The 111435-nt window shown below is 67.4% G+C and carries 110 protein-coding genes (1 of these 110 only partly in view); 44 read left to right on the forward strand and 66 right to left on the reverse strand.

Features of this window, described 5'->3' with window-relative positions; genetic code table 11:
* From VHO04_RS04465 to VHO04_RS04480, 4 genes are all read right to left on the reverse strand, one after another.
* The coding region (locus VHO04_RS04465; protein ID WP_329627180.1) for a DHH family phosphoesterase at positions 1-786 on the reverse strand (786 nt) is incomplete at its 3' end.
* Positions 783-2291 (reverse strand): PH domain-containing protein, encoded by a 1509-nt coding sequence (locus VHO04_RS04470; RefSeq protein ID WP_329627181.1) that lies wholly within the window; start codon positions 2289-2291, stop codon positions 783-785. The genes VHO04_RS04465 and VHO04_RS04470, both read right to left, overlap by 4 nt.
* The gene (locus VHO04_RS04475) at positions 2288-2815 is read right to left on the reverse strand and encodes a PH domain-containing protein (RefSeq protein ID WP_329627182.1); all 528 of its coding nucleotides are present in this window, start codon (positions 2813-2815) and stop codon (positions 2288-2290) included. Before VHO04_RS04475 ends, VHO04_RS04470 begins: the two co-directional genes overlap by 4 nt.
* Before the next feature lie 154 nt (positions 2816-2969).
* Positions 2970-4931, reverse strand: coding sequence for an alkyl/aryl-sulfatase (locus VHO04_RS04480; protein WP_329627183.1), 1962 nt, complete (start codon positions 4929-4931; stop codon positions 2970-2972).
* Positions 4932-5029: 98 nt separating this feature from the next.
* Here VHO04_RS04480 and VHO04_RS04485 point away from each other — a divergent pair, with 98 nt between their 5' ends.
* Positions 5030-5512, forward strand: coding sequence for a flavodoxin family protein (locus VHO04_RS04485; protein ID WP_329627184.1), 483 nt, complete (start codon positions 5030-5032; stop codon positions 5510-5512).
* A gap of 120 nt (positions 5513-5632) precedes the next feature.
* Here the strand turns inward: VHO04_RS04485 and VHO04_RS04490 are convergent, their stop codons facing one another.
* Positions 5633-6295: a YggS family pyridoxal phosphate-dependent enzyme gene (locus VHO04_RS04490; protein ID WP_329627185.1), complete on the reverse strand. Its 663-nt coding sequence runs from the start codon at positions 6293-6295 to the stop codon at positions 5633-5635.
* Between the two features lie 59 nt (positions 6296-6354).
* Here VHO04_RS04490 and VHO04_RS04495 point away from each other — a divergent pair, with 59 nt between their 5' ends.
* Entirely contained in the window at positions 6355-6987 is a 633-nt protein-coding gene (locus tag VHO04_RS04495) for a thiamine phosphate synthase (RefSeq protein ID WP_329627186.1), read from the forward strand.
* Here VHO04_RS04495 and VHO04_RS04500 read toward each other — a convergent pair.
* Positions 6960-7682: a hypothetical protein gene (locus tag VHO04_RS04500; protein ID WP_329627187.1), complete on the reverse strand. Its 723-nt coding sequence runs from the start codon at positions 7680-7682 to the stop codon at positions 6960-6962. The genes VHO04_RS04495 and VHO04_RS04500 overlap by 28 nt on opposite strands.
* A 277-nt stretch (positions 7683-7959) precedes the next feature.
* Here VHO04_RS04500 and VHO04_RS04505 point away from each other — a divergent pair, with 277 nt between their 5' ends.
* The 4 genes from VHO04_RS04505 (at position 7960) to holA (ending at position 12767) form a co-directional block, all read left to right on the forward strand.
* Positions 7960-8412, forward strand: a complete 453-nt coding sequence (locus tag VHO04_RS04505) for a DUF3576 domain-containing protein (RefSeq protein ID WP_257545919.1) — start codon at positions 7960-7962, stop codon at positions 8410-8412.
* Between the two features lie 51 nt (positions 8413-8463).
* Positions 8464-11013 carry a leucine--tRNA ligase gene (gene leuS, locus VHO04_RS04510; RefSeq protein ID WP_329627188.1) on the forward strand — a complete coding sequence of 850 codons (2550 nt, stop codon included), beginning with the start codon at positions 8464-8466 and terminating at the stop codon, positions 11011-11013.
* 177 nt (positions 11014-11190) lie between these two features.
* A complete protein-coding gene (lptE, locus tag VHO04_RS04515; RefSeq protein ID WP_329627298.1) occupies positions 11191-11739 on the forward strand; it encodes an LPS assembly lipoprotein LptE in 549 nt (182 codons plus the stop codon).
* Positions 11736-12767, forward strand: a complete 1032-nt coding sequence (gene holA, locus VHO04_RS04520; protein WP_329627189.1) for a DNA polymerase III subunit delta — start codon at positions 11736-11738, stop codon at positions 12765-12767. The genes lptE and holA overlap by 4 nt, the downstream gene beginning before the upstream one ends.
* Here the strand turns inward: holA and VHO04_RS04525 are convergent, their stop codons facing one another.
* From VHO04_RS04525 to VHO04_RS04560, 8 genes are all read right to left on the reverse strand, one after another.
* A complete protein-coding gene (locus VHO04_RS04525) occupies positions 12768-14567 on the reverse strand; it encodes a sodium:proton antiporter (RefSeq protein ID WP_329627190.1) in 1800 nt (599 codons plus the stop codon). It lies immediately after the preceding gene.
* Between the two features lie 96 nt (positions 14568-14663).
* Entirely contained in the window at positions 14664-17498 is a 2835-nt protein-coding gene (locus tag VHO04_RS04530) for a TonB-dependent receptor (protein WP_329627191.1), read from the reverse strand.
* A 155-nt stretch (positions 17499-17653) separates the two neighbouring features.
* Positions 17654-18376 carry a ligase-associated DNA damage response endonuclease PdeM gene (pdeM, locus tag VHO04_RS04535; protein ID WP_329627192.1) on the reverse strand — a complete coding sequence of 241 codons (723 nt, stop codon included), beginning with the start codon at positions 18374-18376 and terminating at the stop codon, positions 17654-17656.
* A 36-nt stretch (positions 18377-18412) separates the two neighbouring features.
* Positions 18413-19468, reverse strand: a complete 1056-nt coding sequence (locus VHO04_RS04540; protein WP_329627193.1) for an aspartyl protease family protein — start codon at positions 19466-19468, stop codon at positions 18413-18415.
* Positions 19469-19733: 265 nt separating this feature from the next.
* Positions 19734-22142: a ligase-associated DNA damage response DEXH box helicase gene (locus VHO04_RS04545; RefSeq protein ID WP_329627194.1), complete on the reverse strand. Its 2409-nt coding sequence runs from the start codon at positions 22140-22142 to the stop codon at positions 19734-19736.
* A 207-nt stretch (positions 22143-22349) separates the two neighbouring features.
* Complete coding sequence (locus VHO04_RS04550; RefSeq protein WP_329627195.1) at positions 22350-22820, reverse strand: SRPBCC domain-containing protein; 471 nt, start codon at positions 22818-22820, stop codon at positions 22350-22352.
* A complete protein-coding gene (locus VHO04_RS04555; protein ID WP_329627196.1) occupies positions 22817-23146 on the reverse strand; it encodes a metalloregulator ArsR/SmtB family transcription factor in 330 nt (109 codons plus the stop codon). Before VHO04_RS04555 ends, VHO04_RS04550 begins: the two co-directional genes overlap by 4 nt.
* The gene (locus VHO04_RS04560; protein ID WP_329627197.1) at positions 23143-23616 is read right to left on the reverse strand and encodes a VOC family protein; all 474 of its coding nucleotides are present in this window, start codon (positions 23614-23616) and stop codon (positions 23143-23145) included. Before VHO04_RS04560 ends, VHO04_RS04555 begins: the two co-directional genes overlap by 4 nt.
* Before the next feature lie 96 nt (positions 23617-23712).
* Between VHO04_RS04560 and VHO04_RS04565 the strand changes: the two genes are divergently transcribed.
* A complete protein-coding gene (locus VHO04_RS04565; RefSeq protein WP_329627198.1) occupies positions 23713-24642 on the forward strand; it encodes a glutaminase in 930 nt (309 codons plus the stop codon).
* A 33-nt stretch (positions 24643-24675) separates the two neighbouring features.
* On the opposite strand, the gene VHO04_RS04570 is transcribed toward VHO04_RS04565, so the two are convergent.
* Both VHO04_RS04570 and gyrB read right to left on the reverse strand, forming a co-directional pair.
* The gene (locus VHO04_RS04570) at positions 24676-25062 is read right to left on the reverse strand and encodes a septal ring lytic transglycosylase RlpA family protein (RefSeq protein ID WP_329627199.1); all 387 of its coding nucleotides are present in this window, start codon (positions 25060-25062) and stop codon (positions 24676-24678) included.
* A gap of 116 nt (positions 25063-25178) precedes the next feature.
* On the reverse strand, positions 25179-27722 hold the full coding sequence (gyrB, locus tag VHO04_RS04575; RefSeq protein ID WP_329627200.1) for a DNA topoisomerase (ATP-hydrolyzing) subunit B: 2544 nt from the start codon (positions 27720-27722) through the stop codon (positions 25179-25181).
* 106 nt (positions 27723-27828) lie between these two features.
* Here gyrB and VHO04_RS04580 point away from each other — a divergent pair, with 106 nt between their 5' ends.
* Positions 27829-28263 (forward strand): hypothetical protein, encoded by a 435-nt coding sequence (locus tag VHO04_RS04580; RefSeq protein WP_329627201.1) that lies wholly within the window; start codon positions 27829-27831, stop codon positions 28261-28263.
* A gap of 37 nt (positions 28264-28300) precedes the next feature.
* Here VHO04_RS04580 and VHO04_RS04585 read toward each other — a convergent pair whose 3' ends face one another.
* The 8 genes from VHO04_RS04585 to VHO04_RS04620 all read right to left on the reverse strand — a co-directional run bounded on the left by VHO04_RS04585 (position 28301) and on the right by VHO04_RS04620 (position 35736).
* A complete protein-coding gene (locus VHO04_RS04585) occupies positions 28301-28795 on the reverse strand; it encodes a hypothetical protein (protein WP_329627202.1) in 495 nt (164 codons plus the stop codon).
* 17 nt (positions 28796-28812) lie between these two features.
* Positions 28813-29508, reverse strand: a complete 696-nt coding sequence (locus tag VHO04_RS04590) for a nitroreductase (protein ID WP_329627203.1) — start codon at positions 29506-29508, stop codon at positions 28813-28815.
* Positions 29495-30361 carry an RDD family protein gene (locus tag VHO04_RS04595; protein WP_329627204.1) on the reverse strand — a complete coding sequence of 289 codons (867 nt, stop codon included), beginning with the start codon at positions 30359-30361 and terminating at the stop codon, positions 29495-29497. Before VHO04_RS04595 ends, VHO04_RS04590 begins: the two co-directional genes overlap by 14 nt.
* Positions 30358-31386 carry a stage II sporulation protein M gene (locus VHO04_RS04600; protein WP_329627205.1) on the reverse strand — a complete coding sequence of 343 codons (1029 nt, stop codon included), beginning with the start codon at positions 31384-31386 and terminating at the stop codon, positions 30358-30360. Before VHO04_RS04600 ends, VHO04_RS04595 begins: the two co-directional genes overlap by 4 nt.
* Positions 31386-32705: a DUF58 domain-containing protein gene (locus VHO04_RS04605; protein ID WP_329627206.1), complete on the reverse strand. Its 1320-nt coding sequence runs from the start codon at positions 32703-32705 to the stop codon at positions 31386-31388. Before VHO04_RS04605 ends, VHO04_RS04600 begins: the two co-directional genes overlap by 1 nt.
* Positions 32706-32865: 160 nt before the next feature.
* Positions 32866-33828 (reverse strand): MoxR family ATPase, encoded by a 963-nt coding sequence (locus tag VHO04_RS04610; protein WP_329627207.1) that lies wholly within the window; start codon positions 33826-33828, stop codon positions 32866-32868.
* Positions 33818-35053 (reverse strand): DUF4350 domain-containing protein, encoded by a 1236-nt coding sequence (locus VHO04_RS04615; protein ID WP_329627208.1) that lies wholly within the window; start codon positions 35051-35053, stop codon positions 33818-33820. Before VHO04_RS04615 ends, VHO04_RS04610 begins: the two co-directional genes overlap by 11 nt.
* On the reverse strand, positions 35050-35736 hold the full coding sequence (locus tag VHO04_RS04620; RefSeq protein ID WP_329627209.1) for a DUF4129 domain-containing protein: 687 nt from the start codon (positions 35734-35736) through the stop codon (positions 35050-35052). The genes VHO04_RS04615 and VHO04_RS04620 overlap by 4 nt, the downstream gene beginning before the upstream one ends.
* A gap of 160 nt (positions 35737-35896) precedes the next feature.
* On the opposite strand from VHO04_RS04620, the gene VHO04_RS04625 reads away from it, so the two are divergent.
* Together VHO04_RS04625 and VHO04_RS04630 are read left to right on the forward strand one after the other, a co-directional pair.
* Positions 35897-38107, forward strand: coding sequence for a dehydrogenase E1 component subunit alpha/beta (locus tag VHO04_RS04625; protein ID WP_329627210.1), 2211 nt, complete (start codon positions 35897-35899; stop codon positions 38105-38107).
* Positions 38108-38249: 142 nt separating this feature from the next.
* The gene (locus tag VHO04_RS04630) at positions 38250-39296 is read left to right on the forward strand and encodes an ACP S-malonyltransferase (protein WP_329627211.1); all 1047 of its coding nucleotides are present in this window, start codon (positions 38250-38252) and stop codon (positions 39294-39296) included.
* A gap of 150 nt (positions 39297-39446) precedes the next feature.
* On the opposite strand, the gene VHO04_RS04635 is transcribed toward VHO04_RS04630, so the two are convergent.
* From VHO04_RS04635 to VHO04_RS04665, 7 genes are read right to left on the reverse strand one after another with little or no spacing between them, the layout of a single operon-like run.
* Positions 39447-40133, reverse strand: a complete 687-nt coding sequence (locus VHO04_RS04635) for a response regulator transcription factor (protein WP_329627212.1) — start codon at positions 40131-40133, stop codon at positions 39447-39449.
* A gap of 58 nt (positions 40134-40191) precedes the next feature.
* Entirely contained in the window at positions 40192-41565 is a 1374-nt protein-coding gene (locus tag VHO04_RS04640) for a sensor histidine kinase (RefSeq protein WP_329627213.1), read from the reverse strand.
* Positions 41566-41569: 4 nt separating this feature from the next.
* On the reverse strand, positions 41570-42256 hold the full coding sequence (locus tag VHO04_RS04645; RefSeq protein ID WP_329627214.1) for a response regulator transcription factor: 687 nt from the start codon (positions 42254-42256) through the stop codon (positions 41570-41572).
* On the reverse strand, positions 42225-42665 hold the full coding sequence (locus VHO04_RS04650) for a PDZ domain-containing protein (RefSeq protein WP_329627215.1): 441 nt from the start codon (positions 42663-42665) through the stop codon (positions 42225-42227). The genes VHO04_RS04645 and VHO04_RS04650 overlap by 32 nt, the downstream gene beginning before the upstream one ends.
* The gene (gene mprF / locus VHO04_RS04655; RefSeq protein ID WP_329627216.1) at positions 42665-45241 is read right to left on the reverse strand and encodes a bifunctional lysylphosphatidylglycerol flippase/synthetase MprF; all 2577 of its coding nucleotides are present in this window, start codon (positions 45239-45241) and stop codon (positions 42665-42667) included. The genes VHO04_RS04650 and mprF overlap by 1 nt, the downstream gene beginning before the upstream one ends.
* A 38-nt stretch (positions 45242-45279) precedes the next feature.
* Positions 45280-45678 carry a DUF2147 domain-containing protein gene (locus VHO04_RS04660; RefSeq protein ID WP_257545854.1) on the reverse strand — a complete coding sequence of 133 codons (399 nt, stop codon included), beginning with the start codon at positions 45676-45678 and terminating at the stop codon, positions 45280-45282.
* A 13-nt stretch (positions 45679-45691) separates the two neighbouring features.
* On the reverse strand, positions 45692-46432 hold the full coding sequence (locus tag VHO04_RS04665; protein ID WP_329627217.1) for an AcvB/VirJ family lysyl-phosphatidylglycerol hydrolase: 741 nt from the start codon (positions 46430-46432) through the stop codon (positions 45692-45694).
* 306 nt (positions 46433-46738) lie between these two features.
* Between VHO04_RS04665 and VHO04_RS04670 the strand changes: the two genes are divergently transcribed.
* Positions 46739-49018 (forward strand): FdhF/YdeP family oxidoreductase, encoded by a 2280-nt coding sequence (locus VHO04_RS04670; RefSeq protein ID WP_329627218.1) that lies wholly within the window; start codon positions 46739-46741, stop codon positions 49016-49018.
* 5 nt (positions 49019-49023) lie between these two features.
* Positions 49024-49671 (forward strand): DUF1345 domain-containing protein, encoded by a 648-nt coding sequence (locus tag VHO04_RS04675; RefSeq protein WP_414713080.1) that lies wholly within the window; start codon positions 49024-49026, stop codon positions 49669-49671.
* Here VHO04_RS04675 and fdhD read toward each other — a convergent pair.
* Positions 49668-50492: a formate dehydrogenase accessory sulfurtransferase FdhD gene (fdhD, locus tag VHO04_RS04680; RefSeq protein ID WP_329627220.1), complete on the reverse strand. Its 825-nt coding sequence runs from the start codon at positions 50490-50492 to the stop codon at positions 49668-49670. The two genes, VHO04_RS04675 and fdhD, sit on opposite strands and share 4 nt — an antisense overlap.
* 155 nt (positions 50493-50647) lie before the next feature.
* On the opposite strand from fdhD, the gene VHO04_RS04685 reads away from it, so the two are divergent.
* The 6 genes from VHO04_RS04685 to VHO04_RS04710 all read left to right on the forward strand — a co-directional run bounded on the left by VHO04_RS04685 (position 50648) and on the right by VHO04_RS04710 (position 54617).
* Positions 50648-51127: a helix-turn-helix transcriptional regulator gene (locus tag VHO04_RS04685; protein WP_329627221.1), complete on the forward strand. Its 480-nt coding sequence runs from the start codon at positions 50648-50650 to the stop codon at positions 51125-51127.
* 49 nt (positions 51128-51176) lie between these two features.
* Positions 51177-51545: a hypothetical protein gene (locus VHO04_RS04690; protein ID WP_329627222.1), complete on the forward strand. Its 369-nt coding sequence runs from the start codon at positions 51177-51179 to the stop codon at positions 51543-51545.
* Positions 51546-51567: 22 nt separating this feature from the next.
* Complete coding sequence (locus VHO04_RS04695; RefSeq protein ID WP_329627223.1) at positions 51568-51981, forward strand: hypothetical protein; 414 nt, start codon at positions 51568-51570, stop codon at positions 51979-51981.
* A 25-nt stretch (positions 51982-52006) separates the two neighbouring features.
* Positions 52007-52498 carry a MarR family winged helix-turn-helix transcriptional regulator gene (locus tag VHO04_RS04700; RefSeq protein ID WP_329627224.1) on the forward strand — a complete coding sequence of 164 codons (492 nt, stop codon included), beginning with the start codon at positions 52007-52009 and terminating at the stop codon, positions 52496-52498.
* A gap of 128 nt (positions 52499-52626) precedes the next feature.
* Positions 52627-53001: a glycine zipper 2TM domain-containing protein gene (locus VHO04_RS04705; protein ID WP_297664223.1), complete on the forward strand. Its 375-nt coding sequence runs from the start codon at positions 52627-52629 to the stop codon at positions 52999-53001.
* A gap of 122 nt (positions 53002-53123) precedes the next feature.
* Positions 53124-54617 carry a tetratricopeptide repeat protein gene (locus VHO04_RS04710; protein WP_329627225.1) on the forward strand — a complete coding sequence of 498 codons (1494 nt, stop codon included), beginning with the start codon at positions 53124-53126 and terminating at the stop codon, positions 54615-54617.
* Positions 54618-54658: 41 nt separating this feature from the next.
* Here the strand turns inward: VHO04_RS04710 and VHO04_RS04715 are convergent, their stop codons facing one another.
* From VHO04_RS04715 to VHO04_RS04745, 7 genes are all read right to left on the reverse strand, one after another.
* The gene (locus tag VHO04_RS04715; RefSeq protein ID WP_329627226.1) at positions 54659-55378 is read right to left on the reverse strand and encodes a cistern family PEP-CTERM protein; all 720 of its coding nucleotides are present in this window, start codon (positions 55376-55378) and stop codon (positions 54659-54661) included.
* Positions 55379-55489: 111 nt separating this feature from the next.
* Positions 55490-56236, reverse strand: a complete 747-nt coding sequence (locus tag VHO04_RS04720) for a FliA/WhiG family RNA polymerase sigma factor (RefSeq protein WP_329627227.1) — start codon at positions 56234-56236, stop codon at positions 55490-55492.
* Positions 56226-58346, reverse strand: coding sequence for a flagellar biosynthesis protein FlhA (flhA, locus tag VHO04_RS04725; RefSeq protein ID WP_329627228.1), 2121 nt, complete (start codon positions 58344-58346; stop codon positions 56226-56228). The genes VHO04_RS04720 and flhA overlap by 11 nt, the downstream gene beginning before the upstream one ends.
* Positions 58343-59158 carry a transglycosylase SLT domain-containing protein gene (locus tag VHO04_RS04730; RefSeq protein WP_329627229.1) on the reverse strand — a complete coding sequence of 272 codons (816 nt, stop codon included), beginning with the start codon at positions 59156-59158 and terminating at the stop codon, positions 58343-58345. The genes flhA and VHO04_RS04730 overlap by 4 nt, the downstream gene beginning before the upstream one ends.
* Positions 59159-59236: 78 nt before the next feature.
* The gene (locus VHO04_RS04735; protein WP_329627230.1) at positions 59237-59530 is read right to left on the reverse strand and encodes a hypothetical protein; all 294 of its coding nucleotides are present in this window, start codon (positions 59528-59530) and stop codon (positions 59237-59239) included.
* Between the two features lie 11 nt (positions 59531-59541).
* Positions 59542-59847, reverse strand: a complete 306-nt coding sequence (gene flgM, locus VHO04_RS04740; RefSeq protein ID WP_329627231.1) for a flagellar biosynthesis anti-sigma factor FlgM — start codon at positions 59845-59847, stop codon at positions 59542-59544.
* Positions 59848-60023: 176 nt separating this feature from the next.
* Complete coding sequence (locus tag VHO04_RS04745) at positions 60024-60527, reverse strand: flagella basal body P-ring formation protein FlgA (RefSeq protein ID WP_329627232.1); 504 nt, start codon at positions 60525-60527, stop codon at positions 60024-60026.
* A gap of 332 nt (positions 60528-60859) precedes the next feature.
* Between VHO04_RS04745 and flgB the strand changes: the two genes are divergently transcribed.
* From flgB to VHO04_RS04815, 14 genes are all read left to right on the forward strand, one after another.
* On the forward strand, positions 60860-61210 hold the full coding sequence (gene flgB / locus VHO04_RS04750; RefSeq protein ID WP_329627233.1) for a flagellar basal body rod protein FlgB: 351 nt from the start codon (positions 60860-60862) through the stop codon (positions 61208-61210).
* The gene (gene flgC, locus VHO04_RS04755) at positions 61207-61617 is read left to right on the forward strand and encodes a flagellar basal body rod protein FlgC (RefSeq protein WP_257545822.1); all 411 of its coding nucleotides are present in this window, start codon (positions 61207-61209) and stop codon (positions 61615-61617) included. The genes flgB and flgC overlap by 4 nt, the downstream gene beginning before the upstream one ends.
* A 2-nt stretch (positions 61618-61619) precedes the next feature.
* On the forward strand, positions 61620-61928 hold the full coding sequence (locus VHO04_RS04760; protein ID WP_257545819.1) for a flagellar hook assembly protein FlgD: 309 nt from the start codon (positions 61620-61622) through the stop codon (positions 61926-61928).
* A 4-nt stretch (positions 61929-61932) separates the two neighbouring features.
* A complete protein-coding gene (locus VHO04_RS04765; protein ID WP_297664243.1) occupies positions 61933-62763 on the forward strand; it encodes a flagellar hook-basal body complex protein in 831 nt (276 codons plus the stop codon).
* A 34-nt stretch (positions 62764-62797) separates the two neighbouring features.
* On the forward strand, positions 62798-63541 hold the full coding sequence (locus VHO04_RS04770; protein WP_329627234.1) for a flagellar basal body rod protein FlgF: 744 nt from the start codon (positions 62798-62800) through the stop codon (positions 63539-63541).
* A gap of 11 nt (positions 63542-63552) precedes the next feature.
* On the forward strand, positions 63553-64338 hold the full coding sequence (gene flgG / locus VHO04_RS04775) for a flagellar basal-body rod protein FlgG (protein ID WP_257545813.1): 786 nt from the start codon (positions 63553-63555) through the stop codon (positions 64336-64338).
* On the forward strand, positions 64319-64978 hold the full coding sequence (locus VHO04_RS04780) for a flagellar basal body L-ring protein FlgH (RefSeq protein WP_329627235.1): 660 nt from the start codon (positions 64319-64321) through the stop codon (positions 64976-64978). The genes flgG and VHO04_RS04780 overlap by 20 nt, the downstream gene beginning before the upstream one ends.
* A 13-nt stretch (positions 64979-64991) precedes the next feature.
* Positions 64992-66101, forward strand: coding sequence for a flagellar basal body P-ring protein FlgI (locus tag VHO04_RS04785; protein ID WP_374046501.1), 1110 nt, complete (start codon positions 64992-64994; stop codon positions 66099-66101).
* Positions 66098-66409, forward strand: coding sequence for a rod-binding protein (locus tag VHO04_RS04790; RefSeq protein WP_329627236.1), 312 nt, complete (start codon positions 66098-66100; stop codon positions 66407-66409). Before VHO04_RS04785 ends, VHO04_RS04790 begins: the two co-directional genes overlap by 4 nt.
* Entirely contained in the window at positions 66406-67731 is a 1326-nt protein-coding gene (flgK, locus tag VHO04_RS04795) for a flagellar hook-associated protein FlgK (RefSeq protein ID WP_329627237.1), read from the forward strand. Before VHO04_RS04790 ends, flgK begins: the two co-directional genes overlap by 4 nt.
* A gap of 13 nt (positions 67732-67744) precedes the next feature.
* Positions 67745-68575, forward strand: a complete 831-nt coding sequence (locus VHO04_RS04800) for a flagellin (protein ID WP_329627238.1) — start codon at positions 67745-67747, stop codon at positions 68573-68575.
* Between the two features lie 90 nt (positions 68576-68665).
* Positions 68666-69529, forward strand: a complete 864-nt coding sequence (gene motA / locus VHO04_RS04805) for a flagellar motor stator protein MotA (protein ID WP_257545802.1) — start codon at positions 68666-68668, stop codon at positions 69527-69529.
* On the forward strand, positions 69530-70387 hold the full coding sequence (locus VHO04_RS04810) for a flagellar motor protein MotB (RefSeq protein WP_329627239.1): 858 nt from the start codon (positions 69530-69532) through the stop codon (positions 70385-70387).
* A 179-nt stretch (positions 70388-70566) separates the two neighbouring features.
* Positions 70567-71631, forward strand: coding sequence for a sigma-54 dependent transcriptional regulator (locus VHO04_RS04815; RefSeq protein ID WP_329627240.1), 1065 nt, complete (start codon positions 70567-70569; stop codon positions 71629-71631).
* A gap of 262 nt (positions 71632-71893) precedes the next feature.
* On the opposite strand, the gene fliS is transcribed toward VHO04_RS04815, so the two are convergent.
* From fliS to fliE, 17 genes are read right to left on the reverse strand one after another with little or no spacing between them, the layout of a single operon-like run.
* Positions 71894-72292, reverse strand: coding sequence for a flagellar export chaperone FliS (fliS, locus tag VHO04_RS04820; RefSeq protein WP_257545796.1), 399 nt, complete (start codon positions 72290-72292; stop codon positions 71894-71896).
* A complete protein-coding gene (gene fliD, locus VHO04_RS04825) occupies positions 72292-73668 on the reverse strand; it encodes a flagellar filament capping protein FliD (protein ID WP_329627241.1) in 1377 nt (458 codons plus the stop codon). The genes fliS and fliD overlap by 1 nt, the downstream gene beginning before the upstream one ends.
* Positions 73669-73727: 59 nt before the next feature.
* A complete protein-coding gene (locus VHO04_RS04830) occupies positions 73728-74867 on the reverse strand; it encodes a flagellar type III secretion system protein FlhB (RefSeq protein WP_329627242.1) in 1140 nt (379 codons plus the stop codon).
* Between the two features lie 3 nt (positions 74868-74870).
* Positions 74871-75653: a flagellar biosynthetic protein FliR gene (gene fliR, locus VHO04_RS04835; RefSeq protein WP_329627243.1), complete on the reverse strand. Its 783-nt coding sequence runs from the start codon at positions 75651-75653 to the stop codon at positions 74871-74873.
* Positions 75654-75660: 7 nt separating this feature from the next.
* Positions 75661-75930 carry a flagellar biosynthetic protein FliQ gene (locus VHO04_RS04840; protein WP_257545787.1) on the reverse strand — a complete coding sequence of 90 codons (270 nt, stop codon included), beginning with the start codon at positions 75928-75930 and terminating at the stop codon, positions 75661-75663.
* A 4-nt stretch (positions 75931-75934) separates the two neighbouring features.
* Positions 75935-76669 carry a flagellar type III secretion system pore protein FliP gene (fliP, locus tag VHO04_RS04845; RefSeq protein WP_374046570.1) on the reverse strand — a complete coding sequence of 245 codons (735 nt, stop codon included), beginning with the start codon at positions 76667-76669 and terminating at the stop codon, positions 75935-75937.
* Between the two features lie 37 nt (positions 76670-76706).
* Complete coding sequence (locus VHO04_RS04850; protein WP_329627244.1) at positions 76707-76985, reverse strand: flagellar biosynthetic protein FliO; 279 nt, start codon at positions 76983-76985, stop codon at positions 76707-76709.
* A complete protein-coding gene (gene fliN, locus VHO04_RS04855) occupies positions 76985-77314 on the reverse strand; it encodes a flagellar motor switch protein FliN (protein WP_257545781.1) in 330 nt (109 codons plus the stop codon). The genes VHO04_RS04850 and fliN overlap by 1 nt, the downstream gene beginning before the upstream one ends.
* Positions 77307-78221, reverse strand: a complete 915-nt coding sequence (locus VHO04_RS04860; RefSeq protein WP_329627245.1) for a flagellar motor switch protein FliM — start codon at positions 78219-78221, stop codon at positions 77307-77309. The genes fliN and VHO04_RS04860 overlap by 8 nt, the downstream gene beginning before the upstream one ends.
* Complete coding sequence (locus VHO04_RS04865) at positions 78218-78838, reverse strand: flagellar basal body-associated FliL family protein (RefSeq protein ID WP_329627246.1); 621 nt, start codon at positions 78836-78838, stop codon at positions 78218-78220. Before VHO04_RS04865 ends, VHO04_RS04860 begins: the two co-directional genes overlap by 4 nt.
* Positions 78839-78855: 17 nt before the next feature.
* Complete coding sequence (locus tag VHO04_RS04870; protein WP_329627247.1) at positions 78856-80385, reverse strand: flagellar hook-length control protein FliK; 1530 nt, start codon at positions 80383-80385, stop codon at positions 78856-78858.
* Entirely contained in the window at positions 80382-80825 is a 444-nt protein-coding gene (locus tag VHO04_RS04875) for a hypothetical protein (protein ID WP_329627248.1), read from the reverse strand. Before VHO04_RS04875 ends, VHO04_RS04870 begins: the two co-directional genes overlap by 4 nt.
* The gene (locus VHO04_RS04880; RefSeq protein ID WP_329627249.1) at positions 80822-82153 is read right to left on the reverse strand and encodes a FliI/YscN family ATPase; all 1332 of its coding nucleotides are present in this window, start codon (positions 82151-82153) and stop codon (positions 80822-80824) included. The genes VHO04_RS04875 and VHO04_RS04880 overlap by 4 nt, the downstream gene beginning before the upstream one ends.
* Entirely contained in the window at positions 82150-82752 is a 603-nt protein-coding gene (locus VHO04_RS04885; protein ID WP_329627250.1) for a FliH/SctL family protein, read from the reverse strand. Before VHO04_RS04885 ends, VHO04_RS04880 begins: the two co-directional genes overlap by 4 nt.
* Positions 82745-83794 carry a flagellar motor switch protein FliG gene (gene fliG / locus VHO04_RS04890; protein ID WP_329627251.1) on the reverse strand — a complete coding sequence of 350 codons (1050 nt, stop codon included), beginning with the start codon at positions 83792-83794 and terminating at the stop codon, positions 82745-82747. The genes VHO04_RS04885 and fliG overlap by 8 nt, the downstream gene beginning before the upstream one ends.
* Positions 83787-85442, reverse strand: coding sequence for a flagellar basal-body MS-ring/collar protein FliF (fliF, locus tag VHO04_RS04895; RefSeq protein ID WP_329627252.1), 1656 nt, complete (start codon positions 85440-85442; stop codon positions 83787-83789). Before fliF ends, fliG begins: the two co-directional genes overlap by 8 nt.
* 3 nt (positions 85443-85445) lie before the next feature.
* Positions 85446-85808, reverse strand: coding sequence for a flagellar hook-basal body complex protein FliE (gene fliE, locus VHO04_RS04900; RefSeq protein ID WP_329627253.1), 363 nt, complete (start codon positions 85806-85808; stop codon positions 85446-85448).
* Between the two features lie 246 nt (positions 85809-86054).
* On the opposite strand from fliE, the gene VHO04_RS04905 reads away from it, so the two are divergent.
* Positions 86055-86921 carry a flagellin gene (locus tag VHO04_RS04905; protein WP_329627254.1) on the forward strand — a complete coding sequence of 289 codons (867 nt, stop codon included), beginning with the start codon at positions 86055-86057 and terminating at the stop codon, positions 86919-86921.
* Positions 86922-87330: 409 nt separating this feature from the next.
* Here VHO04_RS04905 and VHO04_RS04910 read toward each other — a convergent pair whose 3' ends face one another.
* From VHO04_RS04910 to VHO04_RS04950, 9 genes are all read right to left on the reverse strand, one after another.
* A complete protein-coding gene (locus tag VHO04_RS04910; RefSeq protein ID WP_329627255.1) occupies positions 87331-90564 on the reverse strand; it encodes an error-prone DNA polymerase in 3234 nt (1077 codons plus the stop codon).
* Positions 90561-92105: a DNA polymerase Y family protein gene (locus VHO04_RS04915; protein WP_329627256.1), complete on the reverse strand. Its 1545-nt coding sequence runs from the start codon at positions 92103-92105 to the stop codon at positions 90561-90563. The genes VHO04_RS04910 and VHO04_RS04915 overlap by 4 nt, the downstream gene beginning before the upstream one ends.
* Positions 92008-92796, reverse strand: coding sequence for a hypothetical protein (locus tag VHO04_RS04920; RefSeq protein WP_329627257.1), 789 nt, complete (start codon positions 92794-92796; stop codon positions 92008-92010). The genes VHO04_RS04915 and VHO04_RS04920 overlap by 98 nt, the downstream gene beginning before the upstream one ends.
* A gap of 335 nt (positions 92797-93131) precedes the next feature.
* A complete protein-coding gene (locus tag VHO04_RS04925; RefSeq protein WP_329627258.1) occupies positions 93132-94532 on the reverse strand; it encodes an efflux transporter outer membrane subunit in 1401 nt (466 codons plus the stop codon).
* Positions 94529-97726, reverse strand: coding sequence for an efflux RND transporter permease subunit (locus VHO04_RS04930; RefSeq protein ID WP_329627259.1), 3198 nt, complete (start codon positions 97724-97726; stop codon positions 94529-94531). The genes VHO04_RS04925 and VHO04_RS04930 overlap by 4 nt, the downstream gene beginning before the upstream one ends.
* Positions 97727-97732: 6 nt before the next feature.
* Positions 97733-98911 carry an efflux RND transporter periplasmic adaptor subunit gene (locus VHO04_RS04935; RefSeq protein ID WP_329627260.1) on the reverse strand — a complete coding sequence of 393 codons (1179 nt, stop codon included), beginning with the start codon at positions 98909-98911 and terminating at the stop codon, positions 97733-97735.
* A gap of 168 nt (positions 98912-99079) precedes the next feature.
* A complete protein-coding gene (locus tag VHO04_RS04940) occupies positions 99080-99748 on the reverse strand; it encodes a hypothetical protein (RefSeq protein WP_329627261.1) in 669 nt (222 codons plus the stop codon).
* Positions 99749-99773: 25 nt separating this feature from the next.
* A complete protein-coding gene (gene dxs / locus VHO04_RS04945; RefSeq protein WP_329627262.1) occupies positions 99774-101702 on the reverse strand; it encodes a 1-deoxy-D-xylulose-5-phosphate synthase in 1929 nt (642 codons plus the stop codon).
* Positions 101703-101767: 65 nt separating this feature from the next.
* Positions 101768-102022, reverse strand: a complete 255-nt coding sequence (locus tag VHO04_RS04950) for a hypothetical protein (RefSeq protein ID WP_329627263.1) — start codon at positions 102020-102022, stop codon at positions 101768-101770.
* Positions 102023-102184: 162 nt separating this feature from the next.
* Here VHO04_RS04950 and VHO04_RS04955 point away from each other — a divergent pair, with 162 nt between their 5' ends.
* A complete protein-coding gene (locus VHO04_RS04955) occupies positions 102185-103195 on the forward strand; it encodes a MipA/OmpV family protein (RefSeq protein WP_329627264.1) in 1011 nt (336 codons plus the stop codon).
* Positions 103196-103317: 122 nt separating this feature from the next.
* Here the strand turns inward: VHO04_RS04955 and VHO04_RS04960 are convergent, their stop codons facing one another.
* Positions 103318-104214 carry a LysR family transcriptional regulator gene (locus VHO04_RS04960; protein ID WP_329627265.1) on the reverse strand — a complete coding sequence of 299 codons (897 nt, stop codon included), beginning with the start codon at positions 104212-104214 and terminating at the stop codon, positions 103318-103320.
* A 101-nt stretch (positions 104215-104315) separates the two neighbouring features.
* Between VHO04_RS04960 and VHO04_RS04965 the strand changes: the two genes are divergently transcribed.
* From VHO04_RS04965 to mmsB, 10 genes are all read left to right on the forward strand, one after another.
* On the forward strand, positions 104316-105821 hold the full coding sequence (locus VHO04_RS04965) for a CoA-acylating methylmalonate-semialdehyde dehydrogenase (RefSeq protein ID WP_329627266.1): 1506 nt from the start codon (positions 104316-104318) through the stop codon (positions 105819-105821).
* Between the two features lie 49 nt (positions 105822-105870).
* On the forward strand, positions 105871-106407 hold the full coding sequence (locus VHO04_RS04970; protein WP_329627267.1) for a hypothetical protein: 537 nt from the start codon (positions 105871-105873) through the stop codon (positions 106405-106407).
* A 19-nt stretch (positions 106408-106426) separates the two neighbouring features.
* Complete coding sequence (locus VHO04_RS04975) at positions 106427-106735, forward strand: I78 family peptidase inhibitor (protein WP_329627268.1); 309 nt, start codon at positions 106427-106429, stop codon at positions 106733-106735.
* Positions 106728-107132: a RidA family protein gene (locus tag VHO04_RS04980; protein WP_329627269.1), complete on the forward strand. Its 405-nt coding sequence runs from the start codon at positions 106728-106730 to the stop codon at positions 107130-107132. The genes VHO04_RS04975 and VHO04_RS04980 overlap by 8 nt, the downstream gene beginning before the upstream one ends.
* 42 nt (positions 107133-107174) lie before the next feature.
* Positions 107175-107483 carry a GIY-YIG nuclease family protein gene (locus VHO04_RS04985; RefSeq protein ID WP_329627270.1) on the forward strand — a complete coding sequence of 103 codons (309 nt, stop codon included), beginning with the start codon at positions 107175-107177 and terminating at the stop codon, positions 107481-107483.
* 47 nt (positions 107484-107530) lie between these two features.
* Complete coding sequence (locus VHO04_RS04990) at positions 107531-108676, forward strand: acyl-CoA dehydrogenase family protein (RefSeq protein ID WP_329627271.1); 1146 nt, start codon at positions 107531-107533, stop codon at positions 108674-108676.
* Positions 108673-109731: an enoyl-CoA hydratase/isomerase family protein gene (locus VHO04_RS04995; RefSeq protein ID WP_329627272.1), complete on the forward strand. Its 1059-nt coding sequence runs from the start codon at positions 108673-108675 to the stop codon at positions 109729-109731. Before VHO04_RS04990 ends, VHO04_RS04995 begins: the two co-directional genes overlap by 4 nt.
* Positions 109732-109845: 114 nt before the next feature.
* Positions 109846-110628 (forward strand): enoyl-CoA hydratase-related protein, encoded by a 783-nt coding sequence (locus VHO04_RS05000; protein WP_329627273.1) that lies wholly within the window; start codon positions 109846-109848, stop codon positions 110626-110628.
* Positions 110625-110882, forward strand: a complete 258-nt coding sequence (locus VHO04_RS05005) for a hypothetical protein (protein ID WP_329627274.1) — start codon at positions 110625-110627, stop codon at positions 110880-110882. The genes VHO04_RS05000 and VHO04_RS05005 overlap by 4 nt, the downstream gene beginning before the upstream one ends.
* Positions 110879-111435 carry the 5' portion of a 3-hydroxyisobutyrate dehydrogenase gene (gene mmsB / locus VHO04_RS05010; protein WP_329627275.1) on the forward strand. It continues 319 nt past the right edge of the window, so the window shows 557 of its 876 coding nt (coding positions 1-557); the start codon lies at positions 110879-110881; its stop codon lies beyond the right edge, outside the window. Before VHO04_RS05005 ends, mmsB begins: the two co-directional genes overlap by 4 nt.

Below are 111435 nucleotides of genomic sequence, written 5' to 3' on the forward strand. Positions count from 1 at the left end.
CACCAGCGCGCGGTTGAAGCCGGTGAGCCGCGCGACATCGGCGACGGTGCCGAGCGCGACGAGGTCGAGCAGTTCGATCAGCGCGGGCTCGGCGCGGCTGCCGAAATGCCCGCGCGCGCGCAATGTGCGGAGCAGCGCGGCACCGAGCAGGAAGGCGACGCCGACGGCAGCGAGGTTGCCGTGGATTGCTGCGTCGGCTTCCTCGTCGAGTCGGTTCGGGTTCACCACCGCGAAGGCATCGGGAAGGATGGTCGCGCATTGATGGTGATCGACGACGATCACCTCGACCCCTGCCGCCTTCGCTTCGGCGATCGCGTCGAACGCCTGCGCGCCGCAATCGACCGTGACGACGAGCCGCGACCCGGCCTCGCCGATCTTCACCAGTGCGGCGCCCGACGGGCCATAGCCTTCCATCAATCGGTCGGGGATATAGGCGCCGACCGGCACGTCGAGAGCGCGGAGCAGGCGGACGAGCAGCGCCGCCGAGGTCGCGCCGTCGACGTCGTAATCGCCGAAGATCGTTACCGCCTCTTGGCGCTGGACCGCGTCGGCGAGCCGCGCGGCGGCGGCATCCATGTCTCGAAACAGCGACGGGTCGGGCATGAAGCCGCGCAGGGTCGGCGCGCGCTGGCGTTCCAGATCGTCGCGTTCGACCCCGCGCGCGAGCAGAAGCTGCGTGACGAGATCGTCGGGCGCGAGGCTTGTCCCGCCCATCTCTGCACTCGTCCGCCGCCAGTGCCACGGCTGGCCGAGAATCGAGCGCGTGATGCCGAGTGCGGCGGTCATGCGCGCGTTCCGGCGGCGAGAATGCGCGCGCGCAGGTCCTTCGCTGTGCCGAGCGGGATGGCCGGAATCTCATGCGCGCCAAGCGCGCTTCCGCCCGGCACGCCGAAAACGAGCGTCGCGAGGCCGAGCGGGCGAAGGATGAAGTCGGTCTTGAGGTCGACGCTCTGCACCGAGGCGTGCGGGAGCAACGTCGTCCGGGGCCTCCAGAAACCGCTGCGGATCGCGACCATGTCGCCGGTGTCGATCCATTGATGGAAGCGCGTGCCGATGAGCGCAAAGGCCGCGATCAGCACCGCCGCGACGACCGCGATCCAGCCGATCGGCTGCCCGAGAAAGACCGCCAGGCTGCCGCCGATCGCCGCGCAGGCGGCGCCGATCAGGCCGCCGAGCGCGATGATCCGGTGGCTGTGCGACCAGGGGCTGCCGGGGGCGGGGCGATCGATCGCGACTTCGCCCAGCACCGGATCGATCTCGGCGAGCCTGCCGAAGGGGATGATCTGATGGTCCTTCTCCTTCTCGCCGTCGCTCGCCAGGCTTTGCAGGCGCAGTTCGTGCCAGCCGAAGCGCTGCCGCAGCCAGCCGGTGACAAGGATCGCCGCCTGCACGCGCTTCACCGGCACCGCGACGTCTGTTCGCGTCGTCAGGCCGCGCGTGCGGCGTAGCGCGCGGGGCTCGCGCGTCAGGCGGAAATTCCAGTTGGCGAACGCCATCGTCGCGATGCCGCTCGCGAAACCGATGAAGAGGAGCGAGATGGCGGCGCCGAGACCGGCGACCCAGCGATGCGCGAGCAGCCAGCTGTCGAGGCCATAGCGTTCGGCAAGGTCGATCCAGTCGACGGGATTGAAGATGTTGAAGTCGAACGGCAGCAGCCCGTCGAAGAATTGCATCGCGGCGCCGACGATCGCGAGCGCGGCGAGCGAGAAATTGAACAGGCCGGCGATCAGCAACCGGCGTGGCCCCATCGCGAAGAGCAGCCGGTCTTCGTCGGGTGCGGATGCATCGGATGCCGCGACGGTGGCCGGCGCGCTCCGGTGCGCGCGGATCGTCGCGCGCAGCGCTTCGGCGGCGTCGAGGCCGATCGCGTCGAGCGTCGCGTCATTCTCCTTGCCGCCGCCCGCGCCGGTCTCCAGCCCCACCTTCGCGATGCCGAGCGCGCGCGCGATCAGCCCCTGCTCGATGCCGACGTCCTGAATGCGGTCGAAGGGGATAGTGCGGTGTTGGCGCGACAGCACGCCGCTTTCGATGATGATCTCGTCTGCACCGACCGCGAAGTGGAAGCGCAGCCAGTGGAGCCAGGCGAAGACGAGCGAGACGAGGAGGAAGAGGAGCAGCGCGGGGGCGACATAGGTCCATTTCCCCGCGATTCCGATCGCCGCGAGCGCGGGGATGAAATTGAGCGTACGCGGTCCGAGCTGAACGATCGACAGCGCCAGCGTCGCAGGATGAAGCCGCTGCCAGTGCGGCTCGGCGGTGTCGATTGCGGGAAGGGCGGCGGCATCGTTCATGCGAAATCGGTCTGGATATGGCGGCGGATCGTCTCGCGCATCGCCGCCGCGAGATCGGCGTGCAGCCCGGGCAGCGTCACCATGGAGTTGTGGGTGCCCGAGGTGTGGACGACGAGGTGCGATAGGCCGAACAGGCGCTCGACCGGCCCCTGCCCGACGTCGATATGCTGGACGCGCACGAAAGGGACGATGGTGTCGGTGCGAAACAGCCAGCCGCGCGCGACGCGAAGCTGCCCCTCGCCGATCTTGAAGCCCCAGCGCGTGACGCGCCGCGCCGGAAAGCTGACGATCATGACGATCGCGATCAGCCACGCCGCGACGCTGAGCAGCCCGAACGGCCCGCCGATCCGCGGCATCACCAGGATATCGACGAACGTCGCCGCGACCGCGAGCGGTAGCAGGGTGAGCGCGGTCGTCACGCGCAGCACATGGACGAAAGCCGGATCGACCGGATCGAGCCCCTCGCGCGCATTGAGCGCGTCGGGTGCGAAAGGGTCAGTGGGCGCTGCGGGGGTTTCGGTCATGTCCCTTCGTTAGAGCATGATGATCCGGAATAAAATCCCGTGTCCCCGCGGAGGCGGGGACCCATCACCGGCCGGCTCCAAATGGCACCGTTCGATGATGGCCCCCCGCCTTCGCGGGGGAACGGCCCCTATTCGGCGATGGCCTTTCTCGCCCTTACGGCTCCACGACATGAAAGCGCGGGTCGGCGGGCGGGTGGAGCGCGAACCACGACAGGAAGGCCATTTTGTCGCCGTCGATGCGGATCGCGCCCGACTGGAACAGCGCCGGGAACTGCGCCTGCCCCAGCATCACATCGTCGAGCGTCTTGCGGTCGATCGTGATCGTCGCGGTCGGCGCGGCGTCGGTCACGCCGTAGCGGGGAAATTCGACCCCGTCCTCGACCACCACCGCGACCGCTTCCTTGCTGTCGGGCAGCACGAACTGGAACGTCCCTTTCAGCGCCGATCCCTTCGCCGCGTCGAACCGCGTCGCAAGCGCATCGAAAAAGACGCCGGTCGGGATCGCGCTGACGAAGCTGCGGCTCTGCCCGTTGCTCGTCGACGCCGCGACCTCGGTACCGCGCAAAGTCGCGGCGGCGGCGAGATAATAGTTGCGCCACGCCCCGGATTCCGCCTGATAGCCCATCTGGTCATAGGCCGAGGCGAGTGCATCGCGCGCCGCCTTGTTGGCGGGCTCGGCAAAGACGAGCTTGTTCAAAAGCTCGGCCGCCCAGCGATAATCGCCCGCCGCGATCGCCGCCTGGCCCGCCGCGAGCAGCTTGTCGGCGCCGCCCGCGAGCGCGACATATTTGGGCGCCGACTGTTCGGGCGGCAGCGGGTTGAAATTGGCGGGATTGCCGTCCCACCAGCCGAAATAGCGCTGATAGGTCGCCTTCATGTCGTGATTGAGCGTGCCGTAATAACCGCGCGTCGAGAAATCGGTCGCCTGCACCGGCGCCTCGGGCGTCTGGTCGGCGAGTTCGTGCAGCGTCGCGCCGCGATTGGCGAGAAAGAGCGTGCGGTCGTGGACATAGCGATAGGCGTCGCGCTGATGGGTGAGCAATTCGCTCACTTCGCCCGTCCCCCAGGTCGGCCAATGATGCGATCCCATCGCGACCTCGGCGCTGCCGCCCCATTTGAGCAGCATCGCGTCGATCACCTTCGACCAGCGCAGCGCATCGCGCACCTGCGCCCCGCGCAGGGTCAGGATATTGTGGAGATTGTGCGTCACCACCTCGGTCGTGTGCAGCGCCTTGTAAGCGGGAATGTAGAAGACGAACTCGGCGGGCGCCTCGGTGCCGCCGGCGTCCATGAAATCGAACGCCAGCCCGTCGATGGTCAGCGTCCCGCCCTTGTCGCTCAGCGTCTCGGTCGGCTCCATATAGCCGATCGTTCCCGACGACAGCTTGGGGCCGAGCCCGGTGTCGACCTGTCCCGCCGGGCCGGGAGGCAGGATCGCACCGAACATATAGAGCGCGCGCCGCCCCATCGCCGCGCCGGCAAGGACATTCTCCGCCGTCGCTTCTTCCGAAAAGCCGTGCGGCGCGATGATGCGAACCTTTCCCGTCTTCACATCGGCCGCGTTGACGATCCCGCCGACGCCGCCGAAATGGTCGCTGTGACTGTGGCTGAAGATCACCGCCTTGATCGGCCGCCGGCCTTCCTTCGCCTCGACCGTGTCGGCGAACAATTTCCATCCCGCGGCGGCCGCCTCTTCGGAGAGCAGCGGGTCGACGACGATCCAGCCGCTCTTGCCGCGGATGATCGTCATCACCGAAATATCATAGCCGCGAAGCTGCCAGATCTTGCCCGGCACCACCTCGAACAGTCCGTGGACCGCATTAAGCCGCGCCTGCCGCCATAACGAAGGATTCACCGTGTCGGGCGCCTTGGTCTGGTTCAGGAAATCATAGGGACGGCGGTCCCACACCGTCTTGCCGTCCTTGCCCAGGATCACGCCGTCCGGAATCTCGGCGAGCTTGCCGCGCATGACATTGGCCTCGTCGCGCGGATCATCGAGCGGCAGGCGCTTCGCGAGTTCGGCCTGCGCGGTGCGGGTCGCTTCGCTCGCGGCGTCCTGCGCGAAAGCGGTGGCGGGCAGGGCGGCGGTCAGCAGCAATAGGATCAGTCGGCGCATGTCTCTCTCCCCCGATGTCGTCCTGCTTGCGCCGCGCGCCGCGGCTTGGCAAGCGAAGGCCCCGTGGCGCGGGCGAGCGCAGCATAGAGGATCGGCCGATGGAAGAATGCAAACTTCTTATCATTTGGCACAGCCGCACCGGCGGCAGTCGCGCGCTCGCCGAAGCCGCCGCTGCTGGGGCGGCGGGCGCTGATTGTCTCGCTGCGGACGATGTCACCCCCGACCGGCTTCTGGCCGCGGGCGGCTATCTCTTCGTCGGCCCCGAAAATCTCGCCGCTCTGTCGGGGGCGATGAAGGAGATGTTCGACCGCTGCTACTATCCCTGCCTCGGCCGGATCGAGGGGCGCCCCTATGCGACGATCATCTGCGCGGGCTCCGACGGCGAAAACGCCCAGCGCCAGCTCGACCGCATCGCGACCGGCTGGCGGCTACGGCGCGTCGCCGATCCGGTGATCGTGAACACGGCCGCGCAGACGCCCGAAGCGATTCTGGCGCCGAAGACGATCCCGGCTAACCGCCTCGCCGAAGCGCGCGACCTGGGCGCGGCGCTGGCCGAAGGGCTGGCGGCGGGGATTTTCTGAAGGAGGCGGGCCATTGCCGGGGCCGCTTTTTGGGGTGGGGAGCGGACGTAGCCGATCCTCCCCGTACCGGGGAGGATCTCAGGTCGGCTTCCGGTCGCCCCCCACCAAGCCTGCCAGCTCTTACCCGCGCGTCCCGAACAGCGCCGTCCCCACCCGCACATGCGTCGCGCCGAGCATCACCGCAGTCTCGTAATCGCTGCTCATCCCCATCGAGCGCAGCGGCAGGTCATGGCGCTCGGCCAGTTCGTCGAGCAGCGCAAAATAGGGTGCGGGTTCGACCTCGGCAGGCGGGATCGCCATCAGGCCTTCGATCTTGAGGCCCGCCTCGGCCGCTTCGGCGAGCAGCGCGGGGAGGTCGCACACCGCACAGCCGCCTTTCTGCTCCTCGTCGCCGATATTGACCTGCACGAAAAGCTGCGGCCGCCTGCCGGTCTTTTCGCAGGCTTTTGCAAGCGCCTGCACCAGCGACGAGCGGTCGACCGAATGGATCGCGTCGAACAGCATCACGGCTTCCTCGGCCTTGTTCGACTGGAGCTGGCCGATCAGGTGGAGTGTGATGTCCGCGGCTTCGGCCCGCAGCGCGGGCCATTTCGCCGCCGCCTCCTGCACGCGATTCTCGCCGAAATGGCGCTGGCCCGCCGCGATCAGCGGTCGGATCGCGTCGGCGCCGTGGGTCTTCGACACCGCGATCAGGCAGATATCCGCAGGCTTGCGCTGCGCGCGCTTCGCCGCGTCCGCGATTGCGGTCTTCACGTCGGCCAGCCGTTCCGCCGCGTCATCCATATGCTCGTCCTCGCAGGGGGCGCGTTGCGCGCGCTCGCCACGCGCCTATAGGAAGGGCGATGGTCCCGCGCCACCCTCTTGCCCGCAAACCTGCCCCCGGATTGCCCGATGTCTGGCTGTTCAGCGATGAGCGGACGGTCGCGGGCATCGCCGAACTCGCCGCGATCCTGCCCCCCGGCAGCGGCATCGTCTTTCGCCACGACCGGCTCGCACCCGGCGCGCGCTGGCGGATGTTCCGGCGGCTGGCGCGAATCGCGCGGTCGCGGAAGCTGCTGTTGCTGCTCGCCGGACCGCCCGCGCTTGCGAAGCGCTGGGGGGCCGATGGCGCCCATCTCCGCCAGCCGCTCGCGCGCCGCGCGGCGGCGGCGCATCGGCTCGGCCTGATCGTCGCCATGCCGGTGCACGACGGGCGCGAGGCGCGCGCCGCGCGCCGTGCGGGCGCCCACGCGGTCTTCGTCTCGCCGCTCTACCCGACGCGCTCGCATCCGGGCGCGCCGGTGCTGGGGCGCGCGGCATGGTTGCGGCTTGCGCGGCTGGCGGGCGCGCAGGCCATCGCGCTCGGCGGCCTGACCCCGGCGCGGGCGCGGGCACTGCGTCTTGCGGGCGGGCGCGATGCCGGCTGGGCAGCGATCGATAGCTGGGATGAAAAGGCCGCGCGGCGGCGTCAGAAGCGGAAGGCGGTTCCGACGTAGACGGCCTGGCTGTCGCGGCGCGAATCGGTGAGCGGCTGGACGCGTTCGTCGGTGCGATAGCGAACGCCCGCCGTGACATCGAGATTCCTGGTCAGGCGATAGCTGCTGACCACATCGACGTTCTGATCGTCGCCGGGCGCGGTGATGCGGTCGGTCGCGCCGGCCGGATCGCTCGCATGGCTGGTGACGCGCGTCGCGAAGCGCGACTTGCGCTCGGCCTGCTCGGGCGCCTTGGCGACCGGCAGATTGCGGAGGTCGACCCCGCGCGGCAGCGCCGGAGTGACAAATTTCTGGAAGCCGACCGATGCGCCGAGATTATAGGCGACCGGCGTGATCGCGATCGGCATGTTGGTGCGGCCCGTTGCTGCCAGCGCGGCGGTGCGCGCGGCGCTCGATGCGTCGTCGCGGGCGCGGATGACGACGGTGATGGCCCGGTTCTCGCGGGTCCGGTCGGTGATCGCGGGCGTGAAGCTGAAGCTCCGCCGCGCTTCTGCCGACATCTTGTTATAGCGCGCGATCAGGCGCTGATCACCCGAAGCGGGGGTGAACTGGCCGAGCAGGCTTTCGGACAAATGGGTGTCGCGGGCGCGGTCGGCGCGAGTCATCGCGGCGAGGGCAGGGGGCAGCGCGACCGAAATCGCCGCGGCGGCGAACAGCCCTGCTTTCCAGAAATGTCGCGGCTTGCGCGCCATCATTCTGCGACTCCATCCCCAATCGACTCGTCAGATAGGCTTCTGGTCCGGATAATTCCAGTGCTTAGCGACGAATCATCACACCGCTCGGGCTTTTCGCCGAAGTTGTTGCGCGAACACCACAGTGCGGCCCCAGGATGAGCGGCCAAGATGAGCGGGGGGTGAACGGCCGGAAAGACGCGATTGCCGCGCTTGCCGGACGGCGGCAAGGGCGATAGAGACGCCTCACGATTTTCAGCACGCGCCACCTTTGCGGCGCCCAAGGATAAGGTGTTCCGGCATGTCCAAGCTTTCCGCTCTTGCCTCGCGCTCGGCAGCGCTCGCTCTGCTCGGGGTCGCGGCGCTCGGACTTTCGGCTTGCGGCGGCAAGGAGCGGCCAAAGGCCGATCTCGCGGCGTCGCAGGTGACGACGATCGGGGTGAATAGCTATCTCTGGCGCGCTTCGCTCGACGCGCTGTCGTTCATGCCGCTGCTCCAGGCCGATAGCTCGGGCGGGGTGATCATCACCGACTGGTATGCGAATCCGGCGAATCCGGGCGAGCGGATGAAGGTCACCGTGTCGATTCTCGACCGCGACCTGCGCGCCGATGCGCTCCGCGTCGCCGCCTCGCGCCAGGTGTCGCAGGGCGGCGCCTGGGTCGATGCGCCGGTGCAGGCGGCGACGGTGCAGAAGCTCGAGGAAATCATCCTCACCCGCGCCCGCGACCTGCGCCGCGGCGCGATCGAAGGCTAATCCTCCGGCGCGGGGCCGCGCCGACAGACAGACAACGGGGTAACCGACTACATGACCCGCGAAACGCGCTTTGGCGCTTTGGCCGCCGATGCCCGCTGGCAGGCGGCCTGGGATGCCGCGAACAGCTTTGCGACCAATGAATCGGGCGAAAAGCCCAAGGCCTACATCCTCGAGATGTTCCCCTATCCGTCGGGGCGCATCCATATGGGGCATGTCCGCAACTATGCGATGGGCGATGTGCTGGCGCGCTTCAAGCGGATGACCGGGCACGATGTTCTCCATCCGATGGGCTGGGACGCGTTCGGAATGCCGGCGGAAAACGCCGCGATGGAAAAGGGCGTCCACCCCGGCGGCTGGACCCGCGACAATATCGCCGCGATGCGCGCGCAATTGAAGCGCCTCGGCCTCGCGATCGACTGGAGCCGCGAGCTCGCGACGTGCGAACCCGACTATTATGGGCAGGAACAGGCGCTGTTCCTCGACATGTTCGCCGCGGGGCTCGTCGCGCGCAAGGAAAGCTACGTCAACTGGGATCCGGTCGACATGACCGTGCTCGCCAACGAGCAGGTGATCGACGGTCGCGGCTGGCGGTCGGGCGCGCTGGTCGAGAAGAAAAAATTGTCGCAGTGGTTCCTCAAGATCACCGACTTCGCCGACGATCTGCTCGAAGGGCTCGGCAGCCTCGACCATTGGCCCGACAAGGTGCGACTGATGCAGGAAAACTGGATCGGCAAGTCGCAGGGGCTGGAGTTCTCGTTCCGGCTCGCGGGCGGCGCGCCGGGGTTCGACGTCTTCACGACGCGCCCCGACACCTTGTTCGGCGCCAGCTTCGCGGCGATCTCGCCCGACCATCCGCTGGCGGAGAGGCTGGCGAAGGATTCGCCCGAGCTGGCCGCCTTCATCGCCGAATGCCGCCGCCAGGGCACGTCCGCGGAGCAGCTTGAGACCGGCGAGAAGCTGGGCTTCGACACCGGCCTCGCGGTCGAGCATCCGCTCGATCCCGACTGGCATTTGCCGGTGTGGGTCGTGAACTATGTGCTGATGGATTATGGCACCGGCGCGATCTTCGGCTGTCCGGCGCACGACCAGCGCGACCTCGATTTCGCGCGCAAATATGAGCTGCCCGTCCACCGCGTCATCGCCGACGGCGACGAGATCGCGCAGGTTTTCCACGGCGACGAGGCCTATGTCGGCCCCGGCAAGCTGGTGAACAGTCACTTCCTCGACGGCATGACCATCGACGAAGCGAAGGCCGCGATCATCGCGCGCTCGGAACATGAGGGCTGGGGCAAGGGCACCACGGTATGGCGCCTGCGCGACTGGGGCGTCTCGCGCCAGCGCTATTGGGGCACCCCGATCCCCTTCATTCACTGCCCGGCGTGCGGCCTCGTGCCGGTGCCGAAGAGCCAGCTTCCGGTCGTGCTGCCCGAGGATGCCGATTTCTCGGTCCCCGGCAATCCGCTGGATCGCCATCCGACGTGGAAGCATGTCGCCTGCCCGTCGTGCGGCGGCGAGGCGGTGCGCGAGACCGACACACTCGACACCTTCGTCGATTCGTCGTGGTATTTCCTGCGTTTCGCCAGCGCGCCGAGCGACCGGCCGTTCGATCCCGAGGTGATCCGCCGGTGGCTGCCCGTCGATCAATATATCGGTGGCATCGAACATGCGATTCTCCACCTTCTCTACGCGCGCTTCTGGACGCGCGCGCTGAACAAGCTCGGCATGATCGACATCAAGGAGCCGTTCGCCAGCCTGTTCACGCAGGGGATGGTGACGCACGAAACCTACAGCCGGGCGCAGGGCGAAGGCCTGCCGCCGCTCTTTTTCACCCCCGACGAGATCAGCCGCTCGGCCGATGGCGCGACGCTCGACGCCGACGGCGCGCCGGTCACCGTCGGCCGCGTGATCAAGATGTCGAAGTCGAAGAAGAATGTCGTCGATCCCGACGCCATCCTCGACCAGTACGGTGCCGACGCGGTGCGCTGGTTCATGCTGTCCGACAGCCCGCCCGAACGCGACCTGCCGTGGAGCGAGGCGGGGATCGAGGGCGCGTGGCGCTTCGTCCAGCGCCTGTGGCGCCTGTTCGGCGACACCGAAAATGCCGGCGACGGCGGCGAGGACAAGGCGCTCGCGCGCAAGCTGCACCAGACGATCGCCGGGGTCGCGACCGATGTCGAGGCGCTGGGCTTCAACAAGGCGGTCGCCAAGATCCACGCGCTCGCGAACGAGATCGAGAAGGCGAAACCCTCGGCGACCCGCGCCGAGGCGTGCCGCACCTTGATCCTGCTCGTCGCGCCGATGATGCCGCACCTTGCCGAAGAGGCGTGGGCGGCGCTTCCCGAAGCGCAGCGCTCGACCGCGATGGTCGCCGATGCCGCATGGCCCGCCGCCGATCCGGCACTGCTCGTCGAAGATGAGGTGACGATCGCGATCCAGGTTGCTGGCAAGCTGCGCGATACGATGACGATGCCCAAGGGACTCGACAAGGGCGCGGCCGAGGCCGCGGCGCTCGCGCGCCCGCGCATCGCCGAGCTGCTCGGCGGCGCGGCGCCGAAGAAGGTGATTGTGGTCCCTGACCGTTTGGTGAATATCGTTCCCTGATGGCTCTGAATGGATATTCGGATCAGGTGGTTTTGAAAGGAAGCGTCATTGCGAGCGCAGCGAAGCAATCTCCAGCTATCGTCCTGAAGGATTGCACGCTGGAGATTGCTTCGCTGCGCTCGCAATGACAAAGTGGATCAATCCGAAGCTGTTTGCTCTAGGCCCTATGTTCATTTGATGCGCACTCTCCTGACCTCCTCGCTCGTCGCCGCCTCGCTGGTCCTTGGCGGCTGCGGCCTTCGGCCGCTCTATGCAAGCGGCAGCAAGGGAGCGGTGGCGCAGGTGCTCGCCGACGTCGATGTCGCGCCGATCGAGGGGCATTCGGGCTTCCTCGTTCGCAATGCGCTGCGCGACCGGCTGCAGGCGACGCAGGGCGGACATGGCGCGGGCAAAAGGCTGCGGCTCGACGTCCGGCTCGAGGATTCGATCACCGGCTTCGGCGTCCGCGCCGACGATGCGGTGACGCGCGAGCGGCGGACGTTGCGCGCGCGCTACCAGCTCGTCGATGCGGCGACGGGTGAGGTGCTGCTCGACGCGACCGCGGCGCAGGACGCCGGCATCGACGTCGTCGGCAGCGAATATGCGACGATTGCCGCCGAATCGACGTCGCTCGAACGCCTCGCCTCGGGGGTCGCCGACCAGATCGTCGCGCGCCTTGCGGTCTTCGCCGATCGCGGCGGCGGCCAGTCGGCGGATGCCCCTGCGCCGCCGCCCGCCGGGCAATGAAGAGCGTCAAGCCCGCCGAACTCGAACGCCAGACGCGCCTCGACCCCGCGGTTCGCCTCATCCTTCTGACCGGCCCCGACGAAGCGACGATGGCGGCGGTCGCGGGCCATCTGATCGGGCTCGCGGGCAAGGAGGCCGAACGCCTCGACCTGACCGGATCGCAATTGTCGCAGGACCCGTCGCTGCTCGCCGCCGAGGCGGCGTCGATGTCGCTCTTTTCGCCGAGCCGGATCATCCGCCTCGAAATTTCGGGGAGCGGCGACGACAGCCTCGCCGCAGTCGAGGCGCTGCTCGCCGCCGACACCGCGATCAACCCGGTGATCGCGACCGGCGCTTCGGTCACCGCCAAATCGAAGCTCGTCAAGCTGGTCGAAGGGTCGTCCTCCGCCGTCGCCGCGATCTGTTATCAGCCCGACCGGCGCGCGCTCGTCGGCATCGCGATGGCAGCGGCGCAGGAGGAGGGGCTTCGGCTCGCCAATGGCGAAGCGCAACTGCTCGTTGATCTCGTCTCGGGCGATCAGGCGCTGATGCGCCGCGAGATCGAGAAGATCGCGCTCTATCTCGACGCCGCGCCCGACCGCCAGCGGCAGGTGACCCCCGCCGACATCGCCGCGCTCGGCGCCGCGACGCACGAGGAGGATGTCAGCGAATGCATCAACGTCGCCCTCGGCGGCAAGGTGCGCGAGCTGCCCGACATGCTGAGCAAGGCGGCGGCGGTCGGGGTCGCCGAGATTCGTATCATCCGCGCGCTCGGCATTCGCGCGATGCAGCTCGCGCGGCTGCGCGACGAGGTCGACGCCGGCGCACACCCCGCGACGGTGGTCTCGGCGCGAAGCAGCGGCGTCTTCTGGAAGGAACAGAGCGCGGTGACCGCGCAGCTCCACATCTGGGATTCGCTGCGCATCGCGCGGCTGATGACGCGGCTGCTCGATTGCGAGCGGGCGCTCAAAACCTCGGGCACCGCGGGCGCGGTGCTGTTCCGCAAGCTGATGACCGACATCGCGCACCAGGCCGCGCGGGCGCGCTGATCAGGCGGCCGGCACCACCACCGGATCGGGCGGGACGAAGGTCCATAGCGTATCGCCGGGCTCGACCGGCGGGCGGTGCTGCATCGAAAAGACCGCGAGCTCGCCGCTCGCGCGCTGCACCGCCAGCGTGTCGCCCCCCGACGCCCGCATCCGCGCGACGAAATCGGCGTAGGAGAATTTCTCGGTGATCCGGGTGCGTCCGAAACTCCACCCTGCCTGCAGCCGGTCGAGCTGCTCCTCGATCGGGGTGCCGCCGAGCGTCAGCACGCGTCCGCGCCGTTTGGCGCCGGCCTGCGCGGTGACCGGCATCCGGCTCACCCGGTCGTGGCCGACCTCGGGCGCGAGTTCGCTGCACACCAGCGCGTTGTAGCTGTCGTTGTCGGTCGCCGCGATCAGTTGCTGATAGCGGCCCATCTCGAGCTCGTCGTCGTGCGCCGCGTCCAATATGTCGCCCTGATGGACGGGCAGGTCGGCGCGGCGCGCGCGGCGGAGCGCGAACTTGCTCTCGTCGGCGATCAGCACCTCGCTGCCCTGCGCCTTGATGAATTCGGCGAAGGCGATCGTCCAGCTGTTCGCGCCGACGAGCAGCACGCCATTGCCCTTGCCGCGGTCGAGCCCGAGCCAGCGGGCAAAGGGCTGGGCGGTGAAGCCGTGCGCGAAGATCGTCGCGATGACGACCGAAAAGGACAATGGCACCAGCGCCTCGGCCCCCGGCACGCCATAATCGGACAGGCGCAGCGCGAACAGGCCGGTCACCGCGGCGGCGACGATGCCGCGCGGTGCGATCCAGGCGACGAACAGCCGCTCCTTGAAGGGAATGCGGGTGAAGAGCAGCGCGATCATGATCGTCAGCGGCCGGACCGCGAACAGCAGCAGGATCAGGAACAGCACGAACCGCGCCTGGAAATTGGTCACCACCGTCCAGTCGAGCGTCGCCGACAGGATGATGAACACGCCCGAGACGAGGAGGACGGTCAGATCCTCCTTGAAGCGCATCAGCATATGGCTCGAATCGGTTTCGCGGTTCGCCATCACCACCCCCATCGCGGTGACGGTGATCAGCCCGGTTTCGTGCATCACCAGGTCGGACAAGACGAAGACCGCGATCACCGTCGTCAGCAGCACCGGCGCCTTCAGATATTCGGGCACCCAGCCGCGGACGAAGGCGGCGGTCAGCGCAAAGGCGGCGGCGGCTCCAATCAGCATTGCGAGGACGCTCGCCGCGACGACGTCGGTGATGATCGCGGTGCTGTTCGCCTCGGCGCCGCCGTGGGTGATATAGGCATAGATGCCGACCGCGAGCAGCGCGCCGATCGGATCGTTCACGATCGCTTCCCATTTCAGCATATGCTTGACGCGCGGCGTGATGTTCAGCGTGCGCAGCATCGGCACGATCACCGTCGGGCCGGTCACCACCATGATGCCGCCGAACAGCGCCGAAAGCTCCAGCGACAGCCCGGCGCCGTAATAAGCGGCGGCGGTGCCCAGCGCCCAGCCGACCGGAACGCCGATGAAGACGAGCATGAACACCGCCGCGCCGGCATGGCGGAGCTCGCGGAACTTCAGCGTCAGCCCGCCCTCGAACAGGATCACCGCGACCGCGAGCTTGATGATCGGTTCGCGCAGCGCGCCGAAATCGCGCTCGGGATCGATCAGGCCCAATATCGGCCCGGCGACGATCCCCGCGACCAGCATCAGCGCGATCGCGGGTCTGCCCGTGCGCCAGGCGATCCATTGGGCGCCGATGCCGATGACCCCGATCAGGGCGATTTTGACGAGCAGGGAGTCGATCGCAAACATGATGCAACTCTATGCGAAGACGGCGAAAAGCGTCCAGAAAAAGAAACCGCCCGCTCTCCGGAGGGAGCGGGCGGTTTTCACTGGCTGCTCAGGCGATCAGAATTTGCCGCGCAGCGTCACGCCATAGGTCCGAGGTTCCGCGAGGAACATCGAGAAGAGCTGGCGCCCGCCCGGATATTGCGGATCGGCAAAGGCGGTGCCGGTCGAGGTGCCGCCTTCCTGGAACGGCGAGTTGAATGCGACCTGGGCATATTGCTTGTTGAAGATATTCTGTGCCCAGAGCTCGATGCCCCATTTCTCGTCGGCGCCGCGGATGCCGACGCGGGCATTGAAGATCGCGTAACCGTCCTGCTCCTTCTGCGGGAAGAGGTCGGAGCCGGTGTTGTAATCGCTGGTCATGCGGCCGTCGAGATAGACGAGGCCGGTCAGGCCGCTGCTGCCGATTTCCGGCGTCCAGGTCACGCTGCCGGTCGCGACCAGTTCGGGCGCGTTCGACAGATTGTTGCCCGGCAGCAGGCGCAGCGCCTGATCGAGCGGGGACCCCGACGAATTGCCGACCAGATTGCTGCGATATTTGGTCTTCGCATAGGTCAGGCCCGCGCTCATGCGGAAATTATGCGCGGGAACGAGCGTGGCTTCGAGTTCGAAGCCCTCGGTCCGCACACCCCAGCTCACGTCGTCCGTCGGGCAGGCGCCGGTGGTGTTTGCAGGATTCGCATTGGCCGGCGTGGGTGGGATGTAATTTGGTGCGCCAGCGAATTTATTCTGATCGCGGTCGCCGCCCGACAGATCGCTCGTGCAGCCGTTGACGTTCTGGACCAGGAAAACCGTGCCGTTGAAGGTATTGAGCTGGAAGTTCTTGAAGTCCGAGCGGAAGAAGGTCAGCCCGGCGCTGAACGGACCCGTCGCATATTTGGCGCCCAGTTCGTAGCTGGTGACGAGTTCGGGGTCGAACTGGAGGTTGCTGACCAGCGCCTGCGCGCCCGCCTGACCGCCGAACGGCAGAATCGGGGATTTCAGCGCCGACCGGTCGAGGTTGAAGCCGCCCGCCTTGTATCCGCGGGCGTAGCTGGCATAGACCATCAGTTCGTCGATCGGCTTGTACGACAGGATCGCGGTGCCGGTGAACTTATGCTCCTTGCGCTGGTCGTTGATCGACACGCCGTTGAGCTCGGCGGTCGAATTGCCCTGACAGCCGAGGCCGATCAGCGCACCGGCCAGCGCCTTGGCGGTGGCGTTGCTCGCGGGGTTCACCAGATCGTCGAGTACCAGGCCCTGGATCTGGGTGCAGACGGTGTTGTCGTTGGTGAAATCGGCCGCGAACTTCTTCTTGTCGTGGGTGTAACGCAGGCCGAGCGTCAGATCGAGCTTGTCGGTGATATGGAAGATATTGTGCGTGAAGAGCGCCCAGTTCGTTCCATTCTGCCGATAGCTGTCGTTGATCGTGCCGAGGTCGTTGAGACCGTCGAGCGCGGTGAAGGCGCTGACGATATCCGGACCCGAGGCGCCCGAAGCGAGCAGAAGCGTGTTGCGGCCGACGCCCAGCGGATTGCCGATGCCCCCCGCAACGCAGCCTGCCTGGCCCGGCGCATAGAGGCCGGCGAGACCGCCGCCCGAAACGATACGGCAATTGGCGAAGCGGCCATAATCGTCGCCGAAGCGCAGATTGTCGCGCACCGTCAGTTTCTCGTTGGCGAAGAAGCCGCCGACCAGCCAGTCGAGCTTGCCGTCGAAGGCTTCGCCCTGCAGGCGCAGTTCCTGGGTGAAGGTGTGGAACTGGCGATAGGCATCCTTGTCGTCGGCGCGATAGAGGATATCGACCGCGCCATAGTCGAGGTCGCCCGCCTGACCCGAACGATATTCGCGATAGCCGGTGATCGAGGTCAGCTTCGCGCCGCCGAGATCATAGTCGATCTGGCCCGAAAAGCCGTAATCCTTGGTCTTGCCGGCATAGCTGCGGCCCGCGCTGACCGACAAATTGCGGTCATAGCCCTGGTTGAAGGCGGCGAGCGGCTGGCCGAGGTCGGCGAGCACCTGGACGATATTGTTCGTCGTCGCGGACGCCGGGATACCCGGATTGTTGAGATTGCCGATATAGGGATTGACGCTGTTGTCGACATAGATCGCGCCGCAGCATTTTTCGTTGCGATAGGTGTAATCGGCGATCAGCCGGATCGACAGCGCGTCGGTCGGCTCGAACAGCAACTGGCCGCGCAGGAAATAGCGGTCGCGGTCGTTGACGTCGGTGTTGTTCGTCGTGTCGCGCAGGAAACCGTCGCGCTTCACCCAGACGCCGTCGAGGCGCGCGGCGAGCGTGTCGGTGATCGGGCCAGTGACGCTGCCGGCAAGGCGCCAATAATCGTAATTGCCATAGGTGATCTCACCCGAACCGCCGAAGGTGAAGTCGGGCTTTTTCGAATAGATGCTGATCAGGCCCGCCGACGAGTTGCGGCCGCCGAGCGTGCCCTGCGGGCCGCGCTGCACCTCGACGCGGTCGATCTCGCCGAGTTCGTTGAGGCCGATGCCCGAACGCGAGCGATAGACGCCGTCGATGAACACCGGGACCGAGCTTTCGAGGCCGGGGTTGTCGCCGACGGTGCCGATGCCGCGGATGCGTGCCGAGCCGTTGGCTTCGGAGCCGGTCGACGAGACGAGCAGCGACGGTGCGACCTGGTTCAATTGGCGGATGTCATTGGCGCCGCTGTTCTGCAGCACCTCGGCGCTGACCGCCGAAATGGCGACCGGCACGTCGGCGAGCCGCTGCGCGCGGCCCTGCGCGGTGACGACGATCTCGCTGTTGGCGCCATCGTCGGCGGGCGCGGCGTCGGCCGCGTCCTGCGCGAAGGCCGGGGCCGATACCACGACGACGGCGAGCGAGACGCCGAGCGCGCTGCTGCGCAAAAGGCGGGCGACAGGAAGGGAAGATTTCATGGTGGGCACTCCTCTCAGTTTTTGATTTTTTCGTTGCCCCCCGAACATAACCAAAAAGCGCCTCGTGCTTCCAGCCAAGGCCCGGTTTCGGCGTCGTTTTCGATCGGGTGATGCTTTTAAGCCACAGGCCGGGCGACGACGTCCGCGGAGGCTGGTCAGCGCCGGTTCGCGGCGATCGGAGCGTCCGCCGTAGCGTCATTCTCCGCCGTTCGGCCGCAGGGCAGCGACAGAAGGCGGCCGCGCGCAACGAGCATGGCGCGATAGGGGCCCGAAAAATTCGCGGCGATTGCAGCATCTTCGACGTCGAGCCCGCCGGTGAAGCTGCCGAAGGCGGGCAGGATCAGCCGCGTCGCATCGCCCGCGAAACAGGGACGCGACACGCCGCGCCCGCGCAGGCTGAGGCGCAGCTTGGGGTGGAAATGCCCCGATATTTCGGGCCGTGTCTCGTCCGCCCGGCTCTGGTGGCGAAAGACGATGCCGTCCCGGGTCCATTCATCGGCGACCTCGCCGCCCCACGCGCCTGCGGTCAGTCCGTCGTGGTTGCCCGCGATCCAGACCAGCTTCGCCGCCGCCGCCTGCCGCCCCAGCCGGTCGGCGATCGCGGGGACGATGCGCGCGGCGGCGTCGCGGTCGTGGAAACTGTCCCCCAGACACCAGATCGCGCGGGCGCCGGTGTCGATGGCGAGACGCGCGAGCCGATCGAGCGTGTCGTGGCTGTCATAGGGCGGCAGTGGCTGGCCGTGCGCCGCATACCAGCTCCCCTTTTCGAGGTGGAGGTCGGCGACGATCAACGCGCCGCGTGCCGGCCAGAACAGCGCGCGGTCGGCGAGCATGACGAAGCGCTCGCCGGCAAAATCAAAGGTCGCCGCGCCGGACATGGCGTCGCTATGGCAACGCCGCCCGCGCATCGCAAGCTATCCGATGCGCGGCTCGCTGCTTGCGGCGAAGCGCTGCCTGGTATCGCGGCTCGCGCCGCTCGGCAGGTCGAAGACGACGCGGCGGTTCGGAAAATCGATCTCGACGCGGTCGAACAGCGCGAGGCCGTCCATGCCGAGCAGCAAGGCGGGCCGTTCCTGAAGCCCGAGCGCGCGGAACGCCTGACTGTCGGCAAAGCTGATCGGCAGATTGTTCACGTCGAGGCCGTTGAGCGTGATGCGCTTGATCGCGGTCCGCTGGGCCGAAACATCCTCGCCGGTGACCGCGCTCAGCGTCGCTGGCGTGAACGGGAGGAGATTGGCGCCGCGGCGGACGACCAGCCTTTGCAGGGCGAGATTGCCGACGCTGGTCTGGGCGCCGGTGTCGACGATGACGTCGATGCGCTTGCCGTCGATCCGCGCGTCGGACAGGATCAGCCGCCCCGCCGCATTGCGCGCGGTGACGACGATCGCGTCGTCGTCGTGGATGATCGGGCGCGCGCGCTTGCGGGTTTCGAGGATTTCCATGCTTTCCTTGCGGAAATCGATCAGCACGCGCCGTCCCTCGAGCATGTCGACCCCGATCAGCCCCGCCGCGCCGAGGTGGCGGCCGAGGAGCGCGGGCGCGTCGATCGCGGCGAGGCGCAGATTCGCCATCTCCACCGCGGCGACGCGATAGCTCGGCACCACCGCCGATCCGCCGATCGTCGCCATCCTGAGCTTTGCGCCTTCGGCTAGCCCCAGCCGCTCGGCGAGCTCGCGCGCGATGACGGTGCGTTCCGCGCCGGTATCGACCAGAAAGGAAAACGGCCCTTCGCCGCCGACCATGACTTTCACCGCCATGCGCCGCGTCGCGTCGAGGTCGAACGGCTGGATGAAGGGGGTGACAAGAACCGGCGGCGCTATCGTTTCGCCGGCGGCAGGGGGGACGGGTGTGGCTGGCATCGCGGGCGCCTGCGATGCGGCGGGCGGCGAACCGGCCGGCGGCTGCGCCGCGCCGATCAACAGGGGCGCGGCGAGCAGCAGCGCAGCGGACGGCTTGATGGCATCGATCATGGCCGGCATCCTCATTATATATTTCGCGTCAGTCTACGCCTGCTTCGATGCGCCAGCAAGCGAAACGCGGGCGCGGAAGATTGGCCCCGATCCTCCTTCTTTCGTCATTCCCGCGAAAGCGGGAATCCCGCTTTTTCCTTCTTCTTTCTTCTTCGCGCCTTCGCGTGAGGCATTTGAGATCTCACGCAAAGGCGCAAAGGCGCGAAGAATTGAAGGGGCAAGAAAGCTGGATTCCCGCCTTCGCGGGAATGACGGAGATACCGGCCTATTCAGCCCGCATCGCCTCTTCCGCCAGCGCGTCGGCAAGGTCGCCCAGCAAGGCATCGTCGAGGTCGGCCGCGGCGACATTCTCGCGCCCGATCAGGACGAGCACCGGAATCGCGAGCGGACTGATCCGGTCGAGTGTCCGGTGCACCATCGTTCCCGCCGCGCGGTCGAGCAGATCGCCTAAGCGTGCAACGTCGGTCAGCCGCTCGCGCGCATCGGCCCAGGCGGCTTCGAGCAGCAGATGGTCGGGCTCATATTTCCGGAGCACGTCGAAGATCAGGTCGGTCGAAAAGGTCACCTGCTTGCCGGTCTTGCGCTTGCCCGGATGCTGGCGCTCGATCAGCCCGCCGATCACCGCGACCTCGCGAAAGGCGCGCTTGAGCAGATGCGACTGTTCGACCCACTCGATGAACTCGTCGGACAGGATTTCGGCGTCGAACAGCGCCTCGGGATTCGTCACCGGACGCAGCGACCAGATGGCGATCGCATAATCGGACGCGACGAAGCCGAGCGGTTGCAGCCCGATGCGCTCCATCCTTTTGGTGATCAGCATCCCGAGCGACTGGTGCGCGTTCCACCCCTCGAAGGGGTAGCAGACCATATAATGATGCCCCTCGTGCGGAAAGGTCTCGACGAGCAGTTCGCCGGGGCGCGGCAGGACCGAGCGCAGCGCCTGCATCTCCAGCCAGAAACGGACATCCTCGGGAAAACGCTGCCAGCTTGCGGGATCGGCGAGAAATTGGCGCACCCGGTCGGCGAGCCGGGTCGAGATGGCGAGGCGCGCGCCCATATAGGACGGAATGCGCGCCGGGCGCGTCGTCGCGCGGACGATCAGGTCGGTGTCGCGGATCGATTCGACCTCCAGGCTGAGCCCCGCGAAGGCGAAGGTGTCGCCGGGGGTCAGCGTGCTCGCGAAATATTCCTCGACCTGGCCGAGGCGGCGGCCGTTCCGGAAGCGCACCGCGGCCATCGGCGCCTCGACGATGATCCCGGCGTTGAGCCGGTGTTGCGCCGCCAATCGCGGATGCGAAAGGCGCCAGCGGCCTTGCCCGTCGGGGGCGAGGCGGCGGAAGCGGTCATAGCTTTTGAGCGCATAGCCGCCGTCGCGCACGAAGCCGAGCAGCCGCGCGAAAATTTCGGCGTCGATCCAGCGATAGGGCGCCGCGGTGCGGATTTCGGCGAGCAGTTCGGCCTCGGCGAACGGCGCGGCGCAGGCAAGCGCCATCACATGCTGCGCGAGTACGTCGAGCGCACCGGGGCGGAAGCGGTCGGCGTCGCGCTCGCCAGCCTCGACCGCGTCCAGCGCCGCGCGCGCCTCCAGATATTCGAAGCGATTGCCCGGCACGATCAGCGCCCGGCTCGGCTCGTCGAGCCGGTGGTTGGCGCGGCCGATGCGCTGGAGCAGCCGCGACGAGCCCTTGGGCGCGCCCATCTGGATCACGCAGTCGACGTCGCCCCAGTCGAGCCCGAGGTCGAGGCTCGCGGTCGCGACGAGCGCGCGCAGCCGCCCCTCGGCCATCGCCGCTTCGGCGCGCTGGCGCGCCTCGCGGTCGAGGCTGCCGTGATGGATCGCGATCGGCAAGCCGAGGTCGTTGACCTTCCACAGCTCCTGAAAGATCAGTTCCGCCAGCCCGCGCGTGTTGCAGAAGATGATCGTGGTGCGGTTCTTCGCGATCTGTGCCATCACCTGATGCACCGCATAGCGCCCCGAATGCCCCGCCCACGGCACCGCGCTCTCGGGCAATAGGATGCGGATGTCGGGGTCGGCGCCGGGCTCGCCCTCGACCAAAGTCACAGCGCTCGCGTCGGCATCGGGCGCGAGCCAGCCGCGATAGGCGTGCGCGTCGGCGATCGTCGCCGACAGGCCGACGCGGCGCAGCCCGGGCGCGATCGCCTGAAGCCGCGCCATCGCCAGGCTCAGCAGGTCACCGCGCTTGCCCGGCGCGAAAGCGTGAATCTCGTCGATCACGATGGTCTGGAGGTCGGCGAACATCGCGAAGCTGTCGGGATAGGAGAGCAGCAGCGACAGCGATTCGGGGGTGGTCAGCAGGATGTTCGGCGGCCTGGCGCGCTGCCGCGCCTTCTTGTCGGAACTGGTATCGCCGCTGCGGCTCTCGACGCTGATATCGAGCCCCATCTCGGCGATCGGGCCGAGGAGGTTGCGCTCGACGTCGGCGGCGAGCGCCTTCAGTGGCGACACATAAAGCGTGTGCAGCCGGTCGGAGGGGTGCACGGCCAGATCGACGAGCGTCGGCAGGAACCCCGCCAGCGTCTTCCCCGCGCCCGTCGCGGCGACCAGCAGCGCATGCTCGCCGCGCTGCCCCGCTGCGAGCATGTCGGCCTGATGCCGCCGTAGCCGCCACCCACGCGCGGCGAACCAGTCGGCAAAGGGGGCGGGGAGGCGCATGGGGTTGATGTGGCGTAGCGGACAGCAGGGGGCAAGTATCCAAGCCGATGACGGCGCCGTGTTCGCTAGCGACCGGAAGCCGACCTACCGTACATCGTCATCCCGGACTTGATCCGGGATCCATTTATCCAGCGCTGAGAGAATGGATCCCGGATCAAGTCCGGGATGACGAAAGAAAAGAACGGCAACTCCCCACCCCAAAACCGACTAAAACTGCGCCGCCAACCCCTTCAGCAACCCCCGCCAATGTTCGCCCAGCCTTTGCTGGAACAGCATCAGCTCGAACCCATGCCGCGCGGCATGGCCTTGCGGGATCGCATCCCAGCCGCGATGCTCGACCGTCACGCGCGTTTCGGCGCCCACCGCCTCGAAGCGCACCTCGACCTCGGTCGCCGGATCGGACGCGAAGCTCGGCAGGCGCCAGCCGAAGGTCAGGCGCTCGCCGGGTTGCCAGCAATGCACTGCGCCGATGACCCATTCTTCACCGTCGGCGAAGCGCGTCACCAGCCGCCCGCCCGGCCCCGCGGGGTCGAAGCGCAGCGTGCCGTCGCCCTTGGGCGACAGCGGGAAAAGCGGATGACTTTGCCACCAGCGGCCGATGCCGTCGGTGAAGGCCGCGAAGGCCGCTTGCGGCGTCGCCGCGACGCGCAGCGCGACGATCACCGCCGCGCCGCTCATTCTTCGCCGCTTTCCACATGGCGTTTGAACGCGGCAAGCTGGTGCGTCCAGCGCGCCTCGGTCTCGGCGAGCCAGCGCTTCAGCTCGTCGGTCGCGCCCTGCTTGAGGCTGTAGATGCGCACGCGCGCGTCGAAGGCGGGGTGGCCGTCCTCGACCAGCCCGCCTTCCTTCAAGGCCCGCAGATGCCGGCTCATCGCGGGCGGCGCGAGGCCGAGCGCGTCCGCGAGTTCGCCGGCGCTGCGCGGCCTTTGCCCCAGCAGCTCGATCGCGCGCCGCCGCTTCGGATCGGCGAGCGCGCCCAGCATCCGGTCGAGCGCGGCGCTCAATCGTCGAGCCGCGTCTTGGTCGTGAAACCGCCCTCGGCATCCCATTCGTCGGACGTCTTTTCCGCGACGGTGACGCCGAAGGTCCAGATATGCCCTTCGGGATCCTTGGCGCGATAGGTGCGGTCGCCATAGAATTGCGTCTCGGGCTCGGCGATGATGTCGGCGCCCGCGGCGCGCGCCGTCGCGCAATGCGCGTCGATATTCTCGCCCCGACTGAGCTGGACATGCACCGTCTGCGTGTTCTTGCCGCCCAGATTTGCGGGGCTGCGGTGATCGTCCGACCATTCGTTGCCGATCATGATCGTCGAATTCCCATATTCCATCTCGCTATGCGCAAGATTGCCCTGCTCGTCGAGCAGGACGAAGACGGGCTCGAATCCGAACGCCTCCTCCAGCCAGCGGAACGCCGCCTTGCTGTCCTTGTAACAGACGGCGCTCGAAAGCCCCTTGGGGCGCGGATGCTCGGCCATGATATGTCTCCCGAATCAATCGATTTCATATTTATAGAATATTTTCACAAATAAGAAAATACATGCAATCGCGAGTGAAGTTGCTAGGAAAAGCGCATGACAGCCGACCTCGCCCGCTGCGTCGCCGAAGCCTATGCCGTCGCGCTGCCGCACCGCGGCAAGGGCAAGGTCGCTGACTATATCCCCGCGCTGGCGACGGTCGACCCGAACCGCTTCGGCTTCGCGCTCGCGCTTCCGGGCGGCACCGTCCACACCGCGGGCGACGTCGACATCCCCTTTTCGATCCAGTCGGTGTCGAAGGTCTTCACTCTCGCCCTTGCGCTCCGCCGCCTCGGCGGTTCGCTGTGGGAGAGCGTCGGGCGCGAGCCGTCGGGCAGCGCCTTCAACTCGATCGTCCAGCTCGAAAGCGAGAACGGCATTCCGCGCAATCCGCTGATCAACGCGGGCGCGATCGCGACCACCGACCGGTTGATCGACGGGCGCAGCGGCGATGCGACGGTGGCTGAGATCCTCGATTTCCTGCGCGCCCGCGCCGGCGATGCCGGGGTCGCGATCGACGCGGGGGTCGCGGCCTCCGAATCCGAAACCGGCGCGCGCAATCGCAGCCTCGGCTATTTCATGAAGGGTTTCGACAACCTGCGGCATCCGGTCGAGGAGGCGCTGGGCGTCTATTTTCGCCAGTGCGCGATCGCGATGAGCTGCCGCCAGCTCGCCCGCGCCGGGCTGTTTCTGGCGATGGACGGCCGCGATCCGCTGACCGGCGAGCAGGTCGTCAAGCCGCACCGCGCCCGCCGCATCAACGCGATCATGATGCTGTGCGGCCATTACGACGCCAGCGGCGAATTCGCCTTTCGCGTCGGCCTGCCGGGCAAGAGCGGGGTCGGCGGCGGCATCCTCTGCATCGCGCCGGGACAGGGATCGATCGCCGTCTGGTCGCCGGGGCTCACCGAGGCGGGAACGTCGCTCGTCGGTGCGATCGCGCTCGAACATTTCGCCTATGCGGCGGGGTGGTCGGTGTTCGATTAGCGTCCGGCGCAGGTCCGGGTGCCGGTTCCGCGATCAATCGTTGTTGAGGAGCGCCAGCTTCACCCGCGCGGTGCCGCTGCGGTGCATACCGATCTGGCGGGCGGCGGCGTGGCTGATGTCGATTACCCGGCCGCGCGAAAAGGGGCCGCGGTCGTTGATGCGGACGACGACGCTGTCGCCGTTCGAGACATTGGTGACGCGAACCATGCTGCCGAAGGGAAGCGAGCGATGGGCGCCGGTCAGTTGATCGGGGTCGAAGCGTTCGCCGCTCGCGGTGCGGTTGCCGGCGAGTTCGTCGCCGTAATAGCTCGCCATTCCGCCATCGATCTCGGTCGCCTGCTCGGCCTCGGCGACCGGCTCGTCGGTGATCTGAGCTTCCTGCGCCGCAGCCGAAACCGTCAGCAGAAGCGGTATCAGCATGACTGAAAAGGCCCGCATGACATCCTCCCCTTTTCGGTGGAGGGCCCAAAGCAGCGGCGGCCTGTCATGACAAGCCGCCGCGCGTTGGATCGAACCAAAATCAGGTCAGGATGCTATCAAACGTCCAGATTCGCCACCGACAGCGCGTTGGTCTGAATGAAGTCGCGGCGCGGCTCGACCTCGTCGCCCATCAGCTGCTCGAAGATCAGCTTGACGTCGTCGGCCTGCGCGCCGTCGACGCGCAGCAGCGAGCGGTTCGCGGGGTCGAGCGTGGTTTCCCAAAGCTGTTCGGCGTTCATTTCGCCCAGCCCCTTGTAGCGGCTGATCGACAGCCCCTTGCGGCTGTGCGCGAAGATCGCGTCGAGCAGTTCGGACGGGCGCGTGACCGGGTTCGCCTTGGCGTTCGACGCCGTGGAAACCTCTTCTTCCTCGCCTTCGGCGACGTCGGTCTCGACGGCGGCGGCGCCGGTGGCCTTCACCAGCCGGCCGGGCCGGGCATAGGTTTCGGCCTGCTCGCTCGCCAGCAGGTGGAGGCGGCGCGCTTCCTGGCTTGCGAGGAAAGCGGCGTCGACGACATGATGGTCGCTGACCCCGCGCCAGCGGCGTTCGAGCGTATAGCCGCCGCCCTCGACCGCCTGCACGGTCCAGACGGCTTCGCTGCCGCCGGTCAGCGCGCGCTCGGCGGCGCCGAGCCACGCGGCGGCGGTCTCGGCGGCGCTGTGGCGACCCGCGGTGTCGAGCGCCGGATCGAGCGCGCCGGTGAAGGCCAGCGCCTCGACCAACCCATGGTCGAGGCTGCGCGGCACATAGCGCATCAGCGCGCGCAGCCGCCGACCATGCTCGATCAGTTCGCGCAGGTCGTTGCCCGATCGCGCTCCGCCCGGCGTTTCGAGCAGCAGCGCGTCGATCCCGGCATCGACGAGATAATTTTCGAGCGCGCTATCGTCCTTGAGATAGACCTCGCTCCGCCCCTTCGCGACCTTGTAGAGCGGCGGCTGCGCGATGTAGAGGTGGCCGTTCTCGATGATCTCGGGCATCTGGCGATAGAAGAAGGTCAAAAGCAGCGTGCGGATATGCGCGCCGTCGACGTCGGCGTCGGTCATGATCACGATCTTGTGATAGCGCAATTTTTCGAGATTGAATTCGTCGCGGATACCGGTGCCGAGCGCCTGGATCAGCGTTCCCACTTCCTTCGACGAGATGATGCGGTCGAAGCGCGCGCGCTCGACGTTCAAGATCTTGCCCTTGAGCGGCAGGATCGCCTGCACGTGCCGGTCGCGGCCCTGCTTCGCCGAGCCGCCTGCCGAGTCACCCTCGACCAGGAACAGTTCGCACTTGCTGGGATCGCGCTCCTGGCAGTCGGCGAGCTTGCCGGGAAGCGAGGCGATGTCCATCGCGCCCTTGCGGCGGGTGAGTTCGCGCGCCTTCTTTGCCGCCTCGCGTGCGGCGGCGGCGTCGACGACCTTCTGGATCACCGCCCTGGCATGGGCGGGATTTTCCTCCAGCCATTGGGTCATCCGGTCGGCCATCAGGCTTTCGAGCGGCTGGCGGACCTCGGACGAAACGAGCTTGTCCTTGGTCTGCGACGAGAATTTGGGGTCGGGCAGCTTGACCGAGACAATCGCGGTCAGCCCCTCGCGCATATCCTCGCCGGTCAGCGAGACCTTTTCCTTTTTCAGCAGCCCCGACTTGTCGCCATAGCCGTTCAGGGTCCGCGTCAGCGCGGCGCGGAAGGCGGCGAGATGCGTGCCGCCGTCGCGCTGCGGGATGTTGTTGGTGAAGCAGAGGACATTTTCATAATAGCTGTCGTTCCACTCCAGCGCGACGTCGATGCCGATGCCGTCGCGCTCGGCGCTGATCGCGATCGGGTCGGGGAGCAGCGGATTCTTGCTGCGGTCGAGCCATTTGACGAAGGCCGCGATGCCGCCTTCGTAGAAGAGATCGTGGGTCGCATGTTCGGCATGGCGCGCATCGACCAGCTTGATGCGGACGCCCGAGTTCAGGAAGGCGAGCTCGCGGTAGCGGTGCTCGAGCTTCTCGAAATCGAACTCGGTGACGTTCTTGAACGTCTCGGTCGAGGCCTGGAAGGTCACGCGCGTGCCCTTCTTGCCTGCGGGGGCGGGGCCGCGGACGACGAGCGGGGCGACCGAATCGCCATGCTCGAAGCGCATCCAATGCTCCTCGCCGTCGCGCCATATCGTCAGTTCGAGCCATTCCGACAGCGCGTTGACGACGCTGACGCCGACGCCGTGGAGGCCGCCCGACACCTTGTAGGCATTGTCGTCGCTCGTATTCTCGAACTTCCCGCCGGCGTGGAGCTGGGTCATGATGACCTCGGCCGCCGAAATGCCTTCCTCGGCATGGATGCCGGTCGGGATGCCGCGGCCATTGTCCTCGACGCTGACCGATCCGTCGCTGTTCAAGGTGATGAGCACGAGGTCGCAATGCCCGGCGAGCGCTTCGTCGATCGCATTGTCGCTGACCTCGAACACCATATGGTGCAGGCCCGACCCATCGTCGGTGTCGCCGATATACATGCCGGGGCGCTTGCGGACCGCGTCGAGGCCCTTCAGGACCTTGATCGAATCGGCGCCATAGGCGTTTGCGTTGGGCTGTTTGGAAGCGCTTTCGCTAGCGCCGTTCTCACTCGGTTCTGTCATATCGATTATATAGGGTCGAGGGGCGCAAAACCCAAGCGAAAATGCGCCTCTCGGCGTTTTCGGATGGGCCGTTGCGCGCGCGCGCCGCGGCGGCTAGTTTCGCGGCATGAAACATCGTCTCCCGGCCTCTGTCACCACCGTCCTCGCGGCCTCGCTCGCGGCGTGCAGCCAGCCCGCACCCCCCGCCGACAATGCCCCCACTGTCGCGGGCGAACCGCTTGCGACCCGCGCGGTGATGATCGGCACCGAGGGACCGAGCCTGCCCGCCTGCGCGAGCACCAGCCGCGTCAAGGCGGGCGGCACCGACGTCTATTGGGCGCCGGGCGAAACGCGCGCGGTGAAAGCGAAGCTCGCGGGCACCATGAAAGTGTCGGTGTGCGAGGCGACCGACGATGACGCCTGGTTCGGCATCGTCTTCGCGGGACCGGGGATCGACGAGGACATGTGCGGCGTCGGCCGTTCGGTCGCGAACGCGCGCGAATATCAGGGGCCGTGCCGCTGGGGCTGGATCCGGGGCGGGACGGTGCAACTGGGGGCATAAGAATAAGCGTTGCCCCCGCGAAGGCGGGGGCGACGTGCTATCGGCAATCCTCGATGACCCGCCCGATCTCGGACTGCACCGGCAGGGTCAACGCGCCGCTGCCCGATTCGAGCGCGAAGCGGCCGCGGCTGAAGGCGATGCGATCGAGCCGAATGTCGCGGCCGGGCACCGTCGCGGCGCCGCCGTCGAAGCGAATCTGGTCGGTGCCCGCGCTGGTGCGGAGCGCGACGGCGCCGTCGAGCGGCGCGGTCAGGTGGAGGTTGCCGCCGGCGCAGCGCATCGTCAGCAGCGGGCTCGCGCTGCCGGTCGGGGCGAAGGTCGCGGTGCGGCTGCCCGCGTCATAGCGCCAGCCGCCAGGGTTGAGCGCCCTTTCCTCCCACGACTGGCTCGGTGACGGCAGGGGCGCGGGCGTCGGCGCGGGGCGCGGCGCCGGGGCAGGCGGCGGCGCCTGCGGCGTCGGCACCGCGGCGCAGCCCGCCATCGCGAGCGCCATGACGATCGCGAGAGCGCTTCCCGCCTGCTTGCCGCTCATTGTCCGAAACCCCATGCTCAAAAACCTTGCCAATCGATCACCTCATTCAGGTCCACGCGCGGGACCGGCCATTGGTTCACCGCTTGCTCGTCATCGGCGTGGCCGATCGCGAGGCCGGTAAACAGGATCTGATCCTCCCCGAGGCCCAGCGTCTCGCGCACCGTCTGTCCGTACATCGCCCAGCATTCCTGCGGACAGCTCGCGAGGCCATGCTCGACGAGCAGCAGCATCACCGATTGCAGCCACATCCCCATGTCGGACCATTGCGGCGGCCCCATGATGCGCGAGCAATGGAGGAAAAGCATCACCGGTGCGCCGAAACCCTGGTAATTTTCCATGAACCGAGCGAGCCGCGCCGCCTTGTCCTCGCGCGGGATGCCGAGCGAGGCGTAAAGCGCTTCGCCGACGCCGAAACGGCGGCTTTCCCACGGATCGGTGAGGCCCCTGGGATAGATGTCATATTCCGCCTGTTGACCCTCGCGCCCCATTGCGATGCGCGCCGCGACCGCAGTCTTGACGCGCTCCCAAGGCTCGCCGGTGACGAGCGTGACCTGCCACGGCTGAAGGTTGCCGCCCGACGGCGCGCGCTGCGCGGCAGCGAACACCGCCTTCAGCACATCGGGATCGACGGGCGCGCCGGTGAAGGCGCGGACCGAGCGGCGGCGGTGCAGCGCCTCGGTCACCGAAGGGGAGAGCGTGTCAGTCGCTGGCATATTTATCCTCTCGTCGCTTGCCGAACAGCAGGGCGCGTTCGAGCCGGCCCTTGAGCTGCCGGTAATAGGAAAGCAGGAAGACGTCATCCTCTTCGGCGATCGGGCGGCCGATCTTGGTGCGGATCGTATCGGCAACCTCGCGCATCGCGCGCGGATCGCGGGCGCGCAGGACGCGTTCGAGTTCCTGAAGCTCGTAGATGCCATAGACCGCGAGTTCGGCGTCGGTGAAGCGGATCGTCCCGGCCTCCGCCTCCGCCGCGATGTCGCTGTCGAGCTTGGCGCGCTCGGCCATCACGACCCAGGTGCCCGCGATCAGGTCGCCCATCCGCATCCGGTCGCGGTTGAAAAGCAGGAACAGGCTGAGCGTCAGCGACCAGATCACGCCGGCAAGGAGCGTCCAGCCCGACACCATGTCCTCGGCGGCGCCGACCCCGAGCATCATCAGCGGCAGGAAGAGTTCGAGCTCGCGGATCAGGTTGCGCGCGACCACCGCATCGGCGGTCAACCGCCCGCCGTCGCGCGCGACGACGCGGATGCCCATCATCCTTTTGCCCGGGGTCGCAGCGCGCGACCCGAGTTCGAAGCCGATGAACCAGAAGGTGCGCAGGAGGAAGGCGCCGAGCATCCAGACGACCTCGGCGACGCCGCCCTTCACCGCGAAGCCGATCCAGACCATGAGTAGGGTGAAAAGCAGCAGCGCCAGGTTGATGATGACGAAATCGACGACCAAGGCTCCGAAACGAAGCCCGGCGCTGGCGATGCGCAATTGCAGATCGACGCCTTCGGGCGTCACGAATTCGCGCACCTTCCTGGCCTGCGCCGACCGCAGCTTCGCGTGAGCGGCGGCGGTCATGCGACATCCTCGCGGCGCGGGATATAATAATAGGCGAGCCAGAAGAGCAGCATCACCGTGCCGATGGCATAGCGCAGCATCGTGTCGGTGATGAGCTGGCGCCCGAAGCCCTCAAGCACGCCGGCGACGAGCAGCATCAGGATGACGCCGATCATCACCTTGCCCGCGGTCCGCCCCGCGTCGGCCGCCGCCTCCAGCCGGCCGCGCGCGCCCGGGAAGACCACCGCGGCGCCGATCCGCAGGCCGGCGGCGCCCGACAGAGCGGCGGCGAACAGTTCCGTCGTGCCGTGGATGAACAGCCAGCCGCCGAAATCGACCCCCAGCCCCTTGCCCGAAAACAGCGCGAGCATCGCGCCGAGCCCGATGCCCTGATAATATTCGAGCATCATCGTCGGCACGCCGAAGGCAAAGCCCAGCGCGAAGGACAGGATCGACACCTGGCTGTTGTGGGTGAAGAGATAGGTCGCGAAAACGTGGAGCCCGCTGCTCTGCTCGTCGGCCGCCGCCTTGCCGTGGCCGAGCGTCGATCGCAGATAATCGACCGTTGCGTGCGGATCGCGGCCGCCCGACATCTCCTCGGGAACGAAATTATAATACCATTCGGGGTTGCTCGCGACGAGCGCATAGCTGGTCAGCGCACCGAGGATGATGACGAGCGCGATGATCAGCGTTTCCTTCCACACCGCGCGCACCGCGGCGGGCCAGTCGTAGCGGAAGAAGCGGCGGATGCGGCTCGCCCGCGTCTCGCGCACGCCATAGACGAGGAAATAGCCGCGGATCGACAGCGCCTCGAGATGGCCGAGCAGCGCCTTGTCGAGGCTGGTCGCACGCGCGATCGACAGCGAGGAGAGCGTCGCGCGGTAAAGGATCGGGAGCTGGAGCAGCTCGTCGCTGGTCAGCGCCGCCGCGCCCTTCCTTTCCAGCCTGGTCAGCAGCAGGTCGAAGGCGATCCAGTCGGCCTCGCGCTCGGCGCGGAAGCGGCTGGTCGAAAAGGCGGGAAGCTCGGCCGTGCTCAAAGGCTGCATCACAGGCTCCCCTGGCGCTTGATGCCGAGATAGGCCTCGACCACGCTCGCGCCCATCGCGTCGGCGGGAACCTCGATCACGTCGGCGCCGAGCCGCTGGAGCCGCGCGATCACCAGCTGCCGGTCGCGCAGCATCGCCGCGGCGACGTTCGCGCGCGTGACGTCGGCGGCGCTTTCGGGCCGCCGCCGCTCGACCTCCTCGACCTCGTCGTCGCGGATGACGACGAACAGCAGCCGGTGCTTCTTCACCAGCCGGCCGGCAGCCCGGATCATCAGGTCGGCGCTCGTCGCGTCGGTGAATTCGGTGAACAGGATGATCAGCGAGCGGCGGTTGAGCTGGGCGCCGAGGGTGCTCAGCGCGAGGGTGAAATTGCTCTCGACTGGCGCATAGTCGATCAGGCTCGCGGCGCGTTGCAGCGCCGGGAAATCCTGGACGTGCATATAGGCGGGGGTCAGCGCCTGCGGCTTGGCGGCGAAGGAGAAGAGGCTGATGCGGTCGCCGAGCTTCAGCCCCGCGAAGGCGAGCAGCAGCGCCGCCGACACCGCGCGGTCGACGCGCGGCATGCCGCCGACCGGCTCGGCCATCGTCCGCCCGCCGTCGATCGCTAGGATGACGCGGTTGTCGCGCTCGACGCGATATTCCTTGGCGAGCAGCTTGACGTGACGCGCCGAGGCGTTCCAGTCGATCGCGCGCCGGTCCATTCCGGGCTGATATTCGGCAAGCGCCTCATATTCGCTGCCCTCGCCGCGACGCTGCTGCTGACGCAGGCCGAACCAGCTATCGCGCTGGAACAGGCGGCGCCCCTCCTCGGTCACCGCGCGCAGGCTGGGGACCACGGCGATCACGCGATCGAGCGCGAAGCGGCGCTGTTTCCAGACGAGGCCGAACGGCCCCGCCCAGCGAATCCACAGCGTCTCGAGTTGCGCCTGCCCGCGCCGCGATGCGGCGAGCGGCAGGGTACGGACGAGCGCGCCATCCGAATCGCTCGCGCGGAGCATCTCGTCCGCAAGCCGCCCGCCGGGGGCGAACCGCTCGTCGAGCGCGAGCGCCATTTCGGCGCGGCGCGGCACCGCGGGGCCGGTCGCGACGAGCCGGAGGTCGAAGGGGTCGCCGACCCCCGCCTGATGCGGCGCCTCGGCCGCGAGGGCGAGGCGCCGCGGACTCGCGCCGAGCATCGCGTCGAGCAACAGGCCAATCAGGATCAGGGCGATCCACGCGGGCGCGACGATCCACAGCGTGGGCCGGATCAGCCCGAGCGCCAGCGCCACCGGGGCACCGAGCAGCAGCAGATAAATCGCGCGCCGGGTGGGGTAGATCATGACAAGAAATCCTCCCTGCGGCGGAGCCGTGGGGAGGTGGCAGCGCGAAGCGCTGACGGAGGGGCACTGGCGCAGCCGTTGCCGCCCCTCCACCACTCGCTTCGCGAGCGGTCCCCCTCCCCACCGCTACGCGGCAGGGAGGATCGGGTGATTTTCCCCATCACCGCGGCACATCCTCGCGCTCGATGATGTCGGCGACGACCTGTTCGACGCTGCGGCCCTCGATTTCGGCGGCGGCCGACAGGATGAGGCGGTGGCGCAGCACCCCGGCGGCGAGCCGCTGGACGTCGTCGGGGATCACATAGTCGCGCCCTTCGAGCGCCGCCGCGGCGCAGGCGGCGCGCGCGAGCAACGTCGCGGCGCGCGGGGACGCGCCGCATTCCAGGTCGGCGCTCGCGCGCGTCGCGCGGATCAGGCGGACGATATAGTCGACGATCTCCTCGGCGAGGCGGACGGTCGCGATCGCGTCGATCGCGGCGCCGATCGCCCTGGCGTCGGCGACCTGCGCGACCCCGAAATCGGCGATCGCGGGGCTCTTGAAGCGGCCGCCATGGTCGGCGACGATCCGCCGCTCTTCGGCGGCGTCGGGATAGTCGACGACGAGTTTGAAGAGGAAGCGGTCGAGCTGCGCCTCGGGCAGCGGGTAGACGCCCTGCTGCTCGATCGGATTCTGCGTCGCGAGCACGGTGAAGCGCGGGCTCATCGCGTGCGGCTCGCCGTTGATCGTCACGCGGCGTTCCTGCATCGCCTCGAGCAGCGCGGCCTGCGTCTTGGGCGGGGTGCGGTTGATCTCGTCGGCGAGCAGCAGCTCGGTGAAGATCGGCCCCTTGGTCAGGGTGAAACTCGACGTCTGGAAATTGAACAGGTTCGATCCCAAAATGTCGCCGGGCATCAGGTCGGGGGTGAACTGGATTCGCCCGAAATCGAGCCCGACCGCGCGCGCAAAGGCCTGCGCGAGCAGGGTTTTCGCGGTGCCCGGCGGGCCTTCGAGCAGCACATGGCCGCCTGCGAGCAGCGCGATCGTCACCATGCGCGTCAGCGGCACCTGGCCGAACACCGCCTTGGCGACCTCGCCCTCGATCGCGGCGCCCAGCGCCTGGACGCTCTCGATATTAGCCGTCACGGAGTAATTCCTTCCTGATGTCGCTGAGCGCCTGCGCGCCCTCCAGAAACTCATGTCTGTTGCGCGCGAGCGGCAGCCGCCGTGCCAACGCGGAGAAAAGGTCGCTGCCCGCTTTCAGCCGCCGGTCGATCCAGGCGTCGGTCGCCTGCGCGTCGATCCCGCTCGGGGCGTGCAGCCGCCGCGCGATCGCGCTCCGCTGGCTCGCCACATAGGCGTCGGCGCCGTCGAGCTCGCGGCGCGCCTGGCGAACGAGGTCGGCACTGTTCGCGATCAGCGCCGCCTTCGACACCGGAATCGCGCGGCCGGGCTTCAGCGCCGGGCCGAAGCGCACCCACGCCTGCCACAGCGCGAGCAGCCCCGCCGCGATCAGGCAGAGCGTGATGCCGATGAAGGGCGGTACGAAGGCAAAACGCAGCAGCGAGCGCTGGCCGCCGAAGCCGTTCAACGTCAGGTCGAAGGCGAAGCCGTCGGCGGCGGCGTCTTCGGCGACGGCATCGATCAGCATCGCCGCCGCGCGCCCCCGGTCGCGCGACGCGAAGGCGAGATTGTCGATCAGGTCGGGGTCGGCGAGGATATAGATATCGCGGTCCTTCGCGCGTGCGAGCACCGCGCCGCCGTTCGCGCCTTCGATCAGCGGCTCGATGCCGTCGCCGTCGACGACCTGCGCATCCTCGGGAAGATAGGCCGCGAAGCGACGTCCCGCGACCTCGGCCGCGACCGCCTGCGCCTTTGCTTCAGGGGCGCGGATACGGACCTTGCCGAACAATGGTTCGGGGAGCAGCGCGTCGCTTGGGGCGGCGGGAAAGCCGGCGCTGACCCATCCCGGCTTCGGCGTCCGGCCGGGGATGCGAAGCGTTTGCCATTTGGGCAGCACCAGCAGGACGCGATCGCGCTGGCGGGTCAACAGGTCTGTGATCTCTTCGGCTTTGCTGTTGTGCTTGGGGGTGAGGATCAGGAGCGGCCCGCTGTCGTCGGACGAGTCGTCATCGACGACGCGGCGGCGCAGTTCGACATCGGCGCCCGCGCGCTCGGCGAGGTCGACGACCGCGGCAAAGCCCGGCGCCGCCTTCGACAGCGCATGGCCGCCGCCGTCGTTGCCGCTCGACAATTGCGGGCCGAGCGCGACCAGCGCCCAGAGCGCGACGAAGGCGACGACGCCGACGAGAACGAGCCCCGCGATCAGCAGCGGGTTGAAGCCATGGTCGCCGCCGCGTGCGCCGCTCATGCCCGCGCCCAATTCTTCGGCACCGTCAGTTCGGCATAGGCGGTGCGGCATTCCTGCCATGCGGTTTCGTCGATCGAGCGGCCGCCGAACAGGCTGATCTCGACCGCGCGGGCGATCCGGCTGAAGGCATGGCGCGACACCGAAGGCAGGTCGGCGGCGGCCGCCAGCTCGCGCGAGGTCATCGCCGGGCGGACGAGGCCCGGGCGGCGCCCCGCGATGTCGTCGACGCTGCGATAGAGGAGCAGGTGCACCGCCTCGGCGAAGCGCCCGGCGGCGGCGAGAGCATCGGCATCGGCAAGCCGCGCCCGCGCCGCGCCCGCCTCGGCCTCGCCGATGCTTTCCTCGGCTTCCCCGGCGCGGCGCTTGCGGCCGAGGCGGAGATTGTCGACCCAATCGGCGAAGGCGGGGACGAAATGATAGAGGATGAGGAGCAGCAGCGCCGCGGCGCCGATCCACATCAACGGCTTGAGTGCTGGCGCCGTCCATTCGAAGAAATCGCGCAGCCAGCCGAGATCCCATTGCGGATTGTCGCGCGGCGGCGGTGGCGGCGGAAAGCCCGTCTGGATCGTATCGCCTGCCATCGTCTGGCTGTAGCCCGGGCCCAGAAGCTCGGGATCGAGGAGCCAGCCCTGCCCCGCGTCGGTTCCCGCCGACGCCTCCTGCGCGATCCCCAGCGTCATCATGTTGAAATATCGGCCCCGCCCTGATCGCTCATCGGGAAGGTGGTAGCGCGGGGCGCCGCGAGAAGGCAAGAGAGGCTTGCGCGCCGAGCGGCCCCGTTCTAGCGCGCGCCCGACAAGGGCCGGTGGTTGCACGGGTAACCATCGGCAAAGCGGACGGAGGATGTCGGTGGACGCGGCGCAGGCAGTACATGAAAAATTCCTCGCCGCGCTGGCGAGCGGTTCGCTGGCCCGAAGTGCCGATGCGCCCGATCCCGCGGGGGCCGGCCTGTCGCGCACCGAGGCGACCGACATCTTCCTGTCGCAATTGACCAGTCGCCAGATGGACCGGTTGTCGCGTGCGTTACAGGCGCGCGGCGAAGGCTTTTACACGATCGGATCGTCGGGACACGAGGGCAATGCCGCGGTTGCCGCGGCGTTGCGCGTCACCGACATGGCGTTTCTCCATTACCGCTCGAACGCCTTCCAGCTCCACCGGTCGCGTCAGCTTCCGGGCGGGACGCCGACGTGGGACATGCTGCTGAGCTTCGCGGCGTCGAGCGAAGACCCGATTTCGGGCGGGCGGCACAAGGTGATCGGGTCGAAACCGCTGGCGATCCCGCCGCAGACCTCGACGATCGCCTCGCACCTGCCCAAGGCGGTCGGCGCCGCCTTCTCGATCGGCATCGCACGAAGGCTGGGAATGGAGGATTGCCCGCTGCCCGGCGACGCGGTCGTGCTCGCGAGCTTCGGCGACGCCTCGGCGAACCATTCGACCGCGCAGGGCGCGTTCAACACCGCGGGCTGGTCGGCGTTCCAAGGCTCGCCGATGCCGCTGATCTTCCTCTGCGAGGATAATGGCATCGGCATTTCGACGCGCACGCCGACGGGGTGGATCGAGGCGCAGTTCCGTCACCGCGCCGGGCTGCACTATATCCGGTGCGACGGCACCGATCTCGTTTCGGCCTATGCCGGAGCGTGCGAGGCGGCCGACTATGCGCGGCGGACCCGCAAGCCGGTGTTCCTGCACATGGGCACCGTGCGTCTCTATGGGCACGCCGGGTCGGACGTGCAGGGCGCCTATCTGCCCAAGGCGTTGATCGAGGCCGACGAGGCGCGCGACCCGCTGCTCGCGGGCGCGGCGCTGATGGCCGAGCAGGGCTGGATGACCCCCGCCGAAGTTGCGGGCGCCTATGAAGAGATCGGCGCGACGCTCGCGCGGCAGGCCGAGGCGGCGATAAAGCGGCCGAAGATCACCACCCCCGCGGGCGTGATGGAAAGCCTCGTCCCGCTCAGGCGCGACCTGGTCCGCGCGAACACGCCGTCGGCCGAGGACCGCAAGGCGCTGTTCGGCAGCGATGCCGCGCAGATGGACAAGCCGATGCACATGGCGCGGCTGTTGTCGTGGGCACTCGCCGACCTGATGCTCGCGCACAAGGAAATCGTCGTCGCGGGCGAGGATGTCGGGCCGAAGGGCGGCGTCTACAACGTCACCGCCAAGCTCCACCAGCGTTTCGGCTCGGCGCGCGTCGTCAACACTTTGCTCGACGAACAGGCGATCCTGGGGCTCGCGATCGGCATGGCGCACAACGGCTTCGTGCCGATGCCCGAGATCCAGTTCCTCGCTTATGTCCACAATGCCGAGGACCAGATTCGCGGCGAGGCGGCGACCCTCAGCTTCTTCTCGAACGGGCAATACACAAATCCGATGGTGATCCGCATTGCGGGGCTCGGCTATCAGAAGGGCTTCGGCGGCCATTTCCACAACGACAACAGCCTTGCGGTATTCCGCGACATTCCGGGGGTGATCCTCGCGGTGCCGTCGAACGGCCGCGATGCCGTCCACATGCTCCGCGAATGCGTGCGGCTGGCGCGCGAGGAGCAGCGCGTCGTCGTCTTCGTCGAGCCGATCGCGCTCTACATGACCCGCGACCTGCACGCGGATGGCGATGGCCTCTGGACCAGCGTCTATGAGGCGCCGGGCGAAGGCGCGCCGATCCGGCTCGGCGAGGTCGGGGTGCATGGCGACGGCACCGACCTCGCGGTCGTCACCTATGGCAATGGATATTATTTGTCGCGTCAGGCCGAGAAACTGCTTGCCGCCGATGGCGTGAAAGCGCGCGTGATCGACCTCCGCTGGCTGAATCCGGTGAACGAGGAGGCGTTGGTTGCCGCAGTCGGCGATGCGAAGCGCATTCTGATCGTCGACGAATGCCGCATCACCGGGTCGCAGAGCGAAGCGCTGATGGCGCTGTTCGTCGAACAGACGCCGGAGAAGACGCTCGCGCGCCTCGCCGCCGACGACAGCTTCATCCCGCTGGGCCGGGCGGCGACGCTGACCCTGCCGAGCCGCGATTCGATCGTGGCGGCAGCGAGGGAGCTGCTGGCGCGATGATCATATCCCGGCCCGTGCCCCTGCGAAAGCAGGGGCCCATCTCCGATGCTTTCGTTTTACGGAGCCGGTCGCTCGATGCCGTCAGGTTCGATGATGGGCCCCTGCTTTCGCAGGGGCACGGGGCCGGGAAGAGGGGTTGGTGATGGGCGAAAAGAAGACCGCGATCGTCGTCGCGCCGGGGCGCGGCACCTATGGCAAGGGCGAGCTTGGCAGCATCGCACGGCTTCACGGCGCGCGCTTCGCCGGCCTCATCGCCGATTTCGACGCGCAGCGCCGCGCGCGCGGCCAGCCGACGGTCAGCGAACTCGACAGCGCCGAGCGTTTCAGCGTCGCAACGCATATGCGCGGCGATGTCGCGGCGCCGCTGATCTATGCCGCCACCGCGCTCGACTGGCTGAGCATCGACCGCGAAAAATACGACGTCGTCGCGGCGCTCGGCAATTCGATGGGCTGGTACAGCGCCCTCGCGCTCGGCGGCGCGGTGACGATCGAGGACGGCTTCCGTATCAGCAATGCGATGGGGCTCAACAGCCAGACGCATGGGCCGGGCGGGCAGATCCTGCTGCAGATCGTCGACGCGGATTGGCGGCCGGTGCCGGGGCTGCGCGAGACATTGCTCGCGCTCGTCGCTGATATAAGCGCGCGGCCGGGCCATGCGCTGGCGCTGTCGATCGACCTCGCGGGGATGCTGGTGCTCGCGGGCGATGAGGCGGGCCTTGCCGCGCTCACCGCCGAAGCGCCGCCGACGCCGGGACGCGATCCGCTGCGGCTGGCGGGACATGGGCCTTTCCACACCCCCTTGATGATCGGCAGCTCGGACAAGGCGAAGGCCGAATTGCCGGCGTCGCTGTTCGGCGCGCCCGCGATCCCGCTGGTCGACGGGCGCGGCCATATCTGGCGTCGCTTCGCGTCCGACCCGGCGGAGATGTGGCATTACACTTTCGGTCACCAGATTCTCGCGCCCTATGATTTCGCGCTGTCGGTCGAGGTCGCGGTCAGGGAGTTCGCGCCCGACGTCGTCATTCTGCCCGGTCCCGGCGACACGCTGGGCGGCGCGATCGCGCAGGCGCTGATCGGCATCGAGTGGCAGGGGATCGCAAGCAAGAGTGATTTCATGGCGCGGCAGGCGGCCGACCCCATCCTGCTGTCGATGGGCCGCGCCGAACAGCGCGCTCTGGTAACGGGATAGGGTCATCGCCCGGCCGGATTGGAACCGGCGGAGGTGGAACATCCTCCGCCGGTCCCGCCTGGGATCCCGCGATCAGGTGGGGTTGATCGCGGGCACGAACGGCGATGCCGATGGGGACCAACTCAAAGGCACCCGTCCGTTCGTTATCCCTTATAGGCGCCGCGCCGCGTCGATGGCCGCGCCAAAGGGAGTAGCCGCTCCGTTATGGAGATGATTGTTCGCGGCCTGCTCGGCAGTGAAGGCGAGGCGGAGCAGTTCGGCGACGCTGCCCGCGTCGGTGCGCCGCATGATGTTCGCACGGTGGACCTCGACCGTGCGCGGGCTGAGGTCGAGCCGCCGTGCGATCGCCTTGTTGCCGAGCCCGGCGGCGATCGCGTCCAATATGTCGCGCTCGCGCGGGGTCAGCGCGGCGAGCCGGGTTTCGGCCTCGCGCCGCCGCGTCAGCACCGCGCGCCGCGCCGCCCAGTCGGCGACCGCGCCGTCGATCGTGCGGCGGACGAGGCGCGGGTCGAGCGGCGCGGGGAGCAGGTCGTGCGCGCCGCCGCGCAGGATCGCGCGGCTTTCGGCGATCGTCAGCCGACTCGCGGCGACGAAGGCGGTGATGTCGCTGCGTCCGCCGATCCGGCCGAGCAGCGCTTCGCCGCCGACGCCGCCGGGCTGGCGCCAGTGGAAAAGCAGGATCGCGCAGTCGGCGTCGGCGCCCGCCTCGATCCAGGCGTCGCCGCTCGCGAAGCTGCGGACGATCCGTCCGGGCCGGTCGGCAAGCGTGCGGAAACAGGCCGCGCGCTCGACGGCGTCGGGAAGGATCAGATGGATAGGCGCGCTTTGTTCGTTCACCGCCCAAGGCTGGCGGTGATCGGGTGCCGCGCCTAGAAGGGTCCAGTCGGCTTCGGCGTCAATCCGAAGCAATCGGCAGATCGAGCCTGACGATCGTCCCGTGCGGATCGGCGCGCGCGATCGCCATCCGCCCGTCGTGCATGTGCGCGATCGTCAGGGCGAGCGACAGGCCCAGCCCCGCCCCCGAGCCGCCGCGCGCGGGATCGAGCCGGACGAAGCGCTTCGCCGCCTCGCCGATGCGGTCTTCGGGAATGCCGGGGCCGTCGTCGGCGACCGACAGCACAACCTCGCTTCCCGCCCCGCGAACCGCCGCGAGCCGGATGACCGAGCCGCCGCGCGCATATTTGAGTGCATTGTCGATCAGGTTCGACAGCGCGCGGAGCAGCATTTCGCGGTGCGCGACGACGTCGAGTCCATCGGGGGAATCGACGCGGATCGCGAAGCCTTCGTCCTCGGCGAGTGGGCCATAGACTTCGGCGAGGTCTTCGAGCAGCGGCGTGAGCGCGAAGCGCGCGAACTGGTCGCGGCCGATCCCCGCCTCGGCGCGGCTGATCTCGAGCGCGGTGTCGAGCAGGCGGTGCAGGCTGTCGGCCTCGTCGATCGCGCCGGCGAGCGCGGTGGCGGCGGTTTCGTCCCGCGTGCGGCCGAGTGCCTGTTCGAGCACGGCTTTCAATCGCGACACCGGCGACCGCAGATCGTGCGCCATCGAATCGGTGACCATGCGCAGTTCGCCGACCAGCGTCTCGATCCGGTCGAGCATCGCATTGATCGACACGCCGAGCCGGTCGAAGGCGTCGCCGGTCTCGTCGCGCTCGACGCGCGCGTCGAGCTTGCCGCCCGCGATCGCCGCGGCGGCGCGCGCGAAGGCATCGACGCGGCGTGCCAATATCCAGGCGGCGATCGCCGCGACGATCGCCGCGAGCAGGATTCCCGCTGCGAGCGCGTAAAGGAAAGCCGCCTGGCTCGCTCGCGCGAGCTGCGCCTGCGCTTCGAGCACTTCGCCGGTCAGCAGCACGCGGCCATCGGGGAGCCGGGCCGTGACGATCCCCATCTCCTCGGCGGCTTGCCCGCCCGCGCGGAACAGGCTGATCCGGCGCCAGTCTTCGGCCGGGCCGACGGTCGCGGGCCATTGCGTGAGGTTGCCGGCGACCGGCGCGCCGCCGGGGCCTTTCAGCAGGACGACGAAATTCCGGTCGTCGCGCGCCGCCAGCCGGTCGCGGATCGCGCGGACGAGCCCGGCCTCGCCCTCGCGCCGATATTCCTCGGCGAAATCGTCGCGCGCGACCTCGGCGGCGGTGCGCGCGTCGGCGAGGATCGTCGCTTCGGTGAAGCGGTGGATGATCGTCAGACCGAGCGCGAGCGCCGCGACCTGGACGAGCAGCAGCGCCAGCGCCAGCCGGACCGTCGTCGATTGCAGGAAGCCGCGCCTCACGGACTCAGTCGGCGGCGCCGAGCATATAGCCCGCGCCGCGGATCGTGTGGACGAGCGGCCGCGCGAAGCCGTCGTCGACCTTGCGGCGCAGGCGGCTGACATGGACGTCGACGACATTGGTGCCGGGGTCGAAATGATATTCCCACACCCCCTCCAGCATCATCGTGCGCGTGACGACCTGTTCCTTGTGGCGCAGCAGATATTCGAGCAGCCGAAACTCGCGCGGTTGCAGCTCGATGCGCTTGCCCGCGCGCGTGACGCGGCGGCTCAGCAGATTCATCTCCAGATCCTCGCAGGACAGGACCGTCTCGACCTGCGTGCCGCCCGAGGGTCGCACGATCAGCAGTTTCAGCCGCGCGAGCAGTTCGGAGAAGGCGAAGGGCTTGACCAGATAATCATTGGCGCCCGAGGTCAGCCCCTCGACCCGCGCGTCGACCGCGCCGAGGTTGGAGAGGATGAGCACCGGGGTCGCGACCTTCGCCGCGCGCAAGGCCGCAAGCACCGCCATCCCGTCCATTCCCGGTAGCATCCGGTCGAGAACGATCGCGTCGTAACTGCCGTCGGTCGCGTGGAACAGCCCATCGCGCCCGTCGGCGGCGTGATCGACGACGAAGCCCTCGCCGGTCAGGCTCTTGACGATGAAGTCCGCGGTGGTCGGGTCATCTTCGACGACGAGAATCTTTTGCGACATGCGGTTCCTTGGAGCGAACGGATGGGGCGCGGCCGGGCAGATGCTTATAACGGCTCTCGCCCTTATGGCGAATATGAAGCAGCGGGCCGCTGCGCGCATCGCTTCGTACTGCGCGTCCGACCGACGAAAGCGAGGCGATCGGTCGGCCGTCGATGCCGTCGATCACGTCGCCCGCCGCGATATCGGCTTTCGCCGCCGGACCATTGTCCTGCACGCTGGTGACGACCAGCGCGAGCGGCGCGCGCGGGGCCCTGCGCTTGGCCTCATAGGTCAGGCCGGGAAGTTGGTCGCTTCGCTGCCGGTGCGGCGGGGCGACCAGATGAATGGCGAGGGCGATCACTGCCGCGAGCGTCAGCAGCAGGGCGCCGGCGGGCGGCATCGGGCGCGGGGACGGCGCGCGCGCGGGCATCAGGCCAGCGCCGTGGTCAGGGCGCCCGCCTTTTTTCTCGTGGGCGGGCGGCTGACGATGCGGTGGACCGCCGCCATGCCCCGCGCGAACGCCATGCCGCGCGGACCGGCGACATAGCGCGGTTCCCAGTGGGTCGCGAATTTCGCCTTGTAGCTTCTGAGGCCCCCGAAGCCGTAGAGCATCTCGCCGTGCCGGAACAGAAAGGCCGCGCCGCGCGCCCACGCCGGGGCGAGCTTGCGTCCATCGATCCCCGCCAGCGGCGCGATGCCGAGCGTGAAGCGGCGATAGCCCTCTGCGCGCGCATATTCCATCAGCCGGATGAACAGATAATCCATCACGCCATAGGGCAGGTTTGCGACATGACGCATCAGGTCGACCGACATCTCCTCGCGGTTCGCGGTGGCGAGAATGTTGGCAAAGGCGACGATCCTCCCCCCCATCCGCATCACCGCGCAGGGGAAATGCGCCATATAGGCGGGGTCGAAGCTGCCGAGGCTGAACGCCTTTTCGCGCTGTCCTTTCGCGCGCAGCCAGTCGTCGGACACCGCCTTCAGTTCGGCGATGTGGTCTGGCACCTCGGCAGGGGAAAGGACTGCGAAGCTGGCGCCGTCCTGGACTGCGCGGCGTTCGGCGTGGCGCAGCGTCTTGGCGTGCGGGCCGGCGAGGGTGAAATCGGCGAGCTCGACGCGGGCTTCCTCGCCATATTTGACGATGGCGAGGCCAAGGTCGATCGCGTGCGGCAGCGCGCGCGCGCCGATCTGGTAGAGAAGCAGACGCCCCTGCGCGGCGTCGGCGCGTTCGCGCAATTTCCACAGCAGGTCGGACCAGCGCGCCTCGTTGCCGACCGGATCGCCCATCACGATCCAGTTCACCCCCTCCACCCGGTACATCAGAAAGGCGTCGCCCTCATCGGCGAGTAGGAAGCGCTTGTCGCCGGTGAAAGCAAGGAAGGCGTCGGTGTGGTCGGCGAGCACGAGCGCGGGCGCAAGCTGGTCGAAGCCGACCGCGGCTGTGCGCGCCGCGCGCGGCGACGGCGCGAACAGCCGCCAGAGCGCCAGCCCCGCCAGCAGCACCGCGATGCCGAACAGCGCGCGCAGGAAGCGCGGCGCGTCGCCCCGCAGGCTGAACTGCCACCACAGGCTGCTGTCGTAGGCGACATGCTTATAGGCGAAAAAGCCCGCGAAGACCGACGCCAGGATCGCGGTCAGCGCGGCCGTGATCCAGCCGGTGGAGAGCGGCGCGTCGATCAGCGAGGTCTGGCGATAGAAGGCCGGACGGCTCCATTGCAGCGCCGTCGCGATGCCGGAGAGGATCAGCGCCTCCTCATAATCGAACCCCTTGGCGAGCGAAAAGAGAATCGCTGCGACCAGCAGCGCGCGTGTCGCGACGAAAGCGCCGTCGAGCCGGCGAAGCAGCCCGGGCGCCAGGAAGAGGAGCAGGGTGCCCGACAGGCTGGCGGCGAAGTGAGAGGCCTCGACGAACGGCAGGGGCACGAGATGTTTGAGGGTGTGCATCCGCGCCGCGTCGCCGGGGGTCGACCCCGACAGGAGCAGGATCAGCCCGCCTGCGAAGACGAGCGCGGCGAGCAGCGGCGGCGCGAGTTCGCGCAGCAGCGACTGGCCGACGGACGCAAGTTCCTTTGCCGGCGCGTGCCACGCGCGGCTTTCGTGCCACGCGAGGAGCAGCGCGGCGAGCAGCAGCGGGAGAAGATAATAAAGCACGCGATAGGCGAGCAGCGCCGCGAGCAATTCAGCCTTGTCGCCGGGCACGGTGGCGATCACCACCGCCTCGAACACCCCGAGCCCGCCGGGAACATGGCTGATCAACGCCGCGACGATCGCAAGCGCATAGCCGAGGAAGAAAAGCGGCCACGCCGACGGGTCGGGCGCGGGGAGGAGGATATAGAGCGCGGCGCTCGCGGCGGCGAGGTCGAGCGCGGCGATGAGGGTCATCGCCGCGCTCATCGCCGGGCCGGGAATCGGCGTGCGCCAGCCGCCGATGTCGATCGCTTCGATGCCGAACGCGCGCAGCAGCGGCGGGATGCAGCAGAGCGCGACAATGACCATCCCCAGGGCGTGAAGCGAAGACAGCGACAGGCCCCAATGCAGGATCGGCGATATGTGCGTGCTCGTCGCGGCGGCGAGCCCCGCGAGCAGGATCACGCCGCTCCAGAAGGCGAGGCTGGCGAGCGCGATGACGCTGCCGATTTCGCCGCCGCCGAGCCCCGCCGCGCGATAGACGCGGTAGCGCGCCGAGCCGCCGGTGAGCAGCGCGAGCCCCAGATTGTGGCTGAGCGCATAGCTGGTGAAGGATGCGAGCGCGGCGGTGCGCCAGGGCAGCCGTTTGCCGAGCACGCGCAACGCGAAACAGTCGTAGAGGGTGAGAAGCAGATAGCTCGCGGCGGTCAGCGCGAGCGCGCCGAATATCTGCGCCGCCGATAGTGCGTCGAAGGCGTGGCGGATCGCGCGCGGGCGCACCGAATGGAGCAGGCCGAACAGCGCCGAAAGGCCGAGCATCGCGACGCCGAGCGCGACGAGGATCGACAGCAACCGCCTGTTCGCGCGGCTCCATGCCATGGCGCGTGCGCCGATTCGCGCCCAATCCTCCTTCGGCGTCATTGCCGGGTCCAGTCCTGCCGCTTGCAAAGCAGCCCGCCGAGGATGCAGCCCGAGATGCGGAGGCCGTTCGGTCCCTTCTGCTCGATCGTCGAATAGAAACGGCGCCCCTGGTCGGGAACATAGACCTGCCCGGTCCAGCGCGCGCTGCCGGTGCGGCGATAGCCGACGAGCAATTCGGTGCCGATCAGCGAATTCACCCCGGCATCGCGCGCGTCGGCCATCGCCTGCGGGCTCGCCCAGACGATATTGCCGCAGAGCAGTTCGCCGCACGGCCGGGTGCGGACGCGGACAGTGCCCTTCGGATTCTGCCAGACGCCGATCGGCGAAAGGACCGGCTGCGGCTGAGCCAGCCCGGCCGATACCGCCATCAGCAGCGCCATTGCCATCGTCTTCATCGCGAACTCCTCATCATCGGGCCTCTCCGATCGCGCGCAGGATCGCTCCGGCGAGCGCGGCATCGTCGCCGTGAAGCCGATGGCCGCCGGGCAGTACGACCCGGTGGACATTCAGCATCGCCAGTTCGGGACACAGGCTGCCGCGCTCCTCGGCGCCGCGGATGCAGGTGACCGGCGCCCAGGTCAGCCGCGATGCCGTGGGCCAGGCGAGTGCGTCGGGGATTTCCCATCCCGCCAGCTCGACCGGCGAGGCGCGGAAGACGATGTCGTGACCGGGGACGACGAGGATGACCGCGCGGATCGGGCGCCGCGCGGCGGGCGAAAATTCGGCGAGCCCGGCGTGGAGCATGTCGGCACCGAACGACTGGCCGATCAGCACGACCCGGTCGGTCTTGCCGAGCGTCATCGCGCGGCGCATCGCCTCCGCGACCAGCGCCGCCGCTTCGGCCGCCGTGCGGCGCGGCGAGAAATAGGCGAGGCTGTTGACGGTAACGACCGCATAGCCGTGCGCGTGCAGCCGCGCCGCGACCTTCGGCGTCATGCCGACGCGGTTGCCCATGTCGCCCGACAACATCACGATCGCGGGGCGACCGGCATCGGCCGCGGCGGACGGCAGGTCGTGAAAGACGCCGCGCCGATACCAGCCGGCGTGGGCATAATAGGCGCCCGCGCCGAGCAGGACGAGCAGCAGCGCGAGGGCGGCCGCCCATGCCCTGATCCGCGGTCGCCGCGCGTTGGTCGTGTCGTTCGCCATGCGTTGCTTTTAGGCGCGGGGGCCGCTCCGCAAGCTGACGCGCGGATTACGATATTGTCATCTGGCGGTCATGCCGCGGACGGGCAGCGGCGCCTAGCAAGGGGGCGTCCGGGTTTGATTGCGTTCCCGGACGACCCTGACCGCAGGAGGGCGCGGGTTTCACCCGGCACCCGCTAGCCCGCGCCCGCCTGCACCCGGCCAGCCCTCGCCCCTGGGGGCTGGCCGCTTTTCGTCGGTCGACGGCCGATGGATAAATCGGCGCGGCTATGCTTTACTTGCACGTCGAAACGATTGCCGGAACGCGCGATGGCCGAGGATAAACCCCGCTACAAGACCTATAACAGCCCCGCTGGCGGCTGGGGCGCGGCGGCGGCGACGGCGAAGGTGCTGCTCGAACAGAGCGTCGTCACCAAGGGGTCGCGCGCGCTGCTGTCGATGAACCAGCCCGGCGGCTTCAAATGTCCGAGCTGCGCCTTTCCCGACGCGGTCTGCACCAAGAAGCTCGAATTTTGCGAGAATGGCGCGAAGGCGCTCGCGCACGAGGCGACGAAATTCCGCGTCACGCGCGACTTCTTCGCGGCGCACAGCGTGACCGAACTGATGGACCAGTCGGATTACTGGCTCGAAATGCAGGGTCGGCTCACCGAACCGATGCGCTACGACGCGGCGAGCGACCATTATGTGCCGGTGAGCTGGGACGAGGCGTTCGCGACGATCGGCCGCCATCTTCGCGGCCTCGACAGCCCGCACCACGCCGAATTCTACACCTCGGGCCGCACGCCGAACGAAGCGGCATTCCTCTATTCGATCTTCGTGCGCGAATATGGGACCAACAATTTCCCCGACTGCTCGAACATGTGCCACGAACCGACGAGTCGCGGCCTGCCGCCCGCTATCGGGGTCGGCAAGGGCACGGTGGTGCTGGACGATTTCGACCATGCCGAGGCGATCTTCGTCATCGGGCAGAACCCCGGCACCAACGCGCCGCGGATGATGACCAGCCTTGTCGAAGCGCGAAAGCGCGGGGTGCCGATCGTCGCGGTCAACCCGATGCCCGAACGCGCGCTGATCCGCTTCACTGAGCCGCAGGACGTCGTGCAGATGGCGACCTTCGGTTCGACCCCGATCGCCAGCGAGTTCGTGCATATCCGCATCGGCGGCGACCTCGCTTTCCTCAAAGGCATGATGCGCGCGATGTTCGAACGCGAGGCGGCGGGCGAGGCGATCTTCGACCGCGCTTTCATCGCCGAACATACCGAGGGCTTCGCGGCGCTCGAGGCGGATATATGGGCGCAGGACTGGGCGGCGATGGTCGAGGCGTCGGGTATTTCGGAGGAGCAGATCCGTCGCTGCGCCGACATTTACATCCGCTCGAAGGCGACGATCATCTGCTACGGCATGGGGATCACCCAGCATCAGCTCGGGTCGAGCCTCGTCCAGCAGATCGCGAACATCCTGTTGCTCAAGGGCAATTTCGGCCGGCCGGGCGCCGGAATCTCGCCGATCCGCGGCCATTCGAACGTGCAGGGCGACCGCACCGTCGGCATCGATGAAAAGCCGACCCAGGCCTATCTCGACCGCGTCCGCGATGTCTTCGGCTTCGATCCGCCGCGCGAACACGGCCATCACACCGTCGAATCGGTCGAGGCGATGGAGCGGGGCTCCGCGCGCGTCTTCATCGGGCTCGGCGGCAATTTCGTGCGCGCGATTCCCGATACGGCCCGCGCCTATGACGCGATGCGCAAGCTCGACCTGACCGTCGGCATCGCGACCAAGCTCAACCGCGGGCATCTGGTGCATGGGCGTGAGGCGCTGATCCTGCCGGTGATCGCCCGGTCGGAGCGGATCGAGACCGCGGCGGGCGAGCAGTTCGTGACGATCGAGGATTCGATGTCGAACGTCACCGCCTCGCGCGGCGTCCTCGATCCCGCCAGCGCCGACTGCAAGCCCGAGGTCGAGATCGTCTGCCGCATGGCGATGGCGGCGCTGCCCGAAAGCCGGACCGGCTGGGCGTGCTACATCGACGATTATGGCGCGATCCGCGACAAGATCGCCGAAGTCTATCCCGCGCTCTACGAAGGCTTTGCCGAGCGCATCGCGGCGCCGACGGGGTTCCACCTCGATGTCGCGCCGCGGCGGCGGGTGTGGCTGACTCCCAATGGCAAGGCGAATTTCCTGATCCTGCCGGGGCTCGCGGCCAATGCGCCCATCGACGACCCCGACATGCTGCGGCTCGCGACGGTGCGCTCGCACGACCAGTTCAACACCACCATCTACAGCTACAACGACCGCTATCGCGGCGTCTACAACGATCGGATGATCCTGTTCGTCAATGCCGAGGACCGCGCGGCGCGCGGGCTCGATCCGGGCGCGAAGATCGCGCTCGAAACGATCGCCGCCGACGGGTTCGCGCGGCGTGTCGAGGATTTGACGCTGATCGACTATCCGATGCCGCGCGGCGCGGTCGCGGGCTATTATCCCGAACTCAACCCGCTGCTGCCGCTCGAACTGTTCGACCGGGTCAGCGGCTGCCCCGCGGCCAAGTCGATCCCGGTGCGGATCGTCGCCGCGCCGGTGGCCGCCTGACATCGATGGGAGCGCGGCGCTTTGCTCCTGGCGAGCATGTCGCGCCAGCGCGGTTTCTGTTGTTCGCCGCGATCTTCGCGTTCGTCGCCGGGCTCGCGGCTAGCTGCGGCGTCCACCCGCGCACGGCGCTGCTGGCCGGATTCGACATCGCGGCCTTCGTCTTTCTCGGCGCGATCGCTCCGCTGTTCGCCGCCGATCCCGCCGCGATGCGACGCACCGCCGCGCGCAACGACGCCAACCGCGCCGTGCTGCTCGCCCTGTCGGTTCTGCTGTCGCTGGTCGTTCTGTTCGCGGTGGGATCACTCATTGCCAGCCCCGACGCGCTCGGCGCGGGCGACATCGCGCTGATCGTCGCGACTCTTCTGCTCGCCTGGCTGTTCGCCAATATGGTCTTCACGCTCCATTATGCGCATCTCTATTATCTGCAGGCGCGCGGGAAGGATCGCGGCGGGCTGGAGGTGCCGGGGGTGAAGGAACCCGGATATTGGGACTTCCTCTATTTCAGCTTCACGCTCGGCATGACCTTCCAGACGTCGGACGTCACCATATCGGGCGCGCATATGCGGCGCGTCGTGCTCGGCCATTGCATGGCGGCATTCGTCTTCAACATGGGGATATTGGCGTTCACCGTGAACGCGATCGGCGGATCCTAATCGAGGGTGCCGCTGACGAGCAGCGCCGAATCCGCGCGCGCCAGCGATACCAGCGTCAGGCCGGCGGCGGCGGCTCGGTCGGCGGCGAGGCTGGTCGGCGCCGAAATGGTGACGAGCAGCGGGCAGCCCGCGCGTACCGTCTTTTCGACCAGTTCGTAGCTGCAGCGCGCCGACAACAGGATGAAGCCGGTGGCGGGATCGGTCCCGGTCCACGCCAGCGCTCCGATCAGCTTGTCGAGCGCATTGTGGCGCCCGACATCCTCGCGCACGCACAGGATATCGCCGGTCGGGGCGCAGAAGGCGGCGGCGTGGACGGCGCCGGTCGTGCGGCCGAGCGGCTGGTGCGCCGGAAGCGCGGCGAGCGCGGCGACGATGGCCGCGCGGCCGACCTCCAGTCGCGCGGTGACGGGGGGCAGCGGGCGCAGCACCTCCTCGATATTCTCGATCCCGCAAAGGCCGCAGCTGCTTTCGCCGACCCGTCGCCGCGCACGCTCGAGCGCCAGCCCGGCGCGCTCGGGCGCCAGCCACAGCCGCAGCGCCCATCCCCCTTCGATCGAGTGCGCGTCGACCCGGTTCAACTGCGCAGGCGTGTCGACCAGCCCCTCGGCCAGCGCAAAGCCGAGCGCATAATCCTCAAGATCGGCGGGAGTCGCCATCATCACAGCATAGCCGATGCCGCACACCTCGACCGACACCGGCGCTTCGACCGGCAGGGCGCGGATCAGTTCGGCGTCGCCGGGAATGGCGAGGCCAAGGCGCCGGACCGGCCGGTCCGTGGTTGCGGCGTCCTGCGGCGCCGGGGGGTCGCTGTCGATCGTCATTGCCGTCAGCCTATCGCGTGCCGGACAATGTTGTCCACCGGCTCGCTGCCGTTGGGGTGACGGGGGGCCATGTCGCGAAAGAATCGGGTAACATGAATGCGAATTGCTTAGGCACGTAACTTGATTTCGACTCGTGATGCTCTATGCCCTCACGCGTGCAGGGTGACCCAGACAATTACATCAGTCTCCTTTCGGCCGCGCAAATCGAAACGTTGCGGCACGTTTTCGAGCATAAAAATTCCAAGGAAATTGCTCGTATTATGGATGTGTCCCCACACACGGTCGACGAACGCGTCCGCAGAGTGTTAAAAAAACTTAATGTTTCTAACAGAATAGAAGCCGCAACAGTGCTCGCTCGTCACGGTGTATTCGACCAGGTTACTCCCTATCAGTCTTTGACATATCAATTGATCGACCTAGGCGAGGCCGCTTCCGCTGATGAAGCCGGACCGGGGCAAGGTCCGATCCGGCGGTTTTTCGACATCGGTTCGCCATTTCCGACCGCGTCCCAGCCGGCCAACCGGCACGGATTGATGGAAAGGATCATCTGGCCGATCCTGATCGCCTTTGCGACCATATTGGCTTTTTCCGCTCTCTATTCGATCCTTGTCGGTCTCGGTCGTGTTTTGACCTGAGTGCTGCGGGGGGGAAACCGTCGGCATTCGCTTTCAAGGACCGGAAAACATGCTGAACGAACGACTTTCTGCGGCGAAGATGATCGCCAGCGAACTGCACCATGCCGAAGATGCCATCGACGAGACCATGATCCGCATCGCGCACCTCGCCGCGGCGCTTCCCGTCGCGCGCCGCGACACCAACATGTCGGCGATCGTCGGCCAGGAAGCGGTGGCGAAGGTGGCGCACGCGCTGGCCGCCGCCGGCGAGGTCCGTCAACTGCTCACCGACGCCCATATCGCGCTGACCGCGACACAGAAGCAGGTCGGTCTCGGCACCCGCATGTTCGGAGCCGGCGTCAAGCCGCCCGCGAGCGCGTCGCTGGCCGAGGATGGCGGCGCCGACGTCGTGCCGCTTCCGCTCGCGCGCGTTTCCTGAACCCGCGGACGGGACGATCCGGATGTGGACCGTGGCGAGCTATTATGCGGTATTGTTGCTCACGGTGGCCGTCGCGATGTGGCGCGGCGGCCCCCTGGAACGCTGGGCGGCCTATACCGCGCTGCTCGCCTCGGTCTGCACCACGGTCCTGGCACCCCAACCGAATTGGTCGCATATTGAATATAATATCTTCGCGATCGACGTCGTCGCCTTGGCGAGTTTTTGGTTTATTGCCCTGAAAACAAATCGTTTCTGGCCTTACTGGATTACCGGATGGCAGTTGATCGCGATTTTCGGGCATGTTCAGAAACTGATGTTTTCGGAGATATTGGCGCGTCCCTATGCGCTGCTTTCAATGTATATTTCCTACCCGATCCTTTTCTTGATCCTCTACGCATCGGGTTCGACCAATCGGAGAAGGGAAGCCGCGGCCTGACAATGAAAGGCAGCCGGGGGGCTCCATGCAACAATTCGCAGATCATGACATTGCCGAGATACGGTCGCGCATCGACCAGATTCACGACATGCTGGCGAAAAGCGCCAGCGACGACCAGCCGAGACCCGATGCGGCGATCGGCCCCGATGAAGCGCAGCCGCGGCTGATCGATCAGCTGTCGCTCAGCATCCAGCTTCGACGGATGCGCAAGAGCCATTTCGGCACCGCGCAGATGTCTGGCGCCGTCTGGGACATGATGCTCGACCTGATGCTGGCGAACGCCAACGGCCGCACGCTGAGCGCCAGCGATCTGGCGACCGGCGCCGGGGTGCCGCTGTCGTCGGGGTTGCGCATGATCGCGGCGATCGAAGGCGCGGGGCTCGCCAGGCGAACGATCGACGAGCGCGACCGGCGCCGCACGATCGTTCGGCTCACCGAAGCGGGGGCCGAGAAGATGGCAAGCTATTTCGACAAGATGAACGCGGCGGTGCGCAGCGGATACAGCCGCGCGGCTTGAGCGCGCTCCGCCGGGTTGTGCCCTGCATGGAGAGGCGCCCGGTGCCTGCCTTGGCGATGGTGGCGCCGATCGTTCATGACGCGTTATGGCGGGCCGATATAATCCCTGCGCGCAGAAGGGAGTTCGCCATGAAACAATTTCTCGCCGCCGTCATTCTGGCCGCCGTTGCCATGCCGTCGACTACTGCCTGGGCCGACCCGCCGCCATGGGCTCCCGCCCACGGCAAGCGCGCCAAGGACCGCGGCCTTTACGACCATTCCGGCCGTTATTATGAGCCACGCCGTCTGGCGCGCGGCGATCGCGTCTGGCGCGGGAATGACGGACGGTATCATTGCCGCCGCGACAATGGCACGACGGGCCTGATTATCGGCGCCGCCGCCGGGGCGCTGCTCGGCCGCGAACTGGACGGCGGACGCGACCGGACGGTCGGGACGATCATCGGCGCTGCGGGCGGCGGCCTGCTCGGCCGGGCGATCGATCGCGGCGAACTCAAATGCCGTTGAACGGGCCAGGGCCACACGAACCGGCTTAACGCGCGGGTGATCTTTGGCCATTAGGCTTCCTGGCACATCGTCCAGGGAAGATCGACTTCATGCGCTCTCCATTATTGCTGATCGTGCCCGCGTTGGCATTTCTTGCCGCCTGCCAGCCGGAGCGCGACGCGAGTCTGGCCGAGGCGCAGCGCCTCCATGCGCGGGGACAATGGGCGGATGCCCGCATCGAATTGGCGAATCTGCTGAAGGTCGAGCCCGCCAACAGCCGGGCGCGGCTGTTGCTCGCGCGCATTCAGATCGCCAGCGGCGATGGCGAGGGAGCGGCCGCCACTCTTGCGCGGATCGACGGCAAGACCGGAGCGGCCGAACTGGATGATATGCGGGTCGAGGCCGACATGCTGCGCGGCCGATGCCGACAGTTGCTGGCCGCCGCGTCGGGAAAAGCGCCGATGTCGGCGACGCTGCGGCGGGTGCGAGCGCTCTGTGCGGTCGATGGCGGCGATATGGCGGCGGCGGGCAAGGAGGTCGCCGCCGGCATGGCGGACCATCCTGACGACGTCGGGCTGCAAATCGTGGCCGCGCGCCTTGCCATCCTGCGCGGCGATCTGAACGAGGCCGAGCGGCTGATTGCGACCGCGCGCAAAGGCAGCAGCGACGGCTTCGAAGTCGAGATGGCGGCGGGCGCGCTCGAACAGCGGCGCGCCAATGTGAGCGGCGCGCTGGCGCATTATCGAGCGGCCGAAAAACGGAATCCGCTGAACAGTGGGCCGCTTGCGGCACAAGCCGAACTGCTGGCGGCGGCGAAGGACAAGGGTCGCCTGGCTGCGGTCGTCGATCGGCTGCGCCGGATGGCGCCGCAATCCCCGGCAGCGGCGATCGCTTCGGCGCGACTGGCCTTGCTAAGCGGCGATCCGCGGGCGGCGCAGGAACAATTGCTGGCCGCGCGGCAACTGGCCGGCGACCGGCCCGCGATCCAGCTTTTGGCCGGACAGGTCGCGATGGCGCTGGGTAATCACGATATCGCGATTACCGAGCTTTCGCGCTACCTCGGCAGCGGCGTCCGCGACGAAGAGGCGGCGATGAGTCTGGCCGCCGCCTTCGCGGCGGCGGGGGACCCTGAACGCGCGATGGCGACACTGAAGCCGCTCGCCGACCGTCCCGATCCGTCGCGTTCGGTCCTCGCCGCGCTCACGAAATATGCGAAGGCGGCGGGGCAGGCCAAGGCGGCGGCCGGCTATGCCGCAGAGGCTGCGAAACCGTCGCCGGCGCGGACCGCCAACCTGTTCGTGCAGGCCGACCGGGCACTCGCGGCCAAGGACTGGAAAGGGGCGATCGCCGCCTATCAGCAACTGATCGAGCGCGAGGGCGTGCGGCCCAACGCGCTGATCCTCAACAATCTGGGCTGGGCGCATTTTCAGGACGGGCAGGTCGATCAGGCGATCACGCTGCTCAAGGACGCATTGAAGCAGGCCCCCGCCAATGCCTCGGTGCTCGACAGCCTGGGCTGGGTGCTCTGGTCGTCGGGCAAGGACCGTACGGCGGCGCGGCGCTATCTGGCCGAAGCGCACCGGCTGGCCCCCGGCAACGCCGCGGTGACCGCCCATTGGAAGGCGGCGAACCGTTGATTCCCGGACCGCTCCCGCGCTGACGGGAGCGGTGGGGCCGGTCAGGCGATCGCGAGCTTCGGCGCGGGCGCGGTGCGGCGGCGGCGCAGCATCAGCGCGCCGACGCCGAGAGCGAAGAGGCCGAACATGCCGGGCTCGGGAACCGGCGTGCCGCCCGACGAACTGCCGCCCGAAGACGAGGTGCTGATCGTGCCGCTGCCGACCGCCGAAGAGGTCCCGCCGGCGCCGCTGATCGATTGGTAGCGGGTGAAGAAGTCGCTGAGCGTCAGCGAGGAGAGCGGTGAGGCGAAGGACAGGGTCAGTTCGCCCGACCCCGTTTCGCCGAAGCCGACCCCGCCGCCACCGCCGCCGGCGCAGCTCTTGGAGCCGCCGCCGTCCTTGAAGCAGACGTCGACCTTGCCGATGTTGGGCACGTTCGAATTGAGGGCGGTCACCGTATAGGCGCCGGTGCTCGACGCGCTCTTGATGTTCGGGTCGGTGTCGAAGCCGAAGCCCGAGATGCGCGAATTGGTGATCGGGTCATCCGACGTGTTCGTCACCTTGTAGCCGAGCGTATAGCTGTTGGCCGTCGTGCCGGTCAGCGTGAAGACGATCTGCGCCGCCAGGCCGGCAATGCTGCCGTCGCCCGTAAACCCGTTATAATCGACGGTGAAGCTCTTGTTGAGGTCGCTGCTGTCCAGCGTGATGATGTCTGCCTGTGCAATGCCGGGCAATGCGGCGAATGCGACTGCGGCGAGAACGGGCAAGATACGGCTTTTCATCAAAAATCCCCCGAATTGGTTACCGCCGCGTAAAGATGTCCGGGGGCGAGGCCAAGCGCGAAGTCGGGCGGCCGATGTGCCAAGAAGGGATTCGCGGCGACCCGAGCCCGCTTACTCGGTCATCTCGCGCATCATCCGGTCGATCTTTGCCATCGCATCGCGCTTGATCTGGCAGACGCGCGCGGCGCTGACATCGAGCGTCAGGCCGATTTCCTGCAGGTTGAGCTCCTCGAAGAAATAGAGTTGCAGCACCATCTGCTCGCGCTCGGCCAGCCGGCCGACGCACAGGCGCAACGCGTCCAGCATATCCTCCTGCTCGCACGCCTCGCCCGCGCCGATCCGGTCGTCGGCGAACAGGAAGCTGCCGTCCTCCATCAGATCCTCGATCGAGATCGAGCGGCCGTGGGTCGCATTCTTCTCCAGCGCGAAATACTCCTCGGCCGGCATGTCGAGCGCCGCGGCCATTTCTGCCGCGCTCGGCGCGCGCATCAACTGTTGTTCGAGCGTGCGGCGGGTCGCCTGCAGCTGCCGCGCCGCGACCATCGCCGATCGCCCGACGTCGGCTTCGCGCCGCTGCTGGTCGATCATCGCGCCGCGAATCCGCGTCGTCGCATAGGTCGCGAAGGCGAACCCGCGCTCCTCATAGCTGCGGCTCGCCTCGATCAGCGCGATCAGCCCGGCCTGGATCAGATCCTCGAGGTCGCTCGTCCGCGACACGCGCGAATGGACCTGCCAGGCGATCTTGCGGACCAGCGGCGCATATTCCTCGACCAGCGCCTCGGCGCTCTCGCCATAGCCGCGCGGGGCGGGCGCGCGGACGGATGCCGCCGCGAACTGCTCGGCGGGCTCAATTCTCATGGGGCTCGTCCTTCATCTGGGCGTCTTCGCCGCTGGTGAGACGGGGGATTTCGGCACCGATCGTCGCGACGATCTCGGTCGCCTTGTTCGCCGGTATCTCGAGGTAGGAAATGACCGCGACGTCGGGGAAGGTCACGCGCACGAGCCGCGACAGCGCCGACCGGCAGAGCGGCGAGGCGACGAGCGCGAAGCTGCGCGTCGACAGCAGCAGGGGTTCGACCGCTTCGCCGATCTGCTCGACGATCTTCATCGCCATGCCATGCTCGAACGGCCATTCGGCGCCGGGGTTGGCGCGCACCGCCTGGTTGAGCAGCACCTCGATCTCGGGACTGAAGGTGACAACGGGCAGCGGCATCCGGCTCGGCACGATCGTCTGGACGATCAGCGCGCCGATACGCTGGCGCACCGCCTCGACCAGGTCGGCGTCGCCGAGTTGGAGGCTGCCGAGCGACACCATCGCCTCGGCGATCTTGCGGAAATCGCGCAGCGGCACGCGCTCGATCAGCATCGCCTTGCACAGCGCCGCGACGCGCGGCAGCGGATAGCCCTGCGTCAGCGACTGGGCGAGCTGCGGATACAGGGTCTTCAGCGTATCGATCAGCGCCTGCGCGTCGTCGATGCCGAACAGGTCGGTGGCCGAGGCGACGATGCTGTTGTTGAGGTGGGTCGCGACGACGGTCGCCGGATCGACGACGGTATAGCCCGCCGCGATCGCGTCGTTCTGCGCGCTCTTGGGAATCCAGAGGGCGTCGAGTCCGAAGGTCGGGTCCTTGCACGGCCGCCCGGTGACCTTGGTGACAAGGTCGCCCGAATCGAGCGCGAGCATCTCGTTAGGGAAAACCTCGTCCTCGCCGACGATCACCCCGGCGATCGCGATGCGATAGACGTTGCCGGGCAGCGACAGATCGTCGGTGACCTTCACCGCCGGCACGACGAAGCCCAGTTCCTTCGACAATTGGCGCCGGATGCCGGTGATCCGCGTCATCAGCGGCGCGCCCTTGCGCTCGTCGACCAGCGCGACCAGCGCATAGCCGATTTCGAGCTGGCACGGGCTCGTCTCGCTGACGTCGGCCCATTCGATATGGTGCGGGTCGGGCGCGGGCGCCGCGGGCGGCGGCGCGGCCTCGGCGGCGGCGGCGCTCTTGCGAAGCTGCCAGCCAATACCGCCGGCGATCGCGGCAGCGGGCAGGATCAGCATCTGCGGCATCGCCGGGACGAGGCCGAGCACGAACAGCACCCCGCCGACCGCCATCCAGACGTGCGGCGAGGCGAACTGGCTGCCGATCTGCCCCGACAGATCGTGCGGCGAGGCGACGCGGGTGACGATCGCGGCGGCGGCGATCGACAGCAGCAGCGCCGGAATCTGCGCGACGAGCGCGTCGCCGATCGCCAGCGTGACATAGGTGCTGCCGGCGTCGGAGAAGGACAGGCCGTGGCTGAACATGCCGAGGATCAGCCCGCCGACGATGTTGACGAACAGGATCAGCAGGCCCGCGACCGCGTCGCCCTTCACGAATTTCGAGGCGCCGTCCATCGAGCCGTAGAAATCGGCCTCGGTCGCCACTTCCTGGCGGCGCGCCTTGGCTTCGTCGGGGGTGAGCAGCCCGGCGTTCAGGTCGGCGTCGATCGCCATCTGCTTGCCCGGCAGGGCGTCGAGGGTGAAGCGCGCCGACACTTCGGACACGCGCCCGGCGCCCTTGGTGATGACGACGAGGTTGATGATCATCAGCACGAAGAAGACGAACAGGCCGACGACATAGTCGCCGCCGATCAGCACCTGGCCGAACGCCTCGATCACATGCCCCGCCGACGCGGTGCCTTCGTGGCCGTGGACGAGCACGACGCGCGTCGAGGCGACGTTGAGCGAGAGGCGGAACAGCGTCGCGAGCAGCAGCACCGTCGGAAAGGCCGAGAAATCGAGCGGCTTCGACGCCTGCAAGGCGACCATCAGCACCAGCAGGCTGATCATGATGTTGGCGACGAAGCTGATGTCGAGGATGATCGGCGAAACCGGGATCACCATCAGCGCGACGAGGATCAGCATCGCCGCGGGCAGCGCGGCGCCGCCGACGATCCGCGCCACGCCGCGCGCGTTCAGGCCCGCGATCATGCGCTGCCTCCCGACAGGGAGGCGAGGCGGCGATAGGCGCTCGCGGCGAAATCCATCGACAGGGTCTTGGGCATGGGCTGAATGTCCATCATCGGCAGCGGCGGCCGGCCGCCGCCATTCGCGCCGCTCGCGCTCGCCATCTGGATGCGCCAGCCGGGGACGGGCGGCGCGCCCGGCGCGCCGCCGCCTTCGTCCAGCTTGGCGCGGAAGCGGTCGCGGATGTCGCCGAGGCTGCGCATGCTGCCGTCGGCGGCATAGAAGACCGAACGGTTAGAAGCCGCCGCATCGGGCATCATCGTCGCGCCCGCCTGATCGGGATTGGCGGCCCAGGCGGTCAGAAAGCGCGCTGCGCCCGCCGAGCCGAGGAAATGGGCGAGATAGAGGTCGACCGGCTCGGCGGCGCGGCCGATGCGGCTTTCGAGATAATCCTGATTGTCGGAGGTCAGCGCCGCGGCCATGTTCGACGACGCGACCGGATCGTCGCGCAGGCCAAGGATCTGGTCGCGAAGCGCGGGATCGGCGACGCTGAAACGCCCCGACGCGTCCTGACCGATCGCACCCGCGGCCCAGCCGAGCCCGTGGCTCGCGCCGTGGCGCCGCAAGGTCGCGAGCCAGGTCTGCTTGGTGAACTGATAGAGGCCGCGCGCCGAGGAGGTCGGCGCCTTGGCGGTCGGATCGAAGCGGCTTTCGACCCGCGCGACATCGACCAGATAGTCGAAGTCGACCCCGGTGCGCGTCGATGCATTCTGGACCGCATCCAGAACGGGGACGGCGCCGGACGCCGGTGTCGCATAGGGGTTGATCGAATTCATGCTTTGGTTCCGCTTGTTCGGGAAACCAAAAGCAATCATCGTGCCATTTTCCGGAAATTCACCAGAACATATGGCTTATCAATAGTTTAAGGCAAGGCCCCGGTGCTGCGTGCCGCGGATCGCATGGTTCATGTCAATCCTCTGACGCGTCCAGTCCTTGAGGATGTTGACGCGGATCGCGGCGGCTTCGAGCTGCGCGAGCGTCGCGGTGATCAGCGTCTGCGCATGGCCTTCGCTACCCGCCGGTATGGCGGCGCCGCGGAACAGGATCACCGCGGTGGCAAGCTCTTCGGTCGCCGCGATGATCGCGCCGGCATCCTGCCCGTCGAGCGCGCCGATGAGCAGATTGAGCTTGGCCTGGATATCGTCCATTCGCGCCTGCATCAGTCGGCGCTTCCGCCAAGACGATCGATCATCGCGCCAGCGATCTTCGCCGGATCGACGGCATAGCGGCCTTCGGCGATCGCGCCGCGCAGCGCGGCGACGCGCGCAGTGTCGACCGGAACCGGCTGAGCGGCGAGTTCGCCGGCGAGGCGGATCAGGCCGGCGGCGGGCATCGCGCCGGATGGCGCGGCACGCGGCGTAGCGGTGCCTGCCGTGGCGGCGGAGGCCAGGCTCGCCGCGAGCTTGCGCACGGGCGCGATGCGGCCGACGCCGCCGACGATCCCGATCTTGCTGTCACCCGACATGATGGCCTCCTTGGCTGTCCGCGCATCGGCGGAAGCGGTCCAAGGGGTTTAACGGACGGCGCGGCGAGACATTAAGGGCTGGTTACCGGAAAAATGAAAAAGAAACCCGGCGGCGTCGGAAAATCGACGCCGGCCGGGCCAGTGGGGCTTACCGATTTGGTGGGCTGTTTGGCTTCTCAATCCATCAGCCGGGCGCGGCCGGGGCCGGTCACGATGGCGCTGATCAGGGTTTTGGGGCCGTCGCCGCGCAGCGCGATCGTTTCGCCGATGCGGCCATCCTGGTTGGCGATCGCCGAATAGCTGACCGAGAAGGTAGCGGATTCGAGCGTGACGCGCACCGCGTCACCGCGGCGGATTACCGGCGCCGATGCGGGCGCGCCATAGCTCGCGGCGACCGGGGCAGCGCCCGCAGGGCCGCTCATCGCGACGCGCAGGCGCCAGCCGAGCGAGGCGCAACGAACCGCGAGCGTCCGGGCGTCGATTGCCGCCACCGACGCTTGTTCGGGGCAGCGCGCGAGCTTGATGCGGCGATCGATCGGGGTCGCGGTGCGCCCCATCGCATTCGCCACTGCCTGCGTCAGCATGTCGATCGTCTGCCAATCCTCGGTCGCCTGCTGCGCCTTTGCGGCGGGCGCGATGGCGAGAGCGGCGGCGAGGGAAATTATGATCTTGCGGGTCATCATCGGCTCCATGGCTGATCCAGGGATTTGCCGACCAAGCTGCACGATGCGTGCCAGTCGCGCTTTGCCGCGGGTTGCCGTGCGCGATCGGCGGCCGCCGTCAATCTTTTGACGAGACGGCCACACCTGTCCGCCCTCCCCTCGGGACGCCTGCCATATAAACCTGAAAAACATCGATAAAATTATTTTGGCACGACCATTGCATTATGCCTTGGTGTTTTTCCGCGCGTCCGGGCCGCAATCCGGTTCGGACCCCGGCGAAAGCCCCGTCGCCGGCCAGGCGACAGATGAAGGCCCGTCGCCGGCCAGGCGACAGATGAAGGAACGTGTAGATGGCATCCGAGAAGCTCTTTGGCGTGCATGCGGCGGCGCTCCAGCTGCGCAGTCAGCGCATGATGATGCTCGCCTCGAACATCGCCAACGCCGCGACGCCGGGTTACAAGGCGCGCGACCTCGATTTTTCCAAGGCGCTCGACCTTGCGCAGCAGGGGGCCTCGACCGGCGCCGCGATCAAGGGCGCGATGGCGTACCGCGTTCCGGTGCAGCCTTCGCTCGACGGCAACACCGTCGAAATGGCGACCGAGCAGACCGCCTTCGCCGAAAACGCGCTCGCCTACCGGTCGAGCCTTTCCTTCCTTCAGGGGCGCATCGGCACGCTGACGCGCGCGCTCAAGGGAGAATGACGATGGCGAGCAATTTCTCGGTTTTCGACATCAGCGGCCGCGCCATGTCGGCGCAGCTCGTGCGGCTCAACACCACCGCGTCGAACCTCGCCAACGCGGGAACCGTCGCGGGCAGCGAGAAGGAAGCGTTCCGCTCGCTGAAGCCCGTCTTCCGCACCGTGATGGACGACCATGGCCGCGCGACGGTCCAGGTCGACCAGGTCACGTCGAGCAAGATGGCGCCGACCAAACGTCACGACCCGTCGAACCCGCTCGCCGACAAGGACGGCAATGTGTGGGAGGCCGCGGTCGATAGCGCCGCCGAACTGGTCGAGATGGTCGAGACCGCTCGCCAGTATCAGAATAATGTTCAGGTTCTCGAGACCGCAAAGGGCCTGATCAACGAAACGCTGCGGTTGGGACAATAATCATGGCCGTCGATTCCATCGCTTCGCAATACTCCTCCTATTCGCCGACAACGCTCAAGGGGCAGCAACTCGATCAGACCGATTTTCTGCGTTTGATGACCGCGCAGCTGTCGCAGCAGGATCCGTTCAATCCGGTCGATAACCAGCAGATGGTTGCGCAGATGGCGCAATTTTCGAGCCTCGCCGGGGTTAGCGAGACCAACAGCACGCTTCAGAAGATTTCGGAGCAGCTCACCGCGCAGACCGCGCTGCTCCAGGACATCAAGGCCGCCACTCCGGCGGCTACCCCCATCACCACCCAGGAAGGATAATCTCATGTCGTTTTATACGTCTCTTTCGGGCCTCAAGGGCGCCCAGACCGACATGTCGGTCATCTCGAACAATATCGCCAACGCCAATTCGATCGGCTTCAAGCGCAGCAAGGCGAGCTTCGGCGACATCTTCGCCTCGTCGCCGACGCAGTCGTCGAAGACCGTCGCGGGCCAGGGCCAGCGCCTGATCGGCATCGCGCAGCAGTTCACGCAAGGCAGTTACGAGACGAGCGAAAAGACGCTCGACCTCGCGATCGTCGGCGAGGGGCTGTTCGTCGTCAAGGGCGAGCCGCCGCGCAACCAGGTCACCTATACCCGCAACGGCGCCTTTTCGCCGCTGCCCGACGGCACGGTCGTCGACTCGACGGGACAGAAGCTCCAGCTTCTTCCCGTCGATGCCAACGGCAACGTCACCGACCGCACGCTCGGCGGCATGTCGGACTTCGTGCTGCCCGACGGCGCGCCGGGCGATCCGACGGCGTCGCTGATCAACGTGTCGGTCGATCTCGACGGCCTCGTCACCGCGACCTACGCCAATGGCGAGGATCAGGTGCTCGGCAAGATCGCGATGGCGACCTTCCCCGCGATGGAGGGGCTGCGCCCGATCGGCGACGCGCACTGGCAGTCGAGCGGCGAAAGCGGCGACCCGACGATCGACGCCGCGACCAACGGCCCGATGGGCACGATCCGTTCGGGCACGCTCGAACGCTCGAACGTCGACATCACCGAGGAACTGGTGATGCTGATCGGCGCTCAGCGCAATTTCCAGGCGAATGCCAAGGCGATTGAGGGCGCGTCGACGCTGACCCAGACGATCATCAACATGCGCACCTAAGGCGCGCGACTAGCCGACTGCCGGGAGCCCATCGATGGACCGCCTCATCTACACCAGCCTCACCGCGATGCGGGGCAGCATGGCCCGGCAGACGGCGATCGCGAACAATCTCGCCAACGCGCAGACACCGGGCTTTCGCGCCGACATGGCCGAAGCCCAGACGCTCTGGCTGCAGGGCAGCGGCTTCGATACGCGCGCGGTCGCCTCGGAAGAGGTGCTCGGCGCCGACATGAAGGCGGGCACCGTCGTCGAAACCGGCCGCGACCTCGACGTCGCGGTGCAGGGCGACGCGCTGCTCGTCGTTCAGGCGAAGGACGGCGGCGAGGCCTATACGCGGCGCGGCGACCTGCAATTGTCGTCGAGCGGTCTCCTGACCACCGGCGACGGCAGCCCCGTACAGGGCAGCCAGGGCCCGATAACGATCCCGCCCGCCGATTCGATCAGCATCGACGCCGAGGGGCGCGTATGGATCGTTCCCGCCGGCGGCGATCCGCAGAGCCCGCAGGAGGTCGACAGGCTGCGCCTCGCGACCCCGACGGGGTCGGAGATCGCGAAGGGGATCGACGGCCTGTTCCGCGTCAAGGGCGGCGGGATCCTTCCCGACGATCCCGAGGCGCGCCTCGTCACCCGTTCGATCGAGGGATCGAACGTCGCCGCCACGACAGCGCTCGTCGAGATGATCGAGGCGAGCCGCAGCTGGGACACGCAATTGAAGATGATCACCGACGCGCGCGACATGGACAGCGCGACGGCCAATCTGATGCAGCTGCCCCGATAAGGAGAATTTAGATGAGCTTCGGAGCCCTTCACGTCGCGCGGACCGGTCTGGATGCCCAGAGCTTCCGGATGCAGGTGATCGCGAACAACCTCGCCAACGTCAACACCACCGGCTTCAAGCGCGACCGCGCGAGCTTCGAGACGCTGAGCTATCAGATGATGACTCCGCCGGGCGCGCAGTCGACTGCGGAAAACCGCTATGCGACCGGGCTCAACCTCGGCACCGGCGTCGCGCTCAGCGGCACCGCGCGGATCGATACGCAGGGCACCTTCGCGACGACCGGCAACGGCCTCGACGTCGCGATCGACGGTGCCGGCTATTTCCAGGTCCAGATGCCCGACGGGCGCATCGGCTACACTCGCGCCGGCAATTTCGGCCGCTCGCCCGAAGGCGTCCTCGTGACGTCGGACGGCAAGCCGGTGCAGCCGCAGATCCAGATCGCCGAGGATGCGACCAACATCTCGATCGGCGCCGACGGCACCGTGTCGGCCAGCAGCCCCGACGGCACGCTCACCGAACTCGGCCGCATCGAGCTGGCGCGCTTCGCCAACCCGGCGGGCCTGCAGGCGATCGGCAACAATTTGCTCGTCGAAACCCCCGCTTCGGGCGCGCCGCAGGTCGGCGGCGCCGGCGAGGAAGGGCGCGGCTCTTTGCGTGGCGGGATGCTCGAGGGATCGAACGTCAATGTCGTCGAGGAGCTCGTCGACATGATCGAGACGCAGCGCGCTTATGAGGTCAATTCGAAGATGATCTCGGCCACCGACGAGATGATGAAAAATGCCTCGCAGACCCTTTAACCTCGCGCTGATCGCGCTTGCCCTCGTGCCGGCTCCGGCCTTCGCAAAGGACAAGGTCGCGCCCGACGCCTTCGCGGTGACGATGCCGGCTCCCCCGCCGGCGCCGCCGACCAACGGCGCGATCTTCCAGGGCGGCTATGTGCCGCTGACCTCGGGCGGACGCGCGGGGGCGGTCGGCGACATCATCACGATCCAGCTCGTCGAACGCACCGCCGCGACCAAAAGCAATGCCGCGCAGACGCAGCGGGACGGCAATATCGGCCTGACCCCGCCCGCGACCGGCCCGCTGTCGCTGTTCAACCCCAGCGACGTCGCGATGGGCGGCGGCCAGCAGTTCAAGGGCAAGGGCGACGCATCGCAGTCGAACGCCCTGTCGGGCGAAGTCAGCGTGACGATCGCCGAAGTCTATCCGAACGGCACGATGCTGGTGAAGGGCGAGAAATTGCTGACGCTCAATCGCGGCGACGAGCGCGTCCAGATCTCGGGCATCGTTCGCGCGATCGACATCGGCCCCGACAATCGCATCCTGTCGACCCGCGTCGCCAACGCCCACATCCGCTACGTCGGCAAGGGCGAGATCGCGCGCGCCAGCAAGCAGGGCTGGCTGCAACGCTTCTTCTCGATCATCAGCCCGTTCTAAAGAGGACAGAAAAGTGACCCAGCGTCCAACCCTCATCACCCTGATCGCTCTGTTCCTGACCAGCCTCGTCTTCGCCGCCCCGGCGCAGGCCGAGCGGATCAAGGATATGGGCCAGTTCCAGGGACTGCGCGCGAACCAGCTCACCGGCTACGGCATCGTCGTCGGCCTGGCGGGAACGGGCGACGACAGCCTCGACTATTCGACGCTGGGGATGAAGGGCGCGGTGTCGCGGTTCGGCCTGACGCTGCCGCCGGGGGTCAATCCGGCGCTCAAAAATGCCGCGGCGGTGATGATCACCGCCGAACTGCCGCCCTTTGCCAAGCCCGGTCAGCGCCTCGACGTCACCGTCTCGGCGATCGGCAAGTCGAAGAGCCTGCGCGGCGGCACATTGGTGCTCGCCCCGCTCTATGGCGCCGATGGACAGATTTATGCGATGGTGCAGGGCAATCTCGTCATCGGCGGCCTCGGCGTCGATGCCGCCGACGGGTCGAAACTGACGGTCAATGTGCCGTCGAGCGGCCGGATCGCCGGCGGCGCGACGGTCGAGCGTGCGGTCGACACGGGTTTTGCCGCCAGCGACCGGCTGACCTTCAACCTCCACCAGTTCGACGCGACCAACGCCAAGCGCGTTACCGATGCGATCAACCAGGCGCTGCCGGGTTCGGCGGTGATGCTCGACGGCGCCAGCATCGCGATCCGCGCAGACGGCGGCAACGACGAACGGATGCGGCTGATGTCGCGGATCGAGAATCTCGATGTCGTCCGCTCCGAGCCGCCGGCGCGGGTCATCGTCAACGCGCGCACCGGCACGGTCGTGATCAACGGCGCGGTCCGCGTCGGCACGGCGGCGGTGTCGCAGGGCAAGCTGACCGTCTCGATCAAGGAATCGCCGACGGTGGTGCAGCCCGCGCCGTTCAGCCGCGGTGAAACCGCGGTCGAGCAGTCGAGCGATATCAGCGTCGACCAGGATTATCGTCCGATGATGATGGTGAAATCCACCGCATCGCTTTCCGAGCTCGTCGATGCGATCAATCGCATGGGCGTTCCTCCCGGCGACCTCGTCGCCATCCTCGAGGCGCTGAGCCAGGCCGGCGCGCTGACAGCGGAACTGGTGATCATATGACGACGCCCATCTCCTCTTCCCACGCTTCGACCCCCGCGCCCGCCGCGGGCGGCGGGGGCGACGGCGGCCTGCGCAAGGCGGCCGAGGCCTTCGAGGCGGTGATCCTCCGCCAGTTGATGAGCTCGATGCGCCAGGCGAAGCTCGGCGACGATATCTTCGGGTCGAGCGCGACCGACAATTTCCGCGAGATGGCCGACGCCAAGACCGCGGACTCGATGGCCGCGCTCCGCCAGTTCGGCATCGCCGACATGGTCGAGGCGCAGCTCAAGGGCCGCGCCATGGCCGCAGGCGGAGGGGGCCTCCAGTGAGCGATCTTCTTAGCATCGGCTATACCGGCCTGCGCGCCTATTCGAAGGCGCTGTCGACCGTCGGCGACAATATCGCCAACGCGCAGACTCCGGGCTATGCGCGGCGGCGGCTCGACCTTGCCGAAGTGCCGTCGGGCACCAACATGGTGCTCTATCGCGGCAGCACGACGCCGGGCGGCGTCGACATCAAGGGCGTCGTGCGCTCGGTCGACCAGTGGCTGATCAACGATGCGCGCATCTCGTCGGGCGATTCCGAACGCGCGGCGGCTAAGCTCGACTGGATGAACCGCGTCGAAAGCGCGCTCAGCGACGACAGCAACGGCATCAAGACCGCGCTGACCACGCTCTACACGACCGCGGACCAGCTCACCGCCGATCCGTCGAACCCGACGCTGCGCGCGCAGTTCCTGCAGGCCGCGAGCGATGTCGCCGCGGGCTTTCAGACCGCCGCGAACCGCCTGTCGAGCCTGTCCGACGGCGTGTCGGCCGCGGGCACGGCCGAGGTGTCGCAGTTCAACACCAATCTGGAAGCGCTCGAACAGATCAACGTCGGACTGCGCAAGGCGCGCGACGGATCGACCAATCAGGCGGCGCTGATGGACGAGCGCGACCGCCTGCTCGATCAATTGTCGGCGCAGGCGGGGGTCAGCGCGACTTTCGACGCGCATGGCGCGGTGACGCTGCGCGCGACCGGCAGCGGCGACCTGCTCGTCGGCGGCGGCGTGGTGACGCCGATCGCGATGACGACCGCGGCCGATGGCCGCATCGCCTATACGATCGGCGGATCGGCCTTTCCCAACGCCACGGGTTCGCTGGCCGGCTTCGCCGAGGCGGCGAACCATATCGCCGACCAGCGTGCCGGGCTCGACACGATGGCGACGCAGTTCGCGGGCGAACTCAATGCCGCGCATCAGGCGGGTATCGACGCCGACGGTAATGCCGGCCAGCCGCTTTTCACCGGCACCAGCGCCGCGACGCTGACCGCGACGCCGCTGACCGCGAGCCAGGTCGCCGCCGCCGACGCGACGAGCGGCAACGGCAATATGTTGGCGCTCGGCGCGATGCGCGGCGCGAACGATCCCGAGGCGGCCTGGTCGGGCCATATCGCGACGCAGGCGCAGGCAACGGCCTCGGCGCGCGCGCAGGATGCCGCCGCGACGACGCGCGCCGATGGTGCCGCCGCCGCGCGCGATTCGGTGAGCGAGGTCAATCTCGACAATGAAGCCGCCGAGCTGCTGCGTTTCCAGCAGGCCTATTCGGCAGCGGCGCGCACGATCCAGGTCGCGCGCGAAACGATGCAGACGCTGCTCAGCTCGCTGTAGGAAGGCCGGAGAGATGATTAACGCCGTAGGCAATCGCATGACGCGCGAGATCGCGCGTCAGTCGAAGCTCGCCGATGCGCTCGAGCGCACGCAGATCCAGATTTCGACCGGGCTGAGGATGCAGCGCATGTCGGACGATCCTGTCGCCGCGCGCCGCGTCCTGACAATCGGCACGACGCAGGCGAGCATGACGAGCTGGCAGGCGAACATCAAATCGGCCACGGCGCAGACCGCGCAGGCCGATGGTGTGCTCAAGTCGGTGAGCGACCTGCTCGCGCGCGCGAACGAGCTGACGCTGTCGGCGGCGAGCGACACGGCGAGTCCGAGCGACCGCGCGACGATCGCCGCCGAACTGGGCGCGCTGGCCGACGAGATCGACGCTTTCGCGGCGACGCGCGACGCGAATGGCGAGCCGCTCTTTGCCGCCGGCGACGCCCGCGTCGTCCGCTTCGATTCGGACGTTGCCTTCGCGCCGGTGCCGTCGGCGGCGACCGCTTTCGTCGTCGGGGGCAATTCGCTGTCGACCAGCCTGCGCGACGCGGCGACCGCGATCACGGCGGGCGACAAGCCGGGCATGAACGCCGCGCTGACCACCATCACTGCCGCGATTGGACATGTCGCCGACCAGAATGCCGCGCTCGGCCTGTCGGCCGGGCGGCTCGAACGCATCGGCGAATCGCTGTCGGCGCGCGGGATCGAGATCGCCGACGAGCGCCAGTCGATCGAGGAGACCGATCTCCAGACCGCGATCGCTGAGCTGAACGCCCAGGACCTGACGCTCAGCGCCGCGCAGGCGGCTTTTGCCAAGATCAACCGGCAGACTTTGTTCGATCTTTTGACCTGACGCGCTCAACTTCGGTGGCGCGCTGCCGTTAAGCATGAAGACGTCCTTTGAATTTTTCCGGGGGTTCGCCCCCAATGGAGTTGCCCGCGCATGTTTCCCGTAATCGGCATCGTCGTTCTGATCCTGCTGGTGTTCGGGGGGTTTGCGTTCACCGGCGGCAATCTCACGCCGGTGCTCCACGCGCTTCCGCATGAAATGCTGATCATCGGCGGCGCCGCGGTGGGCTCGCTGATCATCGGCAATTCGGGCGCCGACCTGAAAGCGCTCGCGGGCGGGCTCGGCAAGGTGTTCAAAGGCCCTGCCTACAAGAAGCAGGACTATCTCGACTGCATCCTGCTCGTCTCGACGCTGATGAAGATGATGCGCACCGAGGGGCCGGTCGCGGTCGAGCCGCATATCGAGGAGCCGAAAAGCTCGCCGATCTTTCAGCAATATCCCAAGCTTTTGAAGGACGACACGCTCGTCCACCTGATCTGCGATACGCTGCGCCTGGTCGTCGTCTCGTCGGGGACGCTCGATCCGCATGCGGTCGAGGACGTCATGGACAATGCGCTCAAGAACCACCGCCACCACGCGCTGAAGCCCGCCGAAGGGTTGCAGAGCCTCGCCGACGCGCTCCCGGCTCTGGGTATCGTCGCCGCGGTGCTCGGCGTCGTGAAAACGATGGGCTCGATCGACAAGCCGCCCGAGATCCTGGGCGCGATGATCGGCTCGGCGCTCGTCGGCACCTTCCTTGGCGTGCTCCTCGCCTATGGTCTCGTCGGGCCGTTCGCGGCGCGCGCGAAGACGGTGATCGAAAGCGACGCCGCCATCTATCACACGGTGAAGCAGCTCATCATCGCCTCGCTCCACGGCCATCCGCAGCCGCTCGTCATCGAGGCCGCGCGCTCGGGGGTCGACCATCTGAACCAGCCGAGCTTCGCCGAGGTCTTCGACGGCATGCGGGGCCGCTAAATGGCTGCGCGTCCCAATCTTGTTCGGCCGATCATCGTCAAGAAGGTGATCGAGGAAGCGCACGGCGGCCATCACGGCGGCGCCTGGAAGGTCGCCTATGCCGACTTCGTGACCGCGATGATGGCCTTCTTCCTGCTGATGTGGCTGCTCGGCGCGACGACCGAGAAGCAGCGCAAGGCGCTCGCCGACTATTTCGCGCCGACGATCGTGCGGACGAAGCAGGAGAGCGCCGGCGGCGCCAGCCTGTTCGGCGGCGATTCGATCGTGTCCGCCGACAATTATCCGCACCGGGCGGGGCAGACCGGGACGCGTTCGCTCACCATCCCGAAGGATGCCGTCGGCGGGCCGAAGGAAGCGGCGGGCCGCGAGCGCGAGAAGGAAAAATTCGCGCAGGTCGCCAAGTCGATGATGGAGCGCGTGCAAAAGAAGGGCGAGCTCAAACGGCTCGCGCGCAACCTGCGCTTCACGGTCACGACCGAGGGGATGCGGATCGACGTCGTCGACGATGCCGACTTCTCGATGTTCGTGATGGGCACCAGCCAGCTCACTCCGGCGGGCGCGAAATTGTTCAGCGAGATCGCGGGGCCGATCGCCGAAACGCCGAACCGGCTGATGATCCGCGGCCATACCGATGCCGCGCCCTGGTCGGCGAAGGCGGGGATGAACAATTGGCGCCTGTCGGTCGACCGCGCCGAGGTTGTGCGCAACTTTCTCGAGTATCGCGGCGTTGCCGGAGATCGCTATGCGCGGATCGAAGGGGTCGCCGATCGCGAACCTTATAACCCTGTCGATCGATTCGATCCGCGCAACCGCCGCATCTCGATCACGCTCGGCTGGCGGATGGGGGATGGGAATTAGTGCCAATTTGGTGGCATTCCGAAATCTTAACAACGCGATTGCGCGGCCATTACCGCCATATTGGTAATAACTCTTTGTTTTCAAGGGGTTGTGATCATTTGGATAATCTTTCGTTTACCATTTTCCTCAATCTCCATCTCCATCGAAAGCGCCGATTGGGGGGCGCGGTGGAGACGAAAATGACTGTGGGGCAGAACAAGGGGGCGGCGCCGTCGGCGCTCGAGACGCTGATCATCGGGCACAGCCCGGCGGTGGAGCGGCTGCGCGAAATGATCCGGCGGGTGGCCCGTTCGAACGCGTCGGTGCTGCTCTGCGGCCCGTCGGGGTCGGGCAAGGAACTCGTCGCCCGCGCCATCCACGACGAAGGCGTGCGGTCGGACAAGGCCTTCACCGCGATCAACTGCGGCGCCATCCCCAGCGACCTCATCGAATCCGAACTCTTCGGCCATGAAAAGGGCAGCTTCACCGGCGCCCACGCCCGCCGCATCGGCCATTTCGAGGCGAGCGACGGCGGTACGCTGTTTCTCGACGAAATCGGCGACATGCGCTTCGACATGCAGGTCAAGCTGCTCCGCGTGCTCGAGGACCGGACGATCGTCCGCGTCGGCAGCAGCGAGGTCCGCCCGGTCGACATCCGCCTGATCTCCGCGACGCACCAGGATCTGGGCGACGCGATCGCCGACGGCAAATTCCGCGAAGATCTGTTCTTTCGCCTCGGCGTCGTCGTCATCCAGGTGCCGGCGCTTGCCGCCCGCGTCGAGGATATTCCGGCGCTGATCCGCCATTTCCAGCGCAAGATGCCCGCCGACGCCAAGTGCCGCTACGACGAAGGCGCGCTCGCCGTGCTGATGCAGCACAAATGGCCGGGCAACGTCCGCGAGCTTCGCAATTTCGTCGAGCGCGCGAGTGTGCTCCACGGCGGCGAGACGCTCGGGGCCGAAGATGTCGCGATCCTCCTCAATCCCACCGCGGTGCCGCTGCTGCGCCCGGTCGTCTCGCACGGCCCCGCCGCGGTGCCTGCCGACGACGAGGATCATCTCGCCGCGCATCCCGCCAAGCTGCCGGCGCCCGGCCGCCCGATCGACCTCAAGCGCGAGATCGAGACGATCGAGCTCGAACAGATTCACAACGCCCTCGATCTCGCCGACGGGATCATCTCCGAAGCCGCGCGCCTGCTGACGCTGAAGCGGACGACGCTGATCGAGAAGATGCGCAAATATGGAGTTCAGCAGCAGGCCGCCTGACGACTACCCCACCAGTTTTCGGCGCCGCTGAATTCGGCACCGGCTCGCTGTTTCCCGGCCGTCCGTCCCCACATCGGCGGCCCGGAACAGGGGGCCGGTGTCGAACCCTTTTGGGGGCGTCTCGAAACCGAAGCCCCGAATCCGTTCGCGTCGAGCGAAGTCGAGACGCCCATCGGACAGTGCCATGCCGATGGGCGTCTCGACTTCGCTCGACGCGAACGGTCAGGGGATGAGCGCCCTAACTGGATTGACGATTGATCGTCTACCGCAGCTGGCGCCAGGCCGAGCTGATCGTCACGATGCCGTTCAGCAGCTCGTCGAGCGATTCGGCGCTGTTGGCCGAGACCGCGTCGTCGAGCTTGCGGCGCATGCTGCGATAGACGCGCGACAGCGCGGTGGCGACGTCGCCGCCGGCGTCGCGGTCGAGGTTCGCGTCGAGGCCGATCAGGATGGTGCGTGCGCGCCGCGCGGGTTCGGTGGCCGAGATGCGCTGCCCCTGCCGCACCATCGAGGCGAGCACCCCGACCGCCGTCTCCAGCTCGTCATAGAGCATGGTGACGAGTTCGACGGGGTCGGCGGCCAGCGCGCGGCTTTCGTGTTGCAGACGGCGATAGAGTCCCGTCGCGCGGACGGTCGAGGGAGTGGCGGCCATGGACGTCATCAGTCGTTGTTCTGGTTCGTCCACATCTTGATCTGTTGCTCAAGATAGGCCTGGGTTGCCTTGAAGGCGTTCAGTTTGACGTCGAGGGCGCTATACTGCTTTTCGAGCCGCGCCTTGTAGGCGGCTTCGCGTTCCTCGACCTTTTCGAGCTGCTCGGCGAGCGAACTGCTCTTGTCGGTGAGCGATTTCGACACGCGGCCGATCGCGCCATCGCTTGCGACCGCCTTGTCGCGGATCGCATCGAGGATGCCGGCGATGCCGGGATCGGTGGTCGCGGTGTGCGTCGCATCGCGGCGTGGGCTGAACAGCGCCTCGACCGCGCCGGCGTCGGCGGTCAGCGCCTTTTCCAGTTTCGCCGAATCGAGCGTAAGTGTTCCGTCCTTGGCGGACGAGATGCCGATGTCAGACAGTCTCGAGATACCGCTGCCGCTGGTCAGCACCTTGTTGACCATGTCGCTGAGCTCGCGCTCGAGCGAGCGGAGCGAGCTGGTGGTGCCCGACATGCCGGCGGCGGCGGTCAGGCTCTTCTTGAGCTGATTATAGACCGACACGAAATCGCCGACGGTCTGGCGGATCATGTCGAGCGGGCGGCTCGCACCGATGTCGACCGGCTGGCCGGGGGCGGCCTTCTTGAGCGTCAGCGCCATGCCGGGAATGACGTCGTCGATACTGTTCGTGGCGCGGCTGTAGGCGATGCCGTCGATCGTGAAGGTCGCGTTCGCGGCCGACTGGCCGAGCGTCATGCCGCCGCCCGCGCCATAGCCGAAAGCGGCGAGCGCGGGGTCGGCCCCCGCGTCGGCAGCCAGGGTGAAGGCGTTCGCTTCGCCCGTCGCACCCTTCAGCACGATACGGCTGCCGCCGGTGTCGGCGACGATCGAGGCGGTGACCCCGGCGCCGCTGGCATTGATCGCGGTCGCGAGGCCTTCGAGGCTGTTGTTGGTCGCATCGATGGTGATCGTCTTGTTCACCCCGCCGACGCTCAGCGTCATCGTGCCGGTGCCGATCGCGGCGGTCTTGTCGGCGACGATCGCCGAATAGGCGGTCTGTGCGCGGGCAAGGCCGTTCACGACGATGGTCGCCGAAAAGCTGTCGGCGCTGATGCCCGCGCGCGCGGTCGCCGACAGCACGCTGTCGTCGGAAACGGTCGGCGTGCTGCGGAGCGACCCGTCATCGATCATTTGCTGGAGCGAATCGGCGAAGCCCTCGAGGTCCGACCGCGCCTGTGCGACGGCGCTTATCTGCGCCTGGTTCTGTGTCGTCAGCGTCGAAATCCGCGCGACCTTCGGATCGCGCGAGGCGGACGACAGATCCGTAACCAGCTGCTTGATGTCGAGCCCCGATCCGAAGCCGAGCGAATTGGCGATAGAGGTGACCATGGCGAATATCCTTCGCACCTCTTAACGGCGGCGCGATCGAGGGATTAAGCGGTCCAAGGTCAGTTTTGTCGGCGCCCCTCGGGGTCGAAACGGTGCGTGACCGGCACGTCGACCATGGGCTGCCCCAGGCCTTCGGCCATCGCGCGCTCGAGCTGGAAGACGAAGGCGAGCACCGTCGCGACCGCGACGAACAATTCCTCGGGAATCGTCCGTCCGGCGCGCGCGGTGAAATAGATGGCGCGGGCGAGCTGCGGATATTCGAGGATCGGCACGTTCGCGGTGCGCGCGAGTTCGCGGATCGACAGCGCGACGTCGCCGCGCCCGCGCGCGACGACGACGGGCGCCGCGTCCTGGCCGGGGCGATAGCGAAGCGCGACCGAGAAATGGGTCGGGTTGGTGAGGATGACGGTCGCGTCCGACACGGCCTTGCGCGCGGAACCGCTCAATATCTCGTGCGCGCGCTGGCGCTGCGCCTGTTTGAGTTCGGGCGCGCCGTCCGCTTCGCGCATTTCCTCCTTGATTTCCTGCTTGCTCATCATCAGGCGGCGGGTGCGTTGATACCATTGCGCGGGGACGTCGATCAGCGCGATGACGACGAGGCCGCCCGCCATCGCGAGCATCGAATGGCCGACCGCGCGGCCGGCAAGACCGATCGCGGCGTTGAGATCGGCCTGCGCCATCGACATGATCGCGGGCAGGCTGTGCGCGACGAGTTGATAACCGATCGTGCCGAGCAGCAGCACCTTGGCGAGCGACTTGACCAGCTCGATGACGCCTTGCGGCCCGAAGATGCGTTTGAGTCCCGACAGGGGATTCATCCGATTGCCCTTGAAGCCGAGCGCCTTGCCGCGCCAGCCGAGCGAGCCGAGCATCGCGGGCGCCGCGATGCTCGCGCCGATCGCGAGCGCGAACAGGCTGGCGAGCGGCAGCAATATCTCGACGCCGTTGCGCATCACCGCTTCGCCGGGGGCGAAATGGGCGATATCGCCGGCGTCGAGGGTCAGGCCGCGCTGGACGAGCTCGCCCGCCGAATCGACGAGCCAGCCGCCCGCGGCGAACAGCCAGCCCGCGCCGGCGAGCATCATCAGCGCCGTCGCGAGTTCCTTCGACATCAGCACGTCGCCCTCGCGCGCCGAATCCTTGAGCTTCTTCTGGGTTGGAAGCTCGGTCTTCTGGTCTTTTTCGCTCGTTCCCGCCATCGCTCAGCGCCCCGCGGCGATCGTGCGCGCCATGTCGAGCGCGTCGGAAAGGAAGCGGGCGATCGTCTCGGCCATCGCCGGGGTCACCATGCCGAGCAGGATGACGCCCGCGAGCAAAGTCGCGGGCAGGCCGACCGCGAACAGGTTCATCGCCGGGGCCGAGCGGCCGATCACGCCCATGATCATCTGGACGAGAATCAGCACGAAGCCGACCGGCAGCGCGATCGTCAGCCCGGCGGCGAACATCAGGCTCGCGAAATGAAGCAGGCCGCCGATCGCGGCGAAGGAGGGAAAGGCGTTGCCGGGCGGCAGCGCCTGATAGCTGTCGACGATGATCCGGATCAGCATCAGATGGCCGTCGGCGGCGAGGAAGAGCGCGGTCGCGAGCATCGACAGGAACTGACCGACGACGGTGCTCGACGCGCCGCTCAAGGGATCGACCATCGACGCGAAGCCGAGCCCCATAGCATTGCTGATCGCCTCGCCCGCGAGCAGCGCGGCGGCGAGCCCCATCTGGAGCACGAAGCCGATCGCGAGGCCGATCACCGCCTCGCCGATGATGAAGAAGAGGCCGGGGACCGAGACGATGCCATCGGCGGGCAGCGCCATCCCCGACGCCGCGACCGCGGGCACGCCGACCGCGAGCGCGATGACGAGGCGAAGCTGCACCGGCACGTTCGCGGCGCCGAACACCGGCGCGGCCAGAAAGGCGGCGCCGGGCCGGATCATCCCCAGCATCCAGAGCTGGAGCATCGCCTCGACATTGGGGACGTCGGCGGGGTTCATCGCGCCGCTAGCGGACCAGATTCGGAATCTGCGCGAAAATGTCCTGCGTGAAATCGGTGAGCAGCACCAATATGCTGCTGCCGAAAATCGCAAGGCAGACGGCGGTGACGATCAGCTTGGGCACGAAGCTCAGCGTCTGTTCGTTGATCGAGGTCGCCGCCTGCACCATGCCGAGCAGCACGCCGACGACGAGGATCGGGATCAGGATCGGCGCCGAGGCGAGCGCGAGCACCCACAAGGACTGCTGCGCGACCCCGACGAAATAATCGGCTTCCATGACGCTATGTCCCGAAAGAGGAGGCGAGCGAGCCCATCGTCAGCGCCCAGCCGTCGACGAGGACGAAAAGCAGCAGCTTGAAGGGCATCGAGATCACCGTCGGTGACAGCATCATCATGCCGAGCGACATCAGCGCCGACGCTACGATCAGGTCGATGACGAGAAAGGGCAGGAAGATCAGGAAGCCGATCTGGAAAGCGGTCTTGAGCTCGCTGGTGACGAAGGCGGGGAGCACGATCGAGAAGGGCACGTCCTTGGGGCTCGCATAGGTGGGCGCCTTGGCGATCTTCGCGAACATCATCAGGTCGGTCTTGCGGGTCTGCGCCATCATGAAGCCGTGCAGCGCGTCGCCCGAACGGCTGATCGCGGTGCCGATGTCGATCTGTTCCTGACCATAAGGTTCGATTGCGACGCGGTTCACCTCGCTCAGCACCGGCTGCATCACGAACAGCGATAGGAAGAGGCTGAGACCGACGAGCACCTGGTTCGGCGGCGTCTGCTGGAGCCCGAGCGCGTGGCGCAGGATCGACAGCACGATGATGATGCGCGTGAAGCTGGTCATCATCAGGAGCAGCGACGGTAGCACCGTCAGCAGGCTCATCAGGAGGAGGATCTGCAGCGACAGCGTCAGCGGACGGCCGTCGCCGCCGATCTCGCTCACCGCGCGCGTGATGCCGCTCGCGCCGACGTCCTGTGCGAAGGCCGGCGTTGCCGCGGCGAGCAGCGCAAAACCGCCCATCAGGGCGGCGCGGCGCAGCCAGCGCTTGCGAGGACCGTCAGCCGACATGAAAGTCGCCCTGACTGTTGTCGGCGAGGCGGGTGACCTGGCCGCGCGAGACCGAGAGCAATATCTGCTGGCCCGCGAATTCGACGACCGCGAGCTTGGTGCCGGGGCCGAGCGGGAGGACGCCGACCATCTCGACCGCGCGCGCCTGCTTGGCGCCGCCGGTCAGGGGCACGCCCATCTGGACGCGCTTCCATAACCACAGACTGCCCCACGCCATGCCGCCGACCAGCGGCAGCAGGATCAGCAGACGGAGAATATATTCGAGCATCAGCCCCTCCGCTCGAAGCCCGCGAACCCTTGCGCGGGTGCGACGACTTCGGCGATCTGGATGCCGTAGCGGCCTTCGACGCTGACGATCTCGCCCTTCGCGATCAATGTGCCGTTGGCATAGATGTCGAGCAGTTCGTTCGCGGCGCGGTCGAGTTCGACGACGCTGCCCTCGGACAGCGACAGCAGTTCGGCGAGCGTCATCGACGTCGATCCGACCTCGACCGAGACGCGCAGCGAGACGCCGGCGAGCAGATCGAAATTGGGCGCGCCCGCAATGCTCCGGTCGCGCCGGTCGGGCCGGGCGGGGGCTTCGCTCATGTCATTCATCGTCGGATCCCTTTTCGACAGTCTCAATCAGGATGGCGGCGTTGCCATTCGATTCCCCGATGCTGCCGGACGCGAAACTGCGGCCGGCGACGGTTACCGGAACATTGCGCGGAATGGTTAACGGAATGATATCGCCGACCTCCAAAGAGAGGAGTTTCACCAAAGAAATTTCGGGGCGCGCGAGAACCGAGCGCACCGGCACGCGCACGGTCTTGAGCGCGCGGTTCAGCGTCGCGGTCCAGGCGGGGTCGATCGCGGGCCCGTCGCGCATCTCGGGAACCGGTTCGGCGCCAGCGATTCCGCGCAGCGCCGCCTGCGGATAAGCGCAGAGAATCGTCCGTCCCTCGAACACGCCGCCGCGCAGCGTGAAGCGCTGGACGAGCAGTTCGTCGTCGCCGCGCACCGCTGCGAGCTTCGCGGGATCGCTGGTCACGCAGTCGAGTTCGGGTTCGATTCCCATCTTCCACGCCGCGGCGAGTTGCTGCCCCATGTCGCGGCCGAGGCGCGCGGCGAAGCGTTCCTCGGCGTCGGTCAGTTCCTCGCGCTCGCCGGCGAGCTGACCCTTGCCGCCATAGAAGATGTCGACGAGCTGGAGCAGCAGCGGCCGCGCGGTCGCGAGCAGCACCGGCCCCTTGAGCGGCGGTGCATGATAACGCCAGAAGAGGCCGGGGCTGACCGCCTGGCACCAGTCGGTAAAGCGCATCTGCACCGCGGCCTCGCGCTCGATCTGCACCGTCGGCGCGCCGAGCGCGCGGATGAGGTCGCGCAAGCTGCGCGCGAACTGGTTGCCGACGCTGTCGAGCACCGGAAAGGCATAGCTGCCCTCGGCCTTGCGCAGCAGCAGCGACGCCTTCGCGTCGGCGGCCTGCTTGGCCGAGGCATCGACGGGTTTCGGCTCGAGGCTCACTGGATCACCAGGCTCGTGAAATAGACATTGTCGATGCCGCCGAAGCCTTCCTTGTCGCGCAGCACGTCGTTGATCGCGGCGGTGAGCTGGCGCTGAAGCTGCTGCTTGCCCTGCGAGGTCGACAGCAGCGCCGGGTCCTGTTCGGCGAGCACCATCAGCACCGCCGAGCGGATCGGCACCTGCTGGCGCTTGATGTTGGTGATCACCTTGCCGTCGTAAAAGGTCGACAGGCTGATCCCGACCTGAAGGAAGCCCGATCCGTCAGCGAGGTTGGTCGTGAAGGCGTCGGTCATCGGATAATAGGTGATTTCATATTTGCGCGGATCGACCTTGAAATGGTCGTTCGGAACCGAGACGGTGCCGACCTTCAGCGCCGGCTCCTTGCCTTCCCCGCCGCCTTCGCCCTCGGCGGCCGCTTCCTCGCCGACGCTGCGGACGACGAGCTTGGGATAATGATCCTCGGGTTTCGCTTCATGGCCGGCGAGGCCGCCGCCCAGATAGATGCCCGCACCGGCGCCGGCGCTGATCAGCGCGGTCGCGCCGATACCCAGCATCAGCATTTTCTTCATCTTGCCACCCTTCTTGGGCTCGGCGTCGGGGGTTTTGTCCTTGCTCATGGTCAGGCCTTTCGGGGTCAGGCAAAGCGGCCGCGGCGATCCGCGGCGCGTTCATTGCGGTCGGCGCCGGGGCGCTCGGGGGCGGTTTCGATCAGATGGCTGGCGTTCGGAGCAGCATTTCGGCCGCTCTGGCCCTGCTGCTGTTGCTGGCGCCCGGTCTCGGCGGGCGTATGCGTGACCTGCGCCTCGGCGACGCGCACGCCCTGCTGGCGCAGATCCTCGACGAGACGCGGCTGCGCGGCGGTGACGATCGTCGCGGTCGCTTCATGCTGGGTGTCGAGCTTCAGCGACACGCCGCCGCTGTCGTCCATCTTCATCGCGACGTCGAGCCGGCCGAGGTGGCGCGGCATCAGACGAAAGCTGAGGTCGCCAGTCTCGGATTTGGTCGCGGCGATGTCGGCCGCAAGCTGGGCGATCCACTGGTCGTTGCTGCCCATGTCGAGCAGGCGTTCGGTGACCGGCGCGGCGGCCTGGGTCAAAGCGGGGGCCACGATGCCGGGTGCGGCGGGCTGGCCGAAGAGCACCGCCATCGACGCGCCGCTGTCGGCCACGGGCCGGAACGGGGCAGGGTCGGCGGCCGGTTTCGCGGCCGGCGCCGGCAAGGCGGCGCTTTCCACCCTGACCGGGCGCGCTGGGGCGGAGGCAAGGGCCTCTTCGCGAGCGGGCTTGGCGGCGGCGGTCGCGACGGCCTTGTCGGCCGGACGCGCCGGAGCGACTGCGGGGGCCGGGGCGTCGGGCGCCGGTGCGGTCCTGGCTGCCGGGGCGGGCAGGGTCGTCGTTGCCGCCGTCGATCGCGGCGCATCCTTCGCTTCGGGAGTCTTCGCGGGTCGGCCGGTCGGTGTCGGAGCCGCATTCGCCGCGATCGCCACGGCGGCAGCTACCGGAGCCGACTGTGCCGGGTCGGCGGTCACGGCCGTCACGACGGACGGCTCGGCGGCGCGTGCATCGGGAGCGTCGGTCCCGACGGGAGCGTCACCAACGGCATCGTCGGCCTTGGCATCGCCCTTTTCGAAGGGTTTTCCGGGTGCATCGACCGCCGGCTTCGCGGCCGCGCGCGGGGTCGCCACGGCGATCAGCAGGCTCGCAGCCACGGCGGCGTCGGGCGTCGGCGTCGCCTCGGCCGGTTTCGCGGCAGGCGTGGAGGGCTGCTCGGCGGACGCCTCGGGCACGATCGCTCCGGTCGCCGCGGCGGCGGCCGATATCTGGACCGGTGCGGCGCCGGGCTGCGAGCGAACCGGGCTGATGGCCGAAGCCAGCGGCGCCGTCGCCGTCGCGGTCGGAAGGGTCGTTGCCATAGGAAGCACCATGTCCGCTTCCCCGTCGACGACGGCGCTCGGGGCGGCCGGGACGGGGGTGTTGGAGGGAGGCGTGAGTGCGATCGGACCGGCCGGCAGCGCGTCAGCGCCGCTCGCCACGCTGCCCGGCAGCCTGGCGAGCAATTGCTCGAAGCCGCCGGCATCGCTGTCGGCGGGCGCAGCCGGGCCCAGCGCGGCGAGGATCGTCGCGAGGCCGGTCTGCGCCTGGGGAAGGGCGAGCGCGGTCATCATGCCGCGCCGCCCTCGATCAGGCGCAAGCTCATAGTCCGGCGGCGATGCGGACGGTTGGCGTCGCTGCGACGCTCCATCTCGGCCTCGGCCGACTTGCGGCTGCGCTCATAGAGGCGGACCGCCGATTCTTCCTTCATCATCGCGCTCTGGGCGAGCATCCCGGCTTCGTCGCGGCGGATACCGGCATTGACGAGCGGCGCCGCGAGATTTTCCTTCGCCATGTCGAGCCGCATGCCGAGCTCGCCGATCGTGTTCAGCGCGCGGCCCGCGACCGCGCCCTTCGCCATCGCCAGGTCGGTGCGCAGCCCCTCGAGGCGCTTCGACAGTTCGACGAGGCTCGCGAGCTCGCCGGTGGCGCGCGCGAGATGGGCCTCGGCCATCTGATGTTCGACGGAGCGCACGCGGATGATGCGTTTGCGGCGTGCGGTGCGGGCGTTCATGCAGTAAATCCTTCAATCAGGGCGTTGCGGGAGGTGATGAAATCGACTTGCGTGCCGGCGGCCTGCGACACGAAGGCGAGCTGATCGGCGTGGCGCGCGATCGCGGTGTCGAGCACCGGATCGCCGCCCGCCACGTAAGCGCCCATCAGCATCAGATCGCGATTCTCTTCATAGGCGGACCAGAGCTGGCGAAAGCGCGCGGCGGCGGCGGCATGGTCGGGATCGACCGAATCGGCCATGGTGCGCGACAGCGAGCGGGCGACGTCGATCGCGGGATAGACGCCCTGTTCAGCGAGCGTGCGCGACAGGATGATATGCCCATCGACGATCGCGCGCGCCGAATCGACGACCGGATCGTCGATGTCGCCGCCGTCGGCGAGGACGGTGTAGAGCGCGGTGATCGATCCGCCGGTCAGGCTGTCGTTGCCCGCGCGCTCGACGAGCGAGGGGATGAGAGCGAAGGTCGAGGGCGGATAGCCCTTCATCGTCGGCGGCTCGCCCAGCGTCAGCCCGATCTCGCGCTGCGCGTGCGCGACGCGGGTCAGGCTGTCGATCAGCAGCAGCACCTTCTTGCCCTCGGCGCGAAATGCCTCGGCGATCGCGGTCGCGCGCATCGCGGCGCGCAGGCGCAGCAAAGGCGGATGGTCGGCGGGAACCGCGACGACGACCGATTTCTTGCGCACGGCGGGGGGCAGTTTGGTCTCGACGAAATCGCTGACCTCGCGGCTGCGCTCGCCGATCAGCCCGACGACGATCACATCGCATTCGGTGCCCGCGATCATCTGGCCCATCAGCACCGACTTGCCGACGCCCGAGCCCGCGATGATCGCGACGCGCTGGCCCTCGCCGATGGTGAGCAGGCCGTTGATCGCGCGCACCCCCATGTTGAGCGGCTTCGTCACCCGGCCGCGGCGCAGCGGGTTGACCTTGCGGCCGGCGAGCGGCCACTGGAACTGCGATTTCACCGGCGGGCGCCCATCGAGCGGATGGCCCTGCGCGTCGATGATGCGGCCGAGCAGCGCCTTGCCGCAAGCGACCATGCTGCTCGCGCCGTGCGGCTCGACCGGCGCGCCGGTGACGAGCGGCATGTTGGTGTCGAAGGGCAGGACGAGGCTGCGGTGACCGCGAAAGCCGACGACCTCGCCATAAACATAATCATTGTTCGCCGACTTGATGCGGACGTTGCTGCCGAGCGGCTGCGGAAAGCCCGACACCTCGAGCATGATGCCCTCGTGCGCGACGAGCGTGCCGATGCGGCGCGGGCTCGCGTCGCGGAGTTCGACGGGCGCGAGCAATTGCTGCGCGGTCAGGGCGAGGCGGCGCGTCATGCGGCGATATCCTCGCCGCCGAGCGCGGCGCGCAGTTCACCCAGATAGACGGCGCGGCCGTGTTCGATCCAGCCGGCCGAGGTTTCGATGCGGACGGTGCCGCGCATCATCGTCGGGTCGGCCTCGACCGGCAGCGCGATCGGTGCGTCCATCAGCAGCGCGGCGTCGGCGGGGTTGACCCACAGGGTGCGCGCCTTGTCGGCCTCGGCGACCATCGCCGCGGCGATGTCGGCCTGCGTCTGCAGCCATTCGGCGTCGATCGGCGCGCGGCCGACGATCTGGCGTACCAGCCGCTCGACCGTTTCGGCGATGAGCTGCGCCAGTTCCTCGCTCGGTTCGTCCTGCAGCGCCTCGGCGCCCGCGACGAGCGCCAGCAACTGTTCGCGTTCGACCGCGAAAGCGGCTTCGGCGAGGCGCTGTCCTTCGGCAAGGCCCAGCGCGAACGGATCGTCGGCGGGCTCCGCGGCGGCGGGCGCCGGTTCGACCGGAACCGTCTCGGCCACCAGCGGCGCGCCGAAATGCAGCGGGCGAAAGCCGCGTCCTTCCGCCATCAGCGCGGCGAGCGAGACGATGGTCGCTTCGGCGGCGCGATCAGACATAATCGTCGCCCGCGCCCGCGATCATGATCTCGCCGCTCGACGCCATCTGGCGGACGATCTGCATGATCGCCTTCTGCGCTTCGTCGACGTCGGTGCGCTTGACCATCGTCATTTCGGCCATTTCGTCGCGGATCGTTTCCGACGCGCGCTTCGACATGGTGGCAAGGCAGCGGTCGACCATGTCGGCGTCGGTGCCCTTGAGCGCGACGGCGAGCTGCGCGGCATCGACCGAGCGCAGCACGGTGCCGAGGCTCTTGGCGTCGAGATCGCGCAGATTTTCGAAGATGAACATTTCTTCCTCGATGATCTGCGCGAGCAGCTTATCCTGCTTCTTGAGTGCGCGGATCGTGCGTTCCGAAAGCTGCTTCGGCATCTTCTTCATGATCTTGGCGACGTCGCCGGGGCCGCCGATCGGCCGCTTGGCGACGCGCTGGCCGCCGACGTTCGCGGCGGCGAGCACCGATTCGAGATCCTCGATCGCAGCCGCCGGAACGGCGGTGAGCTGCGCGGCGCGTAGCACCAGTTCGGCCTGCAACCTCTCGTCGAGCGTCTCGACCGCGCGCGCGGCGACATCGGGGACGAGCACCGACAGGATCAGCGCGCCGACCTGCGGATGCTCGTTCGCGAGCAGCGCGCTGATCGCATCGACGTCCATCCAGCGCAGCATCTCGAGCGACGCGGCGCTCGACTGCGGCGCGACCGCGGCCAGGATATTGTCGGCGCGGACATTGCCGACCGCGTCGTGGATCACGGTGCGGATGCGCGCGTCGGCGCCAACCGCGAGCGCGCTGACGTTGCGGCTTTCGGAAACGAACTGGTCGAGCGCCTGCTCGATCTGGCCTTCGCTCGCATTGGCGGTGTCGAACATCGATTTGGCGAGCTGGCGCACTTCCTCGGGGCCAAGATGCTTGAGGATCGTCGCGGCTTCGCTTTCGTCGAGCAGCATCAACAGGATTGCCGCGGCCGACGCGCCCTCGATCGCGGGCTTGCCGCGCGGGGTTTCGATTTCGGCGTCGATATCGGTATCGATCACATCAGGCACGGGCGCCCTCCTGCATCAGCTGGCGGACGACCAGGGCGGCGCGGGCCGAATCCTGGCGGACGAATTCGCGGACCAGATTGGCGCGCGCCTCATAGCTGGGGGCGGCCTCGATCATCTCGAGCGTGATTTCGCTGCTGGCGTGCGGGCTGGCGAGCGCGGCGGGGTTTTCGGTCACCGCGAGCAACGTCTCCTCGATCTGCGCCTCGCGCTCGGCGCGCTGGGTCGCGCGCTGCTTCGCGGCACGGATCAGCGGCCGGCCGATGAAGAAAAAGGCGAGCAGCGCGGCAAATATGGCGCCGGCCTGCTTGACCAGCGGCAGGAACCACGGCTGGTCGTAAAAGGCCGGGGCGGCATCCTCGACCTGGACGAAGGGGCGCTGGTTGATCGCGACCATGTCGCCGCGCGCCGCGTCGAAACCGATCGCGCCCTTCACCAGGCTGTCGATCTTCGCGATGTCGGTCTGGGTCAGCGCCTTCTTGCCCTGATTGAGCGCGACCGCGACCGAGACGCGGCGAAGCTGGCCCTGCGGCTGATGCGTCACCGAAATCTCGCGGCCGACCTCATAGGCGCGGGTGGCGTTTTCATTGCTGTTGGTCTGCGCCGCGGGCGCGCCGGGCGCCGCCGGGACGGGCGCGGTGCCGGTGACGGTCGACGCCTGCGGCGGCTGGTTCGACAGCGCGCCGGGGATGCCGACGGCGGGGGGAGCGCCCTCGCCGCTGACGGTGCGCGTGACCTGCTCGCTGGTCAGCGCGCGATCGTCCTTGGGGAAGCTCTCGCGCGTCGCCTGGCTTTCGGACATGTCGACGTCGGCATGGACCTCGACGGTATAATTGCCCGCGCCGAGCATCGGGCCGAGCAAAGTGTCGAGCGCGCGGCGGAAGCGATCCTCGACCTGCGTCTGGAGCTGGAAGGCCTTCATGTCGCCGTTCGACGCGCCATCGGAAAGCAGCGCGCCGCGCTGGTCGATCACCTGCACCTGATCGGCGTTCATGCCGGGAACCGACGAAGCGACGAGGAAGCGGATCGCCTGCACCTGACCATCGGAGAGCGAGCGGCCATTCTGGAGCGTCAGCATCACCGAAGCGGTCGCGGGCTTGTCTTCGCGCACGAACAGGCTCGGCTCGGCGGCGGCGATATGGACGCGCGCGCTCTTCACCGCATCGATCGTCTCGATCGTGCGCGACAGGTCGGCCTCGCGCGCCGAGCGCAGCGTTTCGCCCTCGATCGCGCGGCTCGACCCCATGGGGAGTGAGGCAATCAGGCTGTCGCCGCTCGGCGCTGCCTTGGGCAGGCCCTGACCCGCGAGCGCGATGCGCGCCTGATAGACTTTGTCGGCGTCGACGGTCAGCGCGCCGGTCGTGGGATCGATCGTGTGGCCGATCCCCTGCGATTGGAGCGCGTCGGCGACCGCGGCCTTGTCGTTGTCGTCGAGCCCGGCGAAAAGCTGCGCCTGCGGGGCCGACTGGGTCATGAAATAAGCGAGCGCCGCGATGCCGATCGCGGTGGTGGTGGCGATCATCGGCAGCGCACGCTGGATGGCGGGCTGGCGGACGAACTGCTGAACGGGCGCGAAACGGCCGCCCATCGCGGGGACGGGCAGACGGTTCGGGCTTTCGTCGACGGGGGTCAATATCTGGGTTTCGGCCATGGGTTACACCGGCATGTTCATGATGTCGCGATAGGCGGAGAGCAGCTTGTTGCGGACCTGCAGCGTGGTCTCGAAGCCGAGCGAGGCCTTCTGCCGCTCGATCATCACGCTGACGATGTCGTGGGTGTCGCCGCGCTCATAGGCTTCGCTGAGGTCGCTGGCGCGATTCTGCTGGGCGTTGACCTGTTGCAGCGCGTTGCTGATCGCGGCGCCGAAATCGGGCGTGCCCGCCGCGCCGTCCACCCCGCCGACACCGCCGCCCACGCCGCTGACGCCGCCGCGGCCCGCGGCGCGCTGCAGCGCCTGGTTCTGATTGAGAATCGAACTGCGCATCTGCAGCAGCCGGCTCGAGTCAATCGTGCTCATAAAGCTTTCATCCGTCCTGGTGCACGGCCTCGCGCCGCACGCCAAAGAAGAATGCAAAGCCCGTGCCAGAAATTTAATAAGCGCTTTTTCAGGGGTTTGATTGGCTATCGAACAGACTTAACGCCGTCTTCGACATTTTTTTGACGCAGCCGCTTAATCCGCCGCGCGGGTCGCCGTTACTGCCTCCGTGACCGCTCGCCGAGCCCTCACGAAACGGGAATGGCCAACGGGCCGGAAAGGAACAACATGACTGTCATCAACACCAATGTGAGCGCGCTCCGCGCCCAGAACAGCTCGCGTGTTGCCAACAATATGCAGGCGACGGCGATGGAACGCCTGTCGAGCGGCAAGCGCATCAACAGCGCCAAGGACGACGCCGCCGGCCTCGCCGTCGCGACCCGCATGAACGCCGCGTCGCGCGGTTTCACGCAGGCGATCCGCAACGCCAACGACGGCATTTCGCTGGCGCAGACCGCCGACAGCGCCGCGGGCAGCATCTCGGACATCCTGATCCGTATGCGTGAACTGGCGATGCAGGCCTCGACCGGCACGCTCAGCGACGACGACCGCGCGCTGGTGCAGAAGGAAGCCGCGGCGCTGCAGTCGCAGATCGGCGATATCGTCGGCCAGACCACCTTCAACGGCAACACGCTGATCAAGGGCGGCACATCGACGACCGATGGTTTCGACATCCGGACCGGCATCAACGCGGCTGACGTCGTGAACATCAAGATTGCCGATCTCTCGGCTGCATCGATCGGTAAAGTCGATACTAGCGGCGCTCTTGTCAGCGGTTCGGCGGTTTCGGACATCGACCTTTCGGATGCGACCGGCGCGGAGGATGCGCTGGCGATCCTCGACGATGCGATCAACACGGTCGCCACCGAACGTGCCAACCTCGGCGCGCAGCAGAATCGTCTGTCGTCGGCTGTCGACAATTTGACGTCGCGCGTCACCAACCTCGACGAATCGAAGTCGCGCATCGAAGACGCCGATTTCTCGGCCGAATCGACGAAACTTGCCGCCGCCGGCATCCTGGCGCAGGCCTCGACCGCGATGCTCGCTCAGGCGAACCAGAGCGCGCAGGGCGTGATGAACCTGCTCCGCGGCTAAAGCGGAAGCTTCGCAAACAGAAATTCAGGCCAACTTTGGTTGGTCCCTTTATTGGCCTGATCCGACGCCCCGGCTCCCCACAGCCGGGGCGTCTTTTATGGTAGTCGCGCCGCTTGTGAATCCACGAGCAGATGTCTGTTTGCGGGTGGGGAGCGGTCCTTTCCCCACTTTTGTCATTCCCGCGAAAGCGGGAACCCAGAGCATGCGTCGGCCGACTCCACTCCGGGTTCCCGCTTTCGCGGGAATGACAAAGATAAGAGATGCTGAGCGCGACTTCCAAACTCTCGTCATCCCGGACTTGATCCGGGATCCATTCTCTCAGCGCCGGATGAATGGATCCCGGATCAAGTCCGGGATGACGATGTAAGGTAGGTCCGCCTTCGGTCGGCACCCGCCATTGCCCCGCATCTCAATGGAAATCCCGCGACTTTGGCAGGATGCGGACGTCGCGCGGATGGCCGGGACGCGGCGTCGGTCCGCCCGGCATGGCCTCGTCGCCCAATCCATCGAGCCGGTCGGTGCAGTCGGTGATGCGCGTCGCCATCAGGTGGATCACCCCTTCCTTGCTGCGCTGCACCTCGCCCTCGGCGAGCATCAGCCGCGACGCCATGACGGCGCGGCGCTGACGCTCGAAAAAGCGTGCCCAGAGCAGGATGTTGACGATCCCGCTCTCGTCCTCGAGCGTGATGAACACCGCATTGCCCTTGCCCGGCCGCTGGCGGATCAGGACGACGCCCGCGGTGCGGACGATCGACCCGTTCTTCGCCGCCGCGACCTCGCGCGCGCTCAGCACGCCTTCGCTGGCGAAGCGCGAGCGCAGGAACGCCATCGGATGGCCTTTCAGCGACAGCCGCGTCGTCTGATAATCGGTGAGCACATGCTCGGCCATCGAGGTCGGCGGCAGCCGTGCATCCTCCTCCTGTCCCAGCTCGTCGGCTTCGGCCGCCCCGAACAGCGGCAGCACCCCCTGCCGCACCCGCCGCGCATCCCACAGCGCCGGTCGCCGCTCGCGCCCCATCGATCGGCACGCATCGGCATCGGCGAGCAGCCGCAGCGCGCGGCTCGGCAGGCTCGCGCGGCGCGCGAGTCCCTCGACACTGGCGAAGGGCGCATTCGCGCGCGCGCCGACGATCGCGTCCGCCCATAACTCGCGGAACCCGTCGACCTGCCGAAAGCCGAGCCGCAGCGCGAGACTGCCGTCGTCGGTGCGTTCGAGGCTGTTGTCCCAATGGCTGGCGTTGACGTCGACCGCGCGCACCTCGACGCCATGCTCGCGCGCGTCGTGCACGAGCTGCGCGGGGGCATAGAAGCCCATCGGCTGCGAATTGAGGATGCCGCAGGCGAAGACCGCGGGGTGATGGCATTTCAGCCACGACGATACATAGACGAGCTTGGCGAACGACTGAGCGTGGCTTTCGGGAAAGCCATAGCTGCCGAAGCCCTCGATCTGCTTGAAGCATCGCGCTGCGAAATCGGCCTCATAGCCGCGGCGCACCATGCCGCCGATCATCTTCTCCTTATACTGATGAATCGTTCCGGCGTTTCGGAAGGTTGCCATCGCGCGCCGCAGGCCGTTGGCCTCGTCCGGGGTAAATTCAGCGGCGACGATGGCGAGTTTCATCGCCTGTTCCTGGAACAGCGGGACGCCTTCGGTTTTCCCCAGCACGTCTTCGAGTTCGTTCGCCTCGGAACCAGCACGTAACGGCAGTTCAGGCTTTTCTTCCTTGTTTCGACGGCGAAGATAGGGGTGAACCATGTTTCCCTCGATCGGTCCCGGTCGGACGATCGCTACTTGGATGACCAGATCGTAGAACTTTTTCGGTTTCAACCGGGGTAGCATGTTGATCTGCGCGCGACTTTCGACCTGAAAGACGCCAATGCTGTCGCCCTTGCAGAGCATGTCGTAGACGACCGGATCCGCTTCCGGGAGCGACTTGAGGTCGTGATCGCCCAGATCATGCAGCCGCATCAGGTCGAAGCATTTGCGGATACAGGTCAGCATCCCGAGCGCGAGCACGTCGACCTTCATCAAGGCCAGTTCGTCGATGTCGTCCTTATCCCATTCGATGAAGGTACGATCCTCCATTGCAGCATTATGGATCGGCACTGTTTCGTCGAGCCGGTCCTCGGTCAGCACATAGCCGCCGACATGCTGCGACAGGTGGCGCGGAAAGGTCAGCAACTGCGCGACCACCCATTGCAGCCGTGCGATATCCTCCTGTTCGGGGTCGAGGCCCGCTTCGACGAACCGCTCTATCGGCATCTCGCCGCCCCAGCTGCCCCAGGTCGTATCTGCGAGCCGCTGCGTGACGTCTTCGCTGAGACCCAGCGCCTTTCCAGCCTCGCGCACCGCGCTGCGCGGCCGGTAATGGATCACCGTTGCGGCGATGCCCGCGCGCCGCCGCGTGTAGCGGCGATAGACATATTGCATCACCTCTTCGCGCCGCTCGTGCTCGAAATCGACGTCGATGTCGGGCGGCTCGCGCCGTTCTTCGGACAGGAAGCGCGTGAAGAGAAGATTGTTGGCGATCGGGTCGATCGAGGTGATCTCGAGCAGATAGCAGACAAGCGAATTCGCCGCCGAACCGCGCCCTTGGCAGAGGATGGGCGGGTCCCGCGTGCGGGCGAAATTGACGATGTCGTGGACGGTCAGGAAGTAGCAGGCGAAATTGCATTTGCGGATGAGGGAAAGTTCCTCGCCGAGAACTTCCTGCCAGCGTTTCGGCAAGCCATCGGGATGCAGTTTCGTCGCGGCCTCCAAGACCATATGTTCGAGCCAGCTTTGAGGCTCCCAGCCTTCGGGAACCGGCTCGTGCGGATATTCATAGGCAAGGTCTCGGAGTGAAAAGGCAATGCGACCCAGAATGTGGAGGCTTTCATCAACCGCTTCGGGGCAATCGCGAAACAGGCGTCGCATTTCCTTCGCTGCCTTCAGATGGCGCTCGCCATTGGCATGAAGCAGATGGCCGGCATCGTTGAGATTGGTGCCTTCGCGGATGCAGGTGATGACATCGTGCAGCGGTCGCTGTTCGCGTGTGGCGTAGAGCACGTCGTTCGTCGCGAGCAGCGGAATACCGACCCGGTCGGCCAAGGCGCTCAGCCTAGCGAGACGGCGGCGGTCGCTGCCCCCGCGGGACATCGTCGCGCCGAGCCATAACGAACCCGGCACGCATCGCGTGAGGCGGCGCAACAGGACCTCGTCCTTTTCCGATGCCATGGCGATCAGCAGCATGTCCTCGCAATGGGTCAGCAGATTCTTGAATTTCATCACGCAGTCGCCCTTTTGGGTGCGGCGATTGCCGATGGTCAGCATCCGGGTCAGCCGGCCCCAGCCATGGCGCGTGGTCGGATAGGCGATGATATCAGGTGTGCCATCATCGAAAACCAGCCGGGCGCCGACGACGAGCTTTATGGAAGGTAACTCGATTCTGTCTTCTGCGGCATCCTCGTACAGCTTGCGCAGTCCGGTCAGTGCCCGCACCACCCCGGCAACGCTGTTGCGGTCGGCGATGCCGATGCCGCTCAGGCCGAGGCGAAGCGCCTCCGCGACCATATCGGCGGGGTGCGAGGCGCCGCGCAGGAAGCTGTAGTTGGTCGCGGCGACCAGTTCGGCGAAGCCGGGTTCGGGCGGTGCCTCGCTCATGCGAACAGTCCGTGGATATACCAGCGCGGATCGGCCTTCTCGTCGTAAAGGCCGTGGCGGAACAGCCAGTAACGGCGGCCCTGCACATCCTCGACGCGGTAATAGTCGCGCGTCAGCCCGCCATTGTCGCGGCGCCGCCACCATTCGGCGGCGATGCGCTCGGGGCCTTCGTAGCGGCGCACCGCATGGGTGGCGCGCCGCCAGCGGAACTGGTGCGGCGGACCGTCGGGAACCTCGGCGATCACCTCGATCGGCTGCGGCGGGTCGAAGAGGTGGAAGGGACGCGTCGGCGGTTCGCCGGCTTCGGGCGCGGGCCAGGCCATGGGCGGTGGCGCGTCGATCGCGGGGAGCGCGAGTTGCGCCTGCTCGGGAATATGCGTGTCGGCGCCGCGCAGCCGCCGGACGCGGCCGCGGCCGAGCCGCGTCGTCATCCGGTCGACGAACTCGTCGATCACCACTCCCGAAGCCCGCACCGCGCCGCCTTCGAGTTTGAGCTGGCTCGCGTCGAGCGGGTCGAAGCGCGGCACCGCGAGGCGGATCATGTCGAAACCGAAGCCGGGATCGAGCGGATCGGCGAGGGTGTCCATCCGTTCGGCGAACAGGCGCATGACGAGCCCGGCGTCGCGTGTCGGATGTCCCGTCTCGACCTCGATGCCGCGCGCGAGGCCGTCGCTGCGAAAGAAGGTCGCGCGGAAATGGCGCCCGCCCTTTCCGCGTTCGGCCAGTCGTTCGATCGCTTCCCCGACGAGTTCGGCCAGCACCCTGGCCGCGTGGGCGGTGCTGCCCAGCGGCTCGGCGAAGCGGCGTTCGACGGCGACGGGCGGCGGCGCGATACGCGGGTCGAGCGGGCTCGGCGCGTCGCCGAGAATGCGGCGGAGCGCGCTCGCGGCGCCGGCGCCGAAGCGTGCGGCGATATTCGCCATCGGGCGGCTTGCGAGATCGCCGACCGTCTTGAGCCCGGCGCGGACGAGCGCGGTCGTCGCCTCGGGCTCGAGGTCGAGCGCGGCGACGGGCAGACGGCGGATCGCCTGTGCCTCGTCGGGAGCGGGGCGTGTCTGGTGGCGCGCGAGCGCGCGCGCGGCGTCGGCGGTCGGGCCGAACGCGGCCCGCACGGTCAGGCCGAGGCGCGCGAGGCGCTGTTCGGCATCGGCGGCGAGCCCGTCCTCGCCGCCGAAGAGATGCTCGGCGCCCGCGATGTCGAGGACCAGCCCGTCGGGGGCATCGAGCGCCACCAGCGGCGTGTAGCGCGCGCAACCCTGCGCGATCCGGTCGAGCCAGGCGTGATCGGCGGCGGGGTCGTGCGGAACGACGATCAGTTCGGGCACCCGCGCGCGCGCGTCGGCGAGCGGCATGCCGGGCGTGAGCCCCGCCGCACGCGCCGCCGGATCGACGCGCACGAGGCACAGCGCGCCCCGCCGCTTCGCGGAGAAGGCGAGCGGGGCGTCAGGCGGCCGCGGCGCCGTGCGGCAGAACCGCTCGGCGGGCAGCCACGGGAAGAACAGTGCCAGATAGCGGCGCTTCGCCGAAGCAATGGTCGTCATGGTTCCAGTCCAGTCGCCAGCGTGCGCCCGCGGGGCCGGCGCGCCAGCGCAGCAGTTCAAGGTCGAAGGCGGGCGCGCCGGGGGCATCGGCTTCGAGGGCGCGCGATGCCGCCGCGACGACACTCCAACGCGTTTCGGCGACGCTCGGCGCGGGGGCGGCATTGAGGCGGAGCATCAGCAGCGTCGTTCCGCTATCGCGCGCGCCGAGGGCGAGGCGGCGGCCCGCGGTGAGGTCGAGTAGAGGAAATTTGCCCCAGCTTTCGACGATCACCGCCGCCGACCCCGCGCAGCGGATCGCATCGTTCGCGCAGGCGAGCAGCAGCTTGGGATCGGGGGTTTCGATGAGCAGCAGACGGCCCGGATCGCCGCCGAGTTCTGCGATGCCGGGGGCATAGATCGAACCGGCACGCCGTGCGGCGTCGGCGGTGCGCAGCCAGATCAGCGGCGCCTTGCCCGGCGTGCGGAGCGCGAGCAGCGCGGCGAAGGCGGCGGCGCTCGTCGCGTCGAGCGCGTCGGCGGCGAAGAACTCATGCACGCGCCCCGCTGCGAGCCCGCCGCCGAGCGCCTCGTCGAACGCGGCGCAGCCGCTCGTGAGCCCGCCGCCCGCCGGACGGCTTGCCGCGCCGCCATTGGCGGCGAGCCGCGCGACGCGACGGCGCAGCGCGGCGAGTTGAGGAGACGACTCGCGCATATATGTTCCTGATTTGTTCTTATAGCGCTTTGTCGCTGGCGCTTGTCAAGACGGCGGGCGCCGCGTCGATTGATCTCACGCAAAGGCGCAAAGGCGCGAAGACTTTTGGCCGCGAGGGCGGTTTTCAAAGAGTCTCACACAAAGACACAAAGAGGGCAGTTGCCGCCGCAGCGTCGCTTTAATCGTCATTTGAGGAAAATGGGCCGGACTTCGTCCGGCCAATCCCGAATTAGCCACGGTACGTCCGGATGCAAATTATGCGGGTGCAATTGCCCTCTTTGTGTCTTTGTGTGAGATTTTCTTCTTCGCGCCTTCACGCCTTTACGCGAGATCAATCAGCGCGCCGCCGCGTCACTCCCGGCGCCGCTATCCCCGCCCAGTGCGCGGAACAAGGCGATTCGCGTTTGCACGAGCAGCAGGCCCGTGCCGATCTCGCTGCGCCGTGCCGCATAGAGGCTGCGCTGCGCGTCGAGGCTGGCGAGGAAGCTGTCGACGCCGCCCTTGTAGCGCGCGTCGGTGAGCATCGCGGTGTCGGCCGCCGCCTCCGTGTTCGCCGCGGCGGCGCGGACGCGCTCCGATATCGTGCCTTGCACCGCGAGCGCGTCGGCGACGTCGCGGAAGGCAGTCTGGATCGCGCCCTCATAGCTCGACAGCGCGGCGTCGCGCTGCGCCTTGGTGACGTCGACCCCGGCGCGGCGGCCGCCGAAGTCGAAGATCGTCGCGCTCGCGTCTCCCCCCGCCGACCAGCCCCACGATCCCTTGTCGAACAGGCTCGACAGCGCATCGCTCGCGAAGCCGAGCAGGCCGGTCAGCGAGATGGTCGGAAACAGCCGCGCGCGCGCGACGCCGATGTCGGCGTTGGCGGCGCGCAGGCGATATTCGGCCTCGATCACGTCGGGGCGGCGCAGCAATATCTGCGAACTGACCCCGGCGGGAAGCTGGACGACGCCGGGCGTCACGTCGGAAAGCCCCACGGGGAGCAGCGCGGAGTCGAACTCGGCGCCGACGAGCAGGCGGATCAGATTTTCGTCCTGCGCGAGCGCGGTCTGCTGCTGCGCGATCGAATCCTCGGCGGTCGCGAGAATCTGTTCGGCCTGGCGCAGGTCGGTGCGCGGCGCGACCCCGCCGTCGAGCCGCGCCTTGGTCAGTCGCACACTTTCGCGCGCGTTGGCGGCGGTGTCCTCGGCGATCTTGAGCAGATCGCGGTCGGCGCCATAGGTAGCCCAGATGTCGGCAAGGTCGGCGATCAGGCCGAGCCGGACGGTGCGCGATGCAGCTTCGGTCGCCAGCGCGCTGTTGCGGTCGGACTCGGCAGCATTGGCGAGGCGGCCGAACAGATCGAGCTCGAACGCGGTAATGCCGCCGCGTAGCGAGAAATCGCCATTGCCGTTTCCATTGCCGCCCGAATCGGAATAGCCGGCACCCGCACTGATGCCGAGCGCGGGGAACTGCCCCGCCCGGCTGACCCGCGCCTGCGCGCGCGCCGCGGCGACATTGGCGTAGGCGGTACGCAGATCGCGGTTGTTCGCCAGCGCCTGATCGACGAGGGTTTGCAGGCGCGGATCGGTGAAGATCGTCTTGTACGACAGGATCGGCAGCGCCGCCTCGCTCTGGAGAAGATAGGCGTCGCCCACCGGCCAGCTTTGCGGCACCGGCGGCGGGGGAATTACCGTCTTCGGCGCGAGCGAGCAGCCCGCCAGCAGGATCGGAGCCGCGATCAGGAGTCCGCGTTTCATGTCGTCGCCTCCGCGCTGCCGTCTTTCTTGGCGAAGCGCTGGCGCACCGCCGCGAGGCCGTCGCGCACGCCGCGACGGACGAGCACGAAGAAGAGCGGGATGAAGAAGATCGCGAGCAGCGCTGCGGTCAGCATCCCGCCGATCACCGCGGTGCCGATCGCGACGCGGCTGTTCGCCCCCGCGCCGGTCGCGATCGCCAGCGGCATCACGCCGAAGATGAAGGCGAAGCTGGTCATCAGGATCGGGCGCAGGCGGATGCGCGCCGCCTCGATCGCCGCCTCGATCACGCGCTTGCCCTTTCGCTCTTCCTGCTCGGCGAACTCGATCATCAGGATCGCATTCTTCGCCGCGAGCCCCATCGTCGTCAGCAGACCGATCTGGAGGTAGACGTCGTTTTCGAGCCCGCGCAGCGTCACCGCGAACACCGACCCGACAAGGCCGAGCGGGATGATCAGAATGACCGCGAGCGGGATCGACCAGCTTTCGTAGAGCGCGGCGAGGCAGAGGAAGACGACGAGCAGCGACAGGCCATAGAGCAAGGGCGCCTGCCCCGACGCCTGCCGCTCCTGATAGGAAGCGCCCGCCCAGGCGACGCTGGTGCCGGGGATTTGCGCGGCCATTCGCTCCATCTCGTCCATCGCTTCGCCCGAGCTGGTACCCGCGGCAGGCTGCCCCGAGATTTCGAAGGCGGGGACGCCCTGGAAGCGCGAGGTGCTGGCGGGCGTGGTCGACCAGCCGATGGCGGCAAAGGCCGAAAAGGGCGACATCTGCCCGTCCGACGAGCGGACATACCATTGGCCGAGATCTTCGGGCTTGGCGCGATAGGGCGCATCGCCCTGGACATAGACGCGCTTGACGCGGCCCTTGTCGATGAAGTCGTTGACGTAGCGCCCGCCCCAGGCGGTCGCGAGCGTGCTGTTCACGTCGCTGTTGTTGAGGCCATAGGCGGTGAGCCGCTGGGTATCGATATCGACCTTCAGCGTCGCGACGTCGGGAAGATCGGACAGCCGGACCGAGGTTAGCTTGGGATTGGCGTTCGCCATGTCGAGCAGCCGGTCGCGCGCCGCGGCGAATTCTGCGCGGCTCATCCCGCTGCGGTTCTGGAATTCCATCGTGAAGCCCGACGTGTCGCCGAGGCCGCGCACCGCGCCGGGGACGAGCGCGAAGACCTGCGCATCGCGAAGGCCCGACAGGGCCTTGCGCGCGCGGTCGGCGATCGCGTCGGCGCTATTCTCCTTGCCCGGCCGCAGATCCCAGTCGACGAGATTGACGAAGCCCTGCCCGGTGTTCTGGCCCGACGCCCCGCCGCCGCCGCCGCCGGCGATCAGGAAGGTCGCGCCGACATTGGCCTTTTCCTTCGTCAGCAGATATTTTTCGACCTGGTCGCGCACCGCGAGCGTGCGTTCCTGCGTCGCGCCCGCGGGCAGGCGGAACTGGACCGAAACGCGCCCCTGATCCTCGTTCGGCAGGAAGCCGCTGGGAAGCCGCACGAACATCACAGCCAGCAGCGCGACGATGAGGAGGTAGATGCCGAGGAAGCGCCACTTGCGATCGACGACCTTGGTCACGCTGCCGACATAGCGCTTCACCGAATGGTCGAAGCGCGTGTTGAAACCGTCCTGCGCGCGCTTCAGCACGGCGTGGAAACGCGGGAAGCGATGCGGACGATCGCTTTCGGCGCCGTGCGCCGCGCGCGGTTTCAGCAAGGTCGAGGTCAGGGCGGGGCTGAGGATCAGCGCGACGAGCACCGACAGCCCCATCGCCGAGACGATGGTGACCGAGAATTGGCGATAGATGACTCCGGTCGATCCGCCGAAAAAGGCCATCGGCAGGAACACCGCCGACAGCACGAGCGCGATCGCGATCAGCGCGACCTGCAATTCCTTCATCGACTCGATCGTTGCCTCGCGCGCCGACATGCCCGGATTTTCTTCCATCAACCGCTCGACATTCTCGACGACGACGATCGCATCATCGACGAGCAGGCCGATCGCCAGCGTCAGCCCGAACAGGGTCAGCGTGTTGATCGTGAAGCCCGCGATATAGAAGATGCCGAAGGTTCCGAGCAGGACGACCGGCACCGCGATCGCGGGGACCAGCACCGCGCGCCAGCTTTGCAGGAAGACGAACATCACCAGGACGACGAGCAGGATCGCCTCGAGCAGCGATTTCCGCACCTCGCTGACCGACAATTTGATGAAGGCGGTCGCGTCGTTGGCATAGCTATAGGCAAGGCCGTCGGGGAAATCGGCGGAAAGCTCCTCCATCCGCGCCTTGACGCGATCGGCGGTTTCGAGCGCGTCGGCCCCCGGCGACAGCGAGATCGACATGCCTGCGCCCGGATGGCCGTTGACGCGGCTGACGGTCGTATAGCTTTCGGCCCCGATTTCGACCCGCGCGACATCCCTGAGCCGCACCGCCGACCCGTCGGGAAGCGTCTTCAGGACGATATTCTCGAACTGTTCGGGGGTCTGGAGGCGCGACTGGGCGGTGACGGTCGCGTTGAGCATCTGGCCCTGTGGCGCCGGCAGGCCGCCGACGTCGCCCGCCGCGATCTCGCTGTTCTGCGCGCTGATCGCCGAAACGACGTCGCCGGGCATCAGCGAGACGGCGGCGAGCCGCTGCGGATTGAGCCAGATGCGCATCGCGTGCGGCGCGCCATAGACGTTGACGTCGCCGACCCCCTCGACGCGCGATAGCGGGTCCTGGATGTTCGACGCCATATAGTCGGATACGTCCTGGTTCGACCGCGTGTCGGTTTCGTCATAGACGCCGACGAGCAACAGCGAATCGGCGTTCGACTTGGTGACGCGCACCCCCTGCTGCTGCACCTGCTGCGGCAGGCGCGAGATCGCCGAGGCGATCTTGTTCTGCACCTGCACCTGCGCGATGTCGGGATCGGTCCCCTTGGCGAAGATCGCCGAAATGCTGGCCTGCCCGCGCGAGCTCGATTGCGAGCTGAAATAGAGAAGCCCGTCGATTCCGGTAAGCTGCTGTTCGAGGACCTGCGTGACGCTGTTCTCGATCGTCTCGGCCGACGCGCCCGGATAGTTGGCGCGGATATTGACCTGCGTAGGGGCGATGTCGGGATATTGCTCGAGCGGCAGCGAGAAGAGCGCGCCCAGCCCGCCCAGCATGACGACGATCGCCAGCACCCAGGCGAAGATCGGCCGATCGATGAAGATGCGCGACATGAGGGGCTATCGTCCTTTCGTCGCCGCACCCTTGTCCGCGGGCGCCCCTATCCGCTGCGGACTGCTGGCCGGAACCGGCTTGATCGGCGCACCCTGTCTCAGGTTGCCGATCCCCTGGCTGATGACCTTGTCGCCGGGCTTCAGCCCGCCGGTGACGACCCAGTTCGTCCCCACCGTGCGGTCGGCGACGATCTTGCGCCGCGCCGCCTTATTGTCCTTGCCGACCAGATAGACGAAGGCCGACCCGTCGAAATCGCGCTGCACCGCGGTCTGCGGCACGAGCATCGCGGTCGGATTGATCGCCTGGTCGAACAGCGCGGTCACGAACATGCCGGGAAGCAGCAGCCCCTGCGGGTTCGGGAAGCGCGCGCGCAGCGTCACCGTGCCGGTCTCCTCGCTGACCGTCACTTCCGAAAACTGCACCGTGCCGGGAAGAGGGTAGTCGCTGCCGTCCTCCAGCTTCAGCCGCACCGACGTGCCGCCCGGCGTCACCCCGCCGCTCGCGAGCGCCTGGCGCAGCCGGGTGAGGTCGGCGCTCGACTGCTGCATGTCGACATAGATGGGGTCGGTCTGCTGGATCACCGCGAGCGGGGTCGCCTGGCTCGCGCTGACCAGCCCGCCCGGCGTGACCAGGCTGCGGCCGATGCGGCCGCTGATCGGCGCCGACAGGCTGGTGTAGCGCAGGTTGATCCGCGCGGTTTCGAGCGCGGCGGCATTTTGCGCCACCGCGGCGCGCGCGCTGCGCGCCTGCGCCAGCGCATCGGTGTAATCCTGTTCGGCGACCGCCTGAATTTTCGCGAGCGGGGCGAAACGCTTCGCTTTCTCTTCGGCCGCCTGCGCGCTCGCGCGCGCGCTCGCAAGATTCGCTTCGGCCTGATCGACCGCCGCCTGATAGAGGCTCGCATCGATCTGATAGAGCGGTTGGCCGGCGCGGACGAAGCCGCCCTCGGTGAACAGGCGGCGGCGGATGACGCCGTTCACCTGCGGCCGCACCTCGCTCGTCTCGAAAGCGACGGTGCGGCCGCCGAGCGAGGTAGTCACCGGCACCGGCTCCTGCCTGACGACGACATAGCCGACCTCGGCGGTGCGATTGCCGCCCTTCGCATCCTTGTCCGAACAGGCGCCGAGCGAAAGCGTCGCGACGCACAGGGCTCCGATCAGGAGCAGCGGCCTTGTCTTCGTCATTCAGAATATCCGGTCTCGGTTTATGCCGGGCGGCTGGGGATTTGGCGCTATTCAGCCGAATGGCAGAGGCCATGCAAGCGGTTTCGGGGCTTTGCGACAAAGTGCGACAATTTGGTTGCGCGCGATACCATCGCCGCGGCGATCGAGGTTTGGCGCCGATCCCGCGTCCTAAACGACGATCAGCGAAAAGACGATGAAGGCGGCCAGCGCCTCGATCATCGCACGCGAGGCGTGCAGCGCCGCGCGCCAGCGGCTGACGCGCAAATGCTGCGCGAACCACAAAATCTGCAAGCTGCCGAACCAGAGCAGCGCGAAGACGAGGAGTGCCAGACCCGCGACTCCCGCCGCGAGCGGGTGCAGCTGCAACAATATCCCGCTGCCCGAAACCATCAGCGCAAAGGGCGCGGCGACATAGCATTGGCTGTAGAAGGGGGCCTTGAGCGGCGTCCGGTCGAGTTTCACATGGCGCGCCTGTACCAGTCGCGCCGCCATGACGAGCGGAAACAGGCTGAAAAAGGCAGCGCGCATCAGCACATAGGTCGAATCGTCGTTGATCAGCCCGCCGATGCCGGTCTTGTCGAGCACGACCGCGCTCTCGCCGACCGCCGACAGCTCGACCGCGTGGCTGATGACGAGCGTCAGTAGCAGAAACAGCGGCGGCGACAGTGTGTCGGTATATTGCCGCTCGGCCGGATCCTCCTGCTCGGCGTCCGAATAATCCATCATTTGAAGGGGCCGCGTCAGCGCGCGCCATAGCGTGACCGGGTAGAAGATCAGCCATGACATCACTTCATAGAGAAGCTCGTCGAGCGATTTCAGGAGGTTGAAGAAGTTCATGGTGCGCGCCGCCCTCGACCCGCACTCACGCCCGCGCGCCCGCCTCCTCGACCCCCGCGCTGTTGTGGCGGAGCGCCTTCAGTACCGTGTCGACGATCTGCGGCGCGTTGAGTCCCGCTTCGTCATATTGCGCCTCGGGCTTGTCCTGGTCCTGGAAGACGTCGGGCAGCCGCATCGTGCGCAGTTTCAGCCCGGCGTCGATCAGCCCCTCGTCGCTCGCGAGCGTCAGCACATGCGCGCCGAGTCCGCCGATGCTGCCTTCCTCGATCGTCACGCAGACCTCGTGGGCGGCCAGCGTCCTGCGGATCAGTTCCTCGTCGAGCGGCTTGGCGAAGCGCAGGTCGATCACGCTCGTCGACAGGCCGCGCGCTTCCAGTGTGTCGGCCGCTTTCAGCGCCTCGGCGAGCCGGGTGCCGAGCGACAGGATCGCGACCGTCTTGCCCTGACGGACGACGCGGCCCTTGCCGATCGCGAGCTTTTGCGGAACTTCGGGCAGCGTCACGCCGGTGCCGCTTCCGCGCGGGTAGCGAAAGGCGATCGGCCCCGCGTCATATTCGGCGGCGGTATAGGTCATGTGGACGAGCTCGGCCTCGTCGGCGGCGGCCATCACCACCATATTGGGCAAGGTCGCGAGATAGGTGATGTCGAAGCTGCCGGCGTGGGTCGATCCGTCGGCGCCGACCAGCCCCGCGCGGTCGATCGCGAAGCGCACCGGCAGATTCTGGATCGCGACGTCGTGCACCACCTGATCGTAGGCGCGCTGGAGGAAGGTCGAATAGATCGCCGCGAACGGCCGCATTCCCTGCGCGGCGAGCCCGGCGGCAAAGGTCACCGCATGTTGCTCGGCGATGCCGACGTCGAAGCTGCGGCCCGGATGCGTCTTCGCGAATTTGTCGACCCCGGTCCCCGACGGCATCGCCGCGGTGATCGCGACGATCCGCTTGTCGGTCTCGGCGAGCTTCGCCAGCGTCTCGCCGAACACATTCTGATAGGCGGGCGGTCCCGGCGGCGCTTTCGCCTGCACGCCGGTGATGACGTCGAATTTCTGCACGCCGTGATATTTGTCGGCTGCGGCTTCGGCGGGGGCATAGCCCTTGCCCTTCTGCGTCACCGCATGGATCAGCACCGGGCCATGGTCGCTGTCGCGGACATTTTCGAGCACGGGGATCAGATGGTCGAGATTATGCCCGTCGATCGGCCCGACATAATAAAAGCCCAGCTCCTCGAACAAGGTGCCGCCCATCGCCATGCCGCGCGCGAACTCGTCGGTCTTCTTCGCCGCCTTGTGGAGCGGTTGCGGCAGCTTGCGCGCAAAGCGCCGCGCGATCTCGCGCAGCTCGACGAACGGCCGCGACGACACGAGCTTGGCGAGATAGGCCGAAAGCCCGCCGACCGGCGGCGCGATCGACATGTCGTTGTCGTTGAGGATGACGATCAACCGATTGCCCGCGGCGGCGGCGTTGTTCATCGCTTCATAGGCCATGCCCGCCGACATCGACCCGTCGCCGATCACCGCGATCGCCCGGCCGGGTTCGTCCTTCAGCTTGTTGGCGATCGCAAAGCCGAGCGCGGCGCTGATCGAGGTTGACGAATGCGCGGCCCCGAACGGATCATATTCGCTCTCGCTGCGCTTGGTGAAGCCGCTGAGGCCGCCGCCGGTGCGCAGCGTGCGGATGCGGTCGCGGCGGCCGGTGACGATCTTGTGCGGATAGCATTGGTGCCCGACGTCCCAGACGATCTTGTCGCGCGGGGTGTCGAACACATAGTGGAGCGCGACCGTCAGCTCGACGACGCCGAGTCCCGAACCCAGGTGGCCGCCGGTGGTGCCGACGGCCGAAATCATCTCGGCGCGCAGTTCGTCGGCGAACTGGCGGAGGTCTTCGGGCTTCAGCTTGCGGAGGTCGGCGGGGACATCCACCGTGTCGAGCAGCGGCGTATGCGGACGATCGGTCATCGCGGCGTCATACTGGTAACCATGGAAACTGTCGAACGAAAAGGGCCGGGGCGGCCAGCCTGCCTTTACTGAAAGGGAGAATGATTCTCCTCCTCCCGTTGCTCTTCCTCGCGCCCTTTCGCCGTATCGATCTGCGCGTACAGCCCGCGCACCATCAGGTCGGTGAACACCAGCATCGCCCCGACCATCGCAAGCAGCAGCACGACCGCGATCACCGGAAACGGCCCGATCGTCGCGATCGCCTCGTGCCGCGTCACCGCCGCGATCAGCGCCGCGCCCGCGAGCAGCGCATAGCCCGCGAACCGTCCCGCGCGGCTCATCGGGAACCGATGCGCGCTTGCGCGGATAGAAGGGAAGGCAGGACGGAGCGATGCATGAAAGCCACGATGAAGCGAAAAGCCTCCCCCGGCAAGACGAAGTCTTTGCATTGCGGTGACAATCCCATACACCCGCTGCCAGAGGGGCAAGAACATAGGATGGATATGCCCGATTTGATGTCGCTCTTCCGCTTCCTCCGCCTGGCGCCGATCCTTGCTGCCCTCGCGGGCTTCGCGGCGCCCGCCGCTGCCGAGGAGGTCGCGCTTCCCTACGATCTGTCGCTCTCCGCCGATCCGTCGCCGGTCGCCGCGCCCGCCGACGCGCCGGCGCGCTTCGTCCAGGACAGCGGCGACATCGATGACAATATCCTGCTCCCTGCCGCACGGCCGCAGGACGATCGTGAGGACCGCCGCTATGCGCGCGACTATTTCGCGCTTGCTGCGGGGGTCATCACCGTGCCGAGCTATAATGGTTCGGACGAGCGCAACGTCCTTCCCGCCTTCTATTTTCGCGGGCGCTACAAGGGTTACAGCTTCTCGACCCGCGGCACCAATTTTCAGGTCGACCTGATCCGTCAGAAGCGCGGGCAGCGGACCGACTTCAAGTTCGGTCCGATCATCAACCTGCGCAGCGACCGCACCGGCCGCATCAAGGACGCGCAGGTCGAGGCGCTCGGCGACCGCAAGATGGCTGTCGAGCTCGGCATTTCGGCGGGGATCACGCAATCGGGCATCATCACCAGCCGCTACGACCAGCTCGGCTTCCGCGTCGTCGGGGTCAAGGACATCAGCGGCCGGCACGGAAGCTGGGTCGTCTCGCCAACGATCGATTATGGCACGCCGCTGTCGAAGCGCGCCTATATCGGCGTCTCGGCGTCGTTCAACGTCTATGGCAAGGGCTTCGGCCGCTATTATTTCGACGTCGATCCCGTGGGCAGCGCCGCGAGCGGACTGCCCGTCTATACCGGCGCCGGCCGCAAGGCGACGCTCGGCAAATATACGATCGGCATGGCCGGCGCCTATTCGCTGTCGGGCGACCTGCGTAAGGGCTTCGTGCTGATCGGCGGCGCGCAATATGGCCGGATGTCCAGCCGTTTCGGGGCGTCGCCGATCGTCGATGTCGCGGGCAGCCGCGACCAGTGGCTGATGGGGGGCGGGCTCGCCTATCAGTTCTAGAGTCGGTTTCCGCTGCGCGGAATCGCGGCACCGGCCCGCTCCCCCACCCGGCCTCCCATAGTTTACTATCGTCGGGGAAGCCGGGCGGGGGAGCGGGCCGGTGCCGCTTCCACGTGAGTGGATCAACGCGCGGCATCGGCCGGCACCAGCAGGCTCCGATTCTCGCGCACCTCGGCATCCAGCCATTCGATGAAGGCGCGGATCCGCGGTTGCGGCGCGACGTCGCGGTGGAGCGCGAGCCAGAAGGCGCGCGCGATCACCTGATCGGCGCGGACGCGCACCAGCGCGGGGTCGTCCGCGGCCAGGAAACAGGGCAGGACGCCGACCCCGGCGCCGCCGGCAATCATCCGCCGCTGCGCGAGGATCGACGATGAGCGCACGGTGGCGCGCAGCCCCGGCTCGATCTCGCCCAGATAGTCGAGTTCGGGCGCATAGAGGATGTCGGGCATGTAACCGATCACCGGAATTCCCGCGCGCGCCAGCGGCGTCCGCTCGGCCGCTTGCCGCCATTCGCGCCGGTCGGCGGGGGCATAGAGGCCCAGACTGTAATCCGACAGCTTGCGCGTGATCAGCGGGCCTTTTCGGGGCCGCGCGAGCAGGATCGCCATATCGGCCTCGCGCCGCGACGGGTCGAGGAAGCCCGACGAGGCGACGAGGTCGATCTCGAGCTCGGGATGCGCGGCGACGAAACGGCCGAGCCGCGGCGCGATGAAGCTGTTGCCGAAGCCTTCGGAAACGCTGACCCGAAGCTGCCCCGACAGGCCCGTTTCCTCGTCGCGTGTATGAATCCGCGCCGCCGCCGCCGCCATCGCTTCGGCGTGCGGCACGAGCGCGCGGCCCGCCGCGGTCAGGACGAAGCCGGTGGGCGCGCGCTCGAACAACGTCTGGCCGAGCGCGGTTTCGAGCGCGCTGACGCGGCGGCTGACCGTCGTCGCGTCGACGTGCAGCGCCGCTCCCGCTCGTGCGAGCGTGCCGTGGCGCGCGACGAGCAGGAAATATTGCAGCCTATCCCAATCCATTTACCTGCAAATATGCAGTATCGCCCTGCAAGTCTATCCCTTGCAATCGGGCCGCAACTGGTCTGTGGCAGGGACAAGATTTTACGGGAGACTCAACAGCTATGCGACAGATCGACCATCACATCGCCGGTGGTGCCGGCGGCAGCACCAGCGGTTCGGGGCGCTTCGGCGACATCCTCGACCCCAACAACGGCGGCGTCCAGGCGCGGGTCGCGCTCGGCGACCGCGCCGTCCTCGATCGCGCCGTCGCGGCGGCGAAGAAGGCGCAGCCCGGCTGGGCGATGACCAATCCGCAGCGCCGCGCCCGCGTGATGTTCGAATTCAAGCGGCTGGTCGAGGCCAATCTGGAAGAACTGGCGCAGATGCTGTCGGCCGAGCATGGCAAGGTGATCGCCGACGCGCGCGGCGACGTCCAGCGCGGGCTCGACGTCGTCGAATTCGCCTGCGCCGCGCCGCATGTGCTGAAGGGCGATTATACGATCGGCGCCGGTCCCGGCATCGACGTCTATTCGATGCGCCAGCCGATCGGCATCGGCGCGGGCATCACCCCGTTCAACTTCCCCGCGATGATCCCGCTGTGGATGGGCGCGATCGCGACCGTCGTCGGCAACGCCTTCATCCTCAAGCCCAGCGAGCGCGACCCGTCGGTTCCCGTGCGCCTGTCGGAGCTGTTCCTTGAGGCGGGGATGCCCGAAGGGATCTTCCAGACGGTCCACGGCGACAAGGAAATGGTCGACGCGATCCTCGATCATCCCGATATCGGGGCGGTCAGTTTCGTCGGCTCGTCGGACATCGCGCATTATGTCTATAATCGCGGCGTCGCGAACGGAAAGCGCGTCCAGGCGATGGGCGGCGCGAAGAACCACGGCATCGTCATGCCTGACGCCGACCTCGACCAGGTGGTGAATGACCTGACCGGCGCCGCCTTCGGCTCGGCCGGCGAGCGCTGCATGGCGCTGCCGGTCGTCGTGCCGGTCGGCGAGGACACCGCGAACCGCCTCCGCGACAAGCTCGTCCCCGCAATCGAGGCGCTGCGTGTCGGCGTGTCGACCGATGCCGAGGCGCATTACGGCCCGGTGGTCACCGAAGCGCACAAGCAGAAGGTCGAAGGCTGGATCCAGAAATGCGCCGACGAGGGCGCCGAACTCGTCATCGACGGCCGCGGTTTCACGCTGCAGGGGCATGAGAAGGGCTTCTTCGTCGGCCCGACGCTGTTCGACCATGTCACCCCCGACATGGAAAGCTACAAGGAAGAAATCTTCGGCCCCGTCCTTCAGATCGTCCGCGCGCCCGATTTTGAGACCGCGCTCGACCTGCCGTCGAAGCATCAGTATGGCAACGGCGTCGCGATCTTCACCCGCAACGGCCACGCCGCGCGCGAATTCGCCGCGCGCGTCAATGTCGGCATGGTCGGCATCAACGTGCCGATCCCGGTGCCCGTCGCCTATCACACCTTCGGCGGCTGGAAGCGTTCGGCGTTCGGCGACACCAACCAGCACGGCATGGAAGGCGTGAAGTTCTGGACCAAGGTCAAGACGGTGACCGCGCGCTGGCCCGACGGGGCGCCCGATGGGGGCAATGCCTTCGTCATCCCGACGATGGGCTAGGCAACCCTTGCGCCGGGTCGACCATTTCTCCTGTCGAAGGAGAAGGACGATGATGCGATGGACGATGCCGGCGGTGCTGCTGCTGCTCGCCGCCTGTAGTGGCGGCGACAAGGACGAGCAGGCCGAAGCCGACAAGGTGCCCGCGGTGCCGACGGTTCCCGAGGCCGCCCCCGCGGCGCCCGTCGCGGCGCAGGAAAGCGCGCCCGACTATGTGGCCGACTCCGCGGTGACGCCGCCCGCGAAGCCCGACCCCGGTATCGGTCAGGGCGACGCGGCGATTCCCGTCGCGCTTCAGGGGCGCTGGGGATTGGTCGCGGCCGACTGCACCTCGACCAAGGGGGACGCAAAGGGGCTGCTGACGATCGGCGCGGCCGACCTGCGTTTCTATGAATCGCAGGGAATCCTGGCGCATATCCGCGAACGCAGCGCGACGCGGCTTGTCGCCGATTACAAGTTCAGCGGCGAAGGCGAGGATTGGGACCGGCTGATGCAACTCACGGTGCAGGACGGCGGCAAGACGCTCGTCCGCCGCGATTATGGCGAGGGTGCCGCGCCCGAGCCGATGCGCTATAGCCGTTGTGCCTGATGGCCAGAAAGGGAGATTCATGATGGACATTCGCCTGCTTGGCTTGGTCGCCGCCGCCCTGCCGCTCGCCGCTTGTGCGGCCAGCGACGCGCCCGCCGAATCGACCCCGCCACCGCCCGCCGAAATGACGTGCAACGCCGATGCGGGCGCGAGCTTTGTCGGTCAGACCGCGACGCCCGATCTGGGCGGCGCAATCGTCAAGGCGACCGGCGCGCGCACGCTGCGCTGGGGCCCGCCGCGCTCGGCGATGACGATGGATTACCGGCAGGACCGGGTGAATGTGATGTACGACGATGCGTACAAGATCACGCAGGTCACTTGTGGCTGACATTTCGCGCCGGAATCACAGCTCGGCATCCCCGTTCGAACCCGTTTACGGCTACAGCCGTGCGGTTCGGGTGGGGAATCGCATCGACGTCGCGGGCTGTGCGCCGATCGAGCCCGACGGCTCGTCGACTCCCGGCGACGCCGGGGCGCAGGCGACGCGCTGCCTCGCGATCATCGGCGAGGCGCTTGAAGCGCTCGGCGGCAGCTTCGCCGACGTCGTGCGCACCCGCATGTACATCACCGACGCCGCCGATGCCGACCGCGTCGGCCATGCCCATGGTGCGGTGTTCAAGGACATCCGCCCCGCCGCGACGATGCTCGTCATCCCCGCACTGATCCGCCCCGAGTGGAAAGTCGAAATCGAAGCCGAGGCGATCCTCTCGGGTCCGTCATGCTGACGAAAGTCAGCATCCATTCGGCGCTACGCCAGAAGGACCGAAATGCGGGAGCGATATCCTTGCGTCTATATCATGGCGAGCGGCCGGCACGGCACGATTTACATTGGCGTGACATCGGATCTGATGGCGCGCATTCACCAGCATCGCGAAGGCCTGATCGAGGGCTTTACCAAGCGCCACGGCGTGAGGCGGCTCGTCTTCTACGAAATGCACGGAACGATGGAAGCCGCGATCACGCGCGAGAAGCAGCTCAAGGCATGGAAGCGCGACTGGAAGATCGCCTTGATCGAAAAGGAAAATCCGTTTTGGGAAGATTGGGCGGTTCGGCTCGACTTCCCGCCGCAATCGTAGTTCCGAATGGATGCTGACTTTCGTCAGCATGACGGCAGAGAAGAAATATGACCGACCAGTTCCAACTCACCGACGACCAGCTCGCCATTCAGGATATGGCGCGCAAATTCACCGCCGACCGCATCACGCCTTTCGCGGCGGAGTGGGACGAGACGCATCATTATCCCGTCGATGTGTGGAAGGCGGCGGGGGAGCTCGGCTTCGGCGCGATTTACGTGGCAGAGGAATCGGGCGGCATCGGGCTCGGCCGGCTCGAGGCGGCGCTGATCATGGAGGCGATGGCCTATGGCTGCCCCGCGACCAGCGCCTATGTCTCGATCCATAATATGGCGACGTGGATGATCGACCGTTTCGGCGGCGCGGAGATCAAGGCGCGCTTCCTGCCCGAACTCGTGAGCATGGAGAAGATCGCGAGCTATTGCCTGACCGAGCCGGGCTCGGGGTCGGACGCCGCGGCGCTCAAGACGACCGCGAAACGCGACGGCGACCATTATGTGCTGAACGGCACCAAGCAGTTCATTTCGGGCGCGGGCACCAACGACATCTATGTCTGCATGGTCCGCACCGGTGAAGAGAAGTCGAAAGGCATCTCTTGCCTCGTCGTCGAAAAGGACACGCCGGGCCTCAGCTTCGGCGCGCCCGAGAAAAAGCTCGGCTGGAACGCCTCGCCGACCGCGCAGGTGATCTTCGAGGATTGCCGCGTACCGGTGGCGAATCTCGTCGGCGCCGAGGGGGACGGCTTTCGCTTCGCGATGGCGGGGCTCGACGGCGGGCGGCTCAACATCGGCGCCTGCTCGCTCGGCGGCGCGCAGCGCTGCCTCGACGAAGCGATCGCTTACACCAAGGACCGCCAGCAATTCGGGCAGCCAATCGCCGATTTCCAGAACACCCAGTTCATGCTCGCCGACATGGCGACCGACCTCGAAGCATCGCGCGCCTTGCTCTATCTCGCCGCGGCGAAGGTGACCGCGAACGCCCCCGACAAGTCGCGTTTTTCGGCGATGGCAAAGCGGCTCGCGACCGACAACGGCAGCAAGATCGTCAACGACGCACTGCAATTGTTCGGCGGCTACGGCTATTTGAAGGATTATCCGATCGAGCGCTTCTGGCGCGACCTGCGCGTCCATTCGATCCTCGAAGGGACCAACCAGGTGATGCGGATGATCGTGGGAAGGGACTTGTTGCGCCAATGACCCCTAATTCTACAGACGATGTTCTGATCAGCACTGACGGCCGCGTCGGTCGCCTGTCGCTCAATCGCCCCAAGGCGATTCACGCGCTCAACCTGCCAATGTGCGAGGCGATGATCGACGCGCTCGTCGGGTGGCGCGATGACGACGCCGTCGAGGCGGTGATCATCGACCATAGCGAGGGGCGCGGATTCTGTGCCGGCGGCGATATCCGCATGCTCGCGGAAAGCGGCGCGAAGGACGGGAAGGAAGCGCGCGCCTTCTTCCACACCGAATATCGCCTCAACCATCTGCTCTTCACCTATCCCAAGCCGATCGTTGCCTTCATGGACGGCATCACGATGGGCGGCGGGGTCGGCATTTCGCAGCCCGCGCCCTATCGCGTCGCGACCGAGCACACCCGCTTCGCGATGCCCGAAACCGGGATCGGCTTGTTCCCCGACGTCGGCGGCGGCTGGTATCTGCCGCGGCTGGAAGGGCGCGTCGGGGTTTTTCTCGCGCTCACCGGCGCGCGCCTCGACGGCGCCGAATGTCTCGCGCTCGGCCTCGCGACGCATTATCTGCCGTCCGAAAAACTCGCCGAGGCCAAGGCGCGCATCGCGCAGCACCCCGACCGCATCGGCGGCATATTGGGCGAACTGTCGGTCACCGCGCCGCCCGCCGCGATCACCGGGCAGATCGACCGGATCAACCGCCTGTTCGCCAGCGACCGCTACGAGGATATTCTCGCCGCGCTCGAGGCCGATGGCGGCGAATGGGCGGCGAAGGAGCTTGATGCGCTTCGCACCAAGAGCCCGCAGACCTGCAAGGTCGCGCTGCGCCAGCTCAAGGAAGGCGGCGCGATGCCCGACTTCGCGAGCCAGATGCGCCAGGAATATGCGATCGGCAGCCATGTCGTCGCGATGCACGACTTCATCGAAGGCGTCCGGGCGCTGATCATCGACAAGGACAACAGCCCGAAATGGGACCCGCCGACCCCCGAGGCGGTCACGGACGACTGGATCGACGCAATCTTCGCGCCGTTGCCCGCGGATAAGGAATGGACGCCGCTAACATAGTTTTGCCACTCACTCTTCGTCACCCCGGACTTGATCCGGGGTCCCGCTTCTTCGACGTCGCAAAGCGGGATGCCGGATCAAGTCCGGCATGACGATAATCCGGAGACTGCTGGAATGACCTACGAAACCCTCCTCGTCGAAACGCGCGGCGCCGTCACGCTGGTGACATTGAATCGCCCGCAAGCGCTGAACGCGCTCAACTCGTCGGTTCTCGACGATCTGATCGCGGTCTTCGCGGCCTTCGAGGCCGACCCCGATCAGCGCTGCGCCGTGCTCACCGGATCGGGCGACAAGGCGTTTGCCGCGGGCGCCGACATCAAGGAAATGGCCGACAAGCCGGCCGCCGATTTCTACCTTGAGGATTTCTTCTCGAAATGGACGAGCGATTTCGTGAAGAAGGTCCGCAAGCCGTGGATCGCCGCGGTCAACGGCTTTGCCTTGGGCGGCGGCTGCGAGCTCGCGATGATGGCTGACTTCATTATTGCATCGGAGAAGGCGAAATTCGGTCAGCCCGAAATCAAGCTCGGCGTCGCGCCGGGCATGGGCGGATCGCAGCGGCTGACCCGCGCGGTCGGCAAGGCGAAGGCGATGGAAATGTGCCTCACCGGCCGGATGATGGACGCCGCCGAGGCCGAACGCTCGGGGCTCGTCGCGCGCGTCGTCGCGCACGAGGCGCTGGTCGATGAAGCGGTGAAGACCGCCGCGACGATCGCCGCCATGCCGCCGATGGCGGCGATGGTGAACAAGGACATGGTCAATGCCGCCTTCGAGACCACGCTCGATCAGGGGCTGCTCTACGAACGCCGCCTGTTCCAGATCCTCGCCGCGACCGAGGACAAGGCCGAAGGCATGGCCGCCTTCATCGAGAAGCGCGAAGGCGTGTGGAAGGGGCGGTGACGATCGGCCTGCTCGCCCTGGCGATGGGCATCCTGCTCTTTTGGGCCGGATGGAATCATTGGCGACATCGGCGAGAGGAAACGGTCAATATATTGGAAGGCGCGATTCTTGACGCGACGGGTGCAGAGCCGCTGCCGCTGACGAAGCTCGATTGGTTCCTCAAATATCTTCAAGGTATCCTCAGCTTCGTCTTCGGCTTCCTTTTTACGCTTATGGGCGCAGTGATCATTCTCAACGAATTGGAAATGCTATGAAAATCGCTTTCATCGGACTCGGCAATATGGGCGGCGGCATGGCCGCGAATCTTGCCAAGGCGGGCCATGAGGTTCGCGCCTTCGACCTCAGCGAGGAGGCGCTCGCGCGCGCGGTCGAGGCGGGCTGCACGCGCGCCACATCGGCCGCCGAGGCCGTTGCCGGCGCCGAAGCGGTGGTGACGATGCTCCCCGCGGGCAAGCATGTCGCGGGCGTCTATGAAAGTGACGTCTTCCCGAACGCCGCGTCGGGCACTTTGCTGCTCGACTGCTCGACGATCGACGTCGCGACCGCACGGTCGAATATCGAGGCGGCGACCACGAAAGGCCTCGTCGCGGTCGACGCGCCGGTCTCGGGCGGTATCGCCGCCGCCAATGCGGGAACGCTGACCTTCATGGTCGGCGGCACCGACGAAGGTTTTGCGCGCGCCGAGCTGATCCTCGCGAAGATGGGCAAGGCGGTGATCCATGCCGGCGGCGCGGGCGCGGGGCAGGGCGCGAAAATCTGCAACAACATGCTGCTCGGCGCGTCGATGATCGCGACGTGCGAAAGCCT

The sequence above is a fragment of the Sphingopyxis sp. genome, assembly GCF_036261875.1.
GTDB lineage: Bacteria > Pseudomonadota > Alphaproteobacteria > Sphingomonadales > Sphingomonadaceae > Sphingopyxis.

What these genes read in the sequence shown, in the direction of transcription:
- VHO04_RS04470 (WP_329627181.1), bottom strand. Translation starts at nt 2,291, where the DNA reads ATGAACGATGCCGCCGCCCTTCCCGCAATCGACACCGCCGAGCCGCAC.
- VHO04_RS04475 (WP_329627182.1), bottom strand. Translation starts at nt 2,815, where the DNA reads ATGACCGAAACCCCCGCAGCGCCCACTGACCCTTTCGCACCCGACGCG.
- VHO04_RS04480 (WP_329627183.1), bottom strand. Translation starts at nt 4,931, where the DNA reads ATGCGCCGACTGATCCTATTGCTGCTGACCGCCGCCCTGCCCGCCACC.
- VHO04_RS04485 (WP_329627184.1), top strand. Translation starts at nt 5,030, where the DNA reads ATGGAAGAATGCAAACTTCTTATCATTTGGCACAGCCGCACCGGCGGC.
- VHO04_RS04490 (WP_329627185.1), bottom strand. Translation starts at nt 6,295, where the DNA reads ATGGATGACGCGGCGGAACGGCTGGCCGACGTGAAGACCGCAATCGCG.
- VHO04_RS04495 (WP_329627186.1), top strand. Translation starts at nt 6,355, where the DNA reads ATGGTCCCGCGCCACCCTCTTGCCCGCAAACCTGCCCCCGGATTGCCC.
- VHO04_RS04500 (WP_329627187.1), bottom strand. Translation starts at nt 7,682, where the DNA reads ATGATGGCGCGCAAGCCGCGACATTTCTGGAAAGCAGGGCTGTTCGCC.
- VHO04_RS04505 (WP_257545919.1), top strand. Translation starts at nt 7,960, where the DNA reads ATGTCCAAGCTTTCCGCTCTTGCCTCGCGCTCGGCAGCGCTCGCTCTG.
- leuS (WP_329627188.1), top strand. Translation starts at nt 8,464, where the DNA reads ATGACCCGCGAAACGCGCTTTGGCGCTTTGGCCGCCGATGCCCGCTGG.
- lptE (WP_329627298.1), top strand. Translation starts at nt 11,191, where the DNA reads ATGCGCACTCTCCTGACCTCCTCGCTCGTCGCCGCCTCGCTGGTCCTT.
- holA (WP_329627189.1), top strand. Translation starts at nt 11,736, where the DNA reads ATGAAGAGCGTCAAGCCCGCCGAACTCGAACGCCAGACGCGCCTCGAC.
- VHO04_RS04525 (WP_329627190.1), bottom strand. Translation starts at nt 14,567, where the DNA reads ATGTTTGCGATCGACTCCCTGCTCGTCAAAATCGCCCTGATCGGGGTC.
- VHO04_RS04530 (WP_329627191.1), bottom strand. Translation starts at nt 17,498, where the DNA reads ATGAAATCTTCCCTTCCTGTCGCCCGCCTTTTGCGCAGCAGCGCGCTC.
- pdeM (WP_329627192.1), bottom strand. Translation starts at nt 18,376, where the DNA reads ATGTCCGGCGCGGCGACCTTTGATTTTGCCGGCGAGCGCTTCGTCATG.
- VHO04_RS04540 (WP_329627193.1), bottom strand. Translation starts at nt 19,468, where the DNA reads ATGATCGATGCCATCAAGCCGTCCGCTGCGCTGCTGCTCGCCGCGCCC.
- VHO04_RS04545 (WP_329627194.1), bottom strand. Translation starts at nt 22,142, where the DNA reads ATGCGCCTCCCCGCCCCCTTTGCCGACTGGTTCGCCGCGCGTGGGTGG.
- VHO04_RS04550 (WP_329627195.1), bottom strand. Translation starts at nt 22,820, where the DNA reads ATGAGCGGCGCGGCGGTGATCGTCGCGCTGCGCGTCGCGGCGACGCCG.
- VHO04_RS04560 (WP_329627197.1), bottom strand. Translation starts at nt 23,616, where the DNA reads ATGGCCGAGCATCCGCGCCCCAAGGGGCTTTCGAGCGCCGTCTGTTAC.
- VHO04_RS04565 (WP_329627198.1), top strand. Translation starts at nt 23,713, where the DNA reads ATGACAGCCGACCTCGCCCGCTGCGTCGCCGAAGCCTATGCCGTCGCG.
- VHO04_RS04570 (WP_329627199.1), bottom strand. Translation starts at nt 25,062, where the DNA reads ATGCTGATACCGCTTCTGCTGACGGTTTCGGCTGCGGCGCAGGAAGCT.
- gyrB (WP_329627200.1), bottom strand. Translation starts at nt 27,722, where the DNA reads ATGACAGAACCGAGTGAGAACGGCGCTAGCGAAAGCGCTTCCAAACAG.
- VHO04_RS04580 (WP_329627201.1), top strand. Translation starts at nt 27,829, where the DNA reads ATGAAACATCGTCTCCCGGCCTCTGTCACCACCGTCCTCGCGGCCTCG.
- VHO04_RS04585 (WP_329627202.1), bottom strand. Translation starts at nt 28,795, where the DNA reads ATGAGCGGCAAGCAGGCGGGAAGCGCTCTCGCGATCGTCATGGCGCTC.
- VHO04_RS04590 (WP_329627203.1), bottom strand. Translation starts at nt 29,508, where the DNA reads ATGCCAGCGACTGACACGCTCTCCCCTTCGGTGACCGAGGCGCTGCAC.
- VHO04_RS04595 (WP_329627204.1), bottom strand. Translation starts at nt 30,361, where the DNA reads ATGACCGCCGCCGCTCACGCGAAGCTGCGGTCGGCGCAGGCCAGGAAG.
- VHO04_RS04600 (WP_329627205.1), bottom strand. Translation starts at nt 31,386, where the DNA reads ATGCAGCCTTTGAGCACGGCCGAGCTTCCCGCCTTTTCGACCAGCCGC.
- VHO04_RS04605 (WP_329627206.1), bottom strand. Translation starts at nt 32,705, where the DNA reads ATGATCTACCCCACCCGGCGCGCGATTTATCTGCTGCTGCTCGGTGCC.
- VHO04_RS04615 (WP_329627208.1), bottom strand. Translation starts at nt 35,053, where the DNA reads ATGAGCGGCGCACGCGGCGGCGACCATGGCTTCAACCCGCTGCTGATC.
- VHO04_RS04620 (WP_329627209.1), bottom strand. Translation starts at nt 35,736, where the DNA reads ATGATGACGCTGGGGATCGCGCAGGAGGCGTCGGCGGGAACCGACGCG.
- VHO04_RS04625 (WP_329627210.1), top strand. Translation starts at nt 35,897, where the DNA reads ATGTCGGTGGACGCGGCGCAGGCAGTACATGAAAAATTCCTCGCCGCG.
- VHO04_RS04630 (WP_329627211.1), top strand. Translation starts at nt 38,250, where the DNA reads ATGGGCGAAAAGAAGACCGCGATCGTCGTCGCGCCGGGGCGCGGCACC.
- VHO04_RS04645 (WP_329627214.1), bottom strand. Translation starts at nt 42,256, where the DNA reads ATGTCGCAAAAGATTCTCGTCGTCGAAGATGACCCGACCACCGCGGAC.
- VHO04_RS04650 (WP_329627215.1), bottom strand. Translation starts at nt 42,665, where the DNA reads ATGCCCGCGCGCGCGCCGTCCCCGCGCCCGATGCCGCCCGCCGGCGCC.
- mprF (WP_329627216.1), bottom strand. Translation starts at nt 45,241, where the DNA reads ATGGCATGGAGCCGCGCGAACAGGCGGTTGCTGTCGATCCTCGTCGCG.
- VHO04_RS04660 (WP_257545854.1), bottom strand. Translation starts at nt 45,678, where the DNA reads ATGAAGACGATGGCAATGGCGCTGCTGATGGCGGTATCGGCCGGGCTG.
- VHO04_RS04665 (WP_329627217.1), bottom strand. Translation starts at nt 46,432, where the DNA reads ATGGCGAACGACACGACCAACGCGCGGCGACCGCGGATCAGGGCATGG.
- VHO04_RS04670 (WP_329627218.1), top strand. Translation starts at nt 46,739, where the DNA reads ATGGCCGAGGATAAACCCCGCTACAAGACCTATAACAGCCCCGCTGGC.
- VHO04_RS04675 (WP_414713080.1), top strand. Translation starts at nt 49,024, where the DNA reads ATGGGAGCGCGGCGCTTTGCTCCTGGCGAGCATGTCGCGCCAGCGCGG.
- fdhD (WP_329627220.1), bottom strand. Translation starts at nt 50,492, where the DNA reads ATGACGATCGACAGCGACCCCCCGGCGCCGCAGGACGCCGCAACCACG.
- VHO04_RS04690 (WP_329627222.1), top strand. Translation starts at nt 51,177, where the DNA reads ATGCTGAACGAACGACTTTCTGCGGCGAAGATGATCGCCAGCGAACTG.
- VHO04_RS04695 (WP_329627223.1), top strand. Translation starts at nt 51,568, where the DNA reads ATGTGGACCGTGGCGAGCTATTATGCGGTATTGTTGCTCACGGTGGCC.
- VHO04_RS04700 (WP_329627224.1), top strand. Translation starts at nt 52,007, where the DNA reads ATGCAACAATTCGCAGATCATGACATTGCCGAGATACGGTCGCGCATC.
- VHO04_RS04705 (WP_297664223.1), top strand. Translation starts at nt 52,627, where the DNA reads ATGAAACAATTTCTCGCCGCCGTCATTCTGGCCGCCGTTGCCATGCCG.
- VHO04_RS04715 (WP_329627226.1), bottom strand. Translation starts at nt 55,378, where the DNA reads ATGAAAAGCCGTATCTTGCCCGTTCTCGCCGCAGTCGCATTCGCCGCA.
- VHO04_RS04720 (WP_329627227.1), bottom strand. Translation starts at nt 56,236, where the DNA reads ATGAGAATTGAGCCCGCCGAGCAGTTCGCGGCGGCATCCGTCCGCGCG.
- flhA (WP_329627228.1), bottom strand. Translation starts at nt 58,346, where the DNA reads ATGATCGCGGGCCTGAACGCGCGCGGCGTGGCGCGGATCGTCGGCGGC.
- VHO04_RS04730 (WP_329627229.1), bottom strand. Translation starts at nt 59,158, where the DNA reads ATGAATTCGATCAACCCCTATGCGACACCGGCGTCCGGCGCCGTCCCC.
- VHO04_RS04735 (WP_329627230.1), bottom strand. Translation starts at nt 59,530, where the DNA reads ATGGACGATATCCAGGCCAAGCTCAATCTGCTCATCGGCGCGCTCGAC.
- flgM (WP_329627231.1), bottom strand. Translation starts at nt 59,847, where the DNA reads ATGTCGGGTGACAGCAAGATCGGGATCGTCGGCGGCGTCGGCCGCATC.
- VHO04_RS04745 (WP_329627232.1), bottom strand. Translation starts at nt 60,527, where the DNA reads ATGACCCGCAAGATCATAATTTCCCTCGCCGCCGCTCTCGCCATCGCG.
- flgB (WP_329627233.1), top strand. Translation starts at nt 60,860, where the DNA reads ATGGCATCCGAGAAGCTCTTTGGCGTGCATGCGGCGGCGCTCCAGCTG.
- flgC (WP_257545822.1), top strand. Translation starts at nt 61,207, where the DNA reads ATGACGATGGCGAGCAATTTCTCGGTTTTCGACATCAGCGGCCGCGCC.
- VHO04_RS04760 (WP_257545819.1), top strand. Translation starts at nt 61,620, where the DNA reads ATGGCCGTCGATTCCATCGCTTCGCAATACTCCTCCTATTCGCCGACA.
- VHO04_RS04765 (WP_297664243.1), top strand. Translation starts at nt 61,933, where the DNA reads ATGTCGTTTTATACGTCTCTTTCGGGCCTCAAGGGCGCCCAGACCGAC.
- VHO04_RS04770 (WP_329627234.1), top strand. Translation starts at nt 62,798, where the DNA reads ATGGACCGCCTCATCTACACCAGCCTCACCGCGATGCGGGGCAGCATG.
- flgG (WP_257545813.1), top strand. Translation starts at nt 63,553, where the DNA reads ATGAGCTTCGGAGCCCTTCACGTCGCGCGGACCGGTCTGGATGCCCAG.
- VHO04_RS04780 (WP_329627235.1), top strand. Translation starts at nt 64,319, where the DNA reads ATGCCTCGCAGACCCTTTAACCTCGCGCTGATCGCGCTTGCCCTCGTG.
- VHO04_RS04790 (WP_329627236.1), top strand. Translation starts at nt 66,098, where the DNA reads ATGACGACGCCCATCTCCTCTTCCCACGCTTCGACCCCCGCGCCCGCC.
- VHO04_RS04800 (WP_329627238.1), top strand. Translation starts at nt 67,745, where the DNA reads ATGATTAACGCCGTAGGCAATCGCATGACGCGCGAGATCGCGCGTCAG.
- motA (WP_257545802.1), top strand. Translation starts at nt 68,666, where the DNA reads ATGTTTCCCGTAATCGGCATCGTCGTTCTGATCCTGCTGGTGTTCGGG.
- VHO04_RS04810 (WP_329627239.1), top strand. Translation starts at nt 69,530, where the DNA reads ATGGCTGCGCGTCCCAATCTTGTTCGGCCGATCATCGTCAAGAAGGTG.
- VHO04_RS04815 (WP_329627240.1), top strand. Translation starts at nt 70,567, where the DNA reads ATGACTGTGGGGCAGAACAAGGGGGCGGCGCCGTCGGCGCTCGAGACG.
- fliS (WP_257545796.1), bottom strand. Translation starts at nt 72,292, where the DNA reads ATGACGTCCATGGCCGCCACTCCCTCGACCGTCCGCGCGACGGGACTC.
- fliD (WP_329627241.1), bottom strand. Translation starts at nt 73,668, where the DNA reads ATGGTCACCTCTATCGCCAATTCGCTCGGCTTCGGATCGGGGCTCGAC.
- VHO04_RS04830 (WP_329627242.1), bottom strand. Translation starts at nt 74,867, where the DNA reads ATGGCGGGAACGAGCGAAAAAGACCAGAAGACCGAGCTTCCAACCCAG.
- fliR (WP_329627243.1), bottom strand. Translation starts at nt 75,653, where the DNA reads ATGAACCCCGCCGACGTCCCCAATGTCGAGGCGATGCTCCAGCTCTGG.
- VHO04_RS04840 (WP_257545787.1), bottom strand. Translation starts at nt 75,930, where the DNA reads ATGGAAGCCGATTATTTCGTCGGGGTCGCGCAGCAGTCCTTGTGGGTG.
- fliP (WP_374046570.1), bottom strand. Translation starts at nt 76,669, where the DNA reads ATGGGCGGTTTTGCGCTGCTCGCCGCGGCAACGCCGGCCTTCGCACAG.
- VHO04_RS04850 (WP_329627244.1), bottom strand. Translation starts at nt 76,985, where the DNA reads ATGCTCGAATATATTCTCCGTCTGCTGATCCTGCTGCCGCTGGTCGGC.
- fliN (WP_257545781.1), bottom strand. Translation starts at nt 77,314, where the DNA reads ATGAATGACATGAGCGAAGCCCCCGCCCGGCCCGACCGGCGCGACCGG.
- VHO04_RS04865 (WP_329627246.1), bottom strand. Translation starts at nt 78,838, where the DNA reads ATGAGCAAGGACAAAACCCCCGACGCCGAGCCCAAGAAGGGTGGCAAG.
- VHO04_RS04870 (WP_329627247.1), bottom strand. Translation starts at nt 80,385, where the DNA reads ATGATGACCGCGCTCGCCCTTCCCCAGGCGCAGACCGGCCTCGCGACG.
- VHO04_RS04875 (WP_329627248.1), bottom strand. Translation starts at nt 80,825, where the DNA reads ATGAACGCCCGCACCGCACGCCGCAAACGCATCATCCGCGTGCGCTCC.
- VHO04_RS04880 (WP_329627249.1), bottom strand. Translation starts at nt 82,153, where the DNA reads ATGACGCGCCGCCTCGCCCTGACCGCGCAGCAATTGCTCGCGCCCGTC.
- VHO04_RS04885 (WP_329627250.1), bottom strand. Translation starts at nt 82,752, where the DNA reads ATGTCTGATCGCGCCGCCGAAGCGACCATCGTCTCGCTCGCCGCGCTG.
- fliF (WP_329627252.1), bottom strand. Translation starts at nt 85,442, where the DNA reads ATGGCCGAAACCCAGATATTGACCCCCGTCGACGAAAGCCCGAACCGT.
- fliE (WP_329627253.1), bottom strand. Translation starts at nt 85,808, where the DNA reads ATGAGCACGATTGACTCGAGCCGGCTGCTGCAGATGCGCAGTTCGATT.
- VHO04_RS04905 (WP_329627254.1), top strand. Translation starts at nt 86,055, where the DNA reads ATGACTGTCATCAACACCAATGTGAGCGCGCTCCGCGCCCAGAACAGC.
- VHO04_RS04910 (WP_329627255.1), bottom strand. Translation starts at nt 90,564, where the DNA reads ATGAGCGAGGCACCGCCCGAACCCGGCTTCGCCGAACTGGTCGCCGCG.
- VHO04_RS04915 (WP_329627256.1), bottom strand. Translation starts at nt 92,105, where the DNA reads ATGACGACCATTGCTTCGGCGAAGCGCCGCTATCTGGCACTGTTCTTC.
- VHO04_RS04920 (WP_329627257.1), bottom strand. Translation starts at nt 92,796, where the DNA reads ATGCGCGAGTCGTCTCCTCAACTCGCCGCGCTGCGCCGTCGCGTCGCG.
- VHO04_RS04925 (WP_329627258.1), bottom strand. Translation starts at nt 94,532, where the DNA reads ATGAAACGCGGACTCCTGATCGCGGCTCCGATCCTGCTGGCGGGCTGC.
- VHO04_RS04930 (WP_329627259.1), bottom strand. Translation starts at nt 97,726, where the DNA reads ATGTCGCGCATCTTCATCGATCGGCCGATCTTCGCCTGGGTGCTGGCG.
- VHO04_RS04935 (WP_329627260.1), bottom strand. Translation starts at nt 98,911, where the DNA reads ATGACGAAGACAAGGCCGCTGCTCCTGATCGGAGCCCTGTGCGTCGCG.
- VHO04_RS04940 (WP_329627261.1), bottom strand. Translation starts at nt 99,748, where the DNA reads ATGAACTTCTTCAACCTCCTGAAATCGCTCGACGAGCTTCTCTATGAA.
- dxs (WP_329627262.1), bottom strand. Translation starts at nt 101,702, where the DNA reads ATGACCGATCGTCCGCATACGCCGCTGCTCGACACGGTGGATGTCCCC.
- VHO04_RS04950 (WP_329627263.1), bottom strand. Translation starts at nt 102,022, where the DNA reads ATGAGCCGCGCGGGACGGTTCGCGGGCTATGCGCTGCTCGCGGGCGCG.
- VHO04_RS04955 (WP_329627264.1), top strand. Translation starts at nt 102,185, where the DNA reads ATGCCCGATTTGATGTCGCTCTTCCGCTTCCTCCGCCTGGCGCCGATC.
- VHO04_RS04960 (WP_329627265.1), bottom strand. Translation starts at nt 104,214, where the DNA reads ATGGATTGGGATAGGCTGCAATATTTCCTGCTCGTCGCGCGCCACGGC.
- VHO04_RS04965 (WP_329627266.1), top strand. Translation starts at nt 104,316, where the DNA reads ATGCGACAGATCGACCATCACATCGCCGGTGGTGCCGGCGGCAGCACC.
- VHO04_RS04970 (WP_329627267.1), top strand. Translation starts at nt 105,871, where the DNA reads ATGATGCGATGGACGATGCCGGCGGTGCTGCTGCTGCTCGCCGCCTGT.
- VHO04_RS04975 (WP_329627268.1), top strand. Translation starts at nt 106,427, where the DNA reads ATGATGGACATTCGCCTGCTTGGCTTGGTCGCCGCCGCCCTGCCGCTC.
- VHO04_RS04985 (WP_329627270.1), top strand. Translation starts at nt 107,175, where the DNA reads ATGCGGGAGCGATATCCTTGCGTCTATATCATGGCGAGCGGCCGGCAC.
- VHO04_RS04990 (WP_329627271.1), top strand. Translation starts at nt 107,531, where the DNA reads ATGACCGACCAGTTCCAACTCACCGACGACCAGCTCGCCATTCAGGAT.
- VHO04_RS04995 (WP_329627272.1), top strand. Translation starts at nt 108,673, where the DNA reads ATGACCCCTAATTCTACAGACGATGTTCTGATCAGCACTGACGGCCGC.
- VHO04_RS05000 (WP_329627273.1), top strand. Translation starts at nt 109,846, where the DNA reads ATGACCTACGAAACCCTCCTCGTCGAAACGCGCGGCGCCGTCACGCTG.